Source organism: Caulobacter sp. GW821-FHT10A10 (genome assembly GCF_059415745.1).
Map to the genome: position 1 here is coordinate 57,672 of NZ_JBWKNV010000003.1, position 111,866 is coordinate 169,537.

General features: G+C 67.2%; 112 protein-coding genes, 5 tRNA genes and 2 pseudogenes (1 of these 119 only partly in view). 48 read left to right on the top strand and 71 right to left on the bottom strand.

The window, feature by feature from the left end:
• Positions 1-284 precede the first annotated feature (284 nt).
• On the bottom strand, positions 285-644 hold the full coding sequence (locus AC07NS_RS09525; protein WP_494602887.1) for a VOC family protein: 360 nt from the start codon (positions 642-644) through the stop codon (positions 285-287).
• A 65-nt stretch (positions 645-709) separates the two neighbouring features.
• Between AC07NS_RS09525 and AC07NS_RS09530 the strand changes: the two genes are divergently transcribed.
• Positions 710-1,024: a MarR family transcriptional regulator gene (locus AC07NS_RS09530; RefSeq protein WP_494602888.1), complete on the top strand. Its 315-nt coding sequence runs from the start codon at positions 710-712 to the stop codon at positions 1,022-1,024.
• Between the two features lie 3 nt (positions 1,025-1,027).
• Here AC07NS_RS09530 and AC07NS_RS09535 read toward each other — a convergent pair whose 3' ends face one another.
• Positions 1,028-1,408, bottom strand: a complete 381-nt coding sequence (locus AC07NS_RS09535; protein WP_494602889.1) for a VOC family protein — start codon at positions 1,406-1,408, stop codon at positions 1,028-1,030.
• A 311-nt stretch (positions 1,409-1,719) separates the two neighbouring features.
• Between AC07NS_RS09535 and AC07NS_RS09540 the strand changes: the two genes are divergently transcribed.
• On the top strand, positions 1,720-2,187 hold the full coding sequence (locus AC07NS_RS09540) for a hypothetical protein (protein ID WP_494602890.1): 468 nt from the start codon (positions 1,720-1,722) through the stop codon (positions 2,185-2,187).
• Positions 2,188-2,496: 309 nt separating this feature from the next.
• Here AC07NS_RS09540 and AC07NS_RS09545 read toward each other — a convergent pair whose 3' ends face one another.
• A complete protein-coding gene (locus AC07NS_RS09545) occupies positions 2,497-4,239 on the bottom strand; it encodes a hypothetical protein (protein ID WP_494602891.1) in 1,743 nt (580 codons plus the stop codon).
• Positions 4,240-4,816: 577 nt separating this feature from the next.
• Between AC07NS_RS09545 and AC07NS_RS09550 the strand changes: the two genes are divergently transcribed.
• The 5 genes from AC07NS_RS09550 to AC07NS_RS09570 all read left to right on the top strand — a co-directional run bounded on the left by AC07NS_RS09550 (position 4,817) and on the right by AC07NS_RS09570 (position 10,994).
• Entirely contained in the window at positions 4,817-5,530 is a 714-nt protein-coding gene (locus AC07NS_RS09550) for a helix-turn-helix domain-containing protein (RefSeq protein ID WP_494602892.1), read from the top strand.
• Between the two features lie 80 nt (positions 5,531-5,610).
• Entirely contained in the window at positions 5,611-7,113 is a 1,503-nt protein-coding gene (locus tag AC07NS_RS09555) for a serine hydrolase (RefSeq protein WP_494602893.1), read from the top strand.
• A gap of 106 nt (positions 7,114-7,219) precedes the next feature.
• Positions 7,220-7,807: a class I SAM-dependent methyltransferase gene (locus AC07NS_RS09560; RefSeq protein WP_494602894.1), complete on the top strand. Its 588-nt coding sequence runs from the start codon at positions 7,220-7,222 to the stop codon at positions 7,805-7,807.
• A gap of 256 nt (positions 7,808-8,063) precedes the next feature.
• Positions 8,064-10,061, top strand: coding sequence for a serine hydrolase (locus tag AC07NS_RS09565; RefSeq protein ID WP_494602895.1), 1,998 nt, complete (start codon positions 8,064-8,066; stop codon positions 10,059-10,061).
• A 384-nt stretch (positions 10,062-10,445) separates the two neighbouring features.
• Positions 10,446-10,994 (top strand): LamG-like jellyroll fold domain-containing protein, encoded by a 549-nt coding sequence (locus tag AC07NS_RS09570; protein WP_494594333.1) that lies wholly within the window; start codon positions 10,446-10,448, stop codon positions 10,992-10,994.
• Positions 10,995-11,419: 425 nt separating this feature from the next.
• Here AC07NS_RS09570 and AC07NS_RS09575 read toward each other — a convergent pair whose 3' ends face one another.
• Entirely contained in the window at positions 11,420-11,569 is a 150-nt protein-coding gene (locus AC07NS_RS09575) for a hypothetical protein (protein WP_158285861.1), read from the bottom strand.
• A gap of 231 nt (positions 11,570-11,800) precedes the next feature.
• Here AC07NS_RS09575 and AC07NS_RS09580 point away from each other — a divergent pair, with 231 nt between their 5' ends.
• Positions 11,801-14,326 (top strand): hybrid sensor histidine kinase/response regulator, encoded by a 2,526-nt coding sequence (locus AC07NS_RS09580; RefSeq protein ID WP_494602896.1) that lies wholly within the window; start codon positions 11,801-11,803, stop codon positions 14,324-14,326.
• Positions 14,327-14,546: 220 nt separating this feature from the next.
• Here the strand turns inward: AC07NS_RS09580 and AC07NS_RS09585 are convergent, their stop codons facing one another.
• Together AC07NS_RS09585 and AC07NS_RS09590 are read right to left on the bottom strand one after the other, a co-directional pair.
• Positions 14,547-14,750, bottom strand: coding sequence for a hypothetical protein (locus AC07NS_RS09585; RefSeq protein WP_494602897.1), 204 nt, complete (start codon positions 14,748-14,750; stop codon positions 14,547-14,549).
• Between the two features lie 71 nt (positions 14,751-14,821).
• Positions 14,822-15,433, bottom strand: a complete 612-nt coding sequence (locus AC07NS_RS09590) for a hypothetical protein (RefSeq protein ID WP_494602898.1) — start codon at positions 15,431-15,433, stop codon at positions 14,822-14,824.
• A gap of 417 nt (positions 15,434-15,850) precedes the next feature.
• On the opposite strand from AC07NS_RS09590, the gene AC07NS_RS09595 reads away from it, so the two are divergent.
• Positions 15,851-16,036 carry a hypothetical protein gene (locus AC07NS_RS09595; RefSeq protein WP_146217973.1) on the top strand — a complete coding sequence of 62 codons (186 nt, stop codon included), beginning with the start codon at positions 15,851-15,853 and terminating at the stop codon, positions 16,034-16,036.
• A 301-nt stretch (positions 16,037-16,337) separates the two neighbouring features.
• On the opposite strand, the gene AC07NS_RS09600 is transcribed toward AC07NS_RS09595, so the two are convergent.
• Positions 16,338-16,499, bottom strand: coding sequence for a hypothetical protein (locus tag AC07NS_RS09600; protein ID WP_494602899.1), 162 nt, complete (start codon positions 16,497-16,499; stop codon positions 16,338-16,340).
• Positions 16,500-16,887: 388 nt separating this feature from the next.
• Between AC07NS_RS09600 and AC07NS_RS09605 the strand changes: the two genes are divergently transcribed.
• From AC07NS_RS09605 to upp, 7 genes are all read left to right on the top strand, one after another.
• On the top strand, positions 16,888-17,307 hold the full coding sequence (locus tag AC07NS_RS09605; protein WP_494603461.1) for an SDR family oxidoreductase: 420 nt from the start codon (positions 16,888-16,890) through the stop codon (positions 17,305-17,307).
• Positions 17,308-17,423: 116 nt separating this feature from the next.
• Complete coding sequence (locus AC07NS_RS09610; RefSeq protein WP_110117591.1) at positions 17,424-18,113, top strand: 4'-phosphopantetheinyl transferase family protein; 690 nt, start codon at positions 17,424-17,426, stop codon at positions 18,111-18,113.
• A gap of 240 nt (positions 18,114-18,353) precedes the next feature.
• Complete coding sequence (locus AC07NS_RS09615) at positions 18,354-22,211, top strand: non-ribosomal peptide synthetase family protein (RefSeq protein WP_494602900.1); 3,858 nt, start codon at positions 18,354-18,356, stop codon at positions 22,209-22,211.
• Between the two features lie 2 nt (positions 22,212-22,213).
• Positions 22,214-22,447, top strand: coding sequence for a tautomerase family protein (locus tag AC07NS_RS09620; RefSeq protein WP_494602901.1), 234 nt, complete (start codon positions 22,214-22,216; stop codon positions 22,445-22,447).
• 11 nt (positions 22,448-22,458) lie between these two features.
• Positions 22,459-23,439, top strand: coding sequence for a pseudouridine-5'-phosphate glycosidase (locus AC07NS_RS09625; RefSeq protein ID WP_494602902.1), 981 nt, complete (start codon positions 22,459-22,461; stop codon positions 23,437-23,439).
• The gene (locus AC07NS_RS09630; protein WP_494602903.1) at positions 23,436-24,647 is read left to right on the top strand and encodes a questin oxidase family protein; all 1,212 of its coding nucleotides are present in this window, start codon (positions 23,436-23,438) and stop codon (positions 24,645-24,647) included. The genes AC07NS_RS09625 and AC07NS_RS09630 overlap by 4 nt, the downstream gene beginning before the upstream one ends.
• 11 nt (positions 24,648-24,658) lie before the next feature.
• Entirely contained in the window at positions 24,659-25,342 is a 684-nt protein-coding gene (gene upp / locus AC07NS_RS09635; protein WP_494602904.1) for a uracil phosphoribosyltransferase, read from the top strand.
• Here upp and AC07NS_RS09640 read toward each other — a convergent pair.
• The 3 genes from AC07NS_RS09640 to AC07NS_RS09650 are packed head-to-tail and all read right to left on the bottom strand — an operon-like array spanning position 25,321 to position 26,844.
• Positions 25,321-25,794, bottom strand: coding sequence for a DMT family transporter (locus tag AC07NS_RS09640; RefSeq protein WP_110117589.1), 474 nt, complete (start codon positions 25,792-25,794; stop codon positions 25,321-25,323). The genes upp and AC07NS_RS09640 overlap by 22 nt on opposite strands.
• Positions 25,795-25,796: 2 nt before the next feature.
• Positions 25,797-26,273, bottom strand: coding sequence for a DMT family transporter (locus AC07NS_RS09645; RefSeq protein ID WP_494602905.1), 477 nt, complete (start codon positions 26,271-26,273; stop codon positions 25,797-25,799).
• Entirely contained in the window at positions 26,266-26,844 is a 579-nt protein-coding gene (locus AC07NS_RS09650) for an HD domain-containing protein (protein WP_494602906.1), read from the bottom strand. The genes AC07NS_RS09645 and AC07NS_RS09650 overlap by 8 nt, the downstream gene beginning before the upstream one ends.
• Positions 26,845-27,067: 223 nt before the next feature.
• On the opposite strand from AC07NS_RS09650, the gene AC07NS_RS09655 reads away from it, so the two are divergent.
• From AC07NS_RS09655 to AC07NS_RS09685, 7 genes are all read left to right on the top strand, one after another.
• Positions 27,068-27,985, top strand: a complete 918-nt coding sequence (locus tag AC07NS_RS09655; RefSeq protein ID WP_494602907.1) for a LysR family transcriptional regulator — start codon at positions 27,068-27,070, stop codon at positions 27,983-27,985.
• A gap of 99 nt (positions 27,986-28,084) precedes the next feature.
• Positions 28,085-29,443 (top strand): LLM class flavin-dependent oxidoreductase, encoded by a 1,359-nt coding sequence (locus tag AC07NS_RS09660; protein ID WP_494602908.1) that lies wholly within the window; start codon positions 28,085-28,087, stop codon positions 29,441-29,443.
• 176 nt (positions 29,444-29,619) lie between these two features.
• The gene (locus tag AC07NS_RS09665) at positions 29,620-31,926 is read left to right on the top strand and encodes a TonB-dependent receptor (RefSeq protein WP_494602909.1); all 2,307 of its coding nucleotides are present in this window, start codon (positions 29,620-29,622) and stop codon (positions 31,924-31,926) included.
• A gap of 93 nt (positions 31,927-32,019) precedes the next feature.
• The gene (locus AC07NS_RS09670) at positions 32,020-33,021 is read left to right on the top strand and encodes a zinc-binding dehydrogenase (RefSeq protein ID WP_494602910.1); all 1,002 of its coding nucleotides are present in this window, start codon (positions 32,020-32,022) and stop codon (positions 33,019-33,021) included.
• Positions 33,021-33,947: an ABC transporter substrate-binding protein gene (locus tag AC07NS_RS09675; protein ID WP_494602911.1), complete on the top strand. Its 927-nt coding sequence runs from the start codon at positions 33,021-33,023 to the stop codon at positions 33,945-33,947. The genes AC07NS_RS09670 and AC07NS_RS09675 overlap by 1 nt, the downstream gene beginning before the upstream one ends.
• Before the next feature lie 206 nt (positions 33,948-34,153).
• On the top strand, positions 34,154-35,011 hold the full coding sequence (gene yghU / locus AC07NS_RS09680) for a glutathione-dependent disulfide-bond oxidoreductase (protein ID WP_494602912.1): 858 nt from the start codon (positions 34,154-34,156) through the stop codon (positions 35,009-35,011).
• A gap of 200 nt (positions 35,012-35,211) precedes the next feature.
• A complete protein-coding gene (locus AC07NS_RS09685) occupies positions 35,212-35,682 on the top strand; it encodes a hypothetical protein (protein ID WP_146217972.1) in 471 nt (156 codons plus the stop codon).
• 72 nt (positions 35,683-35,754) lie between these two features.
• On the opposite strand, the gene AC07NS_RS09690 is transcribed toward AC07NS_RS09685, so the two are convergent.
• On the bottom strand, positions 35,755-36,051 hold the full coding sequence (locus tag AC07NS_RS09690; RefSeq protein ID WP_110117581.1) for a hypothetical protein: 297 nt from the start codon (positions 36,049-36,051) through the stop codon (positions 35,755-35,757).
• Between the two features lie 258 nt (positions 36,052-36,309).
• Complete coding sequence (locus AC07NS_RS09695) at positions 36,310-36,753, bottom strand: hypothetical protein (protein WP_494602913.1); 444 nt, start codon at positions 36,751-36,753, stop codon at positions 36,310-36,312.
• A gap of 685 nt (positions 36,754-37,438) precedes the next feature.
• Between AC07NS_RS09695 and AC07NS_RS09700 the strand changes: the two genes are divergently transcribed.
• Positions 37,439-37,861 (top strand): helix-turn-helix domain-containing protein, encoded by a 423-nt coding sequence (locus AC07NS_RS09700; RefSeq protein WP_110132728.1) that lies wholly within the window; start codon positions 37,439-37,441, stop codon positions 37,859-37,861.
• Here the strand turns inward: AC07NS_RS09700 and AC07NS_RS09705 are convergent.
• The 11 genes from AC07NS_RS09705 to trbB form a co-directional block, all read right to left on the bottom strand.
• Positions 37,858-38,088, bottom strand: a complete 231-nt coding sequence (locus AC07NS_RS09705) for a DUF2274 domain-containing protein (RefSeq protein ID WP_494602914.1) — start codon at positions 38,086-38,088, stop codon at positions 37,858-37,860. The genes AC07NS_RS09700 and AC07NS_RS09705 overlap by 4 nt on opposite strands.
• Complete coding sequence (locus tag AC07NS_RS09710; RefSeq protein ID WP_494602915.1) at positions 38,085-39,260, bottom strand: TraB/TrbI/VirB10 family type IV secretion system protein; 1,176 nt, start codon at positions 39,258-39,260, stop codon at positions 38,085-38,087. The genes AC07NS_RS09705 and AC07NS_RS09710 overlap by 4 nt, the downstream gene beginning before the upstream one ends.
• Entirely contained in the window at positions 39,257-40,045 is a 789-nt protein-coding gene (gene trbG / locus AC07NS_RS09715; RefSeq protein ID WP_494602916.1) for a P-type conjugative transfer protein TrbG, read from the bottom strand. Before trbG ends, AC07NS_RS09710 begins: the two co-directional genes overlap by 4 nt.
• The gene (gene trbF, locus AC07NS_RS09720) at positions 40,042-40,728 is read right to left on the bottom strand and encodes a conjugal transfer protein TrbF (RefSeq protein ID WP_494602917.1); all 687 of its coding nucleotides are present in this window, start codon (positions 40,726-40,728) and stop codon (positions 40,042-40,044) included. The genes trbG and trbF overlap by 4 nt, the downstream gene beginning before the upstream one ends.
• 1 nt (position 40,729) lies before the next feature.
• Positions 40,730-42,007: a P-type conjugative transfer protein TrbL gene (trbL, locus tag AC07NS_RS09725; protein WP_494602918.1), complete on the bottom strand. Its 1,278-nt coding sequence runs from the start codon at positions 42,005-42,007 to the stop codon at positions 40,730-40,732.
• The gene (gene trbK-alt, locus AC07NS_RS09730; protein ID WP_494602919.1) at positions 42,004-42,240 is read right to left on the bottom strand and encodes a putative entry exclusion protein TrbK-alt; all 237 of its coding nucleotides are present in this window, start codon (positions 42,238-42,240) and stop codon (positions 42,004-42,006) included. Before trbK-alt ends, trbL begins: the two co-directional genes overlap by 4 nt.
• Positions 42,237-42,953: a P-type conjugative transfer protein TrbJ gene (gene trbJ, locus AC07NS_RS09735; protein ID WP_494602920.1), complete on the bottom strand. Its 717-nt coding sequence runs from the start codon at positions 42,951-42,953 to the stop codon at positions 42,237-42,239. Before trbJ ends, trbK-alt begins: the two co-directional genes overlap by 4 nt.
• Positions 42,950-45,391 carry a conjugal transfer protein TrbE gene (trbE, locus tag AC07NS_RS09740; RefSeq protein ID WP_494602921.1) on the bottom strand — a complete coding sequence of 814 codons (2,442 nt, stop codon included), beginning with the start codon at positions 45,389-45,391 and terminating at the stop codon, positions 42,950-42,952. The genes trbJ and trbE overlap by 4 nt, the downstream gene beginning before the upstream one ends.
• A gap of 3 nt (positions 45,392-45,394) precedes the next feature.
• Positions 45,395-45,661 (bottom strand): VirB3 family type IV secretion system protein, encoded by a 267-nt coding sequence (locus AC07NS_RS09745; protein WP_494602922.1) that lies wholly within the window; start codon positions 45,659-45,661, stop codon positions 45,395-45,397.
• Positions 45,661-45,972, bottom strand: a complete 312-nt coding sequence (locus AC07NS_RS09750; protein WP_101719783.1) for a TrbC/VirB2 family type IV secretion system protein — start codon at positions 45,970-45,972, stop codon at positions 45,661-45,663. Before AC07NS_RS09750 ends, AC07NS_RS09745 begins: the two co-directional genes overlap by 1 nt.
• Before the next feature lie 85 nt (positions 45,973-46,057).
• On the bottom strand, positions 46,058-46,966 hold the full coding sequence (gene trbB / locus AC07NS_RS09755) for a P-type conjugative transfer ATPase TrbB (protein ID WP_494603463.1): 909 nt from the start codon (positions 46,964-46,966) through the stop codon (positions 46,058-46,060).
• A 213-nt stretch (positions 46,967-47,179) separates the two neighbouring features.
• Here trbB and AC07NS_RS09760 point away from each other — a divergent pair, with 213 nt between their 5' ends.
• The 3 genes from AC07NS_RS09760 (at position 47,180) to AC07NS_RS09770 (ending at position 53,595) form a co-directional block, all read left to right on the top strand.
• Positions 47,180-47,617, top strand: coding sequence for a helix-turn-helix domain-containing protein (locus tag AC07NS_RS09760; protein WP_494602923.1), 438 nt, complete (start codon positions 47,180-47,182; stop codon positions 47,615-47,617).
• Between the two features lie 382 nt (positions 47,618-47,999).
• Complete coding sequence (locus AC07NS_RS09765) at positions 48,000-49,514, top strand: YaaC family protein (protein ID WP_494602924.1); 1,515 nt, start codon at positions 48,000-48,002, stop codon at positions 49,512-49,514.
• A gap of 415 nt (positions 49,515-49,929) precedes the next feature.
• Positions 49,930-53,595 (top strand): SIR2 family protein, encoded by a 3,666-nt coding sequence (locus AC07NS_RS09770; protein ID WP_494602925.1) that lies wholly within the window; start codon positions 49,930-49,932, stop codon positions 53,593-53,595.
• Positions 53,596-53,777: 182 nt separating this feature from the next.
• Here AC07NS_RS09770 and AC07NS_RS09775 read toward each other — a convergent pair whose 3' ends face one another.
• From AC07NS_RS09775 to AC07NS_RS09785, 3 genes are all read right to left on the bottom strand, one after another.
• Complete coding sequence (locus AC07NS_RS09775; protein WP_494602926.1) at positions 53,778-56,138, bottom strand: hypothetical protein; 2,361 nt, start codon at positions 56,136-56,138, stop codon at positions 53,778-53,780.
• 321 nt (positions 56,139-56,459) lie between these two features.
• Complete coding sequence (locus AC07NS_RS09780; RefSeq protein WP_494602927.1) at positions 56,460-56,873, bottom strand: CopG family transcriptional regulator; 414 nt, start codon at positions 56,871-56,873, stop codon at positions 56,460-56,462.
• Positions 56,874-56,880: 7 nt separating this feature from the next.
• Complete coding sequence (locus AC07NS_RS09785) at positions 56,881-57,924, bottom strand: ParB/Srx family N-terminal domain-containing protein (protein ID WP_494602928.1); 1,044 nt, start codon at positions 57,922-57,924, stop codon at positions 56,881-56,883.
• A 377-nt stretch (positions 57,925-58,301) separates the two neighbouring features.
• On the opposite strand from AC07NS_RS09785, the gene AC07NS_RS09790 reads away from it, so the two are divergent.
• From AC07NS_RS09790 to AC07NS_RS09805, 4 genes are all read left to right on the top strand, one after another.
• Positions 58,302-58,964 (top strand): hypothetical protein, encoded by a 663-nt coding sequence (locus AC07NS_RS09790; protein WP_494602929.1) that lies wholly within the window; start codon positions 58,302-58,304, stop codon positions 58,962-58,964.
• 63 nt (positions 58,965-59,027) lie between these two features.
• Positions 59,028-59,306 carry an HU family DNA-binding protein gene (locus AC07NS_RS09795; protein WP_494602930.1) on the top strand — a complete coding sequence of 93 codons (279 nt, stop codon included), beginning with the start codon at positions 59,028-59,030 and terminating at the stop codon, positions 59,304-59,306.
• A 128-nt stretch (positions 59,307-59,434) separates the two neighbouring features.
• Complete coding sequence (locus AC07NS_RS09800) at positions 59,435-59,944, top strand: SH3 domain-containing protein (RefSeq protein WP_494602931.1); 510 nt, start codon at positions 59,435-59,437, stop codon at positions 59,942-59,944.
• Positions 59,945-60,273: 329 nt separating this feature from the next.
• Positions 60,274-60,921: a DsbA family oxidoreductase gene (locus tag AC07NS_RS09805; RefSeq protein ID WP_494602932.1), complete on the top strand. Its 648-nt coding sequence runs from the start codon at positions 60,274-60,276 to the stop codon at positions 60,919-60,921.
• A 38-nt stretch (positions 60,922-60,959) separates the two neighbouring features.
• Here the strand turns inward: AC07NS_RS09805 and AC07NS_RS09810 are convergent, their stop codons facing one another.
• Positions 60,960-61,958, bottom strand: coding sequence for a hypothetical protein (locus AC07NS_RS09810; protein ID WP_494602933.1), 999 nt, complete (start codon positions 61,956-61,958; stop codon positions 60,960-60,962).
• A gap of 741 nt (positions 61,959-62,699) precedes the next feature.
• Positions 62,700-63,032: a DUF3768 domain-containing protein gene (locus AC07NS_RS09815; RefSeq protein ID WP_494602934.1), complete on the bottom strand. Its 333-nt coding sequence runs from the start codon at positions 63,030-63,032 to the stop codon at positions 62,700-62,702.
• 582 nt (positions 63,033-63,614) lie between these two features.
• Between AC07NS_RS09815 and dinB the strand changes: the two genes are divergently transcribed.
• From dinB to AC07NS_RS09830, 3 genes are all read left to right on the top strand, one after another.
• Positions 63,615-64,694, top strand: coding sequence for a DNA polymerase IV (dinB, locus tag AC07NS_RS09820; protein ID WP_494602935.1), 1,080 nt, complete (start codon positions 63,615-63,617; stop codon positions 64,692-64,694).
• Positions 64,695-64,702: 8 nt separating this feature from the next.
• Positions 64,703-65,305, top strand: a complete 603-nt coding sequence (locus AC07NS_RS09825; RefSeq protein ID WP_494602936.1) for an alpha-ketoglutarate-dependent dioxygenase AlkB — start codon at positions 64,703-64,705, stop codon at positions 65,303-65,305.
• Between the two features lie 204 nt (positions 65,306-65,509).
• Positions 65,510-65,695 (top strand): hypothetical protein, encoded by a 186-nt coding sequence (locus tag AC07NS_RS09830; protein ID WP_494602937.1) that lies wholly within the window; start codon positions 65,510-65,512, stop codon positions 65,693-65,695.
• Here AC07NS_RS09830 and AC07NS_RS09835 read toward each other — a convergent pair.
• Together AC07NS_RS09835 and AC07NS_RS09840 are read right to left on the bottom strand one after the other, a co-directional pair.
• Positions 65,692-66,279 (bottom strand): sigma-70 family RNA polymerase sigma factor, encoded by a 588-nt coding sequence (locus AC07NS_RS09835; protein WP_101719745.1) that lies wholly within the window; start codon positions 66,277-66,279, stop codon positions 65,692-65,694. The genes AC07NS_RS09830 and AC07NS_RS09835 overlap by 4 nt on opposite strands.
• Before the next feature lie 235 nt (positions 66,280-66,514).
• Positions 66,515-67,045, bottom strand: coding sequence for an antirestriction protein ArdA (locus tag AC07NS_RS09840; protein ID WP_494602938.1), 531 nt, complete (start codon positions 67,043-67,045; stop codon positions 66,515-66,517).
• A gap of 635 nt (positions 67,046-67,680) precedes the next feature.
• On the opposite strand from AC07NS_RS09840, the gene AC07NS_RS09845 reads away from it, so the two are divergent.
• From AC07NS_RS09845 to AC07NS_RS09855, 3 genes are read left to right on the top strand one after another with little or no spacing between them, the layout of a single operon-like run.
• Positions 67,681-67,953, top strand: a complete 273-nt coding sequence (locus tag AC07NS_RS09845; RefSeq protein ID WP_494602939.1) for a hypothetical protein — start codon at positions 67,681-67,683, stop codon at positions 67,951-67,953.
• The gene (locus AC07NS_RS09850) at positions 67,946-68,095 is read left to right on the top strand and encodes a hypothetical protein (protein ID WP_494602940.1); all 150 of its coding nucleotides are present in this window, start codon (positions 67,946-67,948) and stop codon (positions 68,093-68,095) included. Before AC07NS_RS09845 ends, AC07NS_RS09850 begins: the two co-directional genes overlap by 8 nt.
• Before the next feature lie 30 nt (positions 68,096-68,125).
• On the top strand, positions 68,126-68,419 hold the full coding sequence (locus tag AC07NS_RS09855) for a hypothetical protein (RefSeq protein ID WP_494602941.1): 294 nt from the start codon (positions 68,126-68,128) through the stop codon (positions 68,417-68,419).
• Here AC07NS_RS09855 and AC07NS_RS09860 read toward each other — a convergent pair.
• The 3 genes from AC07NS_RS09860 to AC07NS_RS09870 form a co-directional block, all read right to left on the bottom strand.
• Positions 68,416-68,841 carry a nuclear transport factor 2 family protein gene (locus tag AC07NS_RS09860; protein WP_494602942.1) on the bottom strand — a complete coding sequence of 142 codons (426 nt, stop codon included), beginning with the start codon at positions 68,839-68,841 and terminating at the stop codon, positions 68,416-68,418. The two genes, AC07NS_RS09855 and AC07NS_RS09860, sit on opposite strands and share 4 nt — an antisense overlap.
• Before the next feature lie 91 nt (positions 68,842-68,932).
• Positions 68,933-69,229 (bottom strand): putative quinol monooxygenase, encoded by a 297-nt coding sequence (locus AC07NS_RS09865; RefSeq protein WP_494602943.1) that lies wholly within the window; start codon positions 69,227-69,229, stop codon positions 68,933-68,935.
• Positions 69,230-69,233: 4 nt separating this feature from the next.
• Positions 69,234-69,611: a hypothetical protein gene (locus AC07NS_RS09870; protein ID WP_494602944.1), complete on the bottom strand. Its 378-nt coding sequence runs from the start codon at positions 69,609-69,611 to the stop codon at positions 69,234-69,236.
• Positions 69,612-69,752: 141 nt separating this feature from the next.
• On the opposite strand from AC07NS_RS09870, the gene AC07NS_RS09875 reads away from it, so the two are divergent.
• On the top strand, positions 69,753-70,154 hold the full coding sequence (locus AC07NS_RS09875; protein WP_494602945.1) for a thermonuclease family protein: 402 nt from the start codon (positions 69,753-69,755) through the stop codon (positions 70,152-70,154).
• A gap of 363 nt (positions 70,155-70,517) precedes the next feature.
• Positions 70,518-72,188 (top strand): recombinase family protein, encoded by a 1,671-nt coding sequence (locus AC07NS_RS09880; RefSeq protein ID WP_494603465.1) that lies wholly within the window; start codon positions 70,518-70,520, stop codon positions 72,186-72,188.
• On the opposite strand, the gene AC07NS_RS09885 is transcribed toward AC07NS_RS09880, so the two are convergent.
• The 12 genes from AC07NS_RS09885 to AC07NS_RS09940 form a co-directional block, all read right to left on the bottom strand.
• A tRNA-Arg gene (locus tag AC07NS_RS09885) sits at positions 72,147-72,223 on the bottom strand. The two genes, AC07NS_RS09880 and AC07NS_RS09885, sit on opposite strands and share 42 nt — an antisense overlap.
• Positions 72,224-72,251: 28 nt before the next feature.
• On the bottom strand, positions 72,252-72,557 hold the full coding sequence (locus AC07NS_RS09890; protein ID WP_494602946.1) for an ETC complex I subunit: 306 nt from the start codon (positions 72,555-72,557) through the stop codon (positions 72,252-72,254).
• A gap of 26 nt (positions 72,558-72,583) precedes the next feature.
• Positions 72,584-72,660: transfer RNA gene (locus AC07NS_RS09895), tRNA-Pro, on the bottom strand.
• Positions 72,661-72,896: 236 nt separating this feature from the next.
• Positions 72,897-73,493, bottom strand: a complete 597-nt coding sequence (gene cspD / locus AC07NS_RS09900; RefSeq protein ID WP_494602947.1) for a stationary phase survival cold shock domain protein CspD — start codon at positions 73,491-73,493, stop codon at positions 72,897-72,899.
• Between the two features lie 173 nt (positions 73,494-73,666).
• A tRNA-Glu gene (locus AC07NS_RS09905) sits at positions 73,667-73,741 on the bottom strand.
• 57 nt (positions 73,742-73,798) lie between these two features.
• Positions 73,799-73,873 (bottom strand) — tRNA-Glu (locus AC07NS_RS09910).
• Between the two features lie 69 nt (positions 73,874-73,942).
• Positions 73,943-75,769, bottom strand: coding sequence for a single-stranded-DNA-specific exonuclease RecJ (recJ, locus tag AC07NS_RS09915; RefSeq protein ID WP_494602948.1), 1,827 nt, complete (start codon positions 75,767-75,769; stop codon positions 73,943-73,945).
• Between the two features lie 1,003 nt (positions 75,770-76,772).
• On the bottom strand, positions 76,773-77,750 hold the full coding sequence (locus AC07NS_RS09920) for a class 1 fructose-bisphosphatase (protein WP_494602949.1): 978 nt from the start codon (positions 77,748-77,750) through the stop codon (positions 76,773-76,775).
• A gap of 120 nt (positions 77,751-77,870) precedes the next feature.
• The gene (glpX, locus tag AC07NS_RS09925) at positions 77,871-78,821 is read right to left on the bottom strand and encodes a class II fructose-bisphosphatase (protein ID WP_494602950.1); all 951 of its coding nucleotides are present in this window, start codon (positions 78,819-78,821) and stop codon (positions 77,871-77,873) included.
• Positions 78,822-78,895: 74 nt separating this feature from the next.
• Entirely contained in the window at positions 78,896-80,185 is a 1,290-nt protein-coding gene (locus AC07NS_RS09930; protein ID WP_494602951.1) for a homoserine dehydrogenase, read from the bottom strand.
• Between the two features lie 137 nt (positions 80,186-80,322).
• Positions 80,323-81,543 (bottom strand): LL-diaminopimelate aminotransferase, encoded by a 1,221-nt coding sequence (locus AC07NS_RS09935; RefSeq protein WP_494602952.1) that lies wholly within the window; start codon positions 81,541-81,543, stop codon positions 80,323-80,325.
• Between the two features lie 107 nt (positions 81,544-81,650).
• Complete coding sequence (locus tag AC07NS_RS09940; protein WP_494602953.1) at positions 81,651-82,097, bottom strand: hypothetical protein; 447 nt, start codon at positions 82,095-82,097, stop codon at positions 81,651-81,653.
• 95 nt (positions 82,098-82,192) lie between these two features.
• Here AC07NS_RS09940 and phaC point away from each other — a divergent pair, with 95 nt between their 5' ends.
• Together phaC and AC07NS_RS09950 are read left to right on the top strand one after the other, a co-directional pair.
• Entirely contained in the window at positions 82,193-84,178 is a 1,986-nt protein-coding gene (gene phaC / locus AC07NS_RS09945) for a class I poly(R)-hydroxyalkanoic acid synthase (protein WP_494602954.1), read from the top strand.
• 226 nt (positions 84,179-84,404) lie between these two features.
• Positions 84,405-85,019 (top strand): DUF1287 domain-containing protein, encoded by a 615-nt coding sequence (locus AC07NS_RS09950; protein ID WP_494602955.1) that lies wholly within the window; start codon positions 84,405-84,407, stop codon positions 85,017-85,019.
• A 195-nt stretch (positions 85,020-85,214) separates the two neighbouring features.
• Here the strand turns inward: AC07NS_RS09950 and AC07NS_RS09955 are convergent, their stop codons facing one another.
• Positions 85,215-86,696, bottom strand: coding sequence for an FAD-dependent oxidoreductase (locus AC07NS_RS09955; RefSeq protein ID WP_494602956.1), 1,482 nt, complete (start codon positions 86,694-86,696; stop codon positions 85,215-85,217).
• Between the two features lie 81 nt (positions 86,697-86,777).
• On the opposite strand from AC07NS_RS09955, the gene AC07NS_RS09960 reads away from it, so the two are divergent.
• A complete protein-coding gene (locus tag AC07NS_RS09960; protein WP_494602957.1) occupies positions 86,778-87,245 on the top strand; it encodes a MarR family winged helix-turn-helix transcriptional regulator in 468 nt (155 codons plus the stop codon).
• Here AC07NS_RS09960 and AC07NS_RS09965 read toward each other — a convergent pair.
• The 7 genes and pseudogenes from AC07NS_RS09965 to AC07NS_RS09995 all read right to left on the bottom strand — a co-directional run bounded on the left by AC07NS_RS09965 (position 87,242) and on the right by AC07NS_RS09995 (position 94,825).
• Positions 87,242-88,321, bottom strand: coding sequence for an ATP-binding protein (locus AC07NS_RS09965; protein WP_494603467.1), 1,080 nt, complete (start codon positions 88,319-88,321; stop codon positions 87,242-87,244). The genes AC07NS_RS09960 and AC07NS_RS09965 overlap by 4 nt on opposite strands.
• Positions 88,322-88,420: 99 nt before the next feature.
• A pseudogene (locus AC07NS_RS09970) lies at positions 88,421-89,713 on the bottom strand (PAS domain S-box protein); the annotation flags it as partial.
• 93 nt (positions 89,714-89,806) lie between these two features.
• On the bottom strand, positions 89,807-90,760 hold the full coding sequence (gene argC / locus AC07NS_RS09975) for an N-acetyl-gamma-glutamyl-phosphate reductase (RefSeq protein WP_494602958.1): 954 nt from the start codon (positions 90,758-90,760) through the stop codon (positions 89,807-89,809).
• 160 nt (positions 90,761-90,920) lie between these two features.
• Positions 90,921-91,394: a 30S ribosomal protein S9 gene (gene rpsI / locus AC07NS_RS09980; protein WP_494602959.1), complete on the bottom strand. Its 474-nt coding sequence runs from the start codon at positions 91,392-91,394 to the stop codon at positions 90,921-90,923.
• Between the two features lie 3 nt (positions 91,395-91,397).
• A complete protein-coding gene (rplM, locus tag AC07NS_RS09985; RefSeq protein ID WP_110118255.1) occupies positions 91,398-91,871 on the bottom strand; it encodes a 50S ribosomal protein L13 in 474 nt (157 codons plus the stop codon).
• A 186-nt stretch (positions 91,872-92,057) separates the two neighbouring features.
• Positions 92,058-93,536, bottom strand: a complete 1,479-nt coding sequence (locus tag AC07NS_RS09990; protein ID WP_494602960.1) for an alkaline phosphatase — start codon at positions 93,534-93,536, stop codon at positions 92,058-92,060.
• Positions 93,537-93,793: 257 nt separating this feature from the next.
• Entirely contained in the window at positions 93,794-94,825 is a 1,032-nt protein-coding gene (locus AC07NS_RS09995; RefSeq protein ID WP_494602961.1) for a COX15/CtaA family protein, read from the bottom strand.
• A 113-nt stretch (positions 94,826-94,938) separates the two neighbouring features.
• On the opposite strand from AC07NS_RS09995, the gene AC07NS_RS10000 reads away from it, so the two are divergent.
• Positions 94,939-95,262 (top strand): GlsB/YeaQ/YmgE family stress response membrane protein, encoded by a 324-nt coding sequence (locus AC07NS_RS10000; RefSeq protein WP_494602962.1) that lies wholly within the window; start codon positions 94,939-94,941, stop codon positions 95,260-95,262.
• A complete protein-coding gene (locus AC07NS_RS10005) occupies positions 95,253-95,495 on the top strand; it encodes a DUF2842 domain-containing protein (RefSeq protein ID WP_487291183.1) in 243 nt (80 codons plus the stop codon). Before AC07NS_RS10000 ends, AC07NS_RS10005 begins: the two co-directional genes overlap by 10 nt.
• Before the next feature lie 90 nt (positions 95,496-95,585).
• Here AC07NS_RS10005 and AC07NS_RS10010 read toward each other — a convergent pair.
• The 7 genes from AC07NS_RS10010 to AC07NS_RS10040 all read right to left on the bottom strand — a co-directional run bounded on the left by AC07NS_RS10010 (position 95,586) and on the right by AC07NS_RS10040 (position 99,917).
• A tRNA-Pro gene (locus tag AC07NS_RS10010) sits at positions 95,586-95,662 on the bottom strand.
• 73 nt (positions 95,663-95,735) lie between these two features.
• A complete protein-coding gene (locus AC07NS_RS10015; protein WP_494602963.1) occupies positions 95,736-96,167 on the bottom strand; it encodes a MerR family transcriptional regulator in 432 nt (143 codons plus the stop codon).
• Positions 96,168-96,180: 13 nt separating this feature from the next.
• Positions 96,181-96,483, bottom strand: a complete 303-nt coding sequence (locus tag AC07NS_RS10020; RefSeq protein WP_110118249.1) for an integration host factor subunit alpha — start codon at positions 96,481-96,483, stop codon at positions 96,181-96,183.
• Positions 96,484-96,720: 237 nt separating this feature from the next.
• Complete coding sequence (locus AC07NS_RS10025) at positions 96,721-97,698, bottom strand: beta-ketoacyl-ACP synthase III (RefSeq protein ID WP_494602964.1); 978 nt, start codon at positions 97,696-97,698, stop codon at positions 96,721-96,723.
• A complete protein-coding gene (gene plsX, locus AC07NS_RS10030; protein WP_487291110.1) occupies positions 97,695-98,777 on the bottom strand; it encodes a phosphate acyltransferase PlsX in 1,083 nt (360 codons plus the stop codon). The genes AC07NS_RS10025 and plsX overlap by 4 nt, the downstream gene beginning before the upstream one ends.
• An 85-nt stretch (positions 98,778-98,862) precedes the next feature.
• Positions 98,863-99,402: a YceD family protein gene (locus tag AC07NS_RS10035; protein ID WP_494602965.1), complete on the bottom strand. Its 540-nt coding sequence runs from the start codon at positions 99,400-99,402 to the stop codon at positions 98,863-98,865.
• Entirely contained in the window at positions 99,387-99,917 is a 531-nt protein-coding gene (locus AC07NS_RS10040) for a ubiquinol-cytochrome C chaperone family protein (RefSeq protein ID WP_494602966.1), read from the bottom strand. The genes AC07NS_RS10035 and AC07NS_RS10040 overlap by 16 nt, the downstream gene beginning before the upstream one ends.
• A 121-nt stretch (positions 99,918-100,038) precedes the next feature.
• Here AC07NS_RS10040 and AC07NS_RS10045 point away from each other — a divergent pair, with 121 nt between their 5' ends.
• Both AC07NS_RS10045 and AC07NS_RS10050 read left to right on the top strand, forming a co-directional pair.
• Positions 100,039-100,527, top strand: a complete 489-nt coding sequence (locus tag AC07NS_RS10045; protein ID WP_110118244.1) for an outer membrane protein assembly factor BamE — start codon at positions 100,039-100,041, stop codon at positions 100,525-100,527.
• A gap of 152 nt (positions 100,528-100,679) precedes the next feature.
• Entirely contained in the window at positions 100,680-101,234 is a 555-nt protein-coding gene (locus AC07NS_RS10050; protein ID WP_494602967.1) for a response regulator, read from the top strand.
• Between the two features lie 148 nt (positions 101,235-101,382).
• Here AC07NS_RS10050 and AC07NS_RS10055 read toward each other — a convergent pair whose 3' ends face one another.
• From AC07NS_RS10055 to glyA, 8 genes are all read right to left on the bottom strand, one after another.
• On the bottom strand, positions 101,383-103,518 hold the full coding sequence (locus AC07NS_RS10055) for a sodium-translocating pyrophosphatase (RefSeq protein ID WP_494602968.1): 2,136 nt from the start codon (positions 103,516-103,518) through the stop codon (positions 101,383-101,385).
• Between the two features lie 216 nt (positions 103,519-103,734).
• Positions 103,735-104,268 (bottom strand): hypothetical protein, encoded by a 534-nt coding sequence (locus AC07NS_RS10060; protein ID WP_494602969.1) that lies wholly within the window; start codon positions 104,266-104,268, stop codon positions 103,735-103,737.
• Positions 104,269-104,394: 126 nt separating this feature from the next.
• Positions 104,395-105,048, bottom strand: a complete 654-nt coding sequence (locus AC07NS_RS10065; protein ID WP_494602970.1) for an outer membrane protein — start codon at positions 105,046-105,048, stop codon at positions 104,395-104,397.
• A 250-nt stretch (positions 105,049-105,298) separates the two neighbouring features.
• Positions 105,299-106,450, bottom strand: coding sequence for a thiamine-phosphate kinase (thiL, locus tag AC07NS_RS10070; RefSeq protein ID WP_494602971.1), 1,152 nt, complete (start codon positions 106,448-106,450; stop codon positions 105,299-105,301).
• Positions 106,359-106,814, bottom strand: a complete 456-nt coding sequence (gene nusB, locus AC07NS_RS10075) for a transcription antitermination factor NusB (protein ID WP_110118236.1) — start codon at positions 106,812-106,814, stop codon at positions 106,359-106,361. Before nusB ends, thiL begins: the two co-directional genes overlap by 92 nt.
• Positions 106,811-107,275, bottom strand: coding sequence for a 6,7-dimethyl-8-ribityllumazine synthase (locus tag AC07NS_RS10080; RefSeq protein WP_487291118.1), 465 nt, complete (start codon positions 107,273-107,275; stop codon positions 106,811-106,813). The genes nusB and AC07NS_RS10080 overlap by 4 nt, the downstream gene beginning before the upstream one ends.
• 81 nt (positions 107,276-107,356) lie before the next feature.
• A complete protein-coding gene (gene nrdR, locus AC07NS_RS10085; RefSeq protein WP_494602972.1) occupies positions 107,357-107,830 on the bottom strand; it encodes a transcriptional regulator NrdR in 474 nt (157 codons plus the stop codon).
• Between the two features lie 32 nt (positions 107,831-107,862).
• Positions 107,863-109,152, bottom strand: a complete 1,290-nt coding sequence (gene glyA / locus AC07NS_RS10090; protein ID WP_494602973.1) for a serine hydroxymethyltransferase — start codon at positions 109,150-109,152, stop codon at positions 107,863-107,865.
• A gap of 198 nt (positions 109,153-109,350) precedes the next feature.
• Here glyA and AC07NS_RS10095 point away from each other — a divergent pair, with 198 nt between their 5' ends.
• Positions 109,351-109,794, top strand: a complete 444-nt coding sequence (locus AC07NS_RS10095; RefSeq protein WP_494602974.1) for a Ros/MucR family transcriptional regulator — start codon at positions 109,351-109,353, stop codon at positions 109,792-109,794.
• Positions 109,795-109,816: 22 nt separating this feature from the next.
• Positions 109,817-109,948: pseudogene (locus AC07NS_RS10100) on the top strand (hypothetical protein).
• Positions 109,949-110,008: 60 nt separating this feature from the next.
• Here the strand turns inward: AC07NS_RS10100 and AC07NS_RS10105 are convergent.
• From AC07NS_RS10105 to hemA, 3 genes are all read right to left on the bottom strand, one after another.
• Positions 110,009-110,803, bottom strand: coding sequence for an SDR family NAD(P)-dependent oxidoreductase (locus AC07NS_RS10105; protein ID WP_494602975.1), 795 nt, complete (start codon positions 110,801-110,803; stop codon positions 110,009-110,011).
• A 277-nt stretch (positions 110,804-111,080) separates the two neighbouring features.
• Complete coding sequence (locus tag AC07NS_RS10110; RefSeq protein ID WP_494602976.1) at positions 111,081-111,725, bottom strand: hypothetical protein; 645 nt, start codon at positions 111,723-111,725, stop codon at positions 111,081-111,083.
• A gap of 9 nt (positions 111,726-111,734) precedes the next feature.
• Positions 111,735-111,866, bottom strand: the 3' portion of a protein-coding gene (gene hemA / locus AC07NS_RS10115) for a 5-aminolevulinate synthase (protein ID WP_494602977.1). It continues 1,095 nt past the right edge of the window; only the last 132 of its 1,227 coding nucleotides appear in the window; its start codon lies off the right edge, out of view; it ends in the stop codon at positions 111,735-111,737.

A 111,866-nucleotide genomic window follows, 5' to 3' on the forward strand; every position in this document is an offset into this window, starting at 1 on the left:
CGGTTTCGGAAAGGTCCACGGTTGGTCCCCGTTGCTTACGGGGATGAGTAAGAAGACCCGGTTCCGAGCGATCTCAACAGCCAAATCGGCCAGTCGTACCCTGGCGTACAAAGACAGGGAAACGACGGTCTTCGGGAGAGTGAGTGGCAGTGCCGAACCTTCATCCGGTTTGCCGTAGTGCGCCAAGAGCGGAATTTGGCATCGCTCCAGGAAGCCGACGGTCAGCGAGCTTCACGGCAAGCGAATATTTCGGGAACAGGTCGTCACGATTCAACGATCTTCATTTATCGGCTCGACAAGAAGAACGTATTTCCATCGGGATCTTGGAAATAGACATGAGGGAACGGCTTTAATTCAGGCGGCCCTAAAAAAGCTACGCCCTTTTCCAGCAGTCGTTCATATTCGTAATGCACGCTTTCACAGCCAAAGGAGCCGTTGAAAAAGGTGCCAACTCTGTCTTCGTGACCTTCTGGCGTGAAGAGCAAGATGCCGGTTTGGGCGCCTGGGATGGAGAGTTCAATCCAGCGCCTGTCGCCGATCGGGCGATCCGTCGTGATGATAAACCCCATGACGCCTGTCCAAAAGGCTAGGGCCCGATCCTGGTCTCTGGTTGGGATTCCAACATAGTTGAGCTTCTTGATCACTAGGCCGTTCCGCGCCGCAGGCCGTCAACTTGCGGCCAGAGACCGGCGTGGTATCGGCTAGTCCGATGAGCGACAAGCTGTACACGCTGGACGCCTACGTCCTCGACACTCTCATGCGCGACTTGGTCGGCCACGATCACCGGGCCTCGGCGTTTCTGGTCTATCTGGCGTTAGCGGCGCTGGGCGATACCCGCCCTCGCCTCAGTCACGCCCAGTTGGCGGAGCGGACAGGCTTGTCGAAGCGCAGCGTTCAAGCCGCGGTGATCCATCTTGCCGAACGAGACCTGATACGCCCCACCCGGTCCGGCGCCACCGACGTGACCCGCTACGAGGTTCTGACCCCATGGCGGCGTGGGGCCGAACCCGCGCCAGGTCCGTAGGGCTCATTTAGGCTGCCACAACTCAACCAGCGTGCCGTCGGGATCTTGCACCCAGGTAAACCGTCCGAAGGCATTGTCGTCGTCGCGCTTTAAAATGGCGACGTTTGACGCCTGCAACCTAGCGATAATCGCATCCATGTCATCCACGGCGAAGTTGATCATGAACTCGCGGGTTGACGGCGCCATGTGGTCGGATGTCTGTGGGAAAGCCATCCAGGAGACCTTAGGCGGGTGGCCCGGCGCATCGTAGGGCAGCGCCGCGCCGCCCCAGGCGGCGACATCCAAGCCAAGGGCATCGCGATACCAGTTCGCCAGCACTTTGGGATCCTTGCTTTTGACGAACACGCCGCCAATGCCGGTCACACGGCCGACCGGCTCAGCCATGACCGCCCCCTGACAGACGACCGTGAAGGCGACCGCGCATACTAGTCTCCATAGCCTCTTCATCCATGATGCTCCCCACATGTTCGCCGCAGATCTCTGCCTGTTCGACCGGTATAGATCGGACAGAGTCTAGCGCGCATCAGAAGAAATGATTGCTATAGCAAGAGTTGATAGCCGTCGCTTCGCGGGGTCTCGGTGACGCGCTGGGGATCAGGTCGCGGATCGGCTGGCGCGCCATGAAGGTCCGCCCTCGGCGCCGGCGACAATTCGCGCCCCATTGCGGCACCCACTTGAAAGCGTAGGCTTGGCCGATGCGGATCGCCCTCATTTTTGTGCTCGTCTCTCTGGCCGCAGGTTGTGCAGGGGCTCCTGTCGTTCCATCCCTGAAGCTCGACGACGGCTCTCACATTAAGGACGACGCCACCCCTGCGGATCGCGGTTCCGAGCGCAGCGATGCCGGTCTGACTCCGTCGTCCGAAGACGTGCCCCGCTTGTATGCCGAATTCATCGCTCATCAGCGTTGCCCAGACGACGCTCTCTGTGGAGCTGAACCAGCGAGAACCGTGGCCGGGATAGAATGCAGTCGCGCTCGCGAGCAACTGGGTCCGGAGGCGCGTTGCACGTTCCGGCTGCGAATGACGCGCTCCGGCTTTCGCTACTCCATGAGCTCGGACTTCTACTGCATCGGCCTTTTTACAAAGTATCCTGAAGGTTGGCGGATGGACGGCTTCGCAGCGCTTTGCGAAGCCATTCCGGATCCTCCTCTTTCCGGCGGCTGAGTTATCGCCTTTGCGGCACCGTGTCTCTCGAAGAGCAGCTAGGTGCTGAAGGTACGCTCCTCGGCGTCGCCACCCTTTTCCAGCCTAGTGTCGAAAGCTGGCAAGCCTAGATTCGGAGAATAACCTCCACACCACTCTGCGGCAGAAGACGGTGAGCGCATCGCTAAAGCGGCGCGCAAGCGTCGGGGCGGAATCGACATCCTCGCCCACGCATGGGCAAGACGTCACTCGGCCTTAACGGCAAGGCCGAACGCTTCATCCAGACCAGTCCGTGCAAATTGGGCTTAGAAGCGCACGTCACGCTCGTCTTTAAGGTTGGGCTTGGATGCGCCACTGGGCGTTGGCGTTCTTAGGGTTGCCCGTGCGCGTCAGATAAGGCTCGTCGCCTGACAGCCAGATGTACTGGTTCCAGTAGGTGTTGCGGATCGACGTGCCCTGGCCGGCGCTCTGCAGGTCGTAGGTGGCCGGCTGGGTCCCGTTGCCGGGGGCGAACAGCTTCACCGCCCCGGTCAAGGCCCGGTAGTCAAGGAAAAGCATCGGGTCCTGGGCGGATCGGAACATCGTGTTGGTGTTGGGCCCGATCCGGGCGAAGTCCAGCGGCGTTCCGTCGCGATTGTAGATCAGCGAGTCGGGGACCACCCCGTCCGGGGCGATCATGTACTTGCCGTTGGCCACGCTCTGGATCCGCACGACCGTGCTGGTGCTGGCCGGTTGGGTCGGGATCTGCCAGCCGGCGGGCGTCGGGCTCATGGGCGCGATCGGCCCGTTGCGCCAGCGCCAGTTGTACCAGATCCGGGTCTGCGGATCGAACTGGTCCTCATAGCCGGGATTGGGCAGGGCGTTGTAGAGGCACTGGCGCTGGGTGTCCTGCAACTGGCGGACCGCCGCGGCCTGGTCGGTGGTTCCGAAGTCCAGTTTGCTCATGCACTGGGCCTGGGTCATTCCCTTGCCGGTCTGTCCGGCGGCCAGCACGTAGGTGTCGCCACGGTTGGCGGCGTTGGCGTACCAGCCGCGCATCTCGGTCTCGTCGTAGCTCAGCCAGTTCTTGACCAGGGTGTTGGCCTCGGCCCGGGCGGCGGCGGCGCGCTGGGCCGGCGGCAGGCCCATGGTGCGGATGAAGGCGGCCCAAAGGTCCTTGCTGGCTTCGGTCGCGACCAGGGCCGTCGGCTTCATGTTGCTGGCCTTATAGGCGTCCCAGCTGGGGTTCAGCCGCCCGTCAACCGTGGCCTTCCAGATCACGTCGCCGCTGGAATAGTCGACGGCCACGGCCCAGTTCGAGTGGCTGTGCTGCTCGGAGCCCAGCGCGCACAGGTAGCTCTTGACCTCACGCACCTTGATATAGTTGTCGCTGGCGATCCGCACCGTGTGCTCGGAGCTGAACGAGTCCTGGAACAGGTGCACGGCCCGGCCGAACAGGAAGTAGTTGCGGTCGACCGTCACCAGCGACGAGGTCACCCCGCCGTCATAGACCGCGATGTTCGACTTGGGCGCCGTGGCGGCGGCGACGAAGTAGTCGACGAAGCGCTGTTGCGAGGTTTTGGCCGCGCGTACGCCGCCGTCCGGGCCGTTGTCGTCGTAGCGGCGCATGAAGTGATCGTACTGCACCTCGGCCGGCTCCTGGGCCACGGCGTCCCAGCACTTCTTCGATTCGGCGACGCTGTAGCCGGCCAGGTCGACCCAGCGTTCGCCGATGATGGCGTCGTAGACGGCCTTGTAGCGCGAGGCGTAGCGGGTGTCGTTCCATCGCTGGCTGCGGATGCGCTGGGCCTCGGCCTGGCCAGGACCGTTCAGGACGGTGTTCCAGGCCTTGCCGCCGCCCACGGTCCAGCCGCGCCGCGGGTCGTTGGGGTCGGGCAGGTCGGGCGCGCTGGCCGGCGAATAGCCAAGCAGCTCGATGGCCGACATGCGGGTCAGCCACTCGTGTCCCATCGGCACGGCGTTGACGGGCCCCAGGCTGACGCTCTGGGTGAAGGCCCCGCCCGGCACGGCCGCTCCCACGCCAAGGGTGAAGGCTACGGCGGCGCCCAGCTTGCCGAGGATCGATGCGCGCATGATGTGTCCCCATTCGCGATCGCCCACACGACCGCTTGCCTGAGCCGGAAAACACAACACCACGCACTCTTGAGATGTATTTATTTTCACACCCTTATTACGAGCATTTCTAGAGCGGGACCAGGCCGATCTTTGAGCCGAGGAGCGCTGCGCTCGCGCGACACGGCGCGGACTTGCGGCGGATCACGATCGCATGCACGTTCGGACCCTCGGGCGAGATCGCGCCAGTAATACACGTGACCTCGGCTTCGACGGCCCAGCGGCCTACGTATTCGCTTGAAGGCTGAGCGCGGCTAATTTGTCTAGAGCGCCTGGCAGGGCGACAGCAGACCAAGCCGATGACATCAGTTTTCCCTTCTCTACCGAGCGGGAGGTCTGTATCGCTGGCCGGGTCGCGCCAATAGCGGCCCCTCGAACGGCTCCAGAAACGTGACGCTAGGTCTGGGGGCGGCTGGCGATGAAGCGCCTGCTTCGGGCAGCCTCTCTGGCAGGCTCGCGACGGTGCGAAAATTAAATAGCAAGCCCGCGCCTCCAAAAAGGGTCGATCGCGCCTCTAGTCTGCGGAGGCTATTTTTACATGCCGATCAGCACGGTTCTTTCCGCGTCGCCCGACCATAAACTGGTGCTGAGCCACTATGAGCCCGGCGAAGAGTCTCGCGCACACCGCCATGACTGCTGGCAAGTGTCGCTGCTGCTCGCCGGCGGCTATGTCGAGGATAGTCTCTATGGCTCGCTGGCCGTCGATAGGGTCAGCTTGAGCCGCAAGCCCAGCGGCTTCGAACATCAAAACCTGTTCGGCACGGCTGGGGCGCTCATCCTGTCTGTTCACGGCGACGCCGGCGCTACGCCCCCGCATCGCTATCAAGTGGCGACGTGCAGCAGCCGCGAGGCTGGGCAAACGTTCTTGGAGCAGGCGGCGGCCGAGGACGGTCGGGATTGGGGGGCGCAGCACGGTGCTGATCGGCCCGCTTGCATACCGGCGTGGCTCAACGAGGCGCGACATCGGCTGGTCGAAATGCCCCGGACCCCGATCGCGCGACTGGCTCGGGACATGGAGCGCCATCCAAGCGCCTTTGCGAGGGCGTTTCGGGCCGCCTTCGGTCGCCCGCCCGCGCAGTTTCGCCAGGATTGGCGGGTAGCCAGCGCGATCGATCGTATCATTCGCTCGGATCTCGCTCTGGCCGAGGTCGCCTACGCCTCCGGCTTCGCCGATCAAGCGCACATGACCCGCGCCGTCACGGCCACCTCCGGCTGGTCGCCTGGCGCGCTGCGGCGCCTGCTTAGGCGCTGAGGCCGACGGTTTCATCGGTTCAAGACGTCGGCGGCGCCGAATGGCTTGGCTAAGCGATCCCGCCAACTTCGAAAGACCCTATGACCCGTCATCGAATACCCATCGCGCTTCTACTGGCCGCTGGCCTGTGGAGTTTCGCGACCTTGGGCTTGGCCGCGCCGCACGCCAGCCCAGAAGCCAAGGATATCGACGCCTTCACGCGCAAGGCGATGGCGCGCGTCAGCGTCGTGCCGGGCCTGGCTCTGGCTGTCGTCGACGGCGACCAGGCGGTGATCACGGCTGGCTATGGCGTCGCCGACGTTGACACCCGCGCTCCTGTCGACGCCGAAACGGGCTTCTACATCGCCTCGGCCACCAAGTCGTTCACGGCCCTGGCGATCGCCGGTATGGCGGCGCGACGAGACCTCGATCTGAACGTCCCCTTGGCCGACTGGATCGGCGCCACGTCCTTGCCGCCCGATATCGCTAGCACGATTACCCTGACCGACCTGCTCAGCCACCGCTCCGGCGTCGAGAACGCGCCGATCGCCTTCCGGGCGGCGTTCTCCGGCGAGCAAACACCAGAGGTGATGCAGGCGCTGCTATCTCGGACGGTCAGGAGCGCCACAGCGCCCCATGGGACGTTCCGCTACACCAACACCGGCTACAATCTGGCCACCACCCTGATCGAAGCGCGGTTCGGCCGCGATTGGCGCGCGCTCGTCACCGACGACGTCCTGGCGCCGGCGGGCATGACCCACACGACCGCCTGGATTTCCAAGGCTCGAAGGAAGGGCGTCGTCGCGTCCGGCCACGTGCCCGGCCCAACCGGCGCCCTGGAGCCCAGCCGGCTCCAGAAGACGGACGCCACCCTGCAGTCGGCGGGCGGCCTGGTCTCCACCGCGGGCGACATGGCCCGCTGGCTGGAGATCCAGATCAATGACGGCGTCCTGGACGGCCGGCGCCTGTTCCCCGTCGGACTGGTGGACTCGACCCACCGTTCGGTCGTCGGCCAGAAGGTGGTCTTCGGCCCCTACACCCGTGACGGCTACGGCCTGGGCTGGCAAACGGGGCGTTATGGCGATGACGTCCTGATCCACCATTTCGGCAATTTCGCCGGCTCGCGCGCCCATGTCTCGTTCATGCCCGATCGCAAGCTGGGCGTGGCGGTGATGGCCAACGAAGATCTCATCGCCGGGGAGTTGGCGGATCTGGTGGCGGACTATGTCTACGACCGGTTCGCGGGCCGTCCGGATCTGGAGGCGCACTACGATGCGGAACTGGCGGAACTGGCCGCCCGCCGCGACAAGCGACTGGCCGGCCTGGCGGCGGCTCGCGCCGAACGCGCCGCCCGGCCCTGGTCGCTCTCCCGGCCGATGGACAGCTACGTCGGAACATACGCCAACGCGGCCATGGGACGGATCGCGGTCACGCAAGAGGGCGATCGCATGAGGGTCCGGATCGGGGTGATGTCGGATCTGGCCGAAGCCTTCACCAAGCCCGAGACCGTCCGGGTGGAGCTTGTGCCGCTGCAAGGCCAGACAATCCTGTTCGATGGGCCAGGCCGCCTGACCTTCGAGGGCGAAACCTTTGTCCGCGATTGACGACGGCAGGACCGCGGACGGAGCCTCCGTCATCTCCACGACGAGCGTTGGAGGCTGCGCGCCTCGGCTCCGATGGGCTCACCTTTCAACCGCGCCGATGTGACCCATGCCCATCGATCCTTCCCACGGCTGGAACGCCGTCGCGCAGAGGTTCATGCAAATGCGATCGCCCATCGGCGCCGGCACCGTGCGCCGATGGGCTAAACAGCTGCCGCCGGGCAGTGAGGTCCTGGACGTAGGCTGCGGCTCTGGAGTTCCGATTTCCGCCGCGCTTGTCGAAGACGGCTTTCGGATATTCGGCGTCGACGCCTCTCCCCTTATGATCGCGGAATTTCGCCGTCGATTTCCTTTCGCCGAGGTCGCCTGTGAACCCGTGGAGACGAGCGGCCTGTTCCAGCGAAAATTCGACGGCGCGGTCGCGATCGGACTGCTGTTTCTGTTGCCGGCCGAAGATCAGCGCCAGGTGATCGACCGCGTGGCGCGGACACTGGAGCCTGGCGGCCGCTTTCTGTTCAGCGCCCCGCGCCAAGCTTGCGAATGGTCGGACACGCTGACGGCGCGTCCCTCGCTGTCGCTGGGCGAGGCGGAATATCGACACTTGCTGGACCAGGCAGGTTTGGCCCTGTCGGGCCATTTTATAGACGAGGGCGGCAACGACTATTTCGACGCGGTCGCGCCACTGCAGAACACGTAGGCTTGAGGACGCGCCAGCGATGGGTTGCGCCGATGGGCAACGCCCCTGCCCCGCACCTCTACCTTTCAGGCTTGTAACTTGATTGCCCATCGCCGGCTGACACAGCTTCCTGTCCAGCCCGATCTAAGACCGGGCCCACCAGCGGGCCTGGCCCGAGCGTTCAGCAACCCCTGACATTGAGGCCATTGTGCGCCACTCTCCAATGGCTCTGCCTGCCAGCCCAAGCTTCGGCAAGCGTCGCACCCGATGGCGTGAAATGGCCTTTGTCGCAGCCCTAGGCGTCATCGCCACTGCGCCCGGCCTCGCCCGGGCTCTTCCCTCTCCGAATACGATCGCCGCCTCTGTGATGGCGGCCGACACGCCACTCAAAACCTTGAACGGGACAGGCCTGGTCGCGCCGCGAGGATGGTCCGTCCAAAAAGCCGCCGGCGTGATCCGTCTGGACGCGCCCGAGAGCGGCTCCTCGATCCTGGTCTTCGATACGACCGGCGGTGAGGCCGACGCGGCGGTGGCCGCCGCCTGGGCGGCCTATCGTCCTGCCGCCGCGCCAGCCTTGGCGGGCGCGAAGGATCGCCCTGTTCGCGACGGCTGGGATCAGATCCGCGTCTACAACTACCGGGCGCCGGCCGGACAAGCGCGCACGATCTGGGTCCGGGCGCTGCGCAACGGCGACCAATGGACGGTGGTGCTCCACGACATGACCGATGAGGTGCTCGAAAAGCGCGATTCCCAGGTTGAGGTTATCCTCGGCAAGCTGCTGCCCGCTGGCTACGCGCGCGAGTCTTTTGCTGGGCGACCGGCCCACAAGATCGATGCGACCCGCTTGGCGGCCCTGAAGAACCTGATCGAAACCGCGCGCGCCGAGCTCGACATTCCCGGCGTCGGCTTCGGGCTGATCCAGGACGACAAGATCCTGTTCGAAGGCGGCTTTGGCGTGCGCGAACTGGGCAAGCCCGAGAACGTCGACGCCGACACCGCCTTCATGATCGGCTCGAACGGCAAAGCCCTGACAACCCTGATGCTGGCCAAGCTGGTCGAGCAAGGCAAGATGGATTGGGACACCCCAGTCTCTTCGCTTTGGCCGGCCTTTCGCCTGGGCGACACGGCCACGACGGCCAAGGTGCGCGTCAAGCATCTGGTCTGCGCCTGCACGGGCCTGCCGCGCCAAGACCTGCCGTGGATATTCCAGGGCGACCAGGCCCAGGCGTCAACCGTCCTGACTTGGCTGTCGACCATGCAGCCGACCAGCGGCTTTGGCGACCTCTACCAATACTCCAATCTGCTGGCGGCTTCGGGCGGCTATCTGGGCGCCCACGTGCGCGAGCCCGATCGCGAGCTCGGCGCGGCCTATGATGCGGCCATGCAGGCGCTGGTGTTCGATCCGCTGGGCATGTCACGCACCACCTTCGACTACGCCAAGGCGCTGGCGGGCAACCATGCCGCACCGCACGCCCTCGACATTGATGGCCGCCAGCAGGTCGCCGTAATGGGCCTCAACGCCGCCGGCATTCCATCGCGTCCGGACGGTGGCGAGTGGAGCACGACGCGGGACATGTTGCGTTACGTGCGCATGGAACTGGCCAAGGGGCGGTTGCCGAACGGCGAGCGCTATATCGCCGAGGGCCCGCTGCTGGCGCGCCGGACCCCTCAGGTCACCGAAGGCAGCGACGAATATTACGGTATGGGCCTGAAGATCGACCGCATTTGGGGCGTGCCGGTCATTCACCACGGCGGCACGCAGTATGGCTATCGCGCCGACATGATCTGGCTGCCCAATCAAGGCGTCGGCGCGGTCATTCTGATCAACGCTGACTCTGGCACGGCGCTGCGTTCGGCGTTTCGGCGAAGACTGCTGGAGGTGTTGTTCGACGGCGAACCTAGGGCGGCGGCCGATCTGGCCAACTACGGAAAGACCTTCAGGGCCAGCCGCGGCGAAGGCCGCAGGACCCTGACCGCGCCCGCCGACCGCGCGATCGTCAACGGGCTCGCGGGGCGTTACGCCAACGCCGACCTGGGCGATCTTGTCGTCCGGCGCGAGGGCGATAAGACGGTGTTCGACTTCGGCGGCTGGGCTAGCGAAGTCGCCAGCCACAAGAATGACGACGGCGGGATCGCCCTGGTGACAATTACGCCGGGCGCCGACGGCTATGAATTCGAAGTCGCCGACACTTCCGAAGGACGAGGTCTGATTATACGCGAGGCGCCCAGCGCGTACCGGTTCTTGGAGAAGCGCGAGGACGAAAACGGCCATTAGCCTCCACTATACGCCGTCATCGAGTTGGCGGACGAGGCAAGGCAGCGCCATTTGCCTACATGTAGACCGCGACGGGCCGAATGAGCAGGGGTGCAGCCATCGAGCCTGAGGGCGGACAATGATGAAGCCGTTTCTCATCGACTCCTGGTCGGGTTCGCCCCCGCCAAGCATGGCCTTGATCCGGCCATGCGCGACGATGAAGGTGGTTTCGTCCACCACCAAGAGTGTCCAATGTCCGGCAACGCTCAGACCCGTCGGGCCGCGATCGGCTGCTCCGCGATCTCGATAGCCTCAGCCAATTCCCTGGCCGCGCTAGCCGCACCACGCGTCGTCGGTGGGACGGGGCTGGAGACCGGAGTAATCCGGGCCATTGGCGTTGACACGATGCGGACGAACTATAGGAACCGTCCGGCCCTACGCGCCACGGCGTTGGAGAACGTCCCAGAGCTAGACCGGCTGGTGGTGCTCGACACGCCCGTGTTCGGCGACGGCGTCATCGAAGCCTGGATAAGCGGCTCCCCGAGCGCCACAGCCAGCGCCACGGCGCGAGGCTTCGTGGGCGTCGCTTTCCGGGTGCGCGACGGGGCCAAGCTGGAGGCCATCTATCTGCGTCCAACCAACGGCCGGGCCGACGACCAGTTACGCCGCAACCATGCCGTCCAGTATATCTCGCACCCCGACCATCCCTGGGAGCGGCTGCGCGCCGAAGCCCCGTCCAAGTACGAGACCTATGTCGATCTCGAACCTGGGCGTTGGACGCACGTTCGGATTGTGGTGGCGGGCTCCAAGGCTCGGCTGCATGTCGACGGCGCCAAGCAGCCGACCCTGATCGTCGGCGACCTCAAGCACGGCGCCGACGCCAAGGGCGCAGTGGCGCTCTGGATCGGCCCAGGCACGCTGGCTCATTTCAGCGGCGTGCGGGTCATGTCCTAGGGGTTTGATGAAGCGGCAGTATTAGGCGCCCTCTTTGGGGGCTTCTCGCTTCCGACGGTTTATACCGGGCGATGGAAGGAAGACTTAAAAGCTTGCGGCAGCAAGGACACGGGCGGCGTGGTGATACTTCCCGGCAGTATCACCTCTATGGGGCGAGCGGGGTGGTTCATGCGCCTCGGGAGACTCCAAGGAGGCCTCTGCCAAAGTTGATTTCACTGGGCGCTGGCGTACGCGGAGCGAGGCTGGCGACGGTTGAAGGTCAGGTTTGCGACCGTCTGCCACCGCTCGCATTCTGAGATTTCCTTCTAAATCACCCTTAGTACCGGTGGGATCAGGAAGATGGCGGATAGTGCCCAGGCGGTATCGTAGAGCGCCGGCGGCGCGCACGGCAGAAATCTCGATGCTGATCGAGCTGAACATGCACATTAAGAATGCTCTTTCTCCCACACGCCGCCAAAGCGGATCGAGCGCAGTTTGACGATCTGGTCACCGCCGATGCCGGCGACCGGGATGGTCAAGTCCATGGCCTTGGCCAGAGCCCAGACGCCGACGTCGCATGGCGTGACGGCGATCATGATTGGGAATGAGGAGACGCTAGAAAATTTCTAGCGCCGGATGTCCCTTTTTGTGCGGAGCAAGAGAGGCGGCGCCGTCTAACGGTTGTCAGCCTACGCGCCTTGCCACCCTTTTGCACGGCGCTCCGGATGACGTTCTTGGCGGCTGGGCGCGCTGCGCACGCCCGTTCGATTTGCTGTAGCTTGAGGTCCCCATTTTGGGGCGACTGGGTTGGTTTCGACATGTGGTTGATGGCGGGTCGCGCGGAACGCCAGGCGCGACACCTGGCGTATGGTCTCCTTTCGCTGGCCTTCGTCCTTGCCTTGATAAGCGGCGTTGCGATGGCTTCACCACGGGCTGAGCGGCTTCAAGTCATTGGCGACCAGATCCGCGCGCATCACGGGCGGCTTTCGTCAGCCGATATCGAAGCGGCTGGCGCGGCCACGATAAATGCGACTGGCAGGAAACGGTTCTACGGCCTGTGGCGCACCCTCAGCTACTACCGCAACAACGGTCAACGCGCCGATTTCGAGCGTTGGGCGGCTCGCGTCCGCGCTGTCGCTGCGCGTGACCATGATCAGCCTCTTGCGGCCATGGTCACGGTGTTGACCACCTCAAAGGCCGCGACCGACGGCCCAGGGCGCAGGGCTGATTTCACGGCGTGGCAGCGCATCGCCAGAGAGAATGACGATGTCGATCACGTCATCGAACTGGAGCGCTTACGGATCGCCGCCAGTCGGGATCAGTGGGCGAGTGCGACACGTACGGGCGCGCGGCTGCTCGACGCAACCCGCAACGAACCCCTTGCCCAGCCGATAGTGGCCGAAGCGCACACGCTGATGTCTCGGGTGTTGAGCGAACTTGGCGATGACAACGGCGCCCTCGATCACCTTGCAGACGCGGCCGCAATCGATCGCCGGATCGGTTCGGCCACTCAGGATGCCGAACGGGTCTATAATTTAGCGCTCCTTGCGGTGAGGGCGCGCGAATTCGCCTCGGCGCAGATGCTGTGGCGGCTTCACGGCGACCTGATCGCCACGTCGGGCGGCCCCCGGGCCCCCTTCTTCAACGCCTATCTCTGCGCGGCGATCGCCGACGCTCAAGATGCGCCCCGGCGTGTTGTCGAATGCTTGCGGCCAGTCGCCCAGGCTCTGGACCAGGCCAACGATGGCTGGGCGGTCTCTGCGCTGCGACTGCGCCTAGCGGCCCGCGCCCGTATGGGGGACGTGGCCGATGGGCGGGCTGACCTTGCCCGCTTGCAGGCCGCACCCGCCGCGCGCGGACGCGATGCCGAGCAGTTGAGCCTGTCCTATCTTCTCCGGGCGGAAGGCCAGGGACTGGCGGCGTTCGACGCCTTGGAAAAATCCCGCGAGGAGACGCTTGTCCGCCTCCAAGACGACCACCAGCGCAAAATGACGGATATCGCCGCTGCCCTCCAGACGGCGTTGGACGCCGAGCGGGTAAAGGGCGAGCGCGCCGGACGCCAAGCCCAGTTCCAGAGCCGCCTGTCGCTCGCCTGGGGTCTAGTCGCCGGCCTGTTCGGGGTCATCACACTGGGCGCGGTGGCCTTCGTGCTCCAGCAAAGACGAACAGCCCGGGCGCTTGCTCAGGCTCAAGCCCGCGCCGAGGCCGCCAGCGAGGCCAAATCGACATTTCTCGCCACGATGAGCCACGAGTTGCGCACCCCCCTCAACGGCATGCTTGGCCTGGCCCAAGCATTGAAACTCGAGCCCCTCGAACCAGGAGAGCGCGAGCAGGTGGAGCTCATCGAGGACTCTGGGCGCAATCTTCTGACCCTGCTCAACGACGTACTGGACCTGTCCAAGATCGAGGCGGGCAAACTGCAGATCGCGCCCTTGCCCGCTGACCTGGCGCGCAAATGCGAGCGACTGGTCAGGATTCACGGCGTACTGGCCGCAGAGAAGGGCATCAGCCTGACTCTCGACATCGACGATACGCCACCGACTTTGATCTTCGATCCTGTGCGCGTGCGTCAATGCGTGTCCAATCTGCTGTCGAACGCCATCAAGTTTACCGAGATGGGCGGCGTGCTTTTGCGTCTGCGGTGCGAGTCCTCCGGCGACCATGAGGTGATGGCGCATATCTCGGTGAGTGACACGGGCATCGGCATGTCGCCGGAAACTTGCGCGCGGCTGTTCGGCGCCTTCGAGCAGGCCGATGCGACAACCGCACAGAGGTATGGAGGCAGCGGGTTGGGGCTCAACATCACCCGTCGACTGGCCAAGCTGATGGGCGGCGACGTCGCGGTCGAGAGCCAGGAGGGAGAAGGCTCGACTTTCACCTTGAGCTTCCGTTGCCAGCTCCCGCTAACGGAACCGCCGAGCATGCCGGAGGCGAATGAGGTCTCCGAGCCCCCGCCGGCGAGTTTGAAGATTTTGCTGGTCGAGGATCATCCAGTAAACCGCAAGGTGATCGGGCTGATGCTGGCCCCGTTGGGATGCACCCTCGTCGAAGCCGAGAACGGGCAAATTGCGCTCGATCGGCTTGGCGCGGAGCCCTTCGATTTGATCCTCATGGACGTGAACATGCCCGTGCTCGGCGGCCTCGAAGCTGCTCGCCGTGCGCGCTCAGATCTTCGCCTCGACGCTATCCCGATCATCGGCCTCACCGCCGACGCCATGGACCATCAACGTCAGGCCTGCCTGGATGCCGGCATGAACGATGTTCTCACCAAGCCAGTGGACATGGCCGCGCTGTTGTCGACGATCGCCCGCGCGGTGCAGGACGCAGGACCAGACAAAAGGCCAACAGCCTGATCCTCGTTGTCGTCGCTCCCAATGGATCGATCGGAGCGTCCTTTTCGTGGCCCGAGGTCGACAAGCAAGCTTCCAAGAAAGCCCCCCTCCGGCCGGGGCCTGTTCCGGGACGGGCCAGATCCATTGAGGCCCAAAGGATGCGCCGATCCTGCGCACTGCAGCGGTATTTCCAGACCTTGCCGTCGTCGGGTCGGACATAGCCGACATAGACGACGTCGCCCTAGACACGATCGACCTCGATGATCGCTGGGTCGCGCCCGTTGGTCGCGCCGATAGCCGCGCGGCAGACCCGACCAAGATCATCATCGCTGAGAACGGCCGGGCGCCGCAGACGCCTGCGCCTCAGGGCGGTCGCGTCGCGCTTGGCCTGTTCCGAGAAACCGCCGCAAGCTGACAGCGACAGGATCGAAGCGACTAGCAGCAAGGGACGAATCATTAAGCGACACCACCTTAAGGATAGCGGCTTATGACCCGGCCTGACTGGAGCGCCAACGGTCAACCAACTAGGGAAGCCTCTCGCTCCAGGCGTCGCGCCTCGGCCGCCTTGCGGCCGCGGCTGATGTTATCGAGGCCTCGCACGCCGATATAGGCGGCAGTGGCGAATGGCAGCAGCCCTTCGGAAAAGCTTGGAAGGCTGCCGACCAGATAGAGCGCCGCCAGCGAGATTCCGATCTCGACGCCTCCATAGACCTGAGCATAACCCTCTCTCACGCGGTAGCCGGCGATGAACACCATCGCCCCCAGCAGGACGACGACATGCTTTTGTCCGCCAGCCAGCCACGGCGCCTGCTCGACGAGGAAACGCCAGAAAAGCGGCACGGCGCGGTAGAGCCAGAGGGAGCCAAAGAGCGCGGCTAGGGCCGGCAGAAGGATGACCGTTTGCAGGAGCTGGGTGGCCATGTTGCTCGCCGCGTTCAGAGCGGCTCGTCTGAGGATCGGCTGCAGCCAGGCCAGCCGTTTCCAACGCACTAAGTTATGAGCCGCGTCGACAAGCGCGGCGACGCGCCGCTGAAGATCGAGCTTCTGCTCTAGCGTCGGGTAGGTCCAGTGGATCAGAGCGTATATCGCCACGGCGAACACAGTCATGTTCAACAGGGTTTCGATCAAGGTCGGAGATAGAGGTTGCATGCTTATCCTACACCAGCGCGGCTTGCGCTTAACTGTCACAAGACCCGATCCGGCGCTACATATGCCTGCCCTATGGCATCGTCCGCCAGACCCGGGGCTGCACGCCGGCTGACCCGGCCGACCCGTTCGAACTGATCTTGACCGCTTCCAAGCCGCTCAGTGTCCTGGGCGGTCACTGGCAAAGAGCCTAGTTGGCCCCGAGCAACCTGCCCCGAACGCCATGCACCAGGATATCTCGCAGCCTCATTGCAACGGTCGCCTGGCGGCCGCGCGAACTTGTTCTGCTAGATCGTCTGCCCCCGACGCGCGCCGGGTCGTCCTTCGCCGCCGGCTGTTCGCCTGATCCATCGGCGGAGCGCTAGACCGCGCTGGGGCGTTCCCTGGTCAGGAGGCCCTATGACCGATCCGACGCCCGCGATCCCCGATCCCCCGGCCGGTGCGCCGCCGCTGGAAATCCCGCCTGGCTCGCCAGGTCCCGAATACAACGATCCGGTGATCCCGTTCGAGGATCCGGCGCCTCTCCCACCAACGCCCGCGCCTGATGACGGCCGCCCCTACGACACCCCGCCTCGACCAGTGTGATCCAGCAGGCGTTGATCTACCGCGCGGTCCAGGGCCTGACCGCCGCCACCATTGCCCCAAAGCCCACGCCATAGGCGAAGAACGGCACGTAAGGCGGGGCCGCTGGCGCGAGCCATTGGCATAGGGCCACGAGCACAGGCTCGGCATCAAGGCGGCCGCCAGGCAAAGCAGCCACATCATCGGCGCGACCGCCCAGTCGGGCAGCCGGCTCACGTCCTCGTCGTCGTACCAGCCCATTGCGCCACCTCAACCTATCAGCGTAAAATGCCACCTATCCGAGAAAAGCGGAAAGGCCCAGCGCTCAATCCGCGCCGTTGCCTGGATCATCGGCCGTGGGATCGTGGGTGGCTTCGGTATTCTTGTTGGGATCGAGAGCGGGATGCGGCGGGGCTTCCAAGGCGCCCGGCTGGGCCGTCGCGGGCGTATCTTTCGCCAGAGCCGTCGTGGGGGTTTCGTCGATCATGAAAATCTCTTGGTCAGAGACAACCCGCGACGGCTGGCCAGGCTCCCAGGCAAGGCCTCAGGTGACGATTACCCGGGTAGGCGCCTCCGTCAGGTCCTCGTACTCGCCGATCTCCAAGCCCTGGGCGGCGACCGCAGCCCGGGGCTTCCCGCAAGCGATCGGCGCAGCTCTGCCTCACCCGCGCCAAAGCCCGCGGCCATTGACCATCGATCCAAGGCATGAAACCCAGCTTCTATAATCAACAATATCACTTATAGTAGACATCGTTTCACAACCTGTTCTGCTTGCTCCAATCCCAGCTATTGGACTTGTTTCAACAACTTCGGGCTGATCACGCCGCCCCTACCCGCCCCGGCTCTCCGTTCGACAAAAACCAAGGCTCTTCCTAATTCAATCCCTGGCCCCGATCCTGGCCTCGCCAGCCTCGGTGATCCTGTGCGGCTCGGTCAGCGCCCGCATCGGCCTGCCGCAATCCAGTGTTTATGCCGCAAGTAAGGCTGGCCTGGTCTCCCTGGCGCGCACCCTTTCTGGCGAACTCGACGGCCGAGGCGTGCGGGTCAACAGCCTCAGCCCAGGACCCACGCAGACGCCGGCACTGGCCAAGCTCGGACTCGAGAAGGTCGCCGAAGCAGCATTGAAGGCCGAGATCGCGGCTCTTGTGCCGATCGGGCGGATGGGAACGCCCCGCGAGCTGGCTGATGCCGCTGTCTTCCTAGCCTCGGACGAGTCTTCGTTCGTTTGGGGAACCGTCTCCTGGTCGATGGTGGCGTGGGAAATCTCTAAGGGCCGGACGCGCGAGATCGCCTAGGCGCCAACCGGGCCGGCCAGATTACGATCGCGCCGCCTCAACCTCCCTATCAGCCCTCCTCATTGGACCGGCCTGCGCTGCCAGACGATGGTGGCCGGAGCCCCTTCCAGTTCGGATTGGTCAAGCTGATCGGCGCGGAACAAGCCATCCTGGCGCAAGCGGCGGAGACGGTTCTCCGGGACCTTTTCCCCGCGGCCGTCGCGGTCGCGACGCGGTCGCGCGACGCGATCGGCGCCGAAGATTTACAGGCCGCGCGCCGGCGCGATCGCCAGTTGGGCCGCCTCTGCGCTGCGGACGCTCTATTCGAACTGGGAGCGCCTGCGACCATGCCGTCGCACAGCTCGCCTCCCTCGTGGCCAGAAGGCCTGACGGGCAGCATCAGCCATTGCCAGACCCTGTGCTGCGCCGTCGCGGCCCGCTCAGGCGACCTCTGCGCCCTCGGGGTCGACGTCGAGGCCGCCGTTCCACTCGTCGAAGGCGTCGAACTCGTTTGCGGTGAGATCGAACTGGCGCACTTCGCTGCTTTGCCCGGCCCCACGGCGGGGAACTGGCCGCTGCTGGCCTTCTCGGCCAAGGAAGCCGCCTACAAGTGCCAGTACGCGCTGACCGGGCAACTGCTGGATTTCCGCGACTTCGAGATCGACTTCGACCTGATCACGCCAGGCGGGGGCCGTTTCGCACTGCGGCGGACACGCGCCCTGCCTATTCCCGCAGGCCTCGAGCTGAGGATCGAGGGGCGCTGGGCGGCGGATCGCTCGCATGTCTACACCGCCGCTTGGGTCAAGCGGTCGACGCTTCAGGGGTAACAATTTCGGACCCGCTCGTCTGAAGTGCTCGGATGCACGCGCCGTTGCCGCACCGCAAAAGCCGGTATACCCAAATAGAAAATCTGACGAATACGCGCCCAAGCCACGAGCGCGATCGACGGATCAAAAACTATTCATCGAATTCGGGACGCAAGTCGCAGCACGACTTGGCGCGATCGCCTCCGCACAACTGAAAGCGGAGCCTGACGAGGCGCGCCAGTAGCATTGAGCAAGGTGATCATGACCATCTTCGCCGCCGCCTCCATTACCGCCTCCGTCGGCGCCGCCCCGCGGGAAACCCTGGCCGCGCTCCTGCTGGACAGGGCCGATACCGATCCCACCGCCGTCGCCGTGGTCGAGGGCGAAACACGCCTGACGACCGGCGACCTTGTCGAACGAGCCAGCCGCGTGGCCGCCCAACTGATCGCCGCCGGCGCCGCCAGCGATGCAGTCATTGGCCTATTCGCCGAACCCTCGGCCGCGCTGATCACTGGCGTCTGGGGGATCGTGTTGTCGGGCGCGGCCTATCTGCCTCTGGCTCCGGACTATCCCGAAGAGCGCCTGCGCCTGATGATCGAGGACAGTCGCCTGCGGATCGTACTGTGCCAGGCCCGCTTCGCTGCCACGGTCGAAGCCTTCGCCCCACCCGGCGCCACGATCGTCGTCATCGAGGAAGCCCTCGCCGTCGGAGGCGAAGAGACGCCGCGGCGAGCGCTAGCGCTGTCGGGCGCCCGCGATCTGGCCTACGTCATCTACACCTCCGGCAGCACCGGCCGGCCCAAGGGGGTGATGATCGAACAGGCCAGCATAGTCGGGCAGCTGCGCTGGCTGGCGCGCGAGCATGGCCTGGGTCCGGGCCAGACGCTCCTGCAGAAGACCCCGATCAGCTTCGACGCCGGCCAATGGGAGTTGCTGGCCCCGGCCCTAGGCGTCACCGTCGTGACCGCCCCGCCCGGCGCCCATCGCGATCCGGACCTGCTGATCGACCTCGTCGTACGACATCGCATCACCCTGTTGCAGGTGGTGCCCACCTTGCTTCGAGCCCTGGTCGAGACCGAGCGCCTCCCCCTGGCCCGGACGCTGGCGCGCCTGTTCAGCGGCGGCGAGGCGCTGTCGAACGCCCTGGCCCGCGCCGCGCTGGACGCCCTGCCCTGGTCCAGCCTGACTAACCTCTACGGTCCGACCGAGTGCACCATCAACAGCTCTAGCTGGCGCGTCGAGCGCGGCGCCGTGGGCGATCCGGCCGCTGCGGTGAGCATCGGCCGCCCCGCCGCCGACACGACCTACCATGTGCTCGACGCCGATCGCCGGCCGGTGGCGGACGGCGCTGTCGGCGAGCTGTGGATCGGCGGCGCCCAGCTGGCGCGCGGCTACCTGCATCGACCTGACCTGACCGCCGACCGCTTCATCCTAGACCCGTTCCGCCCCGAGGCTCCCGACGCCCGGCTCTACCGCACCGGCGACCTCGTCTTCGTCACCCCCGACGGCGCGGCGCAATTCGTCGGCCGGGCCGACGATCAGGTGAAGATCCGCGGCTTTCGCATCGAACTGGACGAGGTCCGCCTGGCCATCGAGGCCCACGACTGGGTCAAGACCGCCGCCGTCGTCGCCCAGGAGGATGCGCGCGGCGACAAGAACCTCATCGCCTATGTCGAGCTGAGCCCGCGCGAGGCGGCGCTGATGGATCAGGGCCGGGCCAGCGCCCATCACCAGTCCAAGGCCAGCCGCCTGCAGGTGCGCGCGCAGCTCTCCAATCCCGGCCTCAAGCAGGACGCCGAGCTGGCCGGCCTAGCCGCCGTCGACCTACCCGGTCGTGAAGCGACGCCTGTCCAGCGACGCCGCGCCTTCGCCCGCAAGACCTTCCGCTTCTTCGAGGGCGGCTCCACCCACCTGGCCAACGTCCAGGCCCTGCTCGCGGCGAAACCCGCCCAGGCCCCGTCTAGCCCGCCCGAGCGCCTGTCGCTCGACGCGCTGGGCGCCCTGCTGCGGGAGTTTGGCCAACACCAGAGCCCCGAACGGCTGCTGCCCAAATACGCCTACGCCTCGCCCGGCGCGCTCTACGCCGTACAGCTGCACCTGGAAGTCGTCGGCCTCTCGGCCCTGGCCGACGGGACCTACTACTATCATCCGGTCCATCACCGGCTGACCCGGATCGCCAACGCCGCTTCGGCAATTCCAGGCGTCACCCTGCATCTGGTCGGCCGCCGCCCGGCGATCTCGGCGGTCTATCGCAGCAACGTCCAGGAGGTGCTGGAATTTGAGGCCGGCCACATGCTGGGCCTGTTCGACCAGGTCCTGGGCGAGCGCGGCCTGGCGATCGGCACGCCGATCGAGCACGGCCCTCTCGCCGCCGCCCTGACCGGCCGCGAAGGCGACGTCTATCTGGGGGCCTTCCCGGTCTCGCCGCTGGGCGCGGCCGCCCCGACGCCGCACCTGGCCGCCCATGTCCAGTCGCTGGACGGACGGCTCGAAGGCCTGCCCCCCGGCCAACACAAGCTGAACGCCGACGGGACGCTCGTCCACGTCGCCGACGGCCACATTGAGCGCAAGCATGTCATCGCCATCAACCAGCAGGTCTACGACCGGGCCAGCTTCGGCCTGACCCTGACCAGCGACAATCCGCAAGCCTGGCTGCGCTACATCGAGCTTGGTCGCTGGCTGCAACGCCTGCAGCACAACGGCCTTTCCCTGGGGCTGATGTCGTCGGGCTACTCGTCGAAGTCCGGCGAAGACCTGCCCTCGGCCCGGCGCATCGCCGCCTTGCTGGGGCGTGAGGTCGGGGCCTCGTACTTCTGCGTCGGCGGCCGCCTGTCCCAGCACCAGATCGACAGCGAAGGAATGAACGAGGACGCCGTCCACATGCAGGGGCCGGCCGAACTGATCGCGGTCGACCTGCGACGGACCCTGCCGCCCTACATGGCCCCCAGCCGTCTGGTGATCCTCGACGCCCTGCCGCTGACCGCCAATGGCAAGGTCGACCGCAAGGCGCTGGAGGCCCGCCGCGATCTGCTGGGCGAAAGCAACGCCAGCGCTCACGTGGCGCCGCGCACCAAGGCCGAGGAGACCATCGAGACGCTGTGGTGCGCCGCCCTCAAGCTGGACCAGATTTCGGTGGAGGACGACTTCTTCGCCCTGGGCGGCAACTCGCTGACCGCCGTCTCCCTGATCCATCGGATCAACGCCGCCCTGGGCGCGGCGCTGAAACTGCAGGCGCTGTTCGAGGCCCCCACCATCGCCGCCCTGGCGCGCAAGATAGAGGCGGGCGACACGCAGCAGACCTCCCGGGCCGCGCCGCTTCGGGCCCATGGAACCGGCGCGCCGGTGTTCTGCTGGCCGGGCCTGGGCGGCTATCCGATGAACCTGCGCGCCCTGGCCAAGGGCCTGGGCGGCGAGCGCCCGGTGTTTGGGCTACAGGCGCTGGGAATCAACGCCGGCGAGACCCCGCACGGCGACATCCAGGCCATGGCCGCCGCCGACATCGAAGTGATCCGCAAGCTCCAGCCCGAGGGCCCCTACACCCTCTGGGGCTATTCCTTCGGCGCGCGCTTGGCCTTCGAGACCGCCCATCAACTGGAACAGGCGGGCCAAACGGTCGAGGCCCTGCACCTGATCGCGCCGGGCTCGCCCAGGCTCGACCTGCCCGCGACGCCCGCCGGTCCGCGCTACGACAACCCCGCCTATTCGGCGATCCTGTTCTCGGTCTATGCCGGGGCGCTGGATCATCCGGACCTGGAGGCCTGGCGCCAGCAGGTCCGCGACGATGCGAGCCTTGCGGCCTTCGTCTCGGCGCGCTTTGGCCTCGACGCCGAACTGGCCGTGCGCATCGCCGCCATCGTCCGGGCGACCTATCAGTTCCGCTACAGCTTCGAGGAGTTGCAACACCGCCAGATCAAGGCGCCCGTCACCCTCTTCAAGGCCCGGGGCGACGACTACGCCTTCATCGAAGGCGCGAGCGGCTACAGCGCCGCCCCGCCCAGGGTGATCGAGCTCGATATCGACCACTACGCCCTGCTCAAGCCCGCCGGCGTCGCGGCCCTGGCCCGCGCCCTGGCCGCTCCGGTCCGCCTCGCCACCAGCCCCCTCGTCGAGACCGCCTGATCATGCCCCACGTCAACATCAAGCACTTCCCCCGCGACCTGACGCCCGAGGCCCGCCAGACCCTGGTCGAGGGCCTGGTCGACCTGATCACCAAGACCTTCGACGTCGGCGAGACCACGGTCTCCGTCGCCCTCGAACCGGTGACGCCCGACATCTGGCGCGATCGGGTGGTGGTTCCCGAACTGCACGACCGGGCCGGCCTGCTGGTGCGCCGCCCTGGCTACGACTTCGCCTGAAGGAGGACGGCTTGCCCCAGATCGATCCCAATCGCCTGGCCGAACGGCTGGTGCTGGCGCCCGAGGTCCGCGCCACGCTCGCCGCCGGCCGGCCCGTCGTGGCGCTGGAATCCAACGTCATCACCCACGGCCTGACCTATCCCGACAATGTCGAAACCGCCCTGGCGGTCGAGGCGGCCGTGCGGGCCGGCGGCGCGGTTCCGGCCACGATCGCCATCGAGGACGGCCGCCTCCTGGTCGGCCTGGACCGGGAGGCGATCGAGCGTTTCGCCACCGAGCCCGGCATCCCCAAGGTCTCGACCCGCGATCTGCCCTTCGCGTTGGCGCGCGGCGGAAAGGGCGCGACCACGGTCGCCTCGTCCCTGGCCATCGCCGAGCTGGCCGGCATCGCCGTCTTCGCCTCGGCGGGGATCGGCGGCGTGCACCGCGGCGCGGCCCAGAGCTGGGACGTCTCGGCCGATCTGGTGCAGTTCACCCGCTCGAAGGTCGCCGTGGTCTGCGCCGGCGCCAAGACTATCCTCGACCTTGCCCTGACCGCCGAGGTGCTGGAGACCCAAGGCGTGCCGCTGGTCACCTACGGCTTCGACGAGCTGCCGGCCTTCTATTGCCGCTCCAGCGGCGTGCCCAGCCCTCAGCGCCTGGACGATCTTTCGACCATCGCCCGGGCGATCGACCTGCACTGGGCCCTGGGCGGAACCGGCGGCGTGCTCGTCGCCGCCCCGATCCCGGAGGCCGAGGCCCTGGATGGCGAAGCGATCGAGGCGGCCGTGGCCGACGCCGTCGCCAGCGCCGAGGCCGAAGGCGTCAGCGGGGCGGGACTGACCAAACGGCTGATGCGCGCGGTCGACGCGGCCACCGACGGCCGCGCCTCGAAAGCCAATACGGCCGTCCTGGTCCACACCGCCCATCTCGGCGGCAAGCTGGCCGCGGCCTATGCGGCGCTGAGCGCGCCTCAGCCTCGAGAAGCCGCCCAGGGAGAGCTCGTCCGATGAGCGGGAACATCATCGAAACCCTGCTGGCCGATCGCGCCTATCATATCGAGTTCAACGGCCACCTGACCAACCACGCCAAGCACGCGGTCGTGGCCCTGGCCGGCCTTGGAACGCCGCCCCACGAGATCCTGGCCTACTATGAAAACTACGCCGAGCTGACGACCTACGGCTACGGGCTGGAGCCGGCCCGAACCTCCGACCTGGTGGTGACGCGCGAGACATGGCGCGACTTCCTGGGCAAGCGGCGGGGCTATTCGGCCCTCTGCGCCTTCTTCGACGCCGAGGAACGGCGGCTGGGCCTCGACGGCGTCGTCGCGCTCTATGGTCCGCAGCTGCTGACGGGTTGGATCGGCGCCTTCACCCACGCCACCATTCACCTGGGCTGGGGACTGGACGCCTGCAGCCGCTGGATGGCGATCGAGGGGCTGGCCTACCTGGTCTTCACCCACGTCCCGGTCCATGCCGAGCGGGCGACGCCGGACGCGGCCGCGGCTGAAGACACCTCCCCGCAAGACAGCCTGCTGCGCATCGCGCGGGCCTGGCATGCCGATCCGGCGCCGGCGCAGCGCCTCCAGGCGGCCCAGGCAGACACCCGCTCGCCCGACGCTCAGTCGATCCATCCAGAGCTGGCCCGCTCGGGCCTGCAATACCGCATCGCCCGCAGCGCCGCCCACGGCCACCCGCTGCTCTACGGCCTGCCGCCATGGGCGACGGGCGCGGGCCAGGGCCAGGCGCCGGCAGCGGAGGACTGGGAGGCGCTGTTCGAAGCAGTCACCCTGCTCTACCTCGCCTTTCCCGGAGACTTCGTCGTCCTGCACCTGATCACCGCCCTGCATGCGGTCGAGACAATCGCGTCGCGATTGGCTCCGGCCGACGCCCGCGCCGCCTACCAGGGCTACTGGGTCGGGGCCCTGGCCATCGCGCTGGGCGAAAAGCTGGTTCCCAAGCCTGGCAAGCTGGAGGCCCTGGCCGCCGCCCTGCCCGGTCGCGACGAGGTCGACAGCCCCGAGCGGGCTGACGACTGGCGGGCGATCGTCGCGCGGGCGGTGCTGGAGGAGGAAGAGCACAACCCCAAGCTCGCCTACGTCCTGCAGAAGCTGTGGCGGCGATCGGGTGGACGCGCGCTCTACCGCATCGCCGCCGCCCAGTTCACCAAGACCCCGCTCCTGCCCCAAAGCTTCGAACAGCCGGCCGACAACGAGGCCTGAAGGAGACCCCCATGCCGCTCGATCTAGCTCCGGCCTCGGCCCGTCCATCAATCGAGGCGGGCCTGCACGTCCTGCCCCAGACGCGGCAGTTGCGCGCCCTGCACACGGTCGTGCGCGATCGCTCCGCCTCGCGCGCCGACTTCGTCCACTACAGCGGCCGCATCATCCGTCTGCTGCTCGAAAGCGCCCTGGACCTGCTGCCCTTCGCGCCGCGCTCAGTCGAAACCCCGGTAGGCCGGGCCTATGAGGGCCTGGCCTTCGCCGAGCACATCTGCGGGGTGTCGGTGATCCGGGCCGGCGAGAGCATGGAGGGCGAGCTGCGGGCGATTATTCCCGGCGTACGGATCGGCAAGATCCTGATCCAGCGCGACAAGGTCACCAAGACGCCGAAGTTCTACTATCAGAACCTTCCGGCCGACATCGCCGGCCGCCAAGTGCTGCTGCTCGATCCGATGCTGGCCACCGGCGGCACCGCCGTGGCGGCCATCGACCTGCTGCTGCAACAGGGCGTGGCCGAGGAGAACATCGTCTTCGTGGCGTTCATCGCCGCCCCCGAGGGGGTCACGGTGCTGGCCAGCCGCTTTCCCAAGCTGCGGATCGTCGCCTCGGCGATCGAGGAGCGGCTGAACCAGAACGCCTACATGCTGCCGGGCATCGGCGATTTCGGCGACCGCTACTTCGGCTCGCCCGTCTGAGCCGCCAGCGCCGGGCGCAGTCTCGCGATCGCGCCCGGATTGTTGGCCAGCCAGATCCCGGCGACGATCAGGGCCGCGCCGGCCAGCCGCACCAGGGTGCGTCCGTCGATCGCCGCGCCTAGATTGCTGATCACCACGCCGGTCAGCATCTGGGCCCCGACCACCAGGCCGGCCGTCCGGCTGGCGCCCAGCCGCACAACGACATGGCTGTTGAGGGCCACGAAAGCCACGCCCAGGACACCGCCGATCCACGCAAACCATGGCGCAGGGCCGACGTGGAAGGCCCCCGCCCCCTGCAGGGCGATCGGCGCCGACAGGAAGACGAAGCCCACGACGTGGTTCCAGAGCGAGGCGCGCAAGGCGCCTTCGCGGCGGCCCAGATGGCCGTTGATCCCGCGGCTGACGCCGATGCACAGGCCGTTGGACAGAGCGATGAGGACGGCGATCAACATGGTCAGCCCGCCGCGGCGATGATGACGAGGCTGCCGGTCAGCACCAGCCCAAGGCCCAGGAGTCCGCCGGCGGTCGGCGCGCGCCGCTCCAGGCCAAGCCACCCGAAGCGGTCGGCGGCGACGCCAAACAGCATCTGGCCGGCCAGCATCAGCGCCAGGGTCCCCGAAAAACCCAGCGGTCCGTTGACGGTGATCGCCGCCAGCAGGACGGTCAGTGCGCCTGGCACCCCGCCCAGATAGATCCAGCGCGGCCAGCGCCCGCCGCCGGGCGGCGACGCCGCGACCGCCGCGTTAGGCGCTGCTCGCCGCCAGGCCACGACGGCGATCAATGCTGCAACGGTCCCCACGCCGTGGGCGAGCCAGGATGCGAAGAGCGGCGACGAAAAGTGCGCAAGGCGGCTGTTGATCGCGATCATCGAGGCCAGCACGATCCCCGCCGCCAAGGCCAGGATCGTCTCGGAGCTAGCAGCCTTAGGCACCGAACAGACCCTCCTGGCGCGCGGCTCCCAGCCTGGCTTCGATATGGCTCCACAGACTGGGGCAGCCCCGCCGGATCGGTTCGGCCACCCGCGCGACCACGCGGTCGTGGCTGATGCCGTTCTCGCGCCAGCTCTGGCCGTTGTTGGCGAGATTGAGCAGCACCGGCATGGCCCGATCGATGGCGTGGGCGAAGCGCGCCTCGGGCGTCTCCTCGGCCTCGAACTCGTCCCACAGCGCGATCAGCGTCCAGGCCTGGCCCTGCGGCAGGACGCCGAAGATCCGCTCGACGGCCTGTCGCTCAGCAACCTTGCGCTCTGAAAGGCCCGTCTCGACGAAAGCCATGACGTCGCCCGTGTCGATCTCGCCAACGTCGTGCACCAGCAGAAGCGAGATCACCCGCGAGATGTCCACGGGCTCGGCGGCATAGGGCTGCAACGCGGTGGCGGCCAAGGCCATCTGCCAGCTGTGCTCGGCGGGGTTCTCGTAGCGATCGAGCCCCAGCGGTTTGACCTTGCGGGTCACGCCCTTGAGCTTGTCGAGCTCCAGAATGAAACCGATCACGTTGTCCATGGCGTCCTCGCACGGCGGGCGAGACATCATCGGCCTTGGCCGCCGGGCGGCGGAAGCGGTGTTGGGGTCCACAGAGAGCGGACCACAGAGTCCGAAGCGACCATCGGACCGACCATTGAGGCTGCACAATCTTGTGTTGAGCAAACCTCACTTGCCTACGGGCGCGCGTCCCCGTCTCTATGGCGACGAGGGCCGTCGCAGACAGTCGTAGAGGACCCCCCGCGTGGATAATTTCGGCCAGCTCAATGTGTTCATCCAGGCCGCCGAGACGCGTAACTTCACCTTGGCGGGGCGCAACCTCGGCATTTCGTCATCGGGCGTCGGCAAGGCCATAGCGAGGCTGGAGGAGCGGCTGGGGGTGCGGCTCTTTCATCGCAGCACCCGCTCCATCGCCCTGACGCCGGAGGGCGAGGTCTTTCTCGAGCGCTGCCAGCGCATCCAGGGCGAGATCGCCCAGGCCGAGGCCGAGCTGACGGAGGGCCAGGGCGCGCCGCGCGGGCGTCTCAGGGTCAGCCTGCCGCTGGTGGGCATGCTGATGATGCCGGCCCTGACCGGCTTCATGAGGGCCTATCCCTCCGTCGAGCTAGATCTCGACTTCACCGACCGGATCGTCGACCTGATCAACGAGGGCTTCGACGTGGTGGTGCGCACCGGCGAGGCCAGCGACTCCCAACTGATCACCCGAACCTTGGGCACCTTCGGCCACCGGCTGGTCGGCGCGCCGGCCTATTTCGCGCGCCATGGCGCGCCCGCCACGCCCGAGGATCTGCTCGGCCACGCCTGCCTGCATCACAAGTATCCGGCGACCGGCAAGCTGGCGCCCTGGCGGCTGCTGCGGGACGGCGCGGAGCTCTCTCTGGACCTGCCGCGCAGCGTGGTCGCCAGCACGATCGAGCCCCTGGTGCAAATGGCCGAACAGGGCATGGGCTTGGCCTGCCTGCCCGACTACGCCGTTCACGCCCAGCTGCAGGACGGACGCCTGGTCCCCATCCTGGACCCGTACGTGGCTCATCGCGGCGTCTTTCGGGCGCTGTGGCCGCAGAGCCGTTTCAACTCGCCCAAGGTCAAGCTGTTCGTTGATTTCCTGGCCGGCGCCCTGCTGCCCGCTCAGTCTTCAGCCCAGCGCCTGAGCGCGGCATAGCGGACCAATCCGTCCGCAATAACCGGACAATCGCCAGGATTATCGCCCCGGCCATCGACGCCTAGGGTCCGCCTCCCGTCCGAAGGGCAAGGAGGGCAGATGCGCCGGCGCGGCGAACAGATGATCCTGGGCTTGTTCGTGCACCCAGCCGGCCACCATGTGGCCGGCTGGCGCGATCCGGCCGCCTGGACCCTGCGCCGGCTGGACGAACATGTCACCCTCGCACGCCAGGCCGAGGCTGCCGGCTTTGACCTCTACTTCCTCGCCGACTTTGTGGAGGTGCAGCTGGAGTCGCCGGAGGCCGCCAGCCGCAAGGCCCATAACGGCGTCTACGGCTTCGAGCCGCTCACCCTGCTCTCGGCCCTGACCGCGACCACCAGCACGATCGGGCTGGTCGCCACCGCCTCGACCAGCTTTTCGGATCCTTACGTCCTGGCCCGCCAGTACGCCTCCCTCGACCATCTCAGCGATGGGCGAGCCGGCTGGAACGCCGTCACTTCGGCCGACCCCGGCGCGGCCTTCAACTTCGGACACCAGGCGCCCATCCCGCACGCCGACCGCTATGCCCGGGCCGAGGAATTCGTCGATGTCGTCCGCGGGCTTTGGGACAGCTGGGACGACGGGGCCTTCGTCGAGGATCGCAGCAACGGCCGGTTCTTCGATCCAAACGGCCTCCACCGCCTCGACCATGCTGGCGAGCACTTTCGGGTTCGCGGCCCCCTGAACATTCCCAGGCCGCCACAAGGGCGGCCAATCATCGTCCAGGCCGGAAGCTCCGAGCCCGGCAAGGCCTTGGCCGCCCGCACCGCCGACCTCGTCTTCACCGCCCAGTCCAGCCCCCAGACGGCCGCAGCCTTCTACGCCGACCTCAAGAGCCGCCTGCCCGCCCACGGCCGCAGACCCGACGACCTCAAGATCCTGCCCGGCGTCGTGCCGATCGTGGCTCCAACCCGGGAAGAGGCGCAGGCCAAGCTTGGAGCCCTGCAGGCCCTGGTCGATCCGATCGTGGGCTTGGACCTCTTGCGCAACCTGTCCGGCGGTGACCCGCTGCCGCCGCTCGATCTCGACGGCCCCTTGCCGGCCCGCCCGCCATCGCAGACCGCCCGGGGTCGACAGTCGCTGGTGCTGGACCTGGCCCGACGTGAAGGGCTCAGCGTTCGACAACTCTATCAGCGCCTGGCGCCCGGTCGTGGCCACTGGCAGGTGGTTGGCGATCCCATCGACGTCGCCGATGCGCTGGAGGCGATGTTCGAGGCCTACGGATGCGACGGGTTCAATCTCATGCCCGCCACCCTGCCTGGCGGCCTCACCGATTTCATCGATCTGGTCCTGCCCGAACTTGTCCGGCGTGGTCGCATCGCCCCCGAAAGCCGCACGACCAGCTTGCGCGAGCGTCTGGGCCTTGGCCGCCCAACCTGGCCGCACGGACCGCCGGACGCCATCAGCGCCGCCTCTTGAACGATGGAAACCGCCGCATTGACCACGTCCTTCCGCCGCGCCGCGACGGGAGCGCATCCGCACGTCAATTCAACATTTTTTGCTTATAATTCAATATCTTATATTCAACATAATCGTTTGATCGCCCCACCCAACCGTGGAATTGCCGCAAGCCGAAACCAGTTCTGGGGGACACCTTGCGACAGATCCAAACGCCGGCGCCTCCGCGCCTCAAAAGCCGCCTCATTGCGGGGGCCGCGCTCGCCTTTCTCAGCCTCTCGGCCGCCCACGCGGCCGACCCCGACCTTGCGGACGCGCCCGACGCCTCGGCGGCCGAGGTCGATCGCGTGGTCGTGACCGCCGCCAAGCAAGCCGAGCGAAAGGCGGCCCTGGCCCAGGGCGACCCGGCCTCGATCTCGGTGCTGACGGCGAACGTGCTTGAGCGGCGGGGCGTGGCCAGCACGCTGGACCTCGTCAACCTGACGCCCAACCTCTACCAGCCGCGCAACACCATGAGCTATTCGGCCGCCCAGTATTTCCTGCGCGGCATCGGCGAGCTGGACGCCCAGGGCGAGCCCTCGGTCGGCACCTTCGTCGACGGGGTCTACATCACCCGCAATCTCGGCGCGATGCAGGAGCTTCTGGACATCGCCGACATCCAGGTCGATCGCGGCCCGGTGATCCACCTGGGCCATCAGGTCGAGGGCGGCGCGGTGCGGCTGACCACAGTGGTTCCCGACAACCAGGTCCGCAAAGAGCTCCTGGGTGGCTACGGCTCGTTCGACGAGATCAAGCTGGGCGTCCTGGTCAGCGGTCCGATCGTCGAAGACAAGGTCTATGGCAGCTTCGCCATCAGCCGCCACCAGCGCGATGGGACCGACTACAACCGCACCCTGGACCGTCGCGAGAACGACATCGCCCTGACCCAGGCCCGCGCCAAGCTGCGGTTCACGCCGACCGCCGACCTCGACTTCACCCTGGCCGTGGACGGCACGGCCGACGACAGCCTCAACCGCGGCTACGGCAACCTGCTCAACGCCGACAAGTACGCGCTGAATTCGCCGATCTACCCGAAGAACCGCTATCGGCAGGCCGGCGTGACGGCAACGACGCTCTACAGGGCATCGCCAAGCTGGCAGGTCTCAAGCGTCACCGCCTGGCGGGTGTTCGAGGACCACGCCAACTACGACAACACCGGCGACCGCTTCGCCCGCAATTCCTCGCCCCTGCGCTACTACGACAACGCCTGGTCGGAGGACCTGAAGCTGAGCGGAACGGCGGGCAAGGCCCGCGTCGTGGCCGGCGTCTACCTGCTCTACGAAGACTGGATCACCCGACGCAACGTCAACGCCTCGACCACCTTCTATGGCTCGCCCAACCGGATCGTCTTCACGCCGGTCCACGCCGCCATCGACCAGAAAACCTACAACGCCGCCGCCTATGTCCAGACCGACTACGACCTGACACCGCGCCTGACCCTGACCGGCGGCCTGCGCTACAATGTCGAACGCCATACGACGGAGGAGACCCTGAGCTGGCTGATCGCCGGCGGCGACCACACCTTCACGGTTACCGACGTCTCCCAGGTCGCCGACGAGCTGGCGATCCTCTACGGCTCGCCGGCCGCGACGGCCTGGCATGTGAAGGCCCACAAGAGTTGGACCCAGCTGCTGCCCCGGCTGTCGGCCACCTTCCAGGCCGCGCCGGGGGTCAAGGCCTACGCCTCTATCAGCCAGGGCGCCAAGTCCGGCGGCTTCGACTTCCGCGCCAACAGCCCGTCCAATTCGCGTCAGGCCACCACGCCCTACGCGCCCGAGAAGGTGACCACCTACGAGGCGGGGGTGAAGAGCGACCTATCGGGCGGGCGTGTGCGCCTGAACGGCGCGGTGTTCTGGAACGACTTCACCGACATCCAGATCAGCGCCTACGACCCGCTGACGGCGATGAGCCGGCGCTTCAACGCCGGCGACGGCCATTCGGTGGGGATCGAGTTGGAGGCGGCGGCCCAGGTCACGAGCGACTGGAGTCTCGACGCCACCGCCTCCTGGCTGGACACGGAGCTGGACACCTATCGCGGGACGTACAGCCAGGTGGTCCTGGCCGGCGGTGCGATCGTACCGACCTCGGCGCACTCCGGCTCGCCCCTGCCGAACGCGCCCAAGTTCCAGGGCAAGATCGCCAGCGACTACCGCCTGCCCGTCGGCCTGCCTGGCGAGCTGACGCTGGGGGTCGACCTCTCCTACCAAGGGGCAACTTTCCTGACGGCGGCCAACAGCCCCTACAACCGCATGCCGCCGCAGACCTTCCTGGACGCGGCCCTGGGCTGGAAAAGCCCCGACGGCGCCTGGAGGGCGGCTCTGCGCGGCCGCAACCTTCTCGACCGCCGCTATCTCGTCTGGTCGGGCCTGGGCACGACCAACGGCTCGCCGGCCTACGCCACCTTCTATTCGGCAAGCTGGACGGACCCGCGCACGGTCTATCTCGAGGTCCGCCACAGCTTCTGACGCCGACCTCGGACGCCGCCGTCCCCGGGACCGCGGCGTCCAGCCCTTATCCCGGTCGAACCGCCCGTCCCCTGACTTCCTGGAAGAGCCGCCATGACGTCCAGTCCCCGCACCGCCAGACAGGTGCACATCGTCCGCCGTCCGGCCGGCCCCTTGAGCGCCGCCGATTTCGCCATCGCCGAAATCGCCCTGCCTGACCTCGCGCCGGGCGAGTTCCTGATCGCCAACCGCCTGCTGTCGATCGACCCGGTGCGGCGGGTATTCTTCGCCAACGGAACCGCGCCTCTGAACGCAGGACTGCACAGCTTCTCGATCGGCGAGGTCGTGGAGTCCCGCCACCCCGGCTATGCGCCGGGCGAACTCGTCGGCCACTATCAGGGCCTGCGCGACTTCGCCGTCGGCCGCGGCGAGGAAACGCGCAAGATCGCAGCCGGCGAGGATCCGCTGGAATGGCACATGGGACCGCTGGGGGTGGGCGGCTTCTTCGCCTATGTCGGCCTGATCGAAGTGGCGCGGGCCCGGCCTGGCGAAAGCGTCCTGGTCTCGTCGGCGGCCGGGTCGGTGGGGAGCCTCGCCGTCCAGTTGGCCCGGCTGATCGGCTGCCGGACGGTGGCCACCGTCGGCTCGGCGGACAAGCAAGCCTGGCTGGCGGACGTCGCCGGCGTCGAGACCGTGATCGACTACAAGCAGGCCGACTGGCGCGAGCGCCTCGCGGCCGCCCTGCCCGACGGCCTGGACGTCTATTTCGACAATGTCGGCGGCGCCCTGCTGGATGCGGCCCTGTCGCTGATCAATCCCCACGGCCGGGTCGCCGTCTGCGGCATGGTCTCGGCCTATGATAGCGCCACGCCTTTCTCGGAACGGGCCGGCGCCTGGACCTGGCGGATGATGACCTCGCAGGTCGAGCTCAAGTCCTATCACGTACGTGACCATCAGCGCCTCTGGCCCGCCTTCCAGCGCAGCGTCGGCGACTGGCTGCGCAGCGGCGCGATCCAGACCGAGACCCAAGTGCGCGACGGCCTGGACGCGACCCCGCAGGCCTTCGTCGATCTGATCGCCGGCAGGAGCCTGGGAAAAACCGTGGTGAGGCTTTGATGACCATCCAACTTTCGCGCCGCTCGGTCCTGGGCGCGCCCCTTCTGTTGGCGGCCTGCAAGCGCTCGCCCGCGGCCGTTCTGCGGGTCGGCGCCCTGACAGGGCCGATGCGCGCGACGCTGGAGGCGTCCGGCGTCCTGGCCGGCGCGCCCTACGAGATCGCCTGGAGCAGTTTCGCCACCGGCCAGGAGGTGCTGGAGGCGATGGCCGCCGGCGCCGTCGACGTCACCACCACCGGCGACGCCTCGTTCCAGTTCGCCTACCAAGCCGGAAAGGCCATCAAGGCCGTTCAGGCGCAGCGTGCCGAGGATGCCGCCGGCGCCTCTGGGGTGCTGGTCCCCAAGACGTCGTCGATCCATGGTCCAGGCGACCTGAAGGGCAAGAAGATCGCCGTGCCGCGCGGCTCGGCCGGCCACTTCCTGGTGCTGCGGGCCTTGGCGAAGGCTGGCCTGACGCCCGCCGACGTCGACTGGGCCTTCCTGTCGCCGGCTGAGGGAAAGGCGGCCCTGGGGGCCGGCGCGGTCGACGGCTGGGCCACCTGGCCGCCGTTCATCGCCGCGGCTCTGCTGCACGATCCGGTCCGCCTTGGCGTCGACGGGCTTGGGCTGGTGCGCAACTACCTGCTGCAGGTCGCTTCCGAACAGGCCATCGCCGAGCGCCGGTCGCTGCTGAAGGACTATCTGAAGCGGGTCAGAGACGCTTCGGCCTGGACCAACGATCACCCGGCCGTCGCGGCCAAGGCCCTAGCCCAGACCACCGGCGCCCCGGAGGATGTGGCCCACTACACCGTTGACCGGCAGCATTGGCGCCCAGCGCCGCTCGACGCCGACTTCGTCGCCTACCAGTCGGGCTTGGCCGCGACCTTTCGCAACGCCGGCTCCCTGGCGACCGACCGCCCCGTCCACCAAGCGTTCATTTCGCTTTGACCCATTGAACCGAGGGTGAGCCATGGCGCCGGCGCGGCCAGCTCTCCACCAATCGCCGACAATCACGCGCTTCCAGAAAATTGGACGTTCGCCATCACATCCTGCCCGAGCGATGGACAGGTCTCCTCGCGGGTCGGACTTTGGATCCAGCGCCAACTCACTAAGTGAGGCGCTGACAACGCCGCACACATCCTCCGAGGTTACTCATGAACGCCCCTGCCCCGCTCGATAACCAACCCAGCGGCTACTCGCCTCCCAAGGTCTGGACCTGGAACAATCAGAGCGGCGGTCAGTTCACCAACATCAACCGTCCGATCTCGGGCGCTACGCATGATCAGACGCTCCCCGTAGGCCAGCACCCATTCCAGCTCTATTCGCTGGGGACGCCCAACGGCGTGAAGGTCACGATCCTCCTTGAGGAGTTGCTCGCGGCCGGCCATGCGCAAGCCGAATATGACGCCTGGCTCATCAAGATCGGCGAGGGCCATCAGTTCGGCGGCGACTTCGTGTCGATCAATCCCAATTCCAAGATCCCCGCCCTCCTGGATCGATCCACCGATCCTCACACGCGCCTTTTCGAAAGCGGATCGATCCTCTTCTACCTGGCAGAAAAATTCGGGGTGTTCCTGCCAACGGAGCACTACAGGCGCGCCGAGACGATGAACTGGCTGATGTGGCAGATGGGCTCGGCGCCATTTGTCGGCGGCGGCTTTGGCCATTTCTACGCTTATGCGCCTTTCAAGATCGAATACGCCATCGATCGCTACGCCATGGAGACCAAGCGCCAGCTCCATGTCCTCGATACCCGGCTGGGCAAGACCGAATACGTCGCTGGCGACGAATACACGATTGCCGACATGGCGATCTATCCCTGGTACGGCGGGCTTCTCAACGACGCCTACTCCGCAGCAGAATTCCTGTCGGCGGCGGACTACGCCAATATTCGGCGATGGGTCGATCTCCTCGAGCGCCGTCCGGGCGTGCATCGCGGCAAGCTCGTTAACAAGGTCTCTGGCGGCATTCCTGAGCGTCACGCCGCGGCGGACCTCGACGCGATCGTCTAGTTTCCCCTCCTCGATCGACCGCGCCTCGTGGGACCAAAAGGTTGCCGAGCAGCGGCGGGATCTCGTCTTCCTCATTCAAGGTTGGGCCGGCGTCCATGTCGAGGCAGCCGCCTATCTTGGTCGTCGTCGGCGGCTCATGGTGAGCGAAGACGACGATCGGAGCGTGCTGTTTTCGGCCGCGAAAAGCGGCTGAGGTCTTCGTGCAGGCATATGGCAACAGCGCCTGTTTAGGAGTTGGTCTTGAAATTTATCGAACAGAACACCTACGGCTTCAGCTTCAACTACAGCTTCGTCGAGGGGGTCGAAGAAGCGGGTGTCGAGACCGACGGTGTGGGTCCCTGCATCGCCGTAGCCATTGCCAACAAAGCGCCGGCTGGACTGGCATCATCCACGCCGACAATCTCGACAACGCCCCTACCCCACTGATCGACTTTCTCAATGAGGCGAAAGCAAACTGCGACAACGGCGACGAGATCGACATCTGGATCGGCGGCGGCGAAGCTAGCGAAATTGAGACCGTCACGCTCGATCGCCAGACGGCTTGGATGCATCTGACCTCGTTCTTCCCCAACGCTGCGCCTGCGGACTGGAACGATACCCCCGGCACGATCGTGGCCATTGTCGCCCCCAGCGCCCCACCAATGATCGAGTGCAAGATCGAAGATATCTGAAGCGATCGCACGCGGTCATCATCGATGTGTGATCGCCTAACCACAGCAATGCGTTTGGCGACGGGGTGGGCCTTAGATGCTTGCGATCCGCGCCGGGGCCGGCTCCAGGTCTTCGTAATCGCCGACCGCCAGGCCGCGCTTTTCGACCTCGGCGCGGGTGATGACCTCGGTCTCGTAGGCCCGGGCCACGAACACGCGCAAGCCGCGATAGCGCTGGCCTCTCTTGGCCGACACCGTCTCGGTGCGGATCTCGGTGCCGTAGAGGTTTGCGTTCAGATAAAGCAGACCGGGCTTCAGGCCCTCGTCGCCTTTCTCGGCCGCCTCGGCGGTCATGTCGTCGAGGAGGCTGTCGATCTCTTCCTTTTTCATCGAGCCGCTCTAGGGCGATTCCTCATCGCCTGGGCTTTTGGCGCCCAGACCGCCTTGGCGCTAAAGCCACGCCTAGCGCCGCCGTGCGCGGCGCCCTACCCTCACGCCATGCCCCCTCGCTCACGTCCAACCGCCCGCCTGCTTACGCCCGCCGGATGGGCCAGCCTGCTCATCGCGCTGCTGCTCGCCGGCGGAGCGGCAATGGCGCTGCTGGCCGCCCTGCCGCGCTAGGACGACAAGGCGGCCAGCCGCCGTCAGTCAGTCCACGACCACCAGGGGCGGAACCTCGAACCCAGCCCCGGCGAAGTAGTCGATGATCGTCTCAAACGAGCCAAGCTCACGGATCGTAGCCTCGTCGATCAGGATGCGATCCATCTCGTCGGCGATGTAGCTGCCCAGCTCGTCGTCGCCGGTATAGACTACCCGCTCGGCCGACCAGCTTCCCGCATAGCCGCCGCTCCAGCGGACGAAGGCGACATTCAAGGCAAAACACCACGCCTCCAGCTCGTAGAAGGCCCCGCCTGAGACCTCATGGGCCATCAGGCGCAGCGGCTGCCCCGCGACCAGGTGATCGGCCTGAAAAACCTCGCCGTCCCAATCGGTCGAGAGACGTTCGTCCTGGGCGAGATCGACCAGGCGGACCAGGTCCGCCCTGGTCACGACGCCGCCCAGGGTGATGGTTGCGGAACTGCGGTCTGACATGGATCTACCCCTCTCAAGGCTCCGGTTGCGGGCGCAAAGCGCGCCTGCAACCGGACGCCCGTCGGCGAGACCGGGGGTGCAAGCGAAGAAGCGCATTCGCGGGGACCCGGCTGTAGGGCTTCGATGTCGAAGGGATCGCGAGGGGACGACAAAGCCCGAAGCTGGGCGGAAGGCGCTTCGCAGCGCGCTGGGGGCAGCGCCCCAAGCCTTGGGTTCGTGTGGACGGCCCTTCACGCGCCGGCTTAAATCGGCGGGAAAGACGCCCTGGCGCCCGCCGATCCCATCGGAGCCGTCAACGGCCGCCCTGGCGATGAAGCAGACCTCCGCCCGGCACGATCTGATGGTCCGCCGCTAGCCTCGCCCGCCGAACACCCCGGCTTTCGAAACAGTTTCCCGTCGCCCCATTCCCGCGGCGGAAGCCAACTGCCAAGGCCCCTGCTGGAGGCGATCTTCAAGGCCTGGGGCGAGGTCACGGGCCAGGAAGGACACGGCGCCGTCATCCACCGCCGCGCGAGATAAGGCGCACCCTCGCGACGGCCAACCGGCTTGCGTAGACGACGTGACGACGACCCGGACAGCGTGAACTCAGAGGCTCGACGGCTTCTCAAGGTTTTTCGACCAAGCAACTACCCGATCAGCGCCTCCGAAGTGTCTCCTCCAGAGTTGAGGTCAACAGGAGAGACACTTGCCGCCGCGCAATCCGCCCCACCCCGTCGACAAGCACGTCGGCGCAAAGATCCGTCTTCGCCGCAAGTCGCTCGGGATCAGCCAAGCCAAACTCGCCCTCGGGCTGAACCTGACCTTCCAGCAAATCCAGAAGTACGAGCGCGGCGCCAACCGCATCAGCGCCTCGATGCTCTATCGGCTCGCCGGCGTCCTGCGCGCGCAGCCAGCGTGGTTTTTCGAGGGGCTGCCGGCGACCGACGCCGAAGAAGCGCCGAGCACGGCGCAAATGGAGAAGGCTCAAGCCATCACCGCCTTGCTGGCGAGCCCCGACGGCATCGCGCTGGCGCAATTGCTATCCGGGCTCGAGCCGAACCGGCGTCGCAAAATCCTAGGGCTGATGGCGGCGCTTGGGCCTCCCGCCGACCAAGACGAGGCCGCCTAGGCGCCCCGCCCCCGCCGCCCTCGCACGAACACCCGATCGGTGGCCATGAACCGCTCGAGCATCCTCGGCGCGAGCTTGGCGGGCTCGGCCGACTTGCCGCCCGTCTGGGAGGCGAGCATCTGTGCGTAGGCGACGAGGTCACGATGGACGCTGGCCGGCAGGTCCAGCGTCACCTTCACCGGCGTGTCGTCCTCCAGCGCCCCCAGCTTCAGCTTGCCGCCGCTCATGACGCTTTCCTTTCGTCGACATAGGGTTCGAGCACGAGGTCGCGGGTCAGAAGCACCCGTAGCGGCGCGCCGGGGCGGATGGTCAGGGTCGGGGCCAAATCGAGGCTCTTGCCGACCATCTGTTGACCAGCGGAACTTGCGGTGTCGGCGCCGGCCCGGCGAACGGCGCGGGCGATGTCGCTCTCCTCGCTGGAGGAGCCGACCTCGTTCCCGATGGCCAGCAGGGTCGAAAGCCCCGCCGCGGCCAGAACCCGGCCGCCATGACGGTCGACGCCATCCTGCAGGCCGGCCATCCCCTGTTCATCGGCGCCCGGCAGCTTGTCCAGAACGATCGACTTGCCCGACGGCAGGGTCAGGCGCGTCCACACCACGCGCAGCCGGCTTTGGCCGGCCTGGACCTGAGCGTCGTATTCGCCGGCCAGCTTCGAGCCCTTGGGGATCAGGAGATAGCCGCCGCCCAGGCTGTCGTAGACGTCCTGGGTGACCTGGGCGATCGCCATACCCGGCGCGTCAGACCGCAAGCCCGTCACCAGGGCGGCGGGAATGATCGATCCGACCTGCAGCACATAGGGCGAGGCCGGCGGCTGGAGGCGCTCGATGCTGGTGAGACGCGCATCGCCGGATGCCGCCTTGTCGCCCGGCGACGCGACCGCGGGTTCCAGGGCCGCGGCCGCAACAGCCTCGCGCGCGCCCTGCGCCACCGCCGCGACGAAGAGGCTGCTCTGGATCGCCGCTCTACGGATTTGGCGCTCGGCTTCGATCCGCGGATCGACCACCGGCGGCGTCGGAACCACGGCCGGCGTATTCGCGCCCGAAACCACCGGCGCCGGCTTGGCCTCCCCCTCCCTTGCCCGCGCGGCGCTGAGCATCGGCCGGCCCAGATCCCCCGGCAGCGGCGGTCCCAGCGCGGGCGTGCCGGCCGGTCCGACATAGCCGCGCGGCAAGGCGGTGACCGTCTCGGGCGGCCGCGCCGTCGTCACCTTGGCCTCCACGGGCGCTGCCTTGCGCTTTTCCATCAGCGACCAGCCCAGCGCGCCGGCGACACCGGCGATCAGTACGGCCCCGACGATGACCAGAGCCCTGCGCGAGACCCGCGCGACAGGAACTTGAGCGCCTCGCAGGCGCAGGGTCTTGGCGATGGCTTCTTCGGCCTGCTCGGCATCCTGGTTCATTGGCCAGCCTCCTTGATCGGGGAAAGGCGCGTCAGGCGCACAGCCTGGGCCCGGCGCTTGGCGCCTAGGCGCAGCTCGGCGCGGTCGAGCAGGCGATCGACGATGATCCGCCGCCCCTCGACGCGGTAGTTGACGAGTTCGGCGGTCTTGCCGTCAGGGCCGATGCGATAGAGCGGCGGCAGGTCGTCCATGGCCACGGCCGGGCCGAAGTCGACGAAGAGGCGCTGGCCATCGTCCGACACCGCCACTGGACGCCAGTTCGGATGGGCGCCGCTGATCCTGTAGGCGGTATTGAGCGGCCGCGCCGGGACCGCCGGCGCCAAGACCATATCGGGCACGACGACCGGAACGATCGAAGGCGGCACCGCCGCTTCCACAGCCGCCACATATCGCCAGGACACCTGCGACAGCCAGGTCCGGGCCGAAGCACGAAGCTCCAGGTGGTAGGTGCGCCGATCGGTGTTGATGATGAGGTTCGTGGCCAAGCCCGAGGCGGTGGGCTTGATCATCACGTGGACGCGCCGACCAGCGCCCTGGCCGCTGATCGTGTCGCCGATGACCCAGCGGGCGGTGTCGCCGGCAGCTACGGGTCCCGAGCCGACCAGGGCCTCCCCGGGCTCAAGAACGATATCGGTGATCCGACCCGGCGTGGCGATCACCGGATAGACCGCCTCCTCGCGGTAGTCGAAGCGCTTGGCGCCGCCGGGGACCTCCAGCTGTGCGGAGGGCGCGGCCGCACAAGGGCTGGCCAGCACCAGGCAGACCATCAGGACCGAGCGGGTCATGCGCCGAACTCCTTGGACCAAGCGATGCCGGACACGAAGACGCCCAGTGGATTGGACCGAAGGCCCTCGGGCGTGCGGGGCGCGACGAGATTGAGGGTGAGAATGGCGCTCCAGCGCTCGGTGGCGGCCAGCTGGCCCTCGGCGTAGCGCTGCTCGGTCCAGGCGACCCGGAAGCTGCCAGGCGTGGCGCGCACCACGCTGCTGACGGTGACCACCACCTGAGCGCGGCCAACCTGGGCGAAAGGATCGGCGCGCCGGGCGTAGTCCGAAAGGACCGCAGCGCCGGCCGCGTCGGTGAAGTCGTAGGCTCGAAGCCAGGCCTGGCGCATGACCACCGGGTCGGTGGAGACGGCTCGCACGTCGGTGATGAACCGCGCCAGGGTCCAGGCGATCATCGGGTCGGTCGGCTTGGCGCCCTGGATCGCCGGCGCCACGACGCGAGGCTCGCCCAGCCGATCGACCTCGACGACCCAGGGCGTCACCGAACCGCGGGTCGCCAGCCAGGCCAGTGAACCACACAGCGCGGTGTTGGCCATCAACAGGCCCAGCGCGGTCAAGCGCCAGTTGGCGGCCTGGACGCGGGCGGAGCCAACGCGCTCGTCCCAGGCTTGGCCCGCCCGTTGGTAAGGGGTTTCCGGCTGCGGTGTCGCGCCATAGCGCGCCGCGCCCTTCAAGGGGTTCATCCTAGTCCTCCTTCAGGCTGGGGGCGGCGTCGCCGCCGTTGTCGTGACCGCCGCCGATCGCATGGGCGGCCATCTCCGCGCCGCGCGTCAGGGCGTGACGATCGGCCAGCGCCTGGGCCCAGACGGGGACCATCGGCGCGCCGCTACCGCCCTCTCCGCCGCCGCCCTCGTCGTTGCCGGTCTTGGGCGGCGGCAGGGAAAAGCCCGCGCCCCCTCCTCCGCCGCTGTCGCCTGGCGGCGGCAGACGTGGCGGGCCAGAGGGTCCACCGCCGCCGTCTGGCGGCGGCAAGGCTCCGCTATTCCCAGGCGGCGGCAGACGACCACCCGCAGCCCCGGCCGCACCGGCCGCGCCCGCGCCGCCGAAACCGCCAAACGACATGCCCGAGACCGCGCCGGCCGCCATCTGGGCAGCGCCCGCCGCAGCCATGGCCATGCCGGCGACCGCCATGCCCGTGCCGACGGCCGCGCCGGCGCCCAGCTGCGGCGCACCGGAAACGAGGCCCGAGGCGATCCCAGGACCAAAGATCGAAAGGCCCAGCAGGGTCAGAGCCGCCAGGGCCATGGCCAGGGCGTCTTCTATCGTGGGCTGGCCAGCAGCCTGGCTGGTGAACTCGGAAAACAGGGTCGAGCCGATGCCGACGATCACCGCCAGCACCATGACCTTGACGCCCGAGGCCATGACGTTGCCCAGGACCTTTTCGGCCAAAAACGCGGTACGCCCAAAGAGGCCGAACGGCACCAGGACGAAGCCGCAGAGGCTGACGAGCTTGAACTCGATCAACACCACGAAGATCTGCACGGCGATGACGAAGAACGAGACGATCACCAGGAGCGCCACGATCAGCAAGATGAGGATCTGGACGGCGTTTTCGAAGAAGCCTGGAAATCCGCTCAGGTCGTTGGCGGCCTGCAGGATCGGCTTACAGGCCTCCAGGCCTAGAGCGGCAAGCTTGCCGGGTCGCAGAAAATCCTCGGCCGAGGTCCCCACCCCGCCCGCTTTGAGGCCAAGGCCCGAAAAGCTCGACAGCACGATGCCGGTCAGGGTGTGGAAGTTGCCGATCAGGAAGGCGAAGAACCCGACATAGAGGGTCTTCTTGACCAGCCGCGCGAGGATGTCCTCGCCATGGGCCCAGGCCCAGAAGAGCGCGGCCAAGGTGACGTCGATGGCCACCAGGGTGGTCGACAGAAAAGCGACCTCCCCGCCAAGCAGTCCAAACCCGCTGTCGATGTAGCGGCCGTAGGTGTCGAAGAAGCGGTCGATGACGCCGGTGTCGGTCATGGCCGGGCCTCGCCGAAGAAGTGGGCCCGAGCGCGCGCCCAGGCCCGCCGGCAGGCTGGATCGTCCTTTGCCGCCTCGCCCAGATCGCGGCAGCGTCCAAGCTCGGGATCGCCGCGATAGCCAGCGACCTCCACCGGCGCCATGGGCACAGCCTCATGCTGGCCGCGAACCGTGACCACGACGGCGCCGATCAGGATCCAGGCCGCGACGCTAAGACCGATGGCCCACCTCATTGCGAGCCCGATCCCATGAACTTGGCGAAGCGCGCCTTGGCGTCGGCGCGGGCGGCGGCCTGGTCGGCGGCTTCCAACGCCTGGGCGCGACCTTGGGCGGCGGCCAGGGCGATGAGGTCGGCCAGCATCTGCGACTGAAGAGCGAGGAGCTGGTTGCCGGCCTGGGCGGCCTGCAATCCGCCGACCGCGCCCTGGCTGGCCCCCACCAAAGTGGTGAGCTGATCGCGGCTGGCGCCGAGACCTTCGACGACGCCGGCCTGAAGTTTCAAGGCGTCCTGGAAGCCGGCCATCGCCGTCGTCCAGCGCGCGTCTGCCCGGGCGGTCAGGTCCGCATCGGACGCCGACAGCGAGACGGCGCCATAGTTGGTGGTGAAGGCCTTCTGGATCGAGGCGACGTCATAGGCCAGGGCCTGGGCCTCGCCCAGGAGCTGACGCGTCCGATCGACTTGGGCCTGCAGGGTCGAGAGCACCGAGTACGGCAGGCTCGCCAGGGTCTTGGCCTGGCCGATCAGCATCTGGGCTTCGTTCTGCAGAGAGCTGATCTGGTTGTTGATCGACTGCAGGGCGCGGGCGGCCGTCAGCACGTTCTGGACGTAGTTGGTCGGATCGAAGACGACGATCCGCGCCTGGGCCAGCGGCGGCGCCAGCGTCAGCCAGGCGGCCGCTGGCGCAGTCAGAAGCGCCGCCGCCAAGCGGCGTCGGGAAAGGGTCATGGCAGGCTCTCCGGGAAGGAAGGGGAAGCGCCCGCCGCCCCCGAAGTCAGTAGATCGGCCGCCCAGGGAAGACCCCGCAGGTTCAGCCAGGCTGCCGCGAAGCCCTCGCTCCCCACTGCGGCCAGCACCGCGCCGATGGCGGTCTGGTCGGCCTTGGAGGACGCCGCACAGAACGCTAGGGCCACGGGGCCAAGGCCCAGATCGAACAGCCGATCGCCGACCCGCGATTGCAGGTAGTAGTCGCGAGTCGGCGTGGCCCGGGCGAGGATCTCGATCTGGCGCTCGTTCAGACCGAAGCGGCCGTAAGCGGCCGCGCCCTGCGGCTCCATGGCCCTGGGATTGGGCAGGAAGATCCGCGTTGGGCAGCTCTCGACGATCGAGGCGGCGATCGGGCTACCCGTCACATCGGCCAGCGACTGGGTGGCGAAGATCACCGAGGCGTTCTTCTTGCGCAGGGTTTTGAGCCACTCGCGCAGCTGGTCGCCAAAGGCCGGATCATCGAGCGCCAGCCAACCTTCGTCGATCAGGATCAGGGTTGGGCGACCATCGAGCCGGCGGCCGATGCGATGGAAGAGGTAGGTCAGGACCGCGGGGGCTGCGGCGCTCCTGGCCAGACCCTCGGTCTCGAACACCTGGACGTCGGCGCTGCCCAGGGCTTCGCCCGATCCATCCAGCAGCCGGCCGAACGGACCGCCCAGAATGAAGGGGCCGAGGGCAGCCTTCAGGGGCTGGCTGGCCAGCAGCGCCACCAGGCCCGTCAGCGTCCGCTCGGCGACCGGCGCGCTGGCCAGACTGCCAAGAGCGGTCCACAGATGGTCGCGGACCGCCGGGGTGATCTCCACGCCCTCACGGGCCAGCACGGCGGCCAGCCAGCCGGCCGCCCAGGCTCGCTCGTCGGGATCGTCGATCCGCGCCAGAGGCTGAAGCGCCACCGCCCCGCCCTCGCCGGAGAGGTCGTGGAAGTCGCCGCCCATGCCCAGCGCTGCGGCGCGGCTTGAGGCGCCGAAGTCGAAGGCGAAGATCTGGCTCTTCGGATAGCGACGAAACTGCAGGGCCAGCAGCGCCAGCAGCACGCTCTTGCCCGCGCCCGTCGGCCCCACCACCAGCGTGTGACCGACATCGCCGACGTGGAGGCTCAGGCGAAACGGCGTGGAGCCGGCGGTGCGGGCCAAGAGCAACGGCGGGCCATCCAGATGGATGTTGCGCTCGGGACCGGCCCAGACCGCCGACACCGGCGCGATGTGCGCGAGATTCAACGTCGAGAGCGGCGGCTGGCGGACGTTGGCGTAGGCGTGGCCCGGGATCGTGCCAAGCCAGGCCTCCACCGCGTTGACGCTCTCGCGGATGACGGCGAAGTCCCGGGCCTGAATAACCTTCTCGACCAGCGCCAGCTTGCTGTCGGCGACCGCGGGATCCTCGTCCCAAACCACCAGGCTGGCGGTGACATAGGCGTAGGCGACCGCATCGCCGCCGAGGTCCTGCAGGGCCAGATCCGCATCGGCGGCCTTGTTGGCCGCATCGTTGTCGACGAGCGGCGAGGGTTCCTGGGTCAGGGCCTCGCGCAGCAAGACAAGGACGGACTTGCGCTTGGCGAACCACTGGCGCCGGATCTTGCCCAGCAAGGCCGCAGCGTCGGTCTTGTCCAGGCACAGGGCCCGGGTGCTCCAGCGGTAGGCGAGGCCCAGCCGGTTCAGCTCATCGAGTAGGCCAGGCGTCGTCGCGGCCGGAAAGCCGGTCAGGGTCAGGACACGCAAGTGCGCTTGTCCAAGCCTGGGCTGCAGGCCGCCGGCCAGCGGCTCGGTGGCCAGCAGCGCGTCCAGCTGCATCGGGGTCTCGGGGACCGCCACGCGCTGGCGCACGGTCGAGATCGCCCCGTGCAGGAAGCTCAAGGTCTGAGCGTCATCAAGCCAGCCGACCTTGGGCATCAGTCCGTCGAGCAAGGCCAGCAGCCGGTCGGACCGGTCGACGAAGCCGGAGAGCTCGGCGCGCCAGTCGAGCCCCACTCCTGCCCGCCCTTCGACGAAAAGGCCCTCGACCCGGCCCCGCCGATCGGCCGGCGGCAGATAGGTCAGGGTCAGGTAGTAGCGGCTCTCGAAGTGCTCGCCGGTCTCGACGAAGGCAGCCTTGCGTTCGGCCTCGACCAGGGTCGAGACCGGGTCGGGAAAGGTGCTGTCGGGATAGGCGCCCGCCGGATCACGGCGAGCCTCGACGAACAGCGCCCAGCCCGAGCCAAGCCGGCGCAGCGCCCCGTTCAGCCGCGCGGCGACGGCGGCGACCTCGGCGTCGGTTGCCGAGTCTAGGTCCGGCCCACGAAACTCAGCGGTGCGCTGGAACGAGCCGTCTTTGTTCAAAACCACGCCCGGCGCCACCAGGGCCGCCCAGGGCAGGAAGTCAGCGAGACGCGCCGGCCGGCGACGATATTCCCGAAGATCGAGCATGGCTCAGACCTCCAGGTAGGCCGGCAGCCGGACATGCCGGCGGCCGACGTCGAAGATCTGCGGATCGCGACTGGCGGCCCAGACCGCCAGGCCGTGCCCGACCAGCCAGACCGCAAGGCCGACGATCCACAGCCGCAGACCCACCCCCAGGGCCGCGGCCAGGGTGCCGTTGACAAGGGCGATCGCGCGCGGGGCGCCGGCCAGCAGCATCGGCTCGCAAAGCGCTCGGTGAACGGGCGCGGCAAACCCCATCGCGCGATCGCCGGCCATCAGACCAGCGCCCCGCCGCCGAAGCTGAAGAACGACAGGAAGAAGGAACTGGCGGCGAAGGCGATCGAGAGACCGAAGACGATCTGGATCAGCTTGCGCGAGCCGCCGGAGGTCTCGCCGAAGGCCAGGGTCAGGCCCGTGACGATGATGATGATCACCGCGATGATCTTGGCGACGGGACCCTCGATCGACTCCAGGATCCGCTGAAGCGGCTCTTCCCAGGGCATGGAGGAGCCGGCGGCCTTGGCCGAGGAGGCGACCAGCAGGGCGGCGATGGTCAGGGGCGGAACGCCCCCGCGGCAGTCGAGCATGGAGCCGGCGAGCAGGCGTGCGCGCAGGCGCGAGGGTTCTCGCGTGGACATCTTCAAAAACTCCTGGGGTTTTAGGGGCGGGATCTCAGGCGGGGCTGAGCTGGTAGGCGCCGTCGGGCGCGAGCCCATCCAGGCGCGCGAGGTCCGCAAGGCGGCGCTGTCGGCCCCGCCCCTGCAGGACCGCGATCAGGTCGATGGTTTCGGCGATCAGGCCGCGCGGCACGACGACCACCGCTTCCTGGATCAGCTGCTCCAGGCGCAGCAGCGCGCCCAGAGCCGTGCCGGCGTGAAGGGTCCCCACCCCGCCCGGATGGCCCGTGCCCCAGGCCTTGATCAAGTCCAGGGCCTCGGCCCCGCGCACCTCGCCGATGATGATCCGGTCGGGGCGCAGCCGCAGCGACGAGCGCACAAGATCCGACAGGCTCGCCACGCCCTCACGGGTCCGCAGCGCCACCTGGTTCTCCGCCGCGCACTGCAGTTCGCGCAGATCCTCGGCGATGACCACCCGGTCGCCTGACGCGGCGACCTCGGCCAGCAAAGCGTTGACCAGGGAGGTCTTGCCGCTGGAGGTTGGACCCACGACCAGGATGTTGGCGCGGATGGCCACCGCGTCGCGCAGCACCCTGCCCTGCTCGGCGCTCATCACGCCGGCTCGGACATAGTCGGCCAGGGTGAAGACCAGGCTGGCGGGCTTGCGGATGGAGAAGGTCGGGGCGGCGACCAGCGGCGGCAGCAAGCCCTCGATGCGCTCGCCGGTCCCCGGCAGCTCGGCCGACAGTCGCGGCCGGCCCGCATGGATCTCGACCTCGACGTGATGGGCGACCAGGCGCAGGATCCGCTCGGCGTCGGCCGACCCGATCGACAGCTCGGCGTCGACCAGGCCCGCGTCGAAGCGGTCGATCCAGACCCGACCGTCGGGATTGAGCATAACCTCGGCCACACCCGGGTCCTCCAGCCGCGCCAGCAGCAAAGGCCCCAAGGCGGTGCGCAGCATCTGGCGGCTGCGCTCACGTCCGGTCTCGGTTTCGGAAAGGTCCACGGCGGGTCCCCGTTGCTACGGGGATGAGTAAGAAGACGCAGGATCGGCCGATCTCAACAGCCAAATCGACCCGTCGTACCCAGGCGTACAAAGACAGGAAAACGGCGGATCGAAACGCGCTCGACGTCCCCGCCCTGGAGGTGGACAGCCTTCGGCGCCGTCCTTGCTGTGAGCGCCAAGCACTCGACGCCGAGGATCGCCTTGTTTCAGCCTGATGATGTCGCCGCCGCTGTCGACCGCTATGTCGGCGGTCGCATCCGAATGCGACGCAAGCTCCTCAATCTGTCGCAGGATGGGCTGGCCGCTGACGTCGGATTGAGTTTCGGCGCGATCGACGGATGCGAACGCGGCCTGTCCCGCCTCCCTCCAGAACAGATATCAGCCGTCGCCAAGGTGCTGGGCGTGCCTGTCGCCTATTTTTTCGAGCAGTTCGATCCGAGCGAAGACAATGCCGCGCGCCTTGGAGCCGCTTTGGAAGAGATGCAGGCGGTTGATGAGGGACAAGCACTCGCGGCCCGCTTTCCCGAATTAAGCCGGGAACTGCGAAGCCGGCTTCTCGAGCTGGTCAAAGCCCTAGCCGACGGGCCCGAGAAGCCACAAGGCTGAGCCGCAGACCAAAGCAGAGACGCGGTCGCGACAGCGATCTGACCGTCCGAAACGGGCGGCGGAACCAGCTCCGGTTCGCGACCCGTTCCTGCGGTTGGGGGCGCCCACTTCTCCGGTGTGGTCGCGCCACGAGCTGACATTGTGGTCTGGTCGGAGAGCAGATGTTAGATGCCTTCGAAGTGACCGAGGGCATGGATCTATGGATCGCTCACCACGGACGTGGGAGCCAAACCTAAAGAACTCAGCCTCGAGGATTGTTTGTTCTGGGCGTCCCTGAGCCGTAACTTTTCCTGGAGGCACGCAGGCCGTTTGCCGGATAGGTGCGCCGGTCATCGACAATCGATGGGCGTCCGAGCCCCCCAATCGCGTGAGACATGAGACCGTGATCGATACAGGAAAACGCCTCCGCCTCGATCTCCTGCAACGGGATGCCGAGCAGAAAATCCTAGCACCACTGCGGACCCACGGTTGGGCCGCGGCCGTGGAGCAGGAGGTCTTCGCAGGAGAGTACCTGATCATCGCGGCCAGCCGGGGCGCGGCGAGCCACAAGATCGCATTGCTCTACAGCTGCGCGACAGACAACGCCGTCTATCGTCGGGTCGCGACCCAGGTCCAGCACATTTACTTCAACGGCCAACCCTACATGCAGGAGTCGTTCGCCCATGGGCTCGACAAGCCCGTGGAGTCGGTCGAGGCGTTCCATGCGCTTCTTCTGGATTGGAACCAGTCGAGCAGCGACGGGAAGTTCGCCGCTGTCGAACCGAAGGACTTCGGGCCGGTCGGTCGCCGGCCAATGCGGCTACTGCTTTCGGAAGCGCCGATCGATGCGGTGTGGCTACGCGTCCGGCAACTGCAAAGCGTAACGTTGGCCGAGCGGATGATCGCCGAGCGCGCGCGACGCGAAGGCGTTGAGCTCGAAAGCAGCACTCTACGGGCCAAGGCCGAGGGCATTTCATATGCTTTGCGCAATGCGGCGGACTATTTCAAACGGGGAGACGAACACGCGGTCGGGCAGAGGGTCGTAAATCTCTACTACGGTGCCCTGGCGTTCGCCTTCGCCGAGATTCTCGCGCTCCCCAAGGGTGCCGACACACTTGACACGTTGGAGAGCAGCACCAAGCAAGGGCACGGCCTCTATACGTTCGACGGTGATAACGACGGCGCGCAAACGATCGTGGTCGGTGCGCTGCAGTCCGGCTTTTTCTTGGCCTGGATGAACGCGATCGGCATCGAAATCGTGAACGTCCCCAGCAAGCGTCCTAGGACGACGCAGGACCTGACCAAAATCGATCCGACCGTCAGGATCACGATTGAGGAGCTGTTCGCCACGTTGCCGGAGGTCTCAGATCTGTTCGCCGACATTTTCGACAGCCCGCCACGTTGGGTGCATCCCGCGGGAGACATGGAAGCCAACCTCTCTGGCCTCCATCGCGGCGCGGCGCGGCCAACCCGATCCTATATCCGCCTCGTCGACCAGTTCGGGCGCCTCAGCCCCACCGACATCGCGGCCTTTCCAGGCCCGATCAGCGATATTCAGGAGGTGGATTCAAAAGGCGATGGCCGACATTTCCGGGTGCTCGTGGACCATGCCGAACATCCCAACGCCTGGGGTTCTCTGGCGCTACACCACAGCCCCTTCACTCGCTCGGCGCTGCTCCTGCCGATATTTCAAAACGTCGGGCACTACCGCGTCGTCTGCGTCGTCCTACTATACGCCCTCTCGATCATCGTCCGCTATCGGCCCAGCCTTTGGCGGAGGATACAAGACGGCGACCTGGATCACCTTCGTGCGCTGATCGAAGCCTTCCTCGCCGTGGCCGAGCGGGTGTTGCCGCAGGCGTTCCTTGAGACGGTCACCGGACAGCCCGTCTTCGCCAAGCAGCCTGGCAGTTTTTAGGGACCGCGGGTCCGACCTACCGGTGCCGGAAGAACACCGCGACGATCGCAGTGCCTTTCCATCCAAATTACTTGGCCTAGGCCGGCCTAAGTTTCGACCACCGCATATTGGGCAATATCATTAAGCGCACGAGGAAAGGCTTGCGCCAGCAGCAGACATTGTTGGCCGGCCAGGAACAGGACGTTCAAGTCGGAGAGCAAGCCTCGTGGAATCCGACCAGAATCGCGCAGATGGAATTGGAGAGTTCTGCGACAGTCCAATTGTCCGCCGCATTCCCGCACAGGGACAACCTGCACCTCAATGTTGAGACGAGCGAACCGCAACACCTTAGATTTGGTCGTATCGTTTGCATGCCTTAGCCTAGGCGACCACCCCACCTGCAGCCGCAACGACAGATTCCAATCGGAGCCGGTAATTGCCATTCGCCGACGAACACCACGTCCAACGCATCACAACCGCACTCTGGTCGCGGGCAGCTTCGGGAAAAGCCGCCGTACTTGTCGGCGCAGGCTTCAGCGCCAACGCCACCCCGTTACGCCACAACCAAACCAGCATGCCTGGCTGGACCATGCTCGTGCATCGAATGATCGCCGACCTTTATCCGGGCGACAGCGACGCTGAAGTCCAGCGACGCAAGAAGCTTGGCGACGGAGCAGCCGCAACGAGCGCCGCCCTCCGGATTGCGCAGGAGTATGAGGCCGAGTTCGGGCGAGACAGCTTGAATCGACTGATCTCTGATCGTGTTCCCGATACTGCCTTCGGCCCGGGCGAACTCCACAAGTCGCTACTCCAACTACCTTGGGCGGACGTTCTCACCACCAACTGGGACACCCTTCTTGAACGTGCCGCGGAACTCGTCGAGGAGCGCGTCTACCGGACTGTCCGCACAACCGCTGACATTCCAATGTCACCGGCCCCCAGGATCGTGAAGCTCCACGGTAGCCTTCCGTCGCATCGCCCGTTCATCTTCACCGAGGAAGATTTCCGCACATACCCGGCTCGCTTTGCGCCGTTCGTCAACTTGGCGCGTCAGGCGACCATGGAGAACGTCCTGGTCCTTGTGGGCTTCTCCGGCGATGATCCCAACTTCCTATACTGGTCGGGGTGGGTGCGCGATCAACTCGGTCAGCACGCCCCCACCATCTATCTGGTCGGCGCGCTGGACCTGACGGGCTCGCAGCGGAGAATGCTGGAAAAGCGCGGTGTCCAACCGGTCGACCTGTCTCAGTTGGAGGCCTATGCGGACTGGCCAGCAAACCGACGTCATGCCATGGCCGCGCAATGGTTCATCGAGCGCCTGACCGCATCACGCCCCTATCGAAAAATCCGCTGGCCAAAGGCGCCGCCGTCCAAGGGCAAGTTCGCGTTGGTCAAACCGGTAGCCGATCCAATGGCGCCGCTCGACCTTCCCTTAGCTCCGATGCAGGGTAACTGGACCGAAGAGCAGGTCAGAAGTGAGATCCTTCCAACCTTTGCGCACAACCGTTGCCTCTACCCGGGCTGGGTGACGGCACCGCAACGGGCCCGCGACCGCATCTGGCATTTTTTGAAGTCCGCGATCCCGGAAGCTCGCCGGGCGCTAACGTCGCTTGAGCCGGAACTCGCGCTACCGCTCGCCTACGAGATGAACTGGCTGAGCGAGATCGCATTGGCGCCTCTATTTAGAGATCTCGCCGAGCCGATCAGCGATCTCCTAGAGAAGCTCTCACCTCTTCCTGCCTCCGGAGAAGCCGGCGAAAGGGTCGTAAGCTTGGCGACCGCGCTGATGCGCCGGGCACGAGAAACAGGAGACCCGGTCGCGTTCGCCAAGTGGGAGACCTGGCTGGAAGTGAACGCAACCGCGGTCGAGGCAAGAGAGCGCCTTCAGTTCGAGCGATGCCTGATCGCGCGCGACGGGCTGGATTTCACCCTCCTCGACGAACGACTGTCGGCCTGGGAGCCAGACGGTGACCCCTTCTGGCTTGTTCGCAAGGCTGCCCTACTCGCTGAGAACGATAGGGTTGAAGAAGCGCTGGCGCTTTCACGAGAAGCGCTGGCGGCCATCCGGCTCCGCACGGACAAGGATCAGGAGGACATCGCCTCTTGGTCGCGAGAGGCGTACGCGCTGCGGCTGCGATCAGCATCGCTCGCATCGCAGCTCCAGGACTGGGAAAGAAACCTCGCTGAACGCGACACCTTTTCAGACCGTCTACTCATGCTCGCGGCGCAAGGGTGTGCGGCCGATGAAGAGGTCCAGTGGTTCGACACCGAGATGAACCACATCCCCCCCAACCTTCCTGTCGAAGAGGTGATCACTCGGGGCTTCGACGTGGGGAACAGCACAACCACCCGCCACTGGAACACGATGGGCGCCATAATCACGCGCCTGACGGCATTGCAAGCCCTCCGCTTCTTCGAGGAAACCGGCACACCCGCTCGCATCCCGCCCAACAGCGTCGCGGCCTCTGCGATCGCCGGCGCCGGCATATGGCTGCACACCCTCGACACAGGACGGGCGATCGGCGCACTCGTTCGGTCTGCTGGCGGACCAGAAAAGAGCTCGATGGACGTGGTCTTTTCTCGCGACGCGGTCGGTGCGCTGTCGGACGAGGAGGCTGAGATCTGGGGCCAGCGCCTCCTCGTTGGGAGCCGGTCCCTGCGCGATAGAGTCATAGACTCGAGAACGCGGCGGTCAGCCGAACCGCGTCTAGTGGTCGTCCTAGAGATGCTATCGCGCCTTGTCGTACGTCGTCGCAGTTTGGCCCTCCCCGCCCTTGAGGTGGGCTTGAGCCTCTATGGCAGCAAGGAGGCCCGACTTTCGACGAGCAAGCCGCTCCAGAACCTGCTCAGACGAGCCTTTGTCGCCCTTCCAAAATCGGCCAAAGCTCACATGCGTCGCCAGTTTCTCGAGACCGATATCCCAACCGGTCGTGGGGAGCGCTTCGACCCATGCGATGTCGTCTTCATCAAGGCTGGACCTCTTCAACGAGACCCAGAGCTCGCATCGATCATTGCCGTAACGACCAGCAAGGTGCGAGAGGCCCAAACCCGCTGGGCTGCAACGCTTCGTATGCAACGACTGCGGAAGGCCGGGATGCTCAGCCCCGAGGAGGACCAAGCCTATATCGACGCTTTGTGGGACGAGTCCTTCATTGATGGGGGCCTTCCTGGCCAAACACCTCTGCGGCCATGGGTTTTCGCTCTTTTGCCAAGCCCTCGGGGCAAGGATGGGCAGCAAGCGGTGCGGGCCCGCCTGCTGGGATTATCGACCTTCACAGGCAAAGATCCCGTCGGTGAAATCAACGGGGCGATCGCTGGGGACTCGGCGCCTTTGCACCTGAGCCCCCGTGAGCTTGCTCCTCTTTTGCAACTCGTCCTGGCGAAAGCCGCCACGCCGCCCGAACCGGAGGAAAGCCACCCCATCCCCTTCTTCGCCACGCCCGAGAAGCTGGACCTCGAGTTTTGGCGGCTGTTCGAGGAGATGGTGTCGCTCGCACTCAAGTATCCATCGACACGGAAACTCGTGCGAAAGCACTTCGCCGCACCAGGTCCTGTGCAACAAGCGATCGCTGCCGCCATCCTCGTCAAGGCTGACGAGATGACCCAGATTGAGGCTCAGCGCCTGCTTGTCGCTGCCTGGGATGGCGAAGATACTGCCATCCAAGCTGCGGTCTGCGGCGGCCTTAGCTGGTTGCGCCTCAAGCCAGGCGGCGCAAAGCTGCCAGATGAGATCTGGGAAGTGGCCTCCGATGCGGTCGTGGCCCGGTCAAAGAACGCCATGAGCCTGGGCTTGGAGTTCATGGCCGTCGCCTACGAACAGCATGCTTCAGACGTGCCCCCTCACATCGATGCGCGACTGCAGCGGGCTCTTAAAACCCTGCTTGACGAGACGGGTGACGAAGAGGTGCGCGCGGCCTTACCCTATGACCCTGGCCACGCCCGCCGCGGCGCCGCTCGGCTCCTTCGCGCGCTTGAGGCCGCCGGCCGCGTCGATCCTGCAGTGATGTCGCTCTGGCGTGAAGCAGCGGCCACCGAGCGCATGCCCGAAATCGAAGATCGCTTATTTTGCGCCGCCGATGACGAAGGAGGTGAGGAGGTCTAACTTGGCGCTAGACTCTGCTGCACAGCAAGGGATCAGGGCCGCCCAGGCCTGCCTAAGCACCCGCATCTCTAGTGAGGCCGCGCTACACGCGGACATCGGTCAAGCGCTTCAATTCAGAGTTTCGAAGGAAGATTCTGAAGACACTAGAAGCCGGATTTTTCAGCGATCTATTTGTCAGCGTTTCAGGCGAGGCCAATCAGCATACTGCGGGCCGTCGGGGACAATCCTTTGCGCGGTGGATAGCGCATGACAGACATTTCCGCATCGCTAAACCCTAAGTGACCGCGTTGGGTGACCTCCGCCAGACGAGTCAGGTCGAAGACGTGGCCAGACCTTTCGGCGAGTTTCGCAAGAGTCCCGCCCGCCTCCTTCCAGTCGTATGAGAGCGGACCGTTGCCGAACAGTTCGACAGCGGTGAGGGCGATCACCCGGGATGGCTTGCGGTCCGCGCTGGCCCGGCTCCAGCCCCAGCGACATAACTGCCTAAGCCGCCTCACCTCCTCGGTCGAGAACTGACGCTTAAGGGTCGAGACCACCAAGTACGCACCCGGCAAGGTCTCGCCCAGAGCTTTCAGCCGAGAGATATCTTGAGGTTTGAATCCGTCGTTTCCAAGGCTCTTGCACTCGCCGACCACGGTCGAGGGATCCCGGGCGGCCCGTCCGAAGTTGTCCCCGCCCCACCACGCGAACAAATCCGTTTCCAGCCGCGCGCCGGCTCCTGTGACAAGATCGAGACTGGTCGTGTAGGTGAAAGGCGCCATCGACGACAATCGTTCAAGGAAGGCCAGGGTTAGCGCCACGCCGTAAGCGCCTTGGGCGAAGTGCGGCGTCACGAACGGCCCCACTAGCCGGTATTTCCACGGGGCGGCGGACGGCTTGCCTTGCGGATAAGCGTAATCCTTGCGGCATCGCTCGCATCTGAGAGTCGAGGCCACATCGTCCAAGCTGTACCAGTTCTCCTTGGTACAATGACTGCAGCGCGGAGCTAGGCCGAGCTTAAGCACATTGGCATCGACCAGTCGCTGAAGGGATTGATCGTGGGGCGTCAATCGCTTCTGGTCCACCCGTTTCAGGGTGTCGATCCAAGTCTTGGCCGGCGCGGTGGAATCCGGAAACTCCTCGCTGTCTCCTCCAGTCCGCACGACGCGGCTGCGTGCCATCTTGTCGAGCAACTGGATGATCTCGGGATGCTTGATCCGGTGGGTTCCCCAAAGACCACCGAGCGACGAAATGACCTGGTCCGTAATCCGGCCTGCCTCCGAAGTCGTGGCGGCCACGCCCTGCCCCTTTAGCCAACTAACGACCGCCTGTTCGCGGGTAGCGAGTTCGAACAGACCGGTTTCCGTCGCGAAATTGCGGAAGGTCACCAAGCCCTCGCGCGTCGGAAATTGAGGCTCAGACGCACGCAGAGGATAGTCCGGTGCCTCGCCGAGCGCCGCCGACGGAAGGGCTTCGGCGAAAGGACTGTCGGCGCCATAGCTTCGGGCGCGAATTACGTTGATCCAGGCCGGGCCATGACCGGTCCACCGCGTTTCGAACGCTGGTGCCACGACAGGAACCGGTATCGTCGCGCGGCCATCCACGGAAGCCGCGATCTGAGCTTCGCGGCGGTCAGCTGAGACCTCGACAGCCTTTGGGCGGTAGATCCCATCATCTTCCACCTCCTGCCATAGCGGCTCGTACCAAGTCTGCACAGACAGCGAGCGCGGGGGCAGAGTGGAAAGCGGCAGATCAAGCCGACGAACCACGGCTTCGGCGTCGAGCGAGCGGGCAATGTGAAGGGTGGTCCCTATCATCACCCCGTTGGGATTGGTTGGCAAAGGCCGATGGTTCGCGTTGATCATTTCAAGAATGAGATCGCGCGACGCTTCCAGCCAGTGCACATTTACCATGACGGGATCGCGCGCGATTAGCCTGAAATTCCAAGCATCGATTACATCGGCGCCGTTTAGCGGATCGAAGATGAATAGGGACGGGTTGCGATGCCCATCGAAGCGGGTCTCAAGCCCTTGTAGAGTATACCTTAGGGGATAGTAGGCACCGGTAGTGATCGCCCGCCAGGCCTCCGCGTCCGGCGAAACGACCTCGGCCTCTACCGCGTCGTGGAAACTACGCGCGACATGGTCCAGGCCAACGCTGTCCGGGAACATCCCATAGGCGGTCTCGCAGAAGGCCTCGCCGATCCGGTCGCCGGATTTGAACATCAGATTCTTGCGTGGATGGCGCCTCTGGAATTGGAACTCCGTTCGGTAGAGGTGCGCATAGACGCTGAACATATCGACGCCAAGGGTCAGGGCCGGTGCGGCGTTGATCTCCTGGTAGATCAGATCATCGAAGTCGATGTACCTCCGCCTTACACCGTAGCCGACATCGGCCTTCATGCCGGCGAGCTCGAACTGACCGTCCGCGGTTTGGACGAAGACGTCCGGCTCGAAGAACCTCAGATAGCCGCGTGTCACTTTGAGCGGTGTCGGTCGGCGGAAAGGTTCGCCTCGCCACGGTTTGGGAAGAGTTCGTCCCACCGGAATAAGGGGGCACAGCATGCCTCCCCACATGCAGGCCGCCATCCGCAGCACGCGGCTAAGTGCCTTACGGTCCACAGGATCGACTAGGAAACCCGCCCGCACGGGACGTAGCGTAACCCTTGTAGAAATCGGTTTCAGGTGGCCCTCCCCTGATCATCCTCCCGCGGCGCGAGTCGGAATCGTCGGTCAGTGACCGTTGGTCTGGACAAATGACAGCATTTTCCCGGCCGCTAAATAGTTCGCCACTCGCTCACATTGATCGATTGTGCCGCAGGTAGAGCAGTTCCATCAGCTGTCGGTTTCGGCTTCACGTCGCTCAGCAGACGGCTCGAACCGCAGCTATGGGTCAGTCGCAGCTCGTTCATCGAGAACTTCAGCCCGCAGGAGCCGCCCAGAACTCAGTCGGCGCGCCAGCGCATCTAAGAACCCCGCGTACCGCTCCTGTCCCTTGGCGCTCTGCGCCTTCTGATCCCCCGCACTAAGGCTTGGCGTCGCCGTCAGCCAGGCCTTCACGAACAGAGCGATCGCCTCGTTGGAGATCGTCAGATCGCGCCCTTGGCGCTCCAGTTCCCGGCCGATCCGATCGAGGCGTCGGACCACCGCGGCCTCGGCCACCTCGTTGCTGTCCGGCGACAAGTAGCTGGCGACCGCAGCCTGGATGATCTCCGACTTAGACCGCTTCATCCGCCGAGACGCTTCATCAAGCGCGAGGACGAGCTCGTGGGACAGGAAGACCTTGGCCTGGACTTTCATCGCGGCCTCACAGCGGGATGCCGTCATCGGGGTCGAGACTGGCCTGCCTTGCCGCAAGCCTGAACCGGCGGCTCTGCTCAGCCTGGGCGGACTCGTCGGCGTCAGGATCAGGGTCGAGCCAAGCCTCAGGTTCGGGCGCCTCCCGTACAGGCTCGGAAGGCGCCTCGAACTCCGGTTCGATGCGATGGCCGCCCTCGTCGTCAACAGAACGCGTTCCCCCTCCCATTGCTGCGGCGCCACCGACGACCTGGCCCCAGGGCGAGGGTCCGCTGCTGGCGATCCTCCCGGGCTCTGGCGGGGGCAGGACCCGCTTCGAAAGCCGAGCGTCCATGTAGTAGCGGACCTTCCGCGCGCGGATCGGCGGCAAGCCAGCCATCTGGATGATGGCCTCGTGCGCCGGCATCTGCAGAATTTCGCCCGGCGTCATCAACGGCCTGGCCGTCTCCTGGCGGCTGACCATCAGATGACCGAGCCATGGCGACAGCCTGTGACCAGCGTAGTTCTTCATCGCCCGCATCTCAGTGGCGGTGCCAAGACTGTCGCTGATGCGGCGCGCCGTCCGCTCGTCGTTTGCGCCAAGGGTGGTGCGGATATGGCAGTTGTCGATGATCGAGTTGTTCTCGCCGTACGCCTTCGCCACCTGGTTCGTCTCGCGGCTTAGATTCTCGTCCAGCGACACCTCTGCGGGGTCGTTGGTCGTATCGACCACGCACCGCACCGGCGCCCCCCTGGCCAGCGCCTTGCGCTTGGCCAGCAGGCGCAGGGCTTGGCGGCGGCCTTCACCGGCGCTGACGAGGTAGTAGCCGGTTTCCTTGCCGTCCTTGACCTCGGGCTCGACGACGAGCGGCTGAAGCACGCCCTTGTAGGTGATCGAGGCCGCGCGCGAGGCGATCACCTCGGCGCTGTGGCCCACGCGCCGGACGTTCTTGGGCGAGGCCTTCAGGCGATTGAGCGGAATATCCCGGACCTCGCCGTACTGGACGACGATGCGGGCGGGACCTGCGGCCTTGCCGCTGCTGGCGGCAGTGGCGGGGGTCTCAGAGGTGGTCATTGAAGCCTCCTTGGGCTGTCGGGGTTCGAGCGCAAAAGGCGCGCTCGAACCCGGCGCCCGTCGGCGAGACCTGGGTGTGCAAGCGGAGGGGCGGCTTCGCGGGGACCCGGCTGCAGGGCCCGCAAGGGACCGAAGCTGGGCGGAAGCCGATCCGAAGCGCGCCGAGGGCGGAGCCCTAAGTCCCACGGCTGCAGCAGCAGCCGGAAAAAGCCCTCGGGTGGACCGGTAAACGGGCCCGGTCGAACGCTGACACGAACCTCCCGACCCGGACCGGGCCTTCGCGGAGATGGTCCCTCTCCTGCCGCCGGCACGGCCGCGCCTTCCCTCGGGCCCTGGCCGGCGGCATGGTGCGACAAGCGATTCAAGGACGCCCGCCCATGGCCCAAAAGCCCCGCACAAGCGACGACGAATGGCGCAGCGCCTTGGCCCTGGCCCTGGTCGAGACCGGCTTTCGCAATTCGCGCCTGGAGGAACTGCACGCGGGCGTCTCGCCCACCACGGCCGTGGGCGACTACAGCGACGTCAAGGTGGTCACGCCCTATGGCGAGATCGTCTGGTCGCGGGTCTCGCGTCTGGACGACGAGGAGATGAAGGCGCTGATGATCGAGGTGGCCGATCGCGTCTACACGGTGCTGGCCCACCCCGAGCCGTTCCTTCGCCTGAAGGGGGCCGCGCGCTGGAACAGGCCCCAGCTTGATCCGGCGATGATGGACGTGGTCGCTCGATGGGAAGCGCGCGCCGCCGGCATGGCCGAGGACGAGGTCTTCGCGACCTGGCCGCACGACAGCTCCAAACAGCGCCCCCCGATACGCGCCGAGCAACGCGCGCCCGCCGACCAGGTTGAACTTGAAAGGCCCGATAAGCCTTCAGCGTTCGAAACCACGCCGGAGGCGATGCGCGAGCTTGCCGAGGCGCCGATCGCCGACCCGGTCTGGATCGCAAGGGCGCGCGAAGCCCTACGGTTGGGCTCCAAGGGCTGGGAGCGCTCGCAGTTGGAAGCGCTCGACGCCTGGGAGGAGGCTTCCTACGGCCAGGACTGAGGTGACAAGGGCGCGCGGGCGACGCAGGGTCCGCGTTTCGATTCCCCCACTCAAGGATTTCCCATGAACACCGCCGACATTGCAGAAGCCCTGGCCGCCGCCGACGACAAGATCACCAAGACCCAGGCCAAGGCCCTGGTCGACGGCGTCTTCAAGGCGATCGCCGAGGCCGCCACCAAGGGCGAGGAAGTCTCGATCCCCGGCTTTGGCAAGTTCAAGATCCAGGACAAGCCGGCCCGCACCGGCCGCAACCCGGCCACCGGCGCGGCCGTCGAGATCGCCGCCAGCAAGAAGGTCGCCTTCACGCCGGCCAAGCAGCTGAAGGACGCCGTCAACGGCTGACGGCTCGGCGCCGCCTGGTCCTGGCCTCCGCAGGGATGGTCCCTCGGTCCTGCGGCGCCCGCTCTCGCCAAGGTGATGCTTTGCCACTATGGACAACCCTGGACTACGGTTTGGGGGAACGATCCGTCTTGCGCACCTTGATCATCACCTTGGCCTTGTGGCTCGGCGCGGCCGGCGCGAGCCAAGCCGCCGACACCGTCTATGTGCTGGCCACCTCGCTCAACTGCCGCCAGGCCCCCTCGCCCAGCGCCAAGATCGTCACCCGCCTCAGCCACGGTCAGGCCGTCGAAGTGATCGAGCACGGCGAAACCTGGTCGCGAGTCGAGACTGCACGCGGCGCCCGCTGCTGGGCCGCTTCTGACTATCTTGGCGCCGACGTCCCATCCGAGCGCCTGAGCGATGTCGGGCGCTCACGCGCTACAAGCACACGCACATCTAGCCCACGCGCCGCCTATGGCCGCGCCTCAAGCCGTTCGACGCGGCTGATGTCGCCGGCCCCGCGCAAGCCCCGCCGCGCCCGCGCTCCAAGCTACTACGACGCCGGCGGCTGTCCGTGCTCGGGTTCGCGCGTCTGCATCGGCCCGCGTGGCGGGCGCTACTGCATCACTTCGGGCGGCAACAAGCGCTACGGCGTCTAGGCCCGAACCTGCCGGCTCGGCATGCGTCAAGCCGGCTTTGGACGCGCCCATTTGGGGGAACGATACCGCCAACTCAGGAGCCGGCTAACTGCAGGCGCCGAAGATGGCGCAAGCGACAACAGTTACGGTCAGAGGGTTGGCAAGCGTTACGACAGGCAAAACGGCGGCGCACCAGGTTCGCCGCCTCTGAACGCCTCCGGTGCAAAGCGTGACGATCAAACTGATCAGCCAAACCGCCGGGCTCGCGTCCCCCGGCCGGCCGCGACCTAGACGGTGCAAATTGCGGCGCAGGCCCCATATCCGTCGTCCCTGCCCTATCGGACCACGCCATGACCAAGCCCTTGAAGATCGACTTCGTCTCAGACGTCTCCTGCCCCTGGTGCGTGGTGGGCCTGGGCGGCCTGGAAGCGGCGCTTGAGCGGGTCGGCGACCTGGTCGACGCCGAAATTCATTTCCAGCCGTTCGAGCTCAACCCGAACATGCCGCCCGAGGGCGAGAACATCGTCGAGCACGTGGGCAGGAAGTATGGCGCCACCCGCGAGCAGTCGGACGCCAATCGCCAAGCGATCCGCGACCGGGCCGCCGCCGTCGGCTTCACCATGGCCACCGACGAGAACAGCCGCATCTACAACACCTTCGACGCCCACCGCCTGCTACACTGGGCGGGCGAGGTCGGGGACCAGACGGCGCTCAAAAAGGCCCTGTTCGAAGCCTACTTCACCGACAACCAGGACCCTTCAGACCATGAGACCCTGGTCCGGGCCGCAATGAAGGCGGGCCTGGACCCGCACGCGGCCCACGAGGTCCTGACCTCGGGCCGCTACGCCCAGGAGGTCCGCCAGGCCGAGCGCGCGTGGCAGGCGGCCGGAATCAGTTCGGTGCCGGCGGTGGTGATCAACGACCGGCACCTGATCTCGGGCGGACAGCCGGCTGAGTATTTCGAGCAGGCCCTGCGCCAGATCGCGGCGGAGGCTTAAATCAGCATCCTGCCGAAGCCAAACCGGCCAGCCATCCATCAAGGTTGCGATTGACCCAGGCTATCGGCGGGTAGTCGGTTAGGGCGGACAACTTCTCGGGTCAGCCCCTTCATCAGCGCAGCGAGATGGAGCAAAAGCTCATCGTCCTCTCGACTGGAGTAGGGCGATACCAGTGAGCCGTGCATGACCGCATTGCGAACTTTGCCCCACGCCTTGATCTGCTCCTTGCTTACGACGCCCCGGATTTCCAATTGATCGAGAACATACTTCGGCGTCGTCTCAGCCGTGCGATGAACCGCGCTTACCGCAACACCGCGTAGATGCTTCTCTGCAGCGGTCGATGCCGGCCACTGACCGATATGCGCCACCAGAGAAGCTATACCCGCGGTGTGAGCATCGGGGCGCGCGGTTCCACGCGGCGTTAGCAAACGGACCAGGCCTTCAATGCTGCTGGCGAAGGTCAGGGCCCACACCCAACGCGACCCATGCGAGGCCTGGATCACCTCCTCGTAGAGACGGGTGATCGTATTGGCTTCCCAATTGGGGCGTCCTTCGCTGTCGCGATCATTGGCAATGTAACTTAGTAGCTGGCCGTATAGGGTCCAGAAGGCGTCCCTGTCGGTGAGGTTATCAAGATCCCAGAGCGCGCCCCAATCGGAGTCCTTGGACCATGCTGGCGAGGGGCGTTGGGCGATCATCGCGCCGCCGTTCGGAAACGCTCGCGCGACCAGACGCGGAAAGGCGAGCTGACCAAAGAGAATGCGGAGAGGCTCGCCGAGCCAATTTTCCGCGTAGGTCAGCGGCAAGACTCCCCCGCCGGGCGTTGAAATCGACAGAACGTCTCGATCCGGGTCGAAACGAAAGGTGACCTGTTCACCAAGGACAGAAAGGCGATAAATCGGCTCACGCCCGCCCTCGGCCAAGGTCGTGGAAACAAAACGTCTCAAGAGCAGAGCGACCCGATGATTTCGGGGGATCAGGAACTCGACTTCTGTCGCTCCCGATACGCTAGAGGGAGCCGACGGGTCGTCCGTCATTAAACCCTGGCACTCTCCGTGGAGGGTCCAAGCCCCCTCTCCTTCAGCGCTAAAGCGCACTTTCGGAATAGTCCAACCGGCGTTGTAGGATCTGCCCTCGTCATCCTCAACAAGCAAGCGACAGCGCAAGAGACCATCGTATGGATCAGATTCGTGCTTTCGTACCTGTAGCAGGGCGTAGGCGGGATCAGCCGGCATGCCCGTTAACGTATATTCGAACGTTTGGGAGGTCGGGCAGCGTAGCTCGCCGGCGCCCACGATAATCGGGGGATCGAAATCACTTGCGATAAGCTCCATGCGGGCAAATCGCAGCGTTTGAGGGAAAGGCGCCATCCAACGCCAAGCTTCAAGTAACGACAATCACGGCCCCTTCAGCGGCTTGTCGCCTCGTAGGCGCGAACCGCCTCTCCGATCGACGTGACTCCTTTACCAGCGCCTCTCGCATCTTGGCCTGGAGACATCAATCTCCACCCAGAGGAGAATCCAGGCGAATTCGCGTGGCTTCGCCCGTGCCAAGAACTCGGCCTGCTGGAGAGAAGCCCCTGAAAACCTTGGACCGTCGAAGGTAGAGGACCAAACCCGGCCCCAGCAACGGCTCCTACGTACCTGCCTTGAAACGAAAAGCGGCCGATCCCCAAAGGATCGGCCGCCCCGGCCAGGGCACGCTTGCCCGGCCCTCCTCGTCTCGTTCACGCGCCGCCAAAGCCCGCCGCGCCCAACGGGCGCGGCGGGCTCGGCCTTCTAGTATTCCTCGGCGAGCATCAGGGTCAGCACCCGCTTGGTGACGGCCGGATCGGCCGGATCGGGCGAGGCCATGCAGAGGTCGAGGTCATAGTAGTCGATCTTCCAGATGAGCCGCTCGGCCCCAAGATCGAACGCGCCGAAATCGCGCTCGCCGTAAGGGTCGTCCCCCTCCGGAAAGTGGTCGAAGGCGGTCACGGCGGCGACGGCCTTGGCCAGATCGGCCTTGGACAAGGCCTGGACGCCGCTCGTCAGCACCCAGCCCGCGCCGGGCTCGGCGCGGCACGCGTCGTTCAGCGCCGCGATCGCGGCGGTATGGTCATCCTCGGTCATTGAAGCCTCCTTGGGCTGTCGGGGTTCGAGCGCAAAAGGCGCGCTCGAACCCGGCGCCCGTCGGCGAGACCTGGGTGTGCAAGCGGAGGGGCGGCTTCGCGGGGACCCGGCTGCAGGGCCCGCAAGGGACCGAAGCTGGGCGGAAGCCGATCCGAAGCGCGCCGAGGGCGGAGCCCTAAGCCCCGCTGGGCGCAGAGCGCCCAAGACAAAGAAGGAGCCGCGGAGCGCCTCGACCAGGGAGACGGGCGAGAGCCCGCCGCCGCGGCCGCGGCCTGAAGATTACTGCGCGCTCGCCTGCGAGGGCTCATGACCAATGAAGCCGGCAAGGAGACCGCGCAAAGCGCGCGTCGGAACGTCCGCGTCGAGCGGCCGGCGGCGACCCAAAGTCGCCCGCCAGGTGGCGCGCCCGTAGGAGAGCCGAAAGGCTCGGGACCGAGCGTGACCGCCGGCCGCTCTCCCCATGGGGTGGAGCGCGGCGCGAAAGCGCCGCGCGGGAACCCCGCCCCATGCTGCCCAAGTCACGATGCCTGCAAGCGCCAACAAGTTCCCATTTCGTTCTCAATCGGCTAGACTGACCTGGTGATGGAGTCGTCGCCGCGCAAAATCATCCATATCGACATGGACGCCTTCTTCGCGTCGGTGGAGCAACGTGATGACCCGGCCCTGCGCGGCCGGCCGGTGGTGGTCGGATCGCCCGCGGCGCGCGGCGTGATCGCCGCGGCCAGCTACGAGGCGCGAAAGTTCGGGGTGCGCTCGGCCATGCCGTCGAGCACGGCGCTGCGCAAGTGCCCGCAGCTGGTCTTCGTCCCCCACCGCTTCGAGGTCTATCGGGCGGTCTCCCACCAGATCCACGAGATCTTCGCCGACTACGCCGACCTCATAGAGCCGCTGTCGCTGGACGAGGCCTATCTCGACGTCACCGGCGACAAGGCCGGCGTCGCCACGGCGACCCAGACCGCCAGGATCATCCGCGAGCGTATCCGCGCCGAGACGGGCCTGACCGCTTCGGCCGGGATCTCCTACAACAAGTTCCTGGCCAAGATGGCCAGCGACCAGAACAAGCCCGACGGCCAGTTCCTGGTGGCGCCAGGCCAGGGCGAGGCCTTCGTCCAGACCCTGCCGATCGGCCGCTTCCACGGCGTGGGCGAGGTCACCGCCGCCAAGATGAAGGGCCTGGGCATCCACACCGGCGAGGATCTCAATCGCCAGTCGCTGGCCTTCCTGCAGGAGCATTTTGGCAAGTCGGGTCCTTGGTTCTACGGCATCGCCCGCGGCGTCGACGAGCGGCCGGTCAATCCGGACCGTGAGCGCAAGTCGTCGGGGTCGGAAACGACCTTCGCCGCCGACCTGGCTGACACCGGCGCCATCGAGGCCGAAATCGCCGCCCTGGCCGACAGGGTCTTTGCCTGGTGCCAGAAGACCAGCGCCTTTGGCCGCACCGCGACGGTCAAAATCAAGTATGCCGACTTCGAGCAGGCCACGCGCCGGCGCTCGCTGTCGGGGGCGATCGTCGAGCAGGAAACCCTGCGGCGCCTCTGCCTGGATCTCGTCCGTTCGGCCTTTCCGTTGCGTGCCAGCGTTCGCCTGCTGGGCGTGACCGTCTCCAACTTCGACGCCGCGGCCGCGGCCGCCACGGCCCGACAGGCCGCCCTGCCCGTCTGAGGCTTAGGATGACGTCCCATCAACCCAGCCTTTTCGCCCCAGAGGATCTCGCCGTCGCCCCGCCGCGCCAGGCCGGTCCCGAAGGGCTCGTCTACCAGGATGAGCTGATCACCCGTGACGAGGAGCGCGATCTTGCCGGCGCGATCGCCGCCCTGCCCTTCGCGCCGTTCCAGTTTCACGGCTACGAGGGCAATCGCCGGGTGGTTTCGTTCGGCTGGGCCTATGACTTCGCCCGTCAGGTGCTGGAGCCGGCGGCCCCGATCCCCGACTTCCTCTTGCCGCTGCGGGCCAAGGTCGCGAGGCTCGCCGGGCGAGCGCCGGAGGATTTCCAGCAGGCCCTGGCCATCGAATATGCGCCGGGCGCTGGCATCGGCTGGCACCGCGACCGTCCCCAGTTTGAGATCATCGCCGGGGTGTCGCTCCTGGCCTCCTGCCCCTTCCGCTTTCGCCGCCCTTCAGGCCAAGGCTGGGAGCGGTTCACGCTGCGGCCTGAGCCGCGCTCGGCCTACATCCTGGGCGGCCCCGCGCGCGAGGCCTGGGAGCATTCGATCCCCCCGGTGGAGGCCCTGCGCTACTCGGTGACCTTTCGCACCTTTCGCAAGCGCGGCTGACCGAGCAGCCATTTGATCAGGCCTCGCCTTGGCCGGGAACCAGTTCAGGCCGGCGCGGTTCTATAGCCGTCCAGGCAGCGCCATTCGTGGTCCTGCCGACACCAAGCGGCCCGGCTTTACGCCCCCCCGACTGACGCCGGGCCGCACTTTCCTTCTTCCGGACACGTTGCGTCGCGCCAGTCCGCTGACGACATTGGCGATGCGATGCGCACACCCGACGATCTGGATCACGAGGCCGAGCGTCTGCGGCTCGAAGCCGAGGGCGAGACCGATCCTAAGCGGGCCCTTGGCCTTCAGCGCATGCGGCGCAGTTCAACGCAACTGGCCGCCATCCTCCGCGATCTGGCGGCGGGCGGCTCGCGGACGCCTGGTGAAGACGAAGCCGCCTAGGCGACCTGACGGCCGCCGCGCAGCGCGTCCAGCTGGCCAAGGATAGCGGCCATCGGTCCGGCCGCCGGCGCGACATAGCCCTCGCTGTCGAGGCCGTCAGCCAGAATCGCCGCCAGCGCGGCGCGGGCGCGGCTGACCCGGCTCTTGATGGTGCCGACCGCCACGCCGACGATCTCGGCGACTTCCTCGTAGGGCAGTCCGCCGGCGCCGACCATGATCAGGGCCTCGCGCTGCTCTGTGGGCAGCAGCGCCATGGCGCGGCGAACATCGTCGAGCTCCAGCACCGCATGAGGATCGTCATAGGCCTTGAGCGTGCGCTCGGCTTGTTCCTGGTCGAGCGGCTGCTGGCGCCAGGAGCGGCGCTTTTCCGAATAGAACTGGTTGCGCAGGATCATGAAGGCCCAGGCCTTGATGTTGGTCCCCAGCTGGAAGCTGGCGCGCGCCTGCCAGGCCTTGGCCAGGGCGTCCTGGACGAGGTCGTCAGCAGCGGCGGCGTCGCCGCACAGCGAGCGGGCGAAGGCGCGCATGTGGGGGATGACCGGGATCAGAGCGGCGCGGAAAGCCTCGTCTGCGTGGTCGGTCATGGTCTGTCTCCGTCAAGCGCTCGGAGGCTTAACGGGGCTGATCGGCATTTGGCTCCACGGAGAGTTCGCCAGGCGACGGAACTCACTCACCGAACGACCGCCAGAGCGCTCGCGAACCGTGCTCTTCGCCCGTTGGCCGGTCGCCTCCTTGCCCTCAGCGCCGGCGCCCAAAGCGCCGGCGCGCGCGGCCACCGGCCACGCCGCCCTGACCTCCCAGCCGCGTCAAGCCCTTGGCCTACCGCGCGCTGAAGACGTGCACCTCGCCTTGGTCGGCGGCGATGGTGAAGACGTCGCCATTGATCGCGACGTCCCGGGCCATGGCCTCGTAATCGATGTAGAGGCGCAAGGCCTTAGGGATCTCGATGGTCTCTTCGGTCAGCATCTGGACATAGTCGGCGAGGCTGGAAAACCGGCCATGATAGCCGTCTTCCAAGGCCTCCTCGGCCTGGTCGAGATCGCCATTGAAGTGGTCCAGCACCAAGGCCCCCAGCGTCCCGCGCTCGCGCAGGAAGGCGGCGATCGCCACCACCTTGGCCATCGGCATATATTCGCCGATCTCCACCCCACCAAAGTCCTCATAGTCGTGGACCGCGTACTCTTCGCCCCCCGGCTGCGGCGAGGCGGCCAGCATCAAAGCCACCGCCTCCAGCACGGCCTCTTGGTCATCCTCCACCTTGATCCAGGCGCCATGCAGCTGGCCGCAATTGTAGGCGGCCAGACAGGCGACATAGATGCGAGGCTCAAGGATTTCAGCAGCTTGTCCCATGGTCCTCATCCTTAAAGACAGGGGTTCGTCATCGAACCCTTGCCCGTCGGCGAGACCGGGGTGCAAGCGGAGGCGCCGGCTTCGCGGGGACCCGGCTGCAGGGCCTTAAAGGTCCGAAGCTGGGCGGAAGCCGGTTCGAAGCGCGCCGGGGGCGGAGCCCCAAGTCCACCCGGGCGCGGAGCGCCAAAACAGAGAAGGGCCGCGGCAGCGGCGGGAAAGACGGATGCGCGCGCGCGTCAGCGCGCGCTCATGACGAATGAAGCCGGCAAGGAGACCGCGCAAAGCGCGTGTCGGAACGTCCGCGTCGAGCGGCCGGCGGCGACCCCACTCTTCGCTTAAGGGGTCGCCCGCCAGGCGGCGCGCCCGTAGGAGAGCCGAAAGGCTCGGGACCGAGCGTGACCGCCGGCCGCTCTCCGTATCGGGTGAAGCCGGGCGCGAAAGCGCCCGGCGGGAGCCCCGGGTGGCCGAGCACAACGCCTCAAGGTCGCAGGATCGCGATCTCGCCGCAAACGCGCATTGCGAGCACTCGTGCGAAATGAGAACAATGCCGGAACATTCTGGAGCTTCCCATGCCCCCCAACCGCGCCGATCCGCGCGCGCGCCCTCGCGCGCCAAGGGCGCCAACGGCACCAAGGGTGCCTCGCGTCTTTCTGCGCACAATCGCCCGCCTTACGCGCATCGCGGTCGAGGAAGGCTACGGGGCCTCCCAAACCCGCCGCACGCTAAACTACCATCTCCATACCGTCGGCGGCCTCAAGGGCCCGGCCGACTTTGTCGATCCCAAATACGTCCCCGACTTCGAGGGCGACGTGGCCTGGTTCGAGATGGAGAAGGTCGAGCGCGGCGGCGAGCATCGCTGGCCCTGGTGGCGGGCCGTGCGCCAGGTGGAGCCGCCCGCCGATGCCTGAAGCCAACACCAGCCACGACCCTTTGCATTCGCTTGGGTTTCACGGATGCGGCGCGCTGGCCGAGTCGATCGATCCACTGAAAACGCGCGTCGCGGTCGGCCTGGCCCTGGGCGGGAATCGTCCTGCCCAGCATGGTCGTTAACCATCGAAGCCGGTCGGGAGGACCACGAAGATGACGATGATCTGGGGCGCCCTGCGCCAAGCCGCCGATCGCCGCGGCGGCCCCGATGACGACGCCGTCGTCATCGACGGTCAGCGGTTCATCAGCCTGCACCATCGCGACGGCGCCTTCCTGCGCGGCAGCGGCCAGTTTGCCTTCAGCCGTCGCGCGCCGAACGGGGAGCGCACCATCCTTCACATGGAACAGGCCAAAGACATCTCCCAGGCGGCGGGGCCGGGGCACCCGGCCTGGAGCAGCGCCCTCAGCGACGGGATGAACGAACTGCTCGTGCGGCTGGCCGACTAGGCCGGCTTGCCCAACAGGGCCTTCAGACCCGGGCCGGCCTTTGCGGCCATCGCCTCGCCCAAGGCGACCGCGGCGTTGGCCGGCCGGATCATCACCTCGAACTCCCGGATCTGGCCGGCGTCATCGAAGGAGATGATGTCGATCCCCTTCAATGTCTTGTCGCCGATCCGGGCGCTGAACTCGAGCACGACGGCGTCAAAGCCTTCGGTCCAGAACTCCCGATGGTAGGCGAACTCTTCGAAGATTGTGTTGACCGTGGCGATGATGTGCACCAGCGCCTCGACGCCGGGATAGGGCGTGAAGAAGGCCGGCGAGCGAAACACGACGGTCTGGGCCGCCAGAGGCCGCAGGCGATCGAACTCGCGCTTTTCCAGCAGGTCATGCCAGGCTTGAAGCGTTTGAAGCGCCTGTTCCTTGGCCATATCCCCTCCCCCGTCTTGGCTGGGCTTGGTCGCGGCGTTTGCCGGCCGGACGCGGCACTTTAGGACCCGAACCAGTCCGGTCAATCCGCGCTCAGCCGAGGTCGGCCGGGTCCAGCACAAGGGCCGTGCGCTCGGCCAGGTCTCCAATCCTCGCCCGATAGGCGGCGAAATGGGCGCTGGCGCGATGGGCCGTCACGGCCGCGTCATCGACATAGAGCTCGTCGAGCACGAAGCGGGTCGGATCGGCCTGGTCACGCCAGACGTCCCAGCGAAGGTTGCCGGGCTCAGCCCGGCAAGCGCTCGCCATTCCCAGGAGCAGCGCCTCCAACGCCTGCCCCATACCGTCTTTGGCAGCCAGCACCGCGACGATCTTGACCCCGGCGCTCATCGGATCACCCCGCGTCCTTGGCTATGGCGAGCATGGCGCAGCGGCCCCTGCCCGGACGCCCGCGCGAAGCCTTGGCGTAGGCCTCGCCAAACGACGCGGCGAGGATGTAGGCCATGGCGTCTTCGTCGATCCCCTTGAGCCAGACCAGGGTCACGCCGGAGTTGCGCGGCCGCCGCGGCTCGATCGTCACCGCGTCGCTGAGCGCCATGGCCGAGGCCTGATCCCTGAGGTTCAGCTTGATCACGGCCCACCCGGCCTCTGGCCAGTTGAGCGTGGCGAAGGCGCGTCCGCCGACTCGAAACTGGGTCGTGTCGAGCACACGGCGGACCTGCACGGCGGCGCCGAGCCGGCCGGCCAGGGTCGAAAAGGCCTCTGGGGTCATGAGCAGTCCTCGCGCAACACGACGTCCTTCTCATCCCGAGTCGCCGCCTGATGGCAAAGGACCATGACCCTGCGTCAGGTTCGGTCGCCGGCCGTCGACCGCCCCTTAGCGCTCCGCCACGAAGCAGGCTAAGGCCCGCCCATGTCCCTCGCCCCTCTCGCCGCCGCCATCATCGCCTGCACCGCACCCTCCGTGCACGACGGCGACACCCTGCGCTGCGGGACCGAGCGCATCCGCCTTTTCGGCGTCGACGCCCCAGAGGTGCGACGCGGGAGCACACCGGCCGAACCGTTCGCCTATGAAGCCCGCGACGAGCTGCTTCGCCTTACCCGCGGCCGGGTCGGCTGCCGACCGGTCGATCGGGACCGTTACGGCCGCACGGTGGCCAAGTGCTGGTCGAGCGCCAGCCCCGACATCAATGCGGCCCTGATCCGCTCGGGCTACGCCACCGAATACCGCCGCTACAGCAAGGGCCTCTACGCCAAGCCCGAAGCCGAGGCCAAGGCGGCCCAACGCGGGGTGTGGGCCAAGCCCGCCGGCTAGTTCACCCGACCAAAAAGCCAGCTGGCTCATAGACGGCCGACATCGCCGAACACCTGTCTCTCTGCGCCACAGCACGCCCAACCTGAGATCGGCTTTGCACCCCATCGAGGTGAGAGTGACCCTCGGCCTATGCCCAGAAAGCCGCTCCCCGAGGCCGAACCGCCCGACTTCCTCGACTACCTAAATATTTTGCCGCCGCGACTACCAAGGAGGCCGGTCTCGCGTGTCTCCCTCTCTGTCACGGACGACATGCCGGCGCAGATCCCCATCGGGATCCGCGAGCTGCAGGTCACCGAGGCCTATCTGGAGAAGGTCCTGGCCGAATTGCTCGGTCCTCTGCCCTGATCCGCCGGAAAGACAGAGATGGCCAAGCGTCGAACCCCTCCCCCACCGACCGCGCCTAGCGCGGCGCTCTATCTTCGCGTCTCCACCGGTCGACAGGCCGACAGCGACCTTTCGATCCCTGACCAGGGCCGGCAACTGCGGGCCTACTGCCAAGCCAAGGCCTGGCCCGTGGCCGAGGAATTCGTTGAGCCGGGCAACACCGCCACCGATGATCGCCGCCCGGCCTTCCAGCAGATGATCGACGCGGCGATGGCCAAGCCCCCGCCCTTCCACGTCATCCTCGTGCACTCCTTCTCGCGCTTCTTCCGCGACCAGTTCCAGTTCGAATTCTACGCCCGGAAGCTGGCGAAGAACGGCGTGCGCATCGTCTCGATCACCCAGGAGGTCGGCGACGACCCTATGGGCGTCATGGTCCGGCAGATGATGAACCTCTTCGACGAGTACCAGTCGCGAGAGAACGCCAAGCACACGCTACGCGCCATGAAGGAAAACGCCCGCCAAGGGTTCTGGAACGGCTCCCTGCCCCCGCTCGGCTATCGGGTGGTCGCGGCCGAGCAGCGCGGCGAGCGGATCAAGAAGAAGCTGGAGATCGACCCGATCGGGGCCGAGACCGTGCGGCTGATCTACCGCTTGGCCCTGCACGGCATCGACGACAGCGGCCCGATGGGCGTCAAGTCGATCGCGACCTACCTCAACGACAAGCACCTCACCACGCGCGGCGGCGGGCGCTGGAGCAACGGTACGGTGCACTACACCCTGACCCGCACGACCTATATCGGCGAGCACGTTTTCAACAGCCGCCACTACGCCACCCAGGAGCCCAAGGACGAGTCCGAGCGGGTGATCATGGCGGTCCCGCCGCTGGTCGATCGCGACACCTTCGAGGCAGTCCAGCGGGCGATGTCCCAGCGCAATCCGCTCGCCATGGCCCCGCGCTTCGTCAACAGCCCAATCCTTCTGGGCGGCATCTGCTTCTGCGGCCTCTGCGGAAATGCGATGACCCTGCGCTCCGGCAAGAGCAGCACCTATCGCTACTACACCTGCTGCACCAAGGCCCGGCAGGGGGCCACGGGGTGCAAGGGCATGAGCGTGCGGATGGACCTGCTGGACGCCGCCGTCATCGACCACCTGGAGAACCGCCTGCTCAATCCCGAGCGCCTGGCCACGATGATGGACAACATCATCGACCGGCGCTCGGAATGGATCGAAAAGCGCCACCGCCATGTCGCGGATCTTCGCAAGCGCGCCACCGAAGTCGAGCAACGCCTGCAACGGCTCTATGCGTCCATCGAAGAAGGCATACTCGACGCCACCGATCCCTCGCTAAAGCCGCGCATCGCGCAGCTGCGGGCGTTGCGCGACAAGGCCGCGGGCGACGCCGAGCGGGCCGCCAAGGCGATCGAGAACATCATGCCTGCGCTGACCCCGGAGCTTTTGAACCGGTTCTCGGAAGCGACCCGTGAACTGTTCAGGGCCGACAACGGCGCCTATCGCCGAGACTTGATTCGCGCGGTCGCGCAGAAGGTGGAGATGGTGTCGCCGCACGAAGCCCGGATCTGCGGATCGAAGGTGGAGCTGCTGCGGACGCTCGCCGTCAACAACGGCGTAGAATCGGCGGCTCTAGTCGTGCCGGGTTTTGTCCGGGAATGGCGCGCCCTGCAGGATTCGAACCTGCGACCGTTCGCTTAGAAGGCGAATGCTCTATCCAACTGAGCTAAGGGCGCGCGCTGGCCGGCTTAGCCCGGGAGGCCCTCAGTGGGTCCAGGGCTGCTTGCGGTTGGTCGCGAAGTTGTCGGCGTAGGCCTTGATGATGCGCTTCGGAACCTTGGGTTCGAAGAGCTGGAAAGAGATCTCGTGGCGCTGGGCGTAGGCGATGGCCTCGTCCCGGGTCTCGAAGGTCAGGCGGACCTGGCCGTTCATGTCGCTCGACTGGGTCCAGCCCATCAGCGGATCGGGCTTGCGGGCCGAGGTCGGTTCGAACTCGAGCACCCAGTCCTTGGTCTTGGCCTTGCCCGACTGCATGGCGTTCTTGGCGGGACGATAGATGCGGGCGAGCATGGACCTCTCCAAACGGCTCCAGCTGGTGGTCGGAGCGGCAGGATTCGAACCTGCGACCCTCTGCTCCCAAAACAGATGCGCTACCAGGCTGCGCTACGCTCCGGACACCAGCAAGGGGTTGCCTTGTAAGCGATTTCCGATTCTACGCAACAGGACAAAAGAGCAGCAGCACCAACTTTGTGGGCAGCCTGATGTGGGGCCTACCCCGCCCCGGGCCAAGTCCTCGGCCTTTCGGCAAGATGCGACGCCGCGGATCTCCGTAAAGGGCCAGGAGCGCCTCACTGGAGCCGGGGAACGGGCGACGAGCCTGACGGCCCCTCGCCGCTCCTGAAAGCGGCCTCAGGCCGCCGTGATCTCGGCGACGACGAGCCCTTTGGGACCTTGAGCGAAGCGGACCATGACGTCGTCGCCCGGCTGGAGGTCTTCGAGGCCGCCGCGGCGCAGGGTCTCGATGTGCACGAAGATGTCTCCTGGCGCCTCGTCGCGAACCACGAAGCCGTAGCCCTTGGTGCGGTTGAACCATTTGACCTTGGCCCGCTCGGGCGGACCGGCCGGCTCGAGGGACTGGCGCGACGCGCCGCCGCCGAAGCCGCTGCGCAGGCCGTCGCGCCGGGGCGCGGTCTCGTCGAAGGTGCGCCGGGGGCGCTCAAGCGGCGGCGGGGCCGAGGTCTCGTCGAGATCGACGACCTCGCTGACCTGCCAGCCCTTGGGACGCTTGACCACGTCGCAGACGATCACGGCGCCCTCCAGCGCCGACTCGCGGCCGCAGTTGCGCAGCGAGGTGACGTGAAGCAGGACGTCCTTCAGGCCGGTCTGGCCCGGATCGTCAGGAACGATGAAGCCGTAGCCCTTTCCGACGTCGAACCATTTCACGCGGCCGCTGATGCGTACGAGATCCTCGTGCGCCGCCGATGCATCCAAGTCGTAACCAGACATTCCGCCCCTCTGGCTCGCCCAAACAGCCCAAAGGAGCGAGCGCCACAAGAATAACACTGTTCTCGCGGAGGGAGAGCCGTCAATGGCCAAATGATGCAGAGAGCGCGCAATGCGAAAGGCGCGACGTTTAGTCGCGCCTTTTGTATGCTGTCGGAAATTTTGAACGCTGCGGTTGGTAGTCCCTAGGGGAGTCGAACCCCTCTCTCCAGAATGAAAATCTGGCGTCCTAACCGATAGACGAAGGGACCACTATGCTTCGAAGAAGCAGGTAATCCGCAGCAGTTCAAAAGTACAGCCCTCGCGGCTGGTAGTCCCTAGGGGAGTCGAACCCCTCTCTCCAGAATGAAAATCTGGCGTCCTAACCGATAGACGAAGGGACCATCTCGCCGCGAGGAGCCGGGGATATACAAAGGCTCCCCGGAGAGCGCAAGCGGTCAGATGCGTTTTTTTTATTCCGTCCACATGCGCGGATCTGCGACGTCCTCGATCTCCAGCTGAACCCCTTCCCGGCCCATGTAATCGTCGGGTTTCAGGCGGCCGACGACGTGCAGCGCCCCGCCCCCGGCAAGCAGCCGACGGCCAAGATCGGTCTCGGCCGAGCGCCAGGAGACGGCCTTGATGCGGTCGCCGGAGGGTCCGACGAGGTCGACTCGCACGTGGCCGCCGCGCAGGGCCATGACCCGTTCGGGCCGCACGCCGGTCAGGGCGAACAGCGGCTCGACATTGCCGGGACCGAACGGGGCCATCTGCTGGAACTCGGTCCAGAGGGCGCGATTGGCGGCGCGCGGCTGCACCAGGGCGTCGATCTCGACCGCCTCGGGGCCGACTTCGGCCATTTCGCCGGCCAGGGCCTCCTCCAGGAAGGCGCGCAGCTCGGGAATCGAATCGGGACGCACGGTCAGGCCCGCCGCCATGGCGTGCCCGCCCCCGGCCATCAGGATGCCGGCCTCGAAGGCGGCCTGCACGGCCCGGCCGAGGTTCACCCCCGGCTGCGAGCGGCCCGAGCCCTTAGCTACCCCCGCCGCCCGGTCGACGCCGATGACGATGGTCGGCTTGCGATAGCGCTCGCGCAGGCGGCTGGCGACGATGCCGACCACGCCGGGGTGCCAGTCCTCGCCGGCCACGACGATGACCGGGGCGTCGGGATTGAAGTTGCTGCCGCGCTCGAGAATCGCCGCGGCCTCCTCGACCACGGCCGCCTCGACGGCCTTGCGCTCGGTGTTGAGCGCATCGAGCTCTTCGGCGAGCGCTTGGGCCTCCAGCGGATCGTCGGTCGACAGCAGGCGGGCGCCGAGATCGGAGCGACCGATGCGGCCGCCGGCGTTGATTCGCGGCCCCAGGATGAAGCCGGCGTGGAAGACGCTGGCCGCCCCCTGCCCCTTGGCCACCTCCAGCAGGGCCTTGAGGCCCGGATTGGCCCAGTTGGACATCACCCGCAGGCCTGTGGCGGTCAGCGCGCGGTTGAAACCCACCAGCTGGGTGACGTCGCAGACCTCGCCCAGGGCCGTCAGGTCGAGCCATTGGCGCAGGTCGGGCTCGGGCCGGTCCTCGCCGAACAGGCCGCGCTTGCGGGCCTCGCGGTTGAGGGCGACCAGCAGGATGAAGGTGACGCCGGCGGCGGCCAGCACGCCCTGCCCGCTCTGGCAGCCGGGCCGATTGGGATTGACCACGGCGGCGGCGGCCGGCGGATCCTCGCGCATCAGATGGTGGTCGATGACCACGACCTCCAGGCCGATCGTGGCGGCGCTGGCGATGGCGTCGTAGGCGGCGGCGCCGCAGTCGAGGGTGACGACCAGCTCGGCGCCCGAGTCGCGGATGGTCTTGAAGGCGGCCGGACTGGGGCCGTAACCCTCCTTCAGGCGGTCGGGGATGTAGATCGGCAGCTCGACGCCCATGTGCCGGAACCAGCGCACCAGCTGGGCGGCGCTGGTGGCGCCGTCGACGTCGTAGTCGGCGAAGACCATGGTCGGCCGGCCCTGGACCAGGGCGTCGATCAGGATCTCGGCCGCCCGGTCCATGTCGGTGAAGCTGGACGGGTCGGGAAACAGAGACTTCAGGGTCGGCTGCAGGTAGTCGCGGGCGCTGGCCTGGTCGATCCCCCGCGCGACCAGGGCCCGGGCCAGGGGCTCGGACAGGCCGTGCAGGCGGGAAAGATCGCGGACGATCGCGGAATCGGCGGCGCGCTCGCGCCAGGCGCGGCCGGACAGCGAGCGCGTCACGCCCAGGAAGGCGGTGTCGGCGTCGGCGGCGACGGGAACGGCGTGACCGTCGGCCATGGGCTAAACCAGCCTGAAATCAGCGTGTTGGGGCATGGGACGAGATTAACGGGTTTGGGGGATTCGATCCATCGCACGCCGGTGCGGCGAAAGCGGACGTGGCTTCCTTCTCCCGTCCCCAGGAACCTCCCCCTGTGGGGGAGGCGATCGCGTAGCGATCGGTGGGGGGTGTGGGTGCGAAGACGGCCGACGCGGAAGAAGCTGAAACCGTCCCCCCACCGGCCTTCGGCCGCCTCCCCCACAGGGGGAGGTTTCTTGATGCTTGGACACGGCTTCTCACGCTCCCGCGCATATGCGCGTTAGGTGTGGAGAGGCGCGGAGCGGCCGGGCGGAGCCCGGAGACCGTGATGTGTTTTAGCGTTTCGGCTTCGTTCGACCGCTCCGCCGCATCATTGGCTCGGAGGGGCCAGAGGCGCGGGTGTTGTTTCAACCCAAGGCCCAGCCTTTCCCCCGGACGGGCAGGATCAATAGCCCCGCGGTGATCCGGCGGCGGCCTCGGCTGATCCTGTTAGGTCGGTTTAGCGATCCCGGCCCTGTCGACCCGCTTGTCTCGTCACGGAACGGCTGGCGGCCCAATCACGCCTTCTGAGCGATCCTGCAAACCCGCCCTTCCCATGACGCTCCAAGCGGCCCCGCTCGATGCGATCACAGCCGCTAACTCGGGCCGGTACCAAGAGCCCTCCCCATGGCTGGGATGGGTTTGATTATGGGGGCGGCTCGAGCAGGCGGGGATAAGTTGGGGTTATAAAGTTGTAGTGCGTTGAGTTGGTTGGACTCTTTTCCGAGTTCGCCGTGTGAGCAGCGTGCGTATTGCCCACCCAACTCCGTAAAATCCCCGCGAAAGCGGGGACCCAGGCTTCTTCTGCAACCCGCCGCGCTCGACGATAAAACACCTGGGTCCCCGCTTTCGCGGGGATTTTACGGGGGAGAGACGGTCGGGGCGGCGGAAGCTGAAAACGGCCCCCCTCCGGCCCTTCGGGCCACCTCCCCCAGAGGGGGAGGATCAGCCCGCCGCGGTTTCGCGGGCGACTTCGTCGACTTCGTTGGCCGAGCCGAGGACCACCGGGACGCGCTGGTGGAGCTTGGTCGGGGCGAGGTCGAGGATGGGGGTGACGCCGTCGGTGGCCTTGCCGCCGGCGCGTTCGACGATCAGGGCCATGGGGTTGGCCTCGTACATCAGGCGCAGCTTGCCGGGCTTGGTCGGCTCGCGGGCGTCCCACGGGTAGAGGAAGATCCCGCCGCGCATCAGGATGCGGTGCACGTCGGCGACCATCGAGGCCACCCAGCGCATGTTGAAGTTCTTGGCCCGGGGGCCTTCCTTGCCGGCCAGGCAGCCGTCGACATAGCGGCGGATGGGCGCGGCCCAATGGCGCTGGTTGGAGACGTTGATGGCGAACTCGGCCGCGTCGGCCGGGATGGTCGGGGCGGCGTGGGTCAGCAGCCACTGGTCGTCGGGCGACAGGGTGAAGCCGACGACGCCCGAGGTCAGGGTCAGGACCAGCATGGTCTGCGGACCGTAGACGGCGTAGCCCGCGGCGACCTGGTGACGGCCCGGCTGCAGGAAGTCGGCTTCGGTGGGCTCGCGGCCTTCCGGCGCGGGCAGGACCGAGAAGATGGTGCCGACCGAGACGTTGACGTCGATGTTGCTGGAGCCGTCGAGCGGATCGAAGGTGACCAGATAGCCGCCCTGGCGACCGGTCGGCTCGATCTCTTCCAACTCTTCGGAGGCCAGGCCCGCGACCGGCTGGCAGGCCTTCAGGGCGTCGCTCAGCAGGTCGTTGGTCAGGATGTCGAGCTTCTTCTGCTCCTCGTCCTGGACGTTGGTAACCCCGGCCGCGCCGAGATTGCCCAGGATCGCACCGCCCGCGACGATGCGGCTGATGCGAGCGCAGGCGGCGGCGATGTCGGCGACGACGGTCTTGACCGCGGGGCTGGAGGGATCGCCGGCGAGGTGGCTGGCGAGATCGATCAGGGCGGTCATCAGGAAGGGCCTCGAATGGACAGGCGGCGAAACGCGCCGCGGCTGCGAGCCGACTCGCAGACTAGTACGACAGTATTACGTGGCGGAACGGGCCAGCGATCAAAGCTGGCCCGATAAGCCTCAGACCCGACGCTTCATGCGCACTTCGCGCACGGCGCCGGTCGAGGAATTCATCACCAGGCTGTGGGTGTGGACGAAGCCGTCCTTGAAGGTCACCCCGTCGAGCAGGGCGCCGGAGGTGACGCCGGTGGCCGCGAAGATGGCGTCGGCGCGGACGATCTCGTGCAGATCGTACTTCTTGTCGAAGTCGGTGACGCCCCAGCGCGCGGCGCGGGCGCGCTCGTCGGCGTTGCGGAACACCAGGCGCCCCTGGAACTGTCCGCCCACGCACTTAAGGGCCGCGCAGGCCAGCACCCCTTCGGGGGCGCCGCCGGAGCCGAGATAGAGGTCGACGCCGGTCGAGGGATCGGCGGTGTTGATGACGCCGGCGACGTCGCCGTCGGTGATCAGGTTGACCCGCGCGCCGGCCGAGCGGACGGCGGCGATGATCTCGGCGTGGCGCGGACGGTCGAGCACGCAGACGGTGATCTGGGACGGCTCGACGCCCTTGGCGGCGGCCAGAGCCTTGACGTTCTCGGCCGGCGACTTGTCCAGATCGATGACGCCCGCCGGATAGCCCGGGCCGCAGGCGATCTTGTCCATGTAGGTGTCGGGGGCGTTCAGCAGCGTGCCCTTGGGCGCCCAGGCCATCACGGCCAGCGCGTTGGGCATGGCCTTGGCCGTCAGGGTGGTGCCTTCCAGCGGGTCGAGGGCGATGTCGACCTTCGGGCCGCCACGGCCCACCTTCTCGCCGATATAGAGCATGGGCGCTTCGTCGCGCTCGCCCTCGCCGATGACGATCTCGCCGTCGATGGACAGGTCGTTGAGCGCATTGCGCATGGCGTCGACGGCCGCCTGGTCGGCGGCCATCTCGTCACCCCGGCCCACCATGGTCCAAGACGCGATGGCGGCGGCTTCGGTCACGCGGACCGCATCCAGGACCAGAGAACGGTCCAGGGTGTTAGAACTCATCAGTGTCTCCCAGCCCGTGGCGAGGCTAAATTCCCAATGTCTTCATACCCTGGACCGCTTGTTGCTCGCGGTCTCTAGTTGCGTGCGACACGCAGAAGACGGGGACGCTCTAGCACGGCCTGCAGTTTTTCGATGCGTGTAATCGCGTCGAGAAGCTTTGATTCCGGAGTCGCATGGGTGACGAGCACGATCGGCACGCCGCCCGCCCCTTCGACGGGCTTCTGCAGGAAGGCGTCGATCGAGACGCCGCATTCGGCCAGGGTTTCGGAGATGGCGGCGATGGCGCCGGGCTCGTCGCGGACCATGATCCGCAGATAGGCCTTGCCGACGCTGCGGGCCGGATCGACCGGCACGAACGGCGCCAGAGCCCCGGCCGGGGCCTGGAACACCGGGCGCACGGCCTTGGTCATGACGTCGGCGATGTCGGCGGCGACGGCGGCGGCGGTCGGGCCAGCGCCCGCGCCCGGGCCCTGGATGAAGATGCGGCCGATGCGCTTGCCCTCGATGAACAGCGCGTTGAGCGCGCCGCCGGCCTGGGCCAGCGGGTGGGTCAGCGGGATCAGGGTCGGGTGGACCGTCACCGAGACGCCGTCGTCGGACTTGGCGGTGCCGGCGATGAGCTTGATGCGATAGCCCAGGTCCTTGGCCAGCTTGATGTCGAGCAGCTCGACCTCGCTGATGCCCTCGATCTCGGCGGCCTCGTAGTTGGGGGCGCAGCCGAAGGCCAGGGCGGCCAGGATGGTGATCTTGTGGCCGGCGTCGAAGCCGCCGACGTCCATGGTCGGGTCGGCCTCGGCGTAGCCCAGGGCCTGGGCCTCGCGCAGCACGTCGGCGAAGTCGCGGCCGGTCTTCTCCATCTCGGAGAGGATGTAGTTGCAGGTGCCGTTGAGGATGCCGGCCACCGAGACGACGTCGTCGCCGACCATGGCTTCGCGCAGCATCTTCACGGCCGGGGTGCCGCCCATGACGGCGGCTTCGAACAGCAGCGGAACGTTGTTGGCCTCGGCCAGGGCGGCCAGTTCCGCGCCGTGCTCGGCGATCAGGGCCTTGTTGGCGGTGACGACGGGCTTGCCCAGCTTCAGCGCGGCCTCGACCGCGGCCTTGGCCGGGCCGTCGCTGCCGCCGACCAGCTCGACGAACAGATCGACGTCGGGCGAGCTGGCCAGGGCCACCGGATCGTCGAACCAGGCCAGGCCCGAGATGTCGATCGTGCGCGGGCGCGACTTGGAGCGGGCCGAGACGGCGGTGACGACAGCGCGGTCGCCGGCCGGGGCGAAGTCGGGGCGTTCGGCCAGGAACTGCAGGAGGCCGCCGCCTACGGTGCCGAGGCCGGCGACGCCGACGCGCCAGGTTTTCTGAGTCATGGTGCGGTTCCTAGTCTTCCAGTCGGCCCGGGGGCCGCCCTCGTCCTTCGACGGTTCAGGATGAGGGCTATTGCAGGCGTTGGCAGTCGAAATCCTCACCCTGAGCCTGTCGAAGGGCGAGGATTTCGCGAGTTGGTTCAACCCTGCTCGAGGCTGTTGTGGGCCTTGGCGAGGATCTGGTCGGCGTTGGCGATGAACTTCTTCACGTTGCGCGCGGCCTGCTTGATGCGGTGCTCGTTCTCGACGAGGCCGATGCGGACATAGCCCTCGCCGTATTCGCCGAAGCCGATGCCGGGGGCGACGGCGACGCCGGCCTCCTCGATCAGCAGGCGCGAGAACAGCATCGAGCCGGCGGCTTCGAACTGCGGGGGGATTTTGGCCCAGGCGAACATCGAGGCGGGCGGGTTGGGGATGTCCCAGCCGGCGCGCTTCATCGACGACACCAGGGTGTCGCGGCGGCCCTTGTAGATGCCGCGGATCTCCTCGACGCAGTCCTGCGGACCGTTAAGCGCGGCGGCGGCGGCGACCTGCACCGGGGTGTAGGCGCCGTAGTCGAGATAGGACTTCACGCGGGCCAGGGCCGCGCAGATGCGGGCGTTGCCGACCACCATGCCCACGCGCCAGCCGGCCATGGCGTAGGTCTTCGACAGCGAGTTGACCTCGACGGCGATGTCCTTGGCGCCCTCGACCTGCAGGATCGACGGCGGCGGGTTGTCCTCGAAATAGATCTCGCCGTAGGCCACGTCGCTGATGACCAGCAGGTCGTGCTTTTTGGCGAGCGCCACGGCGTCCTTGTAGAAGTCCAGATCCACCGTCTGGGCCGTCGGGTTGGACGGATAGGACAGGATCAGCACGGAGGGCGGCGGCACCGAGTGCTTCACCGCGCGGCTGATGTTGGACAGGTACTGCTCGGGGCTGAGCGCCGGCACGTGGCGGATGACGCCGCCGGCCATGATGAAGCCGAAGGCGTGGATCGGATAGGCCGGGTTCGGACAGATGATGACGTCGCCGGGGGCGGTCAGGGCCTGGGCGAGGTTGGCGAAGCCCTCCTTCGAGCCCAGGGTCGAGATCACCTCGGTGTCGGGGTTCAGCTTCACGCCGAAGCGGCGGTCGTAATAGCCGGCCATGGCCTTGCGCAGGCCCGGAATGCCCTTCGAGGCCGAGTAGCGGCCCGAGCGCGGGTCGCGCGAGGTCTCGACCAGCTTGTCCACGATGTGCTGGGGCGTGGGCATGTCGGGGTTGCCCATGCCGAAGTCGATGATGTCGACGCCCTGGCCGCGCAGGCGGGCCTTGATGCGGTTGACCTCTTCGAAGACGTAGGGCGGCAGGCGGCGGATGCGATGGAAATCGGCGGTCATGATGGCTCGTGCGCCCTCTGGCGCTGCAGGAGCGAAAAGTCGGGCATGGATAGACCCCGAGCGGGGCATAGCCAAGCCAGTTCAAGGAAAATTATGCCTCCGTCGCCCTATTGGGGCTTGGACGGAGGCGGGGTAGCTCGGCCACGAGCAGCCTTGGCGAAGGCTTCGGTCTCGGCGCGGTCGGCGACGGTCGGAATCTCCGACGGCGGAACGCGGGCCGCGCGCTGGGCGCGGGCGGCGAAGCCTTCGGTGTCGGACAGGGCGAAGGTGTCGGGCGCGGTGTCGCGCTTCAGCTGGGCGGCGGCCGCCAGTTCTTCCTGCACCTGGGCCTTGTACTGGCCGGGCTTGGGGATGTCGGTCGGGATCGCCGGGATGTCGGCGAAGCTCGGCCGCACGCCGCGCTGGTGGGCCGCGGCCTCGGCGGCGGAGGCGACCGGCGAGGTCTGATCCACCGGCGGCGGCGTGAACGGCGACGTGCCGCACGCCGACAGCAAGGTCGCGAGGACCGCCAGCGAGGCGCCGTAACGTACGATTTTACCGGTTTGGCCGTTCATCTTGTCTCAGGTCTTATGCGATGATCGCGGCGAGCGGAAGGCGCCGAACGAGAATCGGGCCGCCGATCGACGACATTCAGACGGAAGGAACGCGCATGGCAAAGGGCGGGACCACCGGCAAGGACACGGGCAAGAGCGCCAAGGCGCCGCCGAAGCCCAGAAAAGCCCCTGCCGCAGCCGCCAAGAAGCCCGCCGCCGCGCCAAAGCCCCCTCCTCCACCGCCTCAGCCCGAGCCCAAGACCGAATCGGTCGCCGCCGGTTTCTCGGCAGGTCCCGACATCGCCTCGCTGCTGACCGAAGAGCAGCGCCGGATGATGGAGACCCTGTCGGCCAACCTGGCCCGCGCGGCGGTCACCGCCCAGGGCGCGATCGCCGAGGCCGCCCTGCGCCAGGCCGACCGGCCCGCGGCCCTGTCGCCCGACCCGTTCCACGTCGGCCCGGCCCTCAACGAGGTGATCGGCAGCCTGGCGGCCCAGCCCGACCGGCTGCTGCGCGCCCAGGCCGACCTCTTCAACGGCTACATGGAGCTGTGGCAGTCGGCCGCCCGCCGCGCCGTCGGCGAGGAGACCAAGCCCGTCGTCGCCCCGGCCCACGGCGACAAGCGCTTTTCCGATCCCGACTGGGTGACCAATCCCGTCTTCGACATGATGAAGCAGTCCTACCTGCTGACGTCGAACTGGCTGAACGGCCTGGTGGCCCAGGCCGAGACGGTCGATCCGCAGTCCAAGCGCCGGGTCGAGTTCTTCACCAAGATGCTGACCGACGCCTTCTCGCCGTCGAACTTCCTGATCTCCAACCCCGCGGCCCTGCGCGAGGTGATGCAGACGGGCGGCGAGAGCCTCAAGCGCGGCATGGAGAACTTCGCCGCCGACCTGGAGCGCGGCGGCGGGCAACTGGCCATCAGCCAGACGGACCTGGCCAAGTTCAAGGTCGGCGAGAACGTCGCCACCGCGCCGGGCAAGGTGGTCTACCAGAACGACATCCTGCAGCTGTTGCAGTTCGATCCGACCACGGAGCAGCAGTACGAGATCCCGCTGCTGATCTTCCCGCCCTGGATCAACAAGTTCTACATTCTCGACCTGCGCCCCGAGAACTCGATGATCCGCTGGCTGACCGGCCAGGGCTTCACGGTGTTCGTGGCCTCGTGGGTCAATCCCGACAGCCAGCTCGCCGCCAAGACTTTCGAGGACTACATGCTGGAGGGCATCTACGACGCCAGCCAGCAGGTGATGACCCAGTGCGGCGTCGATCGGGTCAACACCGTCGGCTACTGCATCGGCGGCACGCTGCTGTCCTGCGGCCTGGCCCACATGGCCGCGCGCGGCGACAAGCGGATCAATTCGGCCACCTTCTTCGCCGCCCAACAGGACTTCGCCGAGGCCGGCGACCTCTTGCTGTTCACCGACGAGGCCTGGCTGAAGGAGATCGAGCAGCGGATGGACCAGGAAGGCGGCTTCCTGCCCAGCCAATCGATGGCCGACACCTTCAACGCCCTGCGCGGCAACGACCTGATCTGGTCGTTCTTCATCAACAACTACCTGATGGGCAAGGAGCCGCGCCCGTTCGACCTGCTGTTCTGGAACGCCGACCAGACGCGGATGCCCAAATCGCTGCACCTGTTCTACCTGCGCAATTTCTACAAGGACAACAACCTGACCCACGGCCGCCTGAGCCTGGGCGGGGAGCAGCTGGACCTGTCGAAGGTCAAGACGCCGATCTACGTGCAGTCGTCGAAGGACGACCACATCGCCCCCTATCGCAGCGTCTATCGCGGCGCGCGGGCCTTCGGCGGGCCGGTGACCTTCACCATGGCCGGCTCGGGCCACATCGCCGGCGTGATCAACCACCCGGACGCCAAGAAATACCAGCACTGGACCAACGAGCACCTGCCCGGCTCGGTCGAGGGCTGGCTGTCGGGCGCGGTGGAGCACCCCGGCTCGTGGTGGCCGCACTGGGCGGGCTGGCTGAAGGCCAAGTCCGGCAAGCTGATCCCGGCGCGGGATCCGAGCAAGGGCCCGCTGAAGGCGTTCGAGGAGGCCCCGGGCAGCTTCGTGCGGGTGCGCTCGAACGCGGCGGCCTGATACCCCCTCTCCCCTTGCGGGAGAGGGTGGCCTCCGAAGGAGGTCGGGTGAGGGGTCGAAAGACCTGTCCGCCGCGACGGGCGGTCAGGCCGGGCGCGGTGTCAGACTTCTGAGAGACTCCTCATCCGTCGGCTTCGCCGCCACCTTCTCCCGCAAGGGGAGAAGGAACATCTTGAAGACCCACGTTCGCCCAAAACTCGCCCCGATCACGGCGGAGCTTGCCGCCATGCTCGAGTTCGATCGTCGCACAGCGCTGGGCCTGCTGGCCGCCGCCCCCTGGCTGGGCGCGGCGAGCCGTGGCGACGGCCTGCGACTGGCCAAGGCGGCCCGGGCGCAGGTGGGCGTGACCACCGACTATGATCCCAGCTACCGGGCGATCGGCTATCCGCACGGCGACGTGCTGCGCACCACCGGGGTCTGCGCCGACGTGCTGGTGCGGGCCGCCCGCGACGCCTGGAACGTGGATCTTCAGGAGCGCGTGCACGCCGACATGACGCGGGCCTTCTCGGCCTATCCCGCCCGCCGCGCCTGGGGCCAGAAGAGCGCCGACGCCAATATCGATCACCGGCGCGTGCTGAACCTGGAAACCTATCTCGACCGCCAGGGCGCTCGCGTGCAGGCCAGCCGGGCCGCGCGGTCCGGTGACGACTTCGACCAGCCCGAGCCCGGCGACATCGTCAGCTGGCGCCTGTTCGGCAACGGCCGCCCGCACATCGGCGTCGTGGTCGAGGGCCCCGACAAGCCCCGCGTGGTGCACAACATCGGCGCCGGCGCGCGGGACGAGCCGCTGTGGATGCTGAAGCTGCACAAGCCGGTGGGACACTATCGCTGGCGGGTGTGATTGCTTCCCTCTCTCTTTGAGAGAGGGCGGGGCCCGCCGCGAAGCGGTGGGAGGGTGAGAGGTAACAAACTTTCCGAACGAAGCGCGGGTGGGGTCGTCGGTTGAGGGGGCAAGAGGTCTTCCGGCCAACGGTGAAACCTCTCACCCTCCCACGCCTTGCGGCGCGGGCCCCTCCCTCTCTCCAAGAGAGAGGGATCAGGACGGCAGCACCCGCTGGAGATAGGCGATTAACCGGTCCCGCTCAGTTCCCACCGCCGCCACGTAGCCATCCGGCCGAATCAGCACTTGATCCCCACCGGCCAGACCGTAGGCGCGGCCCAGAGTGTCGTCCGGATCGGCGAAGGCGCCGCCCTCCCCGACCGTGACGATCCGCAGCCCCTCGCGCGCATCGATGGGAGCAGCGCCACGCGCGACCAGCGTCCAGTGCGGGCCGCGCATCAGCTCGAACAATCGCACTGGCGCGCCGGCCGCATCGCGCAGCAGGGCATCGGGCGCGCGATCGCCGGCCAGCAGGCCTTCCTGGCGTCCGGGCGTCTCCAGGGACAGGGACGAGGCCTCGTAGCCCAGGTCCAGCTGGTGCACTTCGCGCCCGCGCCGCATGTCGCCCTGGCGGGCCTTTTCCAGTAGGCCGGTCGCCAGGCCCAGCATGCCGGCCGCGATCGGGCGGCGCTCTTCCTCGTAGGTGTCGAGCAGGCTCTCGGGCGCGCCGGCCAGCACGGCAGCCAGCTTCCAGCCCAGATTGTAGGCGTCCTGCACGCTGGTGTTCAGGCCCTGGCCGCCGGTGGGCGGATGGATATGGGCGGCGTCGCCGATCAGGAACACGCGCCCATCGCGGTAGCGGTCGGCCAGCCGAGCGTTCATCGCGTAGGCCGAGGCCCAGGAGACGCCCCGCACGCGCAGTTCGGTTCCCGGCGTGCGCGCCTCGATGAAGGCCTGCAGGCCGGCCGCCGATAGATCCACTTCGCTTTCCGAAGGGATCGGGGCCTGAAGCTGGAACAAGTCCGTGCCAACCAGCGGGCACAGGGCGTACTGCCGGGCCATGTCGCCCTCGTTGAAGCGATGCCAGGCGTCGCACGACAGCCCTTCAAGCACCACGTCGGCGACAATGGCGCGCACGCCCAGGGTCTTGCCCGGAAAGTCGATCGCCAGCGCCTTGCGCACGAAGGAGCGGCCGCCGTCGCCGCCCACCAGGTAGCGGCAGGCGATCGTCTCGGGTCCGGACGGCCCCTGGACCTGGGCCACGACCCGGTCGGCGGCCTGGTCGAAGACCGTCAATTCGCGGCCGTACTCGACCGTCCCGCCCAGCTCCGCCAGCCGCTCGCGCAGCACCGCCTCGGTGGCGAACTGCGGGACCATCAAGGGGGTGCGGTAAGGCTCCTGGGCCGTGGGCGCGGCCACGACCATCTCCTGCACCTCGTCGCAGCCGCCGTCGGCGCGATGAATGCGCTGCGGCGGATAGGGTCCGCCGACCGCCGCCAGCGCCTCCAGGACGCCGAGGTCCTCGAACACTTCCAGCGTGCGCGGCTGGATCCCCTTGCCGCGCGAACCGGCGAAGGGCGCGGCAAGCTTGTCGATCAGGCGGAACGACACGCCGCGGCGGGCCAGGTCGATGGCGAGGGTCAGGCCGGCGGCGCCCGCGCCGCAGATCAGGACGTCGATGGGGCTGTGGTCTTCCATGTCGGCCTCATTATGTGCATGATGCACATATTCGTTCGAGGTCGCCGCATGTCAACAAACAATGTGCAAAATGCACATATCTTGAAGTCCCTGCCCTCGCTGCACCGGTCGATGATGGATCTGGTCGGGGCGATGAACGAGCCCGAGCGGGACGCGGCCATGCTGGAGGCAGCCGGCCTTTCCCTGGAACGGGCGCTGTTTCCGCTGCTGGTCTCGATCGAGCGGCTGGGGCCGATCGGCGTGGTGGAGCTGGCCGGCCGGGTCGGGCGCGACCACTCCACCGTCAGCCGGCAGGTGGCGCGGCTGGAGGAGCTGGACCTCGTCAAGCGGCAGGCCGGCGCGGCCGACCGCCGGGTGCGCGAGGCGGTGATCACGCCTCAGGGCAAGATCGCCACCGACGCCGTGGACGCGGCCCGGGCGCACATGGCCCTAGTGCTGTTCAAGGACTGGAGCGCCGAGGACGTCGATCACCTGGTGCGGCTGATGCGCAAGCTGGCCGACGGGATCAACGCCGATCCCGCCACGCTGATCGGTGGGTCGCCTCCCTAACCCGCTCCGGCGACCACCTTCGCCTCGTCGGCCCGGCCGACGACCTGGCGCAGGATGTGGGACAGCTCTTCCACCGAATAGGGCTTGTGCAGTAGCGGAAAGCCGTGGCGGGCGTCGGTGGCCAGCACGTGGCTGTAGCCGCTGGTCAGGATCACCGGCAGCCCGGGCCAACGCCGCGCCACTTGGCGCGCCAGCTCGACCCCGCCCAGGCCCGGCATGACCACGTCGCTGAACACCACGTCGAAGTCGCCGCCGCTTTCCAGGCGTTCGAGGGCCTCGACGCCGTTGGCCGCCCATTCCGTGTGGTAGCCGAGATCGCGCAGCAGTTGGGTGGCGAACTCGCCGATGGCGGCGTTGTCCTCGACCACCAGCACGCGCCCCTCGTGGCGGCCACGCGGCGGTGGCGACACGCGGCGGGGGGGCGTGACCACCTCACGGGTGCGCGGCAGATACACGGTGAAGGTCGAGCCCCGGCCACGGCGGCTGTCGACCGCCACGTCGCCGCCCGACTGCTTGGCGAAGCCATAGACCTGGCTGAGGCCGAGACCCGTGCCGCGCCCGACCTCCTTGGTGGTGAAGAACGGCTCGAAAATCTTGGAGAGCTCGTCCACCGCTATACCCGAGCCCTCGTCGATCACCGCCACCGTGACGAAGTCGCCGTGGCTGGCGGCGTGGCCGCGGATGGCCGGGATGGTCTCCCTGGCGTCGATGCGGACAGTGAGCGCTCCCTCGCCTTCCATGGCGTCGCGGGCGTTGACCGCCAGGTTGATCAGGGCGGTCTCAAACTGGTTGACGTCGGCCTCGACGACGCACTCCTCGCAGTCGACCACGATCTCGAGCCGCATGCGCGCGCCGAGCACCGAGCGCAGCATGTCGCCCAGGGCCTCGACCTTGGCGGCGACGTTGAAGCGCTCGGGCTTGAGGGCCTGGCGGCGCGAGAACGACAGCAACTGACTGGTCAGCTTGGCCGCTCGGTCGGCGGTGTCGGAGATGGCGTCGACATAGCGCCGGCGGCGGTCGGGCGGCAGGTCGCGGCTGCGCAGCAGGTCGGCCGACGAGCGGATGACGGTCAGCAGGTTGTTGAAGTCGTGGGCGACGCCGCCGGTCAGCTGGCCGATGGCCTCCATCTTCTGGGCCTGACGCAGGGCTTCCTCGGCCTGATTCAGCTGGCGGGCCTGCTGTTTCTCGTCGGTGACGTCGCGGCCATAGCCGTAGATCAGCCCGTCCTCGAAGGCGGTGTTCCACGAGATCCAGCGCCAGTCGCCGTCCTTGGTGCGGTAGCGGTTCTCGAAGCCGGTGACCTGGGCGCCGTCCATGATGCTGCCGTGGGCGGCGTAGGTGACGTCCAGCTCCTCGGGCATGACGAAGGCGGCCATCGGCCGGCCGACCACCTCCTCGACCGCGTGGCCGAGGATGCGGGTCCAGGCGGGACTGACCGAGCGGAAGACGCCCTGGCCGTCGACCACCACCATCAGGTCGCGGGCGTTGGTCCAGATGCGGTCGGAGCGGCGGCGCTCGGTCTCGACGCTGAGCGCCTGGGCGAAGGCGCCGGCGGCGCGGTCGGCGACCAGATTGGCCAGATCATGCAGGCCAGGATCGCCGCGGCGATGCGGGTTGAGACCCAGCACCAGGGTGGCGACCGGCTCGCCGTGCGGACCGGGAATTGGCAGGATCAGGGCGCGGGTCGGCGGGACGGCCCAGGCGCCGGTCGGATAGGCGACGCCTGCATCCAGGGGATAGTCCTGGACGCCGTCGGCCTCGCGCTCCAGCGGCCAGCGCACGCGCAGCAGGTCGCGCGCCTCGTCGGTGGCCGCGCAGCCGACCAGCCCGCCCAGCGGGTCGCGCACATAGGCCAGGGCGAAGGGGAAGTCCTCGGTGTTGGCGGCCAGGGCGTCGCAGATCCCCTGCAGCACCGTCTCCTGGGTCACCGCCCCGATCAGGCACTCGCCCAGTCGCCGCACGGTGTCGAGCCGCCGCTCGCTGATCACCCGCTCGGTCTCCTCGGTGACGATGCACATGAGGCCGCGGATGGCGTCGCCGTCGCGCAGGGGGCTGTAGGAGAAGGTGTGGTAGGTCTCTTCCGGGTAGCCGCTGCGCTCGAGCAGCAGCAGCAGGGCCTTGTTCCAGGTCGGCTGGCCCTCGACCATCACCGACCGGACCTGGGCCTCGACGTCGGCATAGACCTCGCGCCAGACCTCGCGGAACGGCGTGCCGAGCGCCCCGGGGTGCTTGATCCCGAGCGTGGGGATGTAGGCGTCGTTGTAGAAGAAATGCAGATCCTCGCCCCAGCCGAGCCACATCTCGAAGCGCGAGGTCAGCATCATCGCCAGGGGCGTCGCCAGGCCCGTGGGCCAGGCCTCGGGCGGGCCAAGCGGCGTGGCCGCCCAGTCGGTGTCCCGCATTCGGCGCGCCATCTCGCTGTCGCCGGGGAAGACCCTGGCCAAGGCGGCGTCGCGATCGATGGTCATCCAGCCTCCCCCGCTCGAACTGACGGAGGAACGTTCCGCCGCGCGAAAGGCTCCGCGCGGCGGTCGGGAAGTCGACGAAGCGGCGGCGGCCGCCTAGAGGCCCGCCTTCTCGTCCAGGCCCAGGGCCAGGTTGAGGTTCTGGACGGCGGCGCCCGAGGCGCCCTTGCCCAGGTTGTCGAGCAGGGCCACCAGGCGGGCCTGACCGCTGGTGTCGGAGCCGAAGACGAACAGCTTGATGCGGTTGGTGCCGTTCAGACCCTCGGGGTCGAGGGTGGAGAGGCTCTTGGCCTCGTCCAGAGAGGCGACCTCGACGAAGGCTTCGCCCTTGTAGTGGGCGGCCAGGGCCGCGTGGATGTCGCCCAGCGAGCACGAGCCTTCCAGCAGGCCAAGGTGCAGAGGCAGTTCGACCAGCATGCCTTGCGCGTAGCGACCGACGGCCGGCGTGAAGATCGGGCGGGTCAGCAGGCCGCCGTGCTTCTGGATCTCGGGCACGTGCTTGTGGGTCAGCGACAGGCCGTAGATGCGGTAGGCGACCTTGGTGTAGCTCGGCGAGGTCTCGTCCTCGAACTCGGCGATCATCGCCTTGCCGCCGCCGGTGTAGCCGGAGACGCCGTTGAACGAGACCGGCAGGTCGGACGACAGCAGGCCGGCCGAGACCAGCGGCCGGGTCAGGGCGATGGCGCCGGTGGCGTAGCAGCCCGGATTGGAGATCCGCTTGGCGGCGGCGATCTTCTTGCGCTGTTCCTTGTCGAGCTCGGGAAAGCCGTAGGTCCAGTCGGCGTTGGTGCGGTGGGCGCTGGAGGCGTCGATCACCTTGACCAGCGGGTTCTCGATCAGGCTGACGGCTTCCTTGGCCGCGTCGTCGGGCAGGCACAGGATCACCGCGTCGGCGGCGTTGAGCAGCTCAGCGCGGGCGGCGGCGTCCTTGCGCTTTTCCGGGTCGATCGAGATCAGCTGCAGGTCGGTGCGGCCGATCAGGCGCTCGCGGATCTGCAGGCCGGTGGTGCCGACTTCGCCGTCGATGAAGACTTTCGGGGTGTTCGCCATGATGCCAACTCCTCGGCCTGGGCCGTCTGTCCGGACCAGTCTGGCCGCGCCGTGTGACCGGCGCTTGTATTCGGGCGCCATCGGGCCCGAGAAAAGGACGCAAGAAAAAGGGCGCTTCGGATGACCGAAGCGCCCTCTTCCAAACGCGTGCGAACCGCGCTTAGCGCTTCGAGAACTGGAAGCTGCGGCGGGCCTTGGCCTTGCCGTACTTCTTACGCTCGACGACGCGGCTGTCGCGGGTCAGGAAGCCGTGCGGCTTCAGGACCGGGCGCAGGGCCGGTTCGTAGTAGGTCAGAGCCTTGGACAGGCCGTGACGGATGGCGCCGGCTTGACCCGACAGGCCCGAACCTTCGACGGTGACGTCGACGTCGAACTGGCCGAGACGCTCGGTCACTTGCAGCGGCTGAGCGATCATCATGCGCAGCACGGGGCGAGCGAAGTAGACTTCCTGGTCGCGGCCGTTGACGGTGATCTTGCCGGTGCCCGGCTTGATCCACACGCGCGCGATGGCGTTCTTGCGCTTGCCGGTCGCGTAGGCGCGGCCTTGAGCGTCGATCTTCGGCTCGGCCGGAGCGGCCGCGGCGGGGTTGCTGGACAGGCTGGCCAGCGCGTCAAAACCTTGAGCTTCGGACATGACTTAGGCGCTCCGGGTGTTCTTGACGTTGCGCGCCGCGAAGTCGATGACTTCCGGGTTCTGCGCTTGGTGCGGGTGCTCGGCGTCGGCGTAGACCAGCAGGTGCGTCAGTTGCTTGCGCGCCAGCGGGCTTTCCTTCGGCAGCATGCGCTCGACGGCCTTGTTCAGGACGCGTTCCGGGAAGCGACCTTCCAGGACCTTGCGCGGGGTGGTTTCCTTGATGCCGCCCGGGTGACCGGTGTGGCGGTAGTAAACCTTGTCGTCCAGCTTCTTGCCGGTGAACTTCACCTTGTCGGCGTTGATCACGACGACGAAGTCGCCGCAGTCAACGTGCGGGGTGTAGTCGGGACGGTGCTTGCCGCGAAGACGCATGGCGATGAACGTCGCCAGACGGCCGACAACGGCGTCCTTGGCGTCGACCACGATCCACTTCTTCTCGACCTCGGCGGGCTTCAGGGAAGCCGTGGTCTTTTGCATGGGATTGATCCGTAATTCCTGTGCGTTGGGATCCGGGAACCGGCTCCGTCCGCGTGAGGGGCGGCTGATACCGAAGGGTTCGCCGCCTGTCAACAATGCGCGCGCAGGAAAGTTCGGAAAGCCTTGTGGAGCAAGGGATTGCGCGATGCGGTATCTAAATACCGCATCGCGCTGCATTCCCCTGACCTACTTGGCCTCGTCGAAGCCGAAGGCGTGGCGCATGACCTGGAAGATGTAGCTTTCCTCGACCACGCCGCGGACCAGATAGGCGCCCGGGCCGTCGGCGTAGATGCCGACGTCCTCGCCCGAGTGGGCGGCGCTGGGCAGGTTGGCCAGGGCCTGCTGGTGGTAGTCGACCTCGTCGAGGTCTTCCTTGGCCGGATCGGCGCGCAGCTCATTGCCCTCGGCGCCGCCGGGGCCGGTGGCGAAGCTGAGCACGGTGTAGGCCTTGCCGTCGCCGGCCACGACCGGCTCGCCCTCGTTGCCGGCCAGGCCCAGGATCGGGGCGCTGCGGGCGGCGTAGCCCGAGATCACCAGGCCGTGGCTGTGGTCGGCGGTGACGATGACCAGGGTCTCGTTCAAGTCGACCTTGGCCAGCACGGCCTCGATGGCCTTCGAGAACTCGACGGTCTCGGTGAGCGTGCGCTTGGCGTTGTTGAGGTGGCTGCCCATGTCGATCTTGCCGCCCTCGACGAGCAGGAAGTAGCCCTTGGGGTTCTGGGCCAGCATGTCGACGGCCTTGGTCGCCATCTGCGCCAGGGTCGGCACGCCCTCGCCCAGCACCGGGCGCTCGACCTCGTAGGGCAGGTGCTCGCCGGCGAAGAGACCCAGCACCGGACCGGTCTTGCTCGCGTCGATCGCCGCCAACTGGTCGGCGGTCGTGACATAGGCGCCGCCCTTGGCCTTGGTCCATTCGGCGGTCAGGTCGCGGCCGTCGGCGCGCTTGCCGCCCTTGTCTTCCGGCAGGAAGCGCGAGCGGCCGCCGCCCAGGGCGACGTCAAGACGCAGATTGGCCGGCGCCTCGACCAGCTGGCGGGCGATGTCCTTGCAGCCGCCGCTCAGGGCCTCGGCCGGCATGTCGCCGTCGCCTTCCCAGTCGCGATAGGCGGTGTGGGCGTAGGTCCCGGCGGGGGTGGCGTGGGTGATGCGGGTGGTGGTGACCGCGCCGGCCGACAGGCCGTGGGCCTTGGCCATCTCGGCGATGGTCTCGACGCGGTTGGCGGCCTCGTCGGCGCAGGCCTCGGGCTTGGCGGCCCCGGTCAGGCCGATGACCTTGTTGCGGGTCTTCACGCCGGTGGTGATGGCGGTGATGCCGGCGGCGCTGTCGGTGACCTGGGTGTCGTGGCTGTAGGTCTTGGAGAGCGCCACCCAGGGCAGCTTCTCGAAGGCGAGCGAGTTCGACTCGCCGTCGACGCCGCGCTGCTGGCCCTCGTAGATGCGGCTGGCCACGGCGGTGGAGATGCCCATGCCGTCGCCCAGGAACAGGATGACGTTCTTGGCCTTGCCGGTCTTGGGGTTGACGGTCAGGGCCTTGGCCAAGGCGGCCTCGCCGGCCTTGTAGTAGCTGTCGGCGGCCTGGGCGGGCGTGGTGTCGGCGGCGTAGGCGAAGACCGGAGCGAGGGCCAGGGCGCAGACGCCGGCCAGGAGCGAGGGAACGCGGATCACGAGGGGATCTCCAGCAGGGACATGAGGGTCCTGTGCTGGAGTTTCGTGACAGTTCTTCGAGGGGAGTTCGACAAGGGCGCCCGAACAATCCTCCCGCCCCTTAAAACCGCCTTCCTGGGCCTTGTGCCCAGGATCCATCGTTCAGCCGCTCAGATCTTCGCAGGAAGCCCAAGGTCTGAGCGGAAGCCGGCATGGGCCCTCGCCACAAGGGCGAGGGAGGCGAAGCTTATGGTTCGCGGAGATTTGCGCGAGGCGGCTCAGGGCCGCCGCACGCGCCAGGCGAAGGTGGTGGCCGCGCCCAGCAGCAGGGCCGCGCCGGCCTGGTGCAGGACGCCGAGGCTGAGCGGCACGGCGGCCATCAGGGTCCAGATCCCCAGGCCGGCCTGGACCAGCACCACGCCGAGCACGACATAGGCGACGATCCGGGCCTCGTGCGGCAGGCGGCGGGCGCGGGCCGCGCCGACGGCGAGGGCGATGGCGGCGATGCACACCGCATAGGCCATCAGGCGGTGATGCAGCTGCACCGCGCCCTGGCTGTGGGCCAGCGTGCCCCACAGGCCCTTGCCGGCGTATTCGGTCGGCAGCAGCGAGCCGTTCATCAGCGGCCAGTCGTTGTAGACGAGCCCTGCATCGTTGCCGGCCACCAGGGCGCCCAGCAGGCTCTGGAAGAACACCGCGCCCAGGAAGGCCAGGCCCCAGCCGCGCCACTCGCTGCGCTCCTCGACGCGCGGGGCGCCGTTCCAGGCGTCGAGCGCGGTCCAGATCAGCAGCACGAAGAGAGCGAGCGCCAGGCCCAGGTGCACCATCAGCCGCTCGGGCGCGACCGAGACGCGCTCGGAAAGGCCGCTGGACACCATCCACCAGCCGACCAGCCCCTGCAGGCCGCCCAGGGCCAGCATGGCCCCGCAGCGCAGGATCAGGCGGCGCGGCAGCATGCGGCGCACCAGGAAGAAGGCGAACGGCAAGGCGAAGGCCGCGCCGACGATCCGGCCCAGCAGCCGGTGCGCCCACTCCCACCAGAAGATGCCCTTGTAGGTCTCGACGGTCATGTCGGGGTTCACCAGGTGGTACTGGGGGATCTTCTTGTAGAGCTCGAAATTGGCGCGCCAGGCCTCGTCCGACATCGGCGGCAGCGCACCCATGATCGGCTTCCACTGGGTGATCGAGAGCCCCGAGTCGGTCAGGCGAGTCGCGCCGCCGACCACGACCATGGCGAAGACCAGGGCGGCCACGACGAACAGCCAGATGGCGACGGGCCGGGAACGGTCGGAACGCAGGAAGGAAGTCATGAAGCCGAAAAAACGCCTGTTCTGGGCCTAAATGGGGCGGCAAGACCCCTACTCCCGGCCCCTACTCCTCGCAAGGCGCCGCTGTCCATGCCCAGCCGCCCCTTAAGGAGGTCATGACGCGCCCTGCGTCGCATGGCATGGTGCGCCTGCTGCGGGGGCGCAGCGCGTTCCTGGGGGATGTCGAGATGAGCGGCGTGGGCGTGTTCGTCGCCTTGGTAATCGGCATCCTGGCCGGCTGGATCGCGGACGCCCTGCTGGCGCGCCGCCACAGCCTGTTCATGCAGATGCTGATCGGGGTGATCGGCTCGTTCATCGGCGCCTTCATCGCCCAGCGCCTGCACATGGTGGTCCCGGGCTTCCTGGGCAGCCTGGTCGTCTCCGTCGTGGGCGCGACCCTGTTCCTGGCCGTCCTCGGCCTCTTCCGGAGATCCGCGTGAGCGCTCCCCTCATTCCCGCCCGCCTGCGCAAGCTGATCGGCTCGATCGGCGTCATCGCGATCCTGCTGGGCTGGATCTGGGCCTTCACCAGCCTCTACGACCACCTGCCCCTGAATCGCGCCGTGCACCTGCTCTATTTCGTGGCGCTGGGCATGGGCTGGATCCTGCCGGTCATTCCGCTGATCACCTGGATGGGCAAGGCGGACAAACCGCTGAACGTCGGCGAGCGATAGTCTGGGGTCAGCGCTGATCCGAAAACGAAAAAGGCCGCCCCGAAGGGCGGCCTTTGCGTTTCTTCCGCGGTCTTCTCTCCGGGGAGAGAATGGTCGGAGCGACAGGATTCGAACCTGCGACCCCTTGACCCCCAGTCAAGTGCGCTACCAGGCTGCGCCACGCTCCGACGCGGAAGGAGCGCCCTTATAGGCGCCGCTCCCCGACTCGGCAATCGGAAATCGAGGGCTTTTCGCGAGGTCTCAGGAACGCGTCAAAAGCCCGTCCAGACGGGCCTTGATGCTGGTCAGGTCGTCCAGGGCCTCGACCAGCCGAGCCCGGCGTTCGGGGCTGGGCGCCTGCGAAACGGACGAATCGCCGAACCCGTCGCCGATGGGAGATTCGAGGAAGGCCGCGCCGTTCTGGCCAAGGCCGGCGGCGATCACATGGGTGACGCCCTGCTCGCGGTGCAGCTTCTGGACGCCCTTGATCGTGTAGCCCTCGGCGTGCAGCAGCGCGCGCACGCCGTTGAGCACGGCGATGTCCTGCGGGCGATAGAAGCGGCGCCCGCCGGCCCGTTTCATCGGGCGGATGAAGGAGAACTTGGTCTCCCAGAAACGCAATACGTGCTGGGGGACGCCTAGCTCTTCGGCGGCCTCGGAAATCGTGCGGAAGGCGTTGGGCCCCTTCGCCACCGCATCGAATCCCTTAGTCGCCCAGGGCGCTGTCGATGCGCGCCTTCATGACCTGGGAGGAGCGGAAACCGATGACCCGGCGCGGCTCGATCTCGGCCGGCTCGCCCGTCTTGGGATTGCGCCCCATCCGGGCCCGCTTCTCGCGAACCTGGAAGACGCCGAATCCGGAAAGCTTGACCGTCTCGCCCTTCTCCAGGGCCTCGGCCACCAGGTCGAGAGTACGCTCGACGAGACCTGCGCAGTCCTGACGCGTCAGGCCTACTTCCTCGTGGACCGCCTCGCAGAGGTCAGCCCGGGTCAATGTCGAACCCTTCATAACGCCCCCTTACGCAACACGCGGACGAGAAAGCTGCCCGCGCCTATCGACCAGTCGCCCGACTTGCGGGGCGCACGAAAGCCCCGATCTCGCGCGACATGACCTCGTCAACTCAAGACTGCATGCCGCGAATACCGCATGAAGTCAAAGGGTCAAGCCGGACACCTCATATGCGGAGGAAGCTCGGACGCCAACCCAAGGTCAAGCTTGGCCATGGCCAAGCTCAGTAAGTGACCATCAAAGGCGCAGGACGCAGGCGCCCCACGTCAGACCGCCGCCCATCGCCTCGAGCAGAAGCAGGTCGCCCGGCTTGATCCGGCCGTCATCCACCGCGTGCGCGAAGGCCAGGGGAATCGATGCGGCCGAGGTGTTGGCGTGCAGCGCCACGGTCGAGACGACCTTTTCCTCGTCGATGCCGCAGCGGTTGGCCACGCCCTGGAGGATTCGCTGGTTGGCCTGGTGCGGGATGAACCAGTCCACCTCGGGCACGGTCACGCCAGCCTTCTCGGCGGCGGCGAAGATGGCCTCGGAGATGTTGACCACGGCGTGCTTGAAGACCTGGTTGCCCAGCATCCGCAGCTTGCCGACCGTGCCCGTGGTGGACGGGCCACCGTCGACATAGAGCAGGTCCTGCTTGGTCCCGTCGGCGCGCAGGGCGAAGCCCAGCATGCCGCGATCGGCCGTGGTGCCCTGCCCTTCGCCCGGCTCCAGCACGACCGCGCCGGCGCCGTCGCCAAACAGCACGCAGGTGCCGCGGTCGGTCCAGTCCATCAGGCGGGTCATGGTCTCGGCGCCGATCACCAGGGCGCACTTGGCGTGGCCGCGGGCGACGAAGCCGTCGGCCACCGACAGGGCGTAGACGAAGCCCGAGCACACGGCCTGGACGTCGAAGGCGATCCCCACCGGCGCGCCGAGCTTGCGCTGGACGATGGCGGCGGTGGCCGGGAAGGTCAGGTCGGGCGTGGTGGTGGCGACGATGATCAGATCAACGTCGGCGGCGGTCTTGCCCGCGCGCTCCAGCGCCTGCTTGGCGGCTTCGGTCGCGAGGTCGGAGACGGCCTGGTCGTCGGCGGCCTTGTGGCGCTGGCGGATGCCGGTGCGCTCGATGATCCATTCGTCGGAGGTGTCGACGACCTTCGACAGGTCTTCGTTGGTGACGATCCCCGGCGGCAGATAGGCCCCGACGCCGGTCACCACGCTACGGACTACGCTCACTCGGCGGCTCCCTGGGTTTCGACGCCATCGGCGCCGTCGTCCTTTGCCGCTTGATCTTTTTCCGCGGTCAGACGCTTCAAGTTACGATCGATCTCGGCGGTGAAGTCGCTGCGCGCGAGATCCACCGCGACGCGCACGGCCGAGGCGAAGCCGCTGGCGTCGGCGCCGCCATGGCTCTTCACCACGATGCCGTTGAGGCCCAGCAGCGGTCCGCCGTTGACCCGGCCGGGGTCCAGGCGGCGCTTCATCTTCTTCAGCGAGCCCGAGGCGATCAGCGCGCCCAGCATGGCCAGCGGGCCGGCGGTCAGCGTGGCCTTAATCTCATTGCCGAAGAACCGGGCCAGGCCCTCGGCGGTCTTCAGGGCGACGTTGCCGGTGAAGCCGTCGGTGACGACCACGTCCACGGTGCCGTAGGCGATGTCGGTGCCCTCGACGAAGCCGCGATAGTCGAAGTCGAAGTGCGGGCTGTCCTGCAGGATGCGGTGCGCCTCGCGCACTTCCTCGTGGCCCTTCTGGTCCTCGGAGCCGACATTGAGGATGCCGACGGTCGGGCGGGTCGAGCCGTGGACGGCGTGGTGGAAGGCCGCGCCCATGATGGCGAACTCGACCAGTTGCTCGGCGTCGCTCTCGACATTGGCGCCGACGTCGAGCACCGCCGAGACGCCCTTCATGGTCGGCCAGGAGGCGACGATGGCCGGGCGCTCCAGATCCGCGCTCATCCGCAGGATCAGCTTGGAGATCGCCATCAGGGCGCCGGTGTTGCCGGCCGAGACGCAAGCCGCGGCCTGGCCCGAGCGCAGGGCCTCGACGGCGTTCCACAGGCTGGAGCCCTTGCCCCGGCGCATGGCCTGGGCGGGCTTTTCGTCCATGGCGATGGACTTGTCGGTGTGGACGACGGTGCACACGGCGCGGGCGGCCGGCGCACGCGCCAGCTCGGCGTTCAGCGCCGTCTCGTCCCCGTGCACCAGGAAGCGGACGTCAGGCAGGGACTTGGCGGCGATCTCGAGCGCGGGTACAACCACGGATGGACCGTGATCCCCGCCCATGGCGTCGACCGAAATGACAACGGGTTGGGGCACGAGACGCTATCGACTCCTGTGACGGTCGCGACGCGGCCGGCTTGATTCCGGGCGTGATATCACGCCCGGAGGGAAAAGGGCCAACTCAGCCCTCTTCGTCCTTTGCTTTCATGCCTTTCAGGGCCGCGAAGGGAGAAAGGTCCACCGGCTCCTCGGGTTGCACGAACACCGCCCCGGGCTTGCGCGGGAACGGGTCCAGTTCCAGCGCCAGGTGCTCGATCACATAGCCCGAGACGTCGATCGTCTCGCCTTCCAGAACGTCCGGCGGATCGTCGCCTTCCGCGTCCATGCCCAGCTCGCCGCCTTCGTCCTGGGGCGCGTGCTCGCTGTTGGCCGGCAGCACGTGCAGGCTGAAGCGGGCGTCGATGCGGGTTTCGAAGTCCTCGGCGGTGACGCCGCAGGTCTGGACCACGCGGGCGCGCAGAACGCCCGAGACCTCGGCCCCGTCCATCCACGAGCGCAGATAGACGTCGGCCTCCAGCTGGTCGAGCGAGACGAGGTCCAGCTGCTTGGCGATCGCCTTGCGCACGGTTTCGTCGGGAGCCAGCTTCAGGTCGACCCCGCCGCGATCGACGCGGGCCAGGGTGACGGTGCTGGGCCAGGGATCGATCAGACGTTCGGCCATTGCACCACTCCATTCAGCAGGTCGTTCAGCGATTGCCCGGCCAGGGCTTCTCGCGCGGACCGCACATAGGCGCTCACGGCGGCGATGTCTCCCTCGCCGCGCTCCTCGAACACGGTGCGGGCCAGGGCGGCGTCGAGGCCGGCCGCGTCGGGCAGGGTCTCGAAGGCCTCGTCATAGGTCTTCAGCCGGCCATAGAAGGCGCCGGCCAGCTTCTTCATCTTCTTGCCGACGGCGGTGTCGGAGACGCCGATCTCGCGGAAGGCGTCGTCGAGGCCGCGGACGTAGGAATCGAACACCGCCTGCGAGGTCTCGCCGGCCGCCTCGCCCTGCCCTTTCAGCCGCTCCATCACCAGCACCACGTGCAGGGTGAAGAGTTCGAACCGGCCCTCCAGCGAGTCGCGGACGCCAAGATCGGCGTAGAACCTCACCGAACGCGCCTGGGCCACCGCCGAGGCATAGAGCTTTTCTGCCGCTATCCTTGCGGCACGAGGCTTCAGAAGCCGATCCAGAAACATTCCACGCCTCTATTTCGCCGCGAGCCGGCCATAGATGGCCTGTCGAGCTACGCGGGCCATTGAACTAAGCCCGCGCGAGCGATAGGTCAAAGTCCAGCATTCTTCCGGTTCCGGAGCCTCTATGTTTCGTCCCGCCGTTTTCGCCGCCGCCGCCATCGGCCTCGCCGCCGTCGTCGGGGGCTGCACGCCGCTGACGAGCTATTCGGGCTTCCAGGCCATCGAGGCCAAGCCTGTCGACATGAAGGTCGGCGAAGACAGCAAGTCGACCGTGATGGAAAAGCTGGGCTCGCCCTCGGCCACCTCCACCTTCGACAACAACGCCTGGTACTACGTCTCGCAGACGACCGACCGCGTCGCCTTCTACAAGCCGCGGGTGATCAAGCGCGACGTGGTGGCGATCAAGTTCAACGCCGCCGACGAAAAGGTCGCCTCGGTCGACACCTTCACCCTGAAGGACGGCAAGGTCATCGCCTACAACGGTCGCGAGACCCCGACCCGTGGTCGCGAGATGACCATCCTCGAGCAGCTGCTCGGCAACGTCGGCCGTGGCGGCATGCTGCCGCAGGACGACGAGGGCGTGCCCGGCACCCGTCCTGGCGACCGTCGCTAAGTCGGCAACCCGACACTCAGCTTCACCATAAACGCGTGATTTCGTGCGACTTTTTGTCGCCGTATCAACGTTTGCTAAATCACGTGCGGAGCAACCTTCACGCTTAGCCGACGCCTGGCCCCAACCAGACGTCGCTCTGGGGGAGAAGGTTCGTGGGCGGGCCAGATCTGCGGGCGTTGACGATCCTGGTCGTCGACGACAACGCCAACATGCGCGGGATCCTGTCGGCGATCCTGAAGGCCGCCGGCGTGCGGCGGATCCTCGAGGCCGGCGACGGCGTCGAGGGCCTGAAGCTGTTCGCCGAGCGCGAGGTCGACATCATCTTCACCGACCTGATGATGCAGCCGGTGGACGGGCTGGCGTTCGTGCACTGGGTGCGCAACTCGCCGGCCAGTCCCAACCCCTACGCGCCGATCATCATGATGACCGGCCACGCCACCCGCCGCAGCCTGGACGAGGCGCGGATGGCCGGGGTGACCGAGTTCCTGGCCAAGCCGATCAACGCGCGCGGGGTGATGCACCGCATCAACGAGGTCATCAACAACCCGCGCGACTTCGTGCGGGTGGGCGACTATTTCGGCCCCTGCCGCCGCCGGCGCATCGACCACGACTTCACCGGCGAGGAACGCCGAGGCGCCCAGCCGACGCCGACCGTGCTGGGCGGCGAGGCCGAGGTCCACGCGTTCGATCCGGAAGAGTGCTACTGAGGGCTCTCCCCTTCCCTAGCCGCCCCCACGCTCATCATCCCGGAAAGCGCGCAGCGTAGGGCGGGGATGACGATGGTGGGTTAGCGCAAAAAGAAAACGCCCCGAGGCCTGAGGCCCGGGGCGTTTCCGTATCGGCCAGATCGCAAGATCAGCCGTGGGCCAGCACCGCCAGGAGCAGCAGGGCCACGATGTTGGTGATCTTGATCATCGGGTTCACGGCGGGACCCGAGGTGTCCTTGTAGGGGTCGCCGACGGTGTCGCCGGTGACGGCGGCCTTGTGGGTGTCGCCGCCCTTCTTGTGCAGGACGCCGTCCTTGTCGGTGAAGCCTTCCTCGATCACCTTCTTGGCGTTGTCCCAGGCGCCGCCGCCGCTGGTCATCGAGATGGCGACGAACAGGCCGGTGACGATCACCCCCATCAGCATGGCGCCGAGGCTGGCGAAGGCGTCGACCTTGCCGGCGATGGCGTTGATGACGAAGAACAGCACCACCGGCGAGACCACCGGCAGCAGACTGGGCACGATCATCTCGCGGATGGCGGCCTTGGTCAGGATGTCGACCGCCTTGCCGTATTCGGGCTTGGTCTCGTAGGTCATGATGCCCGGGTTTTCGCGGAACTGGCGACGGACCTCGGCCACCACCGACTCGGCCGCGCGGCCGACGGCGGTCATGGAAAGACCCCCGAACAGGAACGGCAGCAGGCCGCCGAACAGCAGGCCGACCACGACATAGGGGTTGGACAGGTCGAAGCTGACCGCCCCCATGCCGTCGAAGAAGCTGCCGGGATTGGCGTTCTCGGAGAAGAACTTCAGGTCCTCGGTATAGGCCGCGAACAGCACCAGGGCGCCGAGGCCGGCCGAGCCGATGGCGTAGCCCTTGGTGACGGCCTTGGTGGTGTTGCCGACCGCATCGAGGGCGTCGGTGGTGACGCGGACTTCCGACGGAAGCCCGGCCATCTCGGCGATGCCGCCGGCGTTGTCGGTGACGGGGCCGAAGGCGTCCAGGGCGACGATGAAGCCGGCCAGGGACAGCATGGTGGTGGTGGCGATGGCGATGCCGAACAGGCCCGCCAGATTATAGGTCACGACGATGCCGACGATGATGGTCAGGGCCGGCAGGGCCGTGGACTCCAGCGACATGGCCAGGCCCTGGATGACGTTGGTGCCGTGGCCGGACACCGACGCCTGGGCCACCGACTTCACCGGCCGGAAGCCCGTGCCGGTGTAGTACTCGGTGATCACCACGATCAGCGCCGTCACCGCCAGGCCCACGAGGCCGCAGTAGAACAGGTTGTCGGCGGTGAACAGGCGGCCGTCGAGCTCGATCGAGGTCGGGACCAGCTGGTGGATCACCCACCACACCGCCGGGATCGACAGGACCCCTGTGACGATCAGGCCCTGGTAGAGGGCCCCCATGATGTTGTTCTTCTTGCCCAACCGGACGAAGAAGGCGCCGACGATCGAGGTGACGATGCAGACCGCGCAGATGGCCAGCGGCAGCAGCATCATCGAGCCGACGACGTCGGTGCCGGTGAAGAAGATCGCCGCCAGCACCATGGTGGCGACGGTGGTCACCGCATAGGTCTCGAACAGGTCGGCGGCCATGCCGGCGCAGTCGCCGACATTGTCGCCCACGTTGTCGGCGATGGTGGCCGCGTTGCGGGGGTCGTCTTCCGGAATGCCGGCCTCGACCTTGCCGACGAGATCGCCGCCGACGTCCGCGCCCTTGGTGAAGATGCCGCCGCCCAGGCGGGCGAAGATCGAGATCAAGCTGGCGCCGAAGCCCAGGGCCACCAGGGAGTCGATGACGACCCGGTCCGTGCCCTCATGGCCGACCGACAGCAGCAGGGCGAAATAGCCCGCTACCCCGATCAGGGCGAAGCCCGCCACCAGCATGCCGGTCACGGCGCCGGAGGTGAAGGCCATCGACAGCCCCTTGGCCAGGCTCTCGGAAGAGGCCTGGGCGGTGCGCACATTGGCCCGCACCGAGATCAGCATGCCGGCGAAGCCCGCCAGGCCCGACAGGATCGCGCCCAGCGCGAAGCCCACCGGCTGCTCCCAGCTCTTGAAGAAGAAGGCGAGCAAGGCGATGACCACGACGCCGACGATGGCGATGGTCGTGTACTGACGGTTCAGATAGGCCTGAGCGCCTTCCTGAATGGCCGCGGCGATCTCCTGCATCTTCGCATCGCCCGGCGAGGCCTTCAAAAGCCTGGCGGTCTGAACCGCGCCATACAGCACCGCCAGAAGCCCGGCGCCGATGGCTACGTAAAGCCAAGAACTCATGGGTTTAGTGCCCCTTCGTGTTTCAAATCACGAGGGGTCGCGGTTCCCGGCGCGAGGCGAATACGACCGCCCCCAACCGGGAGCGGCGGGCGGGCCTTATGGCCTCATTCCCCCTCGATGCTCCCTGAACTGGCCCCGACATCGGCGCCAAGGGGAAACACTGCCATCCACCCGCAAAGCGCGCAACCGCTTGCGAGAACGGCGTTCGCGAAGGGATCAGGGGACGATGGGAGCCGAATCGACCTGCGGGGCGGGCTTGGCCGCCCCTGGCGCTCCCGGCTTGGCGGGCGGCTTGGGCGGCGGCACGAAGTTGCGCGGGGTCTGCTTGCCGACCGTGACGCTGGCGATCTTGCCCTTGCCGACCAGGACGGCGGCCTCACGCATCACCGTGCTCTTGAGCTTGCCCTCGTCGAGCAGGACATAGCTGCCCGGCTTGTTGAACGGCTGCTTGTGGGCCGCGCGGACCAGGGCGTCGCGCAGCTTGGGCTCGACGCCGGCGAAGGCCGTGACGTCGCCGCCGGGCGGCAGGGTCAGGGACAGCTCGACGAAGACGTAGTTGATCAGCCGTCCGCCATCGACGATCGGCAGGGCCATCGAGCCCAGCTTGATCACCGGATCGGCCTTCTCCTTCTCGCCCTCCCCGCCTTCCTTCTCCTTCTTCTTGCCCGAGGCGAAGGCGGGCGCGGCGCACAGCGCAAGCGGCGCGGCGAACGCCAGGACGGCGCGGCGGGAAATGGCGGGACGGGTCATGGTCAACGCCATTAACCGACAAGGCTTGAGGTTTCGCTACCGAGCGGCGCTGGAGCCCACGCCGAACAAGACAAAGGGCGCGCCGGGGATCCGGCGCGCCCTTCACGTTCAGGGTCGATCCTGCGCCTAGAAGCTGAAGCGCACGCCGACCAGGCCGCCGAAGCTCGACAGGTCGAAGTCCGACTCGGTCTTGCTGGAGCCGCTGGTGACCTCGACCTTGACCGGGCCGACGCGCTGGTAGCGGCCCTCGGCGAACAGCGAGACCTTCGGCGAGACCTCGACGCTGGCGCCGGCGATGGCCTGCAGGGTCAGGGCGTCGCCCCGATCGTCCAGGATGCCGTCGTCGATCTTCACCGAGGCCACGCCGATGCCGGCGCCCAGATAGGGCTTCACCTTGCCCTTCACGGGAAAGTCGTAATAGGCGTTGATGTCGATGCTGACGACCTGGGCCTTGCCGCCGTCCCAGGTGGCCTGCAGCGTCCCGCCGCTATAGGTGGTTTCCAGCTTCTGACTGCGATAGCCGCCGGCCAGTTCGGCCCGCCAGTTCGGACCGAGCGACGCGCCCCAGGCGATGACGCCCTGAGCGCCGGCGTCGGCCTCGGACGACACCGTCGGACCCGCGTAGTTGTAGTCGAAATCCGTGCTGCCGATGACGCCGCCGGCGATCGAGACGTACTGGCCGCGCTCGGTGACCGAAGCCTTGGCGGGCTTGGCTTCCTGCGCCGAAGCGACGCCGGCGATGGCCAGGGCGGCCACGGCCGTGGTTATGAACAAACGCATGAAGAGAAATCCCCCCAGAGGATACACGCCCGAGTTGGGCGACATCGGCGATAGGGGCTCAGCGCACACTCGTAAACCGGCGCTTCGTGAAGCTTGGCCTTTTGCGAGCGACTATTGCAATGGCGCAACATTTGGTTGCAGGAGTCAAATTCACTCCCGCATTCAGATAGCGAGAAACGTCTCGCCCAGCGCTGGGCGAACGACAGCACGATCCCGATGAAAAGCCGCGAAAGGGAGGCCGAAGCCTTCCCTAGCCGTGCAGCCAGCCCAGGCGCTGGGGGGTGATGTCCTTGCCCTTGAACAGGGCCGCGACCCCCTCGCCTTCCACGAACTCGCCGATGTCGCGCACCGGCAGGCCAGCGGCGAAGGCGGCGGCCTGGAAGGCGGCGACGTCGGCGGCCGGGATGGCGCAGACGATCTCATAGTCGTCGCCGCCCGAGGCCAGGGACATACGGGCTTCGCCGCGCTCGGGCTGGGCTTCCAGCCAGGCGCGGGCGCCCGTCGACAGCGGCAGGCGGTCGAGGTCGACCTTGACCTGCAGGCCGCTGGCCTTGGCGATGTGGCCGGCGTCGGCCAGCAGGCCGTCGGAGACGTCAGCGGCGGCGTGGGCGTACTGGCGCAGGGCTTCACGCAGAGCCAGGCGCGGCGCGGGCGTGCGGTAACGGCGCACGAGGCCGCCGTCGGGATCCTCGACCTCGCCCCAGTGGGCCAGCAGACCAAGCCAGCCGTCGCCGATGCTGCCGCTGACCACGAGGCGGTCGCCGGCCTTGGCGCCGCGGCGCAGGACGGCCGCGCCTTGCGGTACCCAGCCCAGCAGGGTGGCCGAGACGACCAGCGCGCCGGAGGTGGTGACGGTGTCGCCGCCCAGCAGGTTGATCCCGAAGGCCTGGCCGTCTTCGGCGAGGCCGCGGGCGAAGGTCTCGCGATCCTCGACCGTCGTGCCCGAGGGCCAGCCGACGGCCAGGAAATAGCCGTAGGGCTCGGCGCCCTTGGCGGCCAGGTCGGAGAGATTGGTGCGCAGCAGGCGGCGCGCGACGATGTCGAGCTCCTCGCCGGCCAGGAAGTGCACGCCGGCGACCATGGCGTCCTTGGTGATCACCAGGTCGTAGCCAGGCCGCGAGGGCAGAACCGCCGCGTCGTCCAGCAGGTCGAGCGCGGCGGGGTCGCCGTTGGTCAGCGGCCGCAGGAATTTCTCGATGAGCTCGAACTCGTCCGGACCGGTCGGCGCGGCCGCCGGCGGGACGTCGTCGAACCACGACTCGTCGTCCTCCGCCGCCGTCGCCGGGGCGGGATCGTCGAACCAGTCGTCGTCAGACTCGGGCGTCACGCGCGATGGCGTCCAGGGCGCCGTTGATGAAGCCGGCTTCCGGCCCTTCGAAGAACGACTTGGCGATCTCGACATACTCGTCGATCACCACCTCGGTCGGAACGTCCGGGCGGTTCATCAGCTCGTAGGCGCCGGCGCGCAGAACAGCGCGGGCGGTGGCGTCCAGGCGCTCCAGCTTCCAGCCGGAGGCCAGACGGCGGACGATGGCCGGGTCGATGGCGGCCTGCTTGGAGACCACGCCCTTCACCAGGTCGGCGAAGAAGGTCTCGTCGGCCTGGGCCAGTTGCGCGCCTTCGCTGTCTTCGACGGCGCGGTCGAAGCGGTGTTCGGAGAACTCGCGGACGACGGCGTCGACGCCGGCGCCGGAGACTTCCATCTGATAGAGGGCCTGCACGGCCGCCAGACGCGAGACGGAACGAGGCTGGATGCGCTTGCTCATCGCGCTTGTCCTGACAGCTGACGCTTCAATCCCACGATCTCCAGGCATTCCCGAGCGGCTTGGCCTCCGCGGTCGCCTTGCGACAGGCGGGCGCGATTCCAGGCCTGATCCTCGTCGTCAACCGTCAACACGCCGTAACCAATGGCCAACCTTTTTCCGACGGCCAGGTCCTGAAGGCCGCGGGCGGTCTCGTTGCTGATGATCTCGAAGTGGTAGGTCTCGCCGCGGATGACCGCGCCGAGGGCGATGTAGCCGTCGTAGCGCACGCCCGACGGGCCCTTGCCGGCCTCCTCGGCGATGGCGATCGCGGCGGGGATCTGCAGGGCGTCGGACACGGTGACGACGTCGTACTCGGCGCCCTGCGCCTCGACCGCCTGCACCGCGCCGGCCAGCAGCGCGTCGGAAAGGCCCGAATAACGGCGCCCCTCGACGATCAGCAGACGAATCCTGTCTTCCACCATATGCCTCTGAACTCCTGGGCGGACGGGAGGCCTCGATGGGCCGTCTTCCGCCGACCCGAAAAATCGAATCGTAGAATGCGCCTATAGCTCGTCTTCGGCGACGTCGCTCAAGCCTTCTTCGCCCAAAAACTTCGCGAAATCGCTGGTCTCCCGGAAATCGCGGTAGACCGAGGCGTAGCGCACATAGGCCACGTCATCGAGCGACTTGAGAGCCTTCATCACCATCTCGCCGACGACCGAGGACTGAAGCTCGGTCTCGCCCTGGCTTTCCAGCTGGCGGACGATGCCGTTGACCATCCGCTCGACCCGCTCGATGTCGATCGGACGCTTGCGGGTGGCCAGCGAGATCGAGCGCATCAGCTTGTCACGGTCGAACGGCGAGCGACGGCCCGACCGCTTGACGATGATCAACTCGCGCAGCTGGACGCGCTCGAAGGTGGTGAAGCGGCCGCCGCACTCCGGGCAGAGGCGGCGACGGCGGATGGCCGCGCCGTCTTCCGACGGGCGGCTGTCCTTCACCTGGCTTTCGGCGTGGCCGCAGAATGGGCAGCGCATGATCTTGGGCCCTCCCCTGCGGCCTCAGCCCATTAGTTGTAGATCGGGAAGCGGGCCGTCAAGGCCAGCACTTCCTCGCGGACCTTGGCTTCGACGGCCGCGTTGCCGTCGGCGCCGTTGGCGGCCAGGCCATTGACCACTTCGCCGATCAGCTCGCCGACGCGGGTGAACTCGGCTTCCTTGAAGCCGCGGGTCGTGCCGGCCGGAGTGCCCAGGCGGATGCCCGAGGTGATGGTGAACGGCGCGGTGTCGAACGGCACGCCGTTCTTGTTGCAGGTCATGTGGGCGCGCTCGAGGCTGTGCTCGGCGTCGCGGCCGGTCACGCCCTTGGGACGCAGATCGACCAGCATCAGGTGGCTGTCGGTGCCGCCCGAGACGATGTTGACGCCCGACTTGCCCAGCGCTTCGGCCAGGGCCTTGGCGTTGGCGATGATCTGCGCGGCGTATTCCTTGAACGAGGGTTGAAGCGCTTCACCGAAAGCGACCGCCTTGGCGGCGATGACGTGCTCGAGCGGGCCGCCCTGCAGGCCGGGGAACACGGCCGAGTTGACCTTCTTGATGATGGCTTCGTCGTTGGTCAGCACCATGCCGCCGCGCGGGCCGCGCAGGGTCTTGTGGGTGGTGGTGGTGACGACGTGGGCGTGCGGAACCGGGTTCGGGAACACGCCGCCGGCCACCAGGCCCGCGAAGTGAGCCATGTCGACCATCAGGTAGGCGCCGACCGAGTCCGCGATCTCGCGGAAGCGGGCGAAGTCGATCTCGCGGCTGTAAGCCGAACCGCCGGCGATGATCAGCTTGGGCTTTTCGCGCTGAGCGACCTCGGCGACATTGTCGTAGTCGATCAGCTGGTCCTGCTGGCGCACGGTGTAGGACACCGGCTTGAACCACTTGCCCGACTGGTTGGCGGGCGAGCCGTGGGTCAGGTGGCCGCCGGCGGCCAGGTCCATGCCCATGAAGGTGTCGCCCGGCTGCAGCAGCGACATGAACACCGACTGGTTGGCCTGCGAACCCGAGTGCGGCTGGACGTTGGCGAAGGCCGCGCCGAACAGCTGCTTGGCGCGCTCGATGGCGATAGTCTCGATCTCGTCGACCCATTCGCAGCCGCCGTAGTAGCGCTTGCCCGGATAGCCCTCGGCGTACTTGTTGGTCAGGATCGAGCCCTGGGCTTCGAGCACCGCCTTGGAGACGATGTTTTCCGAGGCGATCAGCTCGATCTGGTTCTGCTGACGACCCAGCTCCCGGCCAATGCGATCGAAGATGTCGCGGTCGGCGGTCGCGAGATCGGCGCCGAAGAACTTGGTCAGGTCGGTCGAGGTCGTCATCGGGCGCTCCTTGGGGCGGGCAGCGGGCAGTAGCGGCGCTCCCGGCGTCGGGAGTCGACGGCGCTCTCTTTAGCGTCCTTCGCGCCGCGATCAATCACGGAACCGTCGCAGTAACCATGCGTTGCTCACGAAGCCGGCCGGGTGTTGCCGCCAAGCCGGCTGATTTTCAGTGCAACGAACAGAACGGGCGGGATGCGTATGGCGGTTTCTCACGGCGAAACGGGATCGGAACTGACGGACGAGCCCGACCTGCTGGCGCTGAGCGCCGGGATCGTCGCGGCCTATGTGGGGCAGAACAAGGTCTCCCACACCGCCGTGCCCGACCTGATCCGCACCGTGCACGGCGCGCTCCAGACCCTGGGCGGCGAGCCCGCCGCGGCCAAGACGACCGAGAAGGCCAAGCCCGCCGTGCCGGTCTCGCGCTCGGTGCAGCACGACTACATCGTCTGCCTGGAAGACGGGAAGAAGCTCAAGATGCTCAAGCGCTACCTGCGCTCGCACTACGACATGAGCCCCGAGGACTACCGCCGCAAATGGGGCCTGCCCTCGGACTATCCCATGGTCGCCCCGGCCTACGCCGCCCGCCGCTCGGACTTCGCCAAGCAGATCGGGCTGGGCAAGGGCGTGCGCCGGAGGGCGTAGTCGCCCTCCCCTTCATTCCTTCTTGCCCCCAACTGGTCGTCATCCCGGCCGAAGCGCAGCGTAGAGCCGGGACCCAGGGGCCGCCGCACGGCGTCCGCGACCTCTGAAGAGGCTGTTGCAAGTTCGGCGCCCAGTCCCCCTGGGTCCCGGATAAGCCCTGCGGGCTTTCCGGGATGACGAAGTTTGGGAGCATGGGTGTGAAGCGCGCGAATCCTCAAACCGATGAGAAGATGTCCCGTTTGACGAAGCTCGCCGTCATGAACCGGCCCATGGCCTTGGGCATGGTCAGCCAGCGCACCGGCGCGGCCGTGGCCTCGCCCTTCAGCACGCCGTCGGCGATGTAGGGGGCGACGGTCTCCACGCGGTCGCCGAGGATGTTGTAGAGCTTCATCGAGCGCTCGCGGTCTGCGTCGGTGGCGTCCTTCATCTCGGCCTGCAGCAGGTCGGTGGCGACGATGCCGGGGCTGATCGTGCCGATCCGCACGCTGGTGCCGTCCAGCTCCTTGCCCATCGACTTGGTGAAGTAGGACACCGCCCGCTTGGTGGCGCCGTAGAGCGTCAGGCCCGAGGCGGTCATGCCGTCGCTGCCGAAGCCCTCGAAATTGTAGATCGCCCCGCCGCCGGGCTGGACCAGCATGCGGGTCATGGCGAGCTTCGTGGCCTTGATCACGCCCAGCAGGTTGGTGGCGACGATGGCGTCGATGTCGGCCTCTTCCACCTGGTCCAGGCGCACGCGCGGCGACACCGAGCCGGCGTTGTTGATCCAGATGTCGACCGCGCCGAACCGCTCGACGGCCGTGTTCCACAGCGCTTCCAAGTCGGCGACCTTGCTGACGTCGCAGGCCTGGGCGGCGACGGCGCCGCCGGTGGCTTCCAGCTTGGCCAGGGCCTGCGCCAAGACGGTCGGGTTGCGGCCCGAGATCACCACCTGGCAGCCCCGCTCGAGGAAGGCTTCCGCCAGGCCGTAGCCGATGCCGCGGCTGCTGCCGGTGATCACGATGGTCTTCACGGGTGCGATTCCTCTGCGTACAGGGCTCCATCCAGCAGCAAGCGGCGCGGCTTTGCAGCGGCCTTTTAGCGGGAAACCGCCACGCGGAGAGCCTCAGGTCGGACGGACATTCATCGACTTGTCGCCCCCAATCCGTCCAATCCCCGCGAAGGCGGGGACCCAAGCGGGCTTTCAGGGTGAAGTGCGGCCGTGGGCTATCCGCGGACTCGGCTTGGATCCCCGCCTTCGCGGGGATGCTCGGTAGACTGGGCAAGGCCTCCGAATGTGGCCCGGCCCCTCAGACCGCCGTTTCCCGCTCCAGCCAGGCCAGCGCTTCCGATCGCGCCCAGGCGATGCGGGGCGCGAGATCCGCCACGGCGTCATCGTCGAGCCCGGCCAGCAGGCCCCGCGCTTCGCCCAAGGCCGCGAGGTCCGTCGGCGCGTCGCCGAGATAGGCGTCGGGCAGTTCGTGCTGATGGAAGGCGATGTCGGCCAGGACGGCGGCGACGAGGTCCAGCCGGGCGGGCGCGAACAGCGGATCGCGCTCCAGCGCCTCGCGCAGGAAGGGCTGCGGCGGCGCGTGCCAGGTCGAGCCGCCGCTCGACAGCCGCGCCAGCCAGACCAGCGGCCAGGGATCGGCGGACTTGGCGCTCGCCCATTCCTCCAGGGTCGGGCGGACGAGCAGGCGAAACAGCGGAACCGGCAGCACGGCCTCGGGCTGGCCGCGATAGGCCATGCGCTTCTCGCCGATCCAGACGACCAGAGCGACGCGCTGCGCCAGCGGCCACGTCACGGCCCCGGCCATGAACAGGTCGAGAGCGTCCAGCGCCTCGCGCCTCAGACCCTGGTGACGAAAGCGGAAATAGTCGGACAGCCCCGACCAGCCGGGATGCTCCAACGCATCCTCGGCCAGTTCGCGCAGGTAACCGAGATCGAAACCCAAGGCGGGGTGTTAGGCCGCGTGGCCGCCCATGCGGGCGACGTTGCAGTGCGCCCATAGCTTTTCCATCGCCCCGACCAGCTTGCGCATCATGTCGTCGGTGTGGAACGGCGTGGGCGTGAAGCGCAGGCGCTCGGTGCCGCG

Bases quoted from the DNA above. Each gene is read 5' to 3' on its own strand.
- AC07NS_RS09530 (WP_494602888.1), top strand. From the start codon at position 710: ATGAGCGACAAGCTGTACACGCTGGACGCCTACGTCCTCGACACTCTC.
- AC07NS_RS09535 (WP_494602889.1), bottom strand. From the start codon at position 1,408: ATGGCTGAGCCGGTCGGCCGTGTGACCGGCATTGGCGGCGTGTTCGTC.
- AC07NS_RS09540 (WP_494602890.1), top strand. From the start codon at position 1,720: ATGCGGATCGCCCTCATTTTTGTGCTCGTCTCTCTGGCCGCAGGTTGT.
- AC07NS_RS09545 (WP_494602891.1), bottom strand. From the start codon at position 4,239: ATGCGCGCATCGATCCTCGGCAAGCTGGGCGCCGCCGTAGCCTTCACC.
- AC07NS_RS09550 (WP_494602892.1), top strand. From the start codon at position 4,817: ATGCCGATCAGCACGGTTCTTTCCGCGTCGCCCGACCATAAACTGGTG.
- AC07NS_RS09555 (WP_494602893.1), top strand. From the start codon at position 5,611: ATGACCCGTCATCGAATACCCATCGCGCTTCTACTGGCCGCTGGCCTG.
- AC07NS_RS09560 (WP_494602894.1), top strand. From the start codon at position 7,220: ATGCCCATCGATCCTTCCCACGGCTGGAACGCCGTCGCGCAGAGGTTC.
- AC07NS_RS09565 (WP_494602895.1), top strand. From the start codon at position 8,064: ATGGCCTTTGTCGCAGCCCTAGGCGTCATCGCCACTGCGCCCGGCCTC.
- AC07NS_RS09570 (WP_494594333.1), top strand. From the start codon at position 10,446: ATGCGGACGAACTATAGGAACCGTCCGGCCCTACGCGCCACGGCGTTG.
- AC07NS_RS09575 (WP_158285861.1), bottom strand. From the start codon at position 11,569: ATGATCGCCGTCACGCCATGCGACGTCGGCGTCTGGGCTCTGGCCAAG.
- AC07NS_RS09580 (WP_494602896.1), top strand. From the start codon at position 11,801: ATGGCGGGTCGCGCGGAACGCCAGGCGCGACACCTGGCGTATGGTCTC.
- AC07NS_RS09595 (WP_146217973.1), top strand. From the start codon at position 15,851: ATGACCGATCCGACGCCCGCGATCCCCGATCCCCCGGCCGGTGCGCCG.
- AC07NS_RS09600 (WP_494602899.1), bottom strand. From the start codon at position 16,499: ATGATCGACGAAACCCCCACGACGGCTCTGGCGAAAGATACGCCCGCG.
- AC07NS_RS09615 (WP_494602900.1), top strand. From the start codon at position 18,354: ATGACCATCTTCGCCGCCGCCTCCATTACCGCCTCCGTCGGCGCCGCC.
- AC07NS_RS09620 (WP_494602901.1), top strand. From the start codon at position 22,214: ATGCCCCACGTCAACATCAAGCACTTCCCCCGCGACCTGACGCCCGAG.
- AC07NS_RS09630 (WP_494602903.1), top strand. From the start codon at position 23,436: ATGAGCGGGAACATCATCGAAACCCTGCTGGCCGATCGCGCCTATCAT.
- upp (WP_494602904.1), top strand. From the start codon at position 24,659: ATGCCGCTCGATCTAGCTCCGGCCTCGGCCCGTCCATCAATCGAGGCG.
- AC07NS_RS09640 (WP_110117589.1), bottom strand. From the start codon at position 25,794: ATGTTGATCGCCGTCCTCATCGCTCTGTCCAACGGCCTGTGCATCGGC.
- AC07NS_RS09650 (WP_494602906.1), bottom strand. From the start codon at position 26,844: ATGGACAACGTGATCGGTTTCATTCTGGAGCTCGACAAGCTCAAGGGC.
- AC07NS_RS09660 (WP_494602908.1), top strand. From the start codon at position 28,085: ATGCGCCGGCGCGGCGAACAGATGATCCTGGGCTTGTTCGTGCACCCA.
- AC07NS_RS09670 (WP_494602910.1), top strand. From the start codon at position 32,020: ATGACGTCCAGTCCCCGCACCGCCAGACAGGTGCACATCGTCCGCCGT.
- AC07NS_RS09675 (WP_494602911.1), top strand. From the start codon at position 33,021: ATGACCATCCAACTTTCGCGCCGCTCGGTCCTGGGCGCGCCCCTTCTG.
- yghU (WP_494602912.1), top strand. From the start codon at position 34,154: ATGAACGCCCCTGCCCCGCTCGATAACCAACCCAGCGGCTACTCGCCT.
- AC07NS_RS09690 (WP_110117581.1), bottom strand. From the start codon at position 36,051: ATGAAAAAGGAAGAGATCGACAGCCTCCTCGACGACATGACCGCCGAG.
- AC07NS_RS09695 (WP_494602913.1), bottom strand. From the start codon at position 36,753: ATGTCAGACCGCAGTTCCGCAACCATCACCCTGGGCGGCGTCGTGACC.
- AC07NS_RS09705 (WP_494602914.1), bottom strand. From the start codon at position 38,088: ATGAGCGGCGGCAAGCTGAAGCTGGGGGCGCTGGAGGACGACACGCCG.
- AC07NS_RS09710 (WP_494602915.1), bottom strand. From the start codon at position 39,260: ATGAACCAGGATGCCGAGCAGGCCGAAGAAGCCATCGCCAAGACCCTG.
- trbG (WP_494602916.1), bottom strand. From the start codon at position 40,045: ATGACCCGCTCGGTCCTGATGGTCTGCCTGGTGCTGGCCAGCCCTTGT.
- trbF (WP_494602917.1), bottom strand. From the start codon at position 40,728: ATGAACCCCTTGAAGGGCGCGGCGCGCTATGGCGCGACACCGCAGCCG.
- trbL (WP_494602918.1), bottom strand. From the start codon at position 42,007: ATGACCGACACCGGCGTCATCGACCGCTTCTTCGACACCTACGGCCGC.
- trbK-alt (WP_494602919.1), bottom strand. From the start codon at position 42,240: ATGAGGTGGGCCATCGGTCTTAGCGTCGCGGCCTGGATCCTGATCGGC.
- trbJ (WP_494602920.1), bottom strand. From the start codon at position 42,953: ATGACCCTTTCCCGACGCCGCTTGGCGGCGGCGCTTCTGACTGCGCCA.
- trbE (WP_494602921.1), bottom strand. From the start codon at position 45,391: ATGCTCGATCTTCGGGAATATCGTCGCCGGCCGGCGCGTCTCGCTGAC.
- AC07NS_RS09745 (WP_494602922.1), bottom strand. From the start codon at position 45,661: ATGGCCGGCGATCGCGCGATGGGGTTTGCCGCGCCCGTTCACCGAGCG.
- AC07NS_RS09750 (WP_101719783.1), bottom strand. From the start codon at position 45,972: ATGCTCGACTGCCGCGGGGGCGTTCCGCCCCTGACCATCGCCGCCCTG.
- trbB (WP_494603463.1), bottom strand. From the start codon at position 46,966: ATGCTGCGCACCGCCTTGGGGCCTTTGCTGCTGGCGCGGCTGGAGGAC.
- AC07NS_RS09775 (WP_494602926.1), bottom strand. From the start codon at position 56,138: ATGCTGTGCCCCCTTATTCCGGTGGGACGAACTCTTCCCAAACCGTGG.
- AC07NS_RS09780 (WP_494602927.1), bottom strand. From the start codon at position 56,873: ATGAAAGTCCAGGCCAAGGTCTTCCTGTCCCACGAGCTCGTCCTCGCG.
- AC07NS_RS09785 (WP_494602928.1), bottom strand. From the start codon at position 57,924: ATGACCACCTCTGAGACCCCCGCCACTGCCGCCAGCAGCGGCAAGGCC.
- AC07NS_RS09790 (WP_494602929.1), top strand. From the start codon at position 58,302: ATGGCCCAAAAGCCCCGCACAAGCGACGACGAATGGCGCAGCGCCTTG.
- AC07NS_RS09795 (WP_494602930.1), top strand. From the start codon at position 59,028: ATGAACACCGCCGACATTGCAGAAGCCCTGGCCGCCGCCGACGACAAG.
- AC07NS_RS09805 (WP_494602932.1), top strand. From the start codon at position 60,274: ATGACCAAGCCCTTGAAGATCGACTTCGTCTCAGACGTCTCCTGCCCC.
- AC07NS_RS09810 (WP_494602933.1), bottom strand. From the start codon at position 61,958: ATGACGGACGACCCGTCGGCTCCCTCTAGCGTATCGGGAGCGACAGAA.
- AC07NS_RS09815 (WP_494602934.1), bottom strand. From the start codon at position 63,032: ATGACCGAGGATGACCATACCGCCGCGATCGCGGCGCTGAACGACGCG.
- dinB (WP_494602935.1), top strand. From the start codon at position 63,615: ATGGAGTCGTCGCCGCGCAAAATCATCCATATCGACATGGACGCCTTC.
- AC07NS_RS09825 (WP_494602936.1), top strand. From the start codon at position 64,703: ATGACGTCCCATCAACCCAGCCTTTTCGCCCCAGAGGATCTCGCCGTC.
- AC07NS_RS09830 (WP_494602937.1), top strand. From the start codon at position 65,510: ATGCGCACACCCGACGATCTGGATCACGAGGCCGAGCGTCTGCGGCTC.
- AC07NS_RS09835 (WP_101719745.1), bottom strand. From the start codon at position 66,279: ATGACCGACCACGCAGACGAGGCTTTCCGCGCCGCTCTGATCCCGGTC.
- AC07NS_RS09840 (WP_494602938.1), bottom strand. From the start codon at position 67,045: ATGGGACAAGCTGCTGAAATCCTTGAGCCTCGCATCTATGTCGCCTGT.
- AC07NS_RS09850 (WP_494602940.1), top strand. From the start codon at position 67,946: ATGCCTGAAGCCAACACCAGCCACGACCCTTTGCATTCGCTTGGGTTT.
- AC07NS_RS09855 (WP_494602941.1), top strand. From the start codon at position 68,126: ATGACGATGATCTGGGGCGCCCTGCGCCAAGCCGCCGATCGCCGCGGC.
- AC07NS_RS09860 (WP_494602942.1), bottom strand. From the start codon at position 68,841: ATGGCCAAGGAACAGGCGCTTCAAACGCTTCAAGCCTGGCATGACCTG.
- AC07NS_RS09865 (WP_494602943.1), bottom strand. From the start codon at position 69,229: ATGAGCGCCGGGGTCAAGATCGTCGCGGTGCTGGCTGCCAAAGACGGT.
- AC07NS_RS09870 (WP_494602944.1), bottom strand. From the start codon at position 69,611: ATGACCCCAGAGGCCTTTTCGACCCTGGCCGGCCGGCTCGGCGCCGCC.
- AC07NS_RS09875 (WP_494602945.1), top strand. From the start codon at position 69,753: ATGTCCCTCGCCCCTCTCGCCGCCGCCATCATCGCCTGCACCGCACCC.
- AC07NS_RS09880 (WP_494603465.1), top strand. From the start codon at position 70,518: ATGGCCAAGCGTCGAACCCCTCCCCCACCGACCGCGCCTAGCGCGGCG.
- AC07NS_RS09890 (WP_494602946.1), bottom strand. From the start codon at position 72,557: ATGCTCGCCCGCATCTATCGTCCCGCCAAGAACGCCATGCAGTCGGGC.
- cspD (WP_494602947.1), bottom strand. From the start codon at position 73,493: ATGTCTGGTTACGACTTGGATGCATCGGCGGCGCACGAGGATCTCGTA.
- recJ (WP_494602948.1), bottom strand. From the start codon at position 75,769: ATGGCCGACGGTCACGCCGTTCCCGTCGCCGCCGACGCCGACACCGCC.
- AC07NS_RS09920 (WP_494602949.1), bottom strand. From the start codon at position 77,750: ATGACCGCCCTGATCGATCTCGCCAGCCACCTCGCCGGCGATCCCTCC.
- glpX (WP_494602950.1), bottom strand. From the start codon at position 78,821: ATGAGTTCTAACACCCTGGACCGTTCTCTGGTCCTGGATGCGGTCCGC.
- AC07NS_RS09930 (WP_494602951.1), bottom strand. From the start codon at position 80,185: ATGACTCAGAAAACCTGGCGCGTCGGCGTCGCCGGCCTCGGCACCGTA.
- AC07NS_RS09935 (WP_494602952.1), bottom strand. From the start codon at position 81,543: ATGACCGCCGATTTCCATCGCATCCGCCGCCTGCCGCCCTACGTCTTC.
- AC07NS_RS09940 (WP_494602953.1), bottom strand. From the start codon at position 82,097: ATGAACGGCCAAACCGGTAAAATCGTACGTTACGGCGCCTCGCTGGCG.
- phaC (WP_494602954.1), top strand. From the start codon at position 82,193: ATGGCAAAGGGCGGGACCACCGGCAAGGACACGGGCAAGAGCGCCAAG.
- AC07NS_RS09950 (WP_494602955.1), top strand. From the start codon at position 84,405: ATGCTCGAGTTCGATCGTCGCACAGCGCTGGGCCTGCTGGCCGCCGCC.
- AC07NS_RS09955 (WP_494602956.1), bottom strand. From the start codon at position 86,696: ATGGAAGACCACAGCCCCATCGACGTCCTGATCTGCGGCGCGGGCGCC.
- argC (WP_494602958.1), bottom strand. From the start codon at position 90,760: ATGGCGAACACCCCGAAAGTCTTCATCGACGGCGAAGTCGGCACCACC.
- rpsI (WP_494602959.1), bottom strand. From the start codon at position 91,394: ATGTCCGAAGCTCAAGGTTTTGACGCGCTGGCCAGCCTGTCCAGCAAC.
- rplM (WP_110118255.1), bottom strand. From the start codon at position 91,871: ATGCAAAAGACCACGGCTTCCCTGAAGCCCGCCGAGGTCGAGAAGAAG.
- AC07NS_RS09995 (WP_494602961.1), bottom strand. From the start codon at position 94,825: ATGACTTCCTTCCTGCGTTCCGACCGTTCCCGGCCCGTCGCCATCTGG.
- AC07NS_RS10000 (WP_494602962.1), top strand. From the start codon at position 94,939: ATGACGCGCCCTGCGTCGCATGGCATGGTGCGCCTGCTGCGGGGGCGC.
- AC07NS_RS10020 (WP_110118249.1), bottom strand. From the start codon at position 96,483: ATGAAGGGTTCGACATTGACCCGGGCTGACCTCTGCGAGGCGGTCCAC.
- AC07NS_RS10035 (WP_494602965.1), bottom strand. From the start codon at position 99,402: ATGGCCGAACGTCTGATCGATCCCTGGCCCAGCACCGTCACCCTGGCC.
- AC07NS_RS10040 (WP_494602966.1), bottom strand. From the start codon at position 99,917: ATGTTTCTGGATCGGCTTCTGAAGCCTCGTGCCGCAAGGATAGCGGCA.
- AC07NS_RS10045 (WP_110118244.1), top strand. From the start codon at position 100,039: ATGTTTCGTCCCGCCGTTTTCGCCGCCGCCGCCATCGGCCTCGCCGCC.
- AC07NS_RS10055 (WP_494602968.1), bottom strand. From the start codon at position 103,518: ATGAGTTCTTGGCTTTACGTAGCCATCGGCGCCGGGCTTCTGGCGGTG.
- AC07NS_RS10060 (WP_494602969.1), bottom strand. From the start codon at position 104,268: ATGACCCGTCCCGCCATTTCCCGCCGCGCCGTCCTGGCGTTCGCCGCG.
- AC07NS_RS10065 (WP_494602970.1), bottom strand. From the start codon at position 105,048: ATGCGTTTGTTCATAACCACGGCCGTGGCCGCCCTGGCCATCGCCGGC.
- thiL (WP_494602971.1), bottom strand. From the start codon at position 106,450: ATGTCGAGATCGCCAAGTCGTTCTTCGAAGGGCCGGAAGCCGGCTTCA.
- nusB (WP_110118236.1), bottom strand. From the start codon at position 106,814: ATGAGCAAGCGCATCCAGCCTCGTTCCGTCTCGCGTCTGGCGGCCGTG.
- AC07NS_RS10080 (WP_487291118.1), bottom strand. From the start codon at position 107,275: ATGGTGGAAGACAGGATTCGTCTGCTGATCGTCGAGGGGCGCCGTTAT.
- nrdR (WP_494602972.1), bottom strand. From the start codon at position 107,830: ATGCGCTGCCCATTCTGCGGCCACGCCGAAAGCCAGGTGAAGGACAGC.
- glyA (WP_494602973.1), bottom strand. From the start codon at position 109,152: ATGACGACCTCGACCGACCTGACCAAGTTCTTCGGCGCCGATCTCGCG.
- AC07NS_RS10095 (WP_494602974.1), top strand. From the start codon at position 109,351: ATGGCGGTTTCTCACGGCGAAACGGGATCGGAACTGACGGACGAGCCC.